Raw genomic sequence first — 86,610 nt, forward strand, 5'->3', positions numbered from 1 at the left:
CGATCATCAGCTTGACCATCTGGTCGTGATTGATGGCGCTCTTCGGCAAGGTTCCGGCGAGCATGCCGTCCCTGAGCACGACGACGCGGTCGGCGACGCGCTCGACCTCGTGCAGGCGGTGCGAGATGAAAATGACGCTGATGCCGTCTGCCTTCAGCGCCTTGATGACACCGAGCAGCTTGTCGGTTTCGGCGATCGGCAGGCTCGAGGTCGGTTCGTCGAGGATAACCAGCCTTGCCTCGATCGACAGCGCCTTGGCGATCTCGACCATTTGCTGCTGCGCCAGCGACAGCGCCGACACCGGCGTATCGGCCGAGAAATTGGCGCCCACGCGTTTGAGCAGCGGCGCCGCCTGCGCTCGCAGCCTGGCGCGGTCGACGAGCTTGAGCGGCCCGGCGCGCAGCGGTTCGCGGCCAAAGAAGATATTGGCGGCCACGTCGAGGTTTTCGAACAGGTTGAGTTCCTGGTGGACGAAAGCGATGCCCGAGCCGATGCTTGCCTCGACGGTCAGCCCGTCATGGGCGACGCCATCGACGGTGATGGTGCCGGTGTCCGGCCGGGTCACGCCGCCGAGGATCTTCATCAGCGTCGATTTGCCGGCGCCGTTTTCGCCGACCAGGCCGATGACCTCGCCGGGCCTGACCTCGATCGAGAACCCGTCCAGCGCGACAACGCCGGGATAGGTCTTGCGCACACCGTCGAGGCTCAGGAACGGAGCGTCCGTGGATGCAACGATGGATGGGTCGGAATAATTCATCACGCTGACAGCAGCCGGTGAGCCGTTTGGTCTCAGACTGACGGGCCTCGCGAAGCCCGTCAATAGAACGCCGGCGCAAGGGGACCCATGAGCCGGCGCCACCGAATTCGCTCAGTTTCCAGACATCGCCTTGAGGCTGGCGGCGTAGGCGTCGACATCGTCCTTGCCGATGATCTTGGTCGGGATGATGATCAGTCCATCGGCGGGAATGCCCGACTTGTCGCCCTCGAGATAGGCAGCCATCAGCTTCATGCCCTGATAGGCCCATTCGAAGGGTTGCTGCACGACGGTAGCGGCGACGGTGCCTTCCTTGACGCCGCCCAGCGTGATCGGATCGTCGTCGAAGCCGACGACGGTGATCTGGCCGAGCTTGCCGGCATCGCGCAGCGCTTCATAGATGCGCGGCGTGTTGTAGGAATAGAAGCCGACCATGCAGGTGACGTCGGGGCTGGCGACCAGCGCGTCCTCGACGTTCTTCTTGGCGCGAGCCTGATCGATGTCGTCGCCACGCACGTCGACCAATTCGATCTTGGTGCCCGCGAGGCCGTCCTTCATGCCCTGGATACGTTCCTTGGCATTGTCGGCGCCGAGCAGGCCGACGAAGCCGAGGCACTTGCCGCCGTCAGGCATTGCCTTCTTGGCGATCTCTGCCGCCTGCTTGCCGGCATCGACATTGGAAGAGCCGATATAGGCGACACGCTTGGTCTGCGGTGCGTCGCTGTCGGTGGTGAACAACGCCGTTTCCGAGGCGATCTTGTTCAGCCCGTCGGTCGACGTCTTGGGATCAACGGCCGAGACCATGATCGCCTTCACGCCGGCCGTCACCAGATCGTCCATCAGGCGCTGCTGGATGGCGACCGAGGACTGCTCCGGATATTTGAGCTCCAGATTGTATTTGGGCAGTTCGCCTTGAGCCTTCTTGACGCCGGCTTCGGCCGCCTTCCAGAAATCGGAAGCGCCGTTGACGACGAAGGCCAGAGTCGGCTTGTCGTCGGCCCGCGCAATTGCGCTGGCGGAAAGGCCGAGCAGCAGGGCCGCAGCGGCGACGGACGCATTTCGTATCGCAGATTTCATATTCAACCTCCCATTTGACTCAGTAATTTTCGCTGATGATGAACGTGCCGGCGCGGCTTGGACGCCCTCCTCCTCAAGGGTTTCCGGCAGCGAAGAACGACGCCATTCCAGCCGCTATCGTCGACTTTAGAGACTCATTCGCCGTTCGTAAATAGTCCGATTTGTCTGACATTTCCCGGAGCGGCAGGCAAGCTTCGACTGACGGGAACCGTCCGATACCAGGCTGACTTGCGTTCCGAACATGCGCGGTCCGACGTCGTCCGGGCATGATGGATTGACGTTATAGGGATGCCAGATATTAGTAAAGAGTATTAGTTTGGTCGGGATTCTCGCCCACAAACAAGTGAGGCCTCCCCAGTCGCAACCGTTTTGGATCGGGGATTAAATCGCCTAAGAGAGTCGATTATATCTATTAGTATCGCTTCGCCCTATAAATGCGAGATTCGCGGGACCAATGACATGAACGAACCACTGCGTGATCCCGTCCTTGAGGGTACCAGGCGGCGCAAGCTGTCCGGGAAAAACCCCAAGGGCCGCGTTACCATGACCGACATCGCAAGGGCGGCAGGCTGTTCGCAGGCGACGGTTTCGTTCGTGCTCAACAACACGCCGGGCATCAGGCTGTCGCAGCAAACCCGCGAGCGGGTGATCGAGACGGCGCGAACGCTGGGCTATTCGCCGCCCGTGTTTTCTGCCTTGCGAGCCCCGGTTGCCGCATTCGACGGGCTGGATGGCGTGATCGGCTTCGTCGTCGACCAGTTGGCGACCAGCCCGGAGGCGGTCGTCGCCATTGAAGGGGCGCGGCAAGCCTCGTGGAACGCCGGCAATGTGCTTTTGGTGGCGCAGACCATGGGCGACGAGGTGATGGAGCCCCGTGCCATCGCGGCTCTGACCAAGCGGGGCATTTCGGCGCTGATCTACATGACCATTTTCACCCGCGAGATCGTCGCGCCGGACTATCTCTACGGCCTCGACATTCCGGTCATCCTGCTCAACTGCTACACCGCCGACTATGCCTTCCCCGCCGTGGTGCCGAGCGAGATCGCCGGCGGCCAGAGCTCCACCCGCCACTTGATCGGCCATGGCCACCGGCGTATCGCCACCATTACCGGCGAGCCCTGGATGCAGGCGGCGCAGGACAGGCTGAAGGGCTACCGCCGGGCGCTGGCGACGGCCGACATTCCGTTCGACCCGGCGCTGGTCGTCGAAGGCGACTGGTCGGCGAGCGCCGGCTATGCCGCGACCGTCGAGCTCTTGGCGCTGAAGGACCGGCCGACCGCCATCTTCTGCCAGAACGACCGCACCGCGATCGGCTGCTACGAGGCGCTGAAGGAGGCCGGCCTGCACATCCCCCGGGATATTTCGGTGATCGGTTATGACGACGAGGAGATCGCGCGGCATCTGTTCCCGCCGCTGACGACGTCGATCCTGCCGCATATGGCGATGGGACAATGGGCGATCGAGCAGCTCGAAGTCCCCGCTGCTCCCGGTCGTGGCCGCTATCCCATCACCAAGCTCGAATGCCCGCTGGTGGAGCGGGAGTCGGTTGGCGCTCTGGCGGGCTGAGGCGAGAGCGCCGGCGATCGACAATGGCACAGGCTTGACATCGGGCCCGGCATATACCCGATTGATTTCATGAGATTGCAAAGCTGCTACAATTTTCAGGACTTCCGCCGGCTGGCAAAACAGCGCCTGCCAGGTCCGATCTTCAATTATATCGATGGCGGCGCGGACGACGAGACGACGCTGCGGCGCAACACGGCGGCGTTCGAGGACTGCGATCTCGTCCCCAACGTCCTTGCCGGCGTCGGACAGGTCGACATGTCGGTCACCGTCATGGGCCAGAAGCTGGCGATGCCGGTCTATTGTTCGCCGACGGCTCTCCAGCGACTGTTTCACCATAGCGGCGAGCGCGCCGTCGCCGCGGCGGCGGAGAAGTTCGGCACGATGTTCGGCGTCTCGTCGCTCGGCACGGTCAGCCTGGAGGAAGTCCGCAAGCACAGGACGCCGCAGGTCTATCAGTTCTATTTCCATAGGGATCGCGGCCTGAACCGCGCCATGATGGAGCGCGCCAAGGCGTCCGGCGTCGAGGTGATGATGCTGACGGTCGACAGCGTCACCGGCGGAAACCGCGAGCGTGACCTGCGGACCGGCTTTTCCATCCCCTTTCGGCTTACGCCCGGCGGCATGATGCAGTTCGCGATCAAGCCGAGATGGGCTATCGACTATTTGACACACGAAAAGTTCAGCCTGCCGCAGTTGGACGGCCATATCGATCTCGGTGGCGGAGCGCTTTCCATCAGCCGCTATTTCACCGAGATCCTCGATCCATCGCTGGATTGGAAGGACGTCGAAGACATGGTCCGCTTCTGGAACGGCCAGTTCTGCCTGAAGGGGATCATGAGCGTCGCCGATGCCAGAAAAGCCGTCGACATCGGCTGCACCGGTATCGTTCTGTCAAATCATGGCGGCAGGCAGCTGGACGGCTCGCGCAGCCCCTTCGACCAGCTGTCGGAGATCGTTGACGCGGTGGGCGACAAGATAGACGTCATCATCGACAGCGGCGTCCAGCGCGGCACGCATGTGCTGAAAGCCCTGTCGTTGGGCGCCAAGGCCGTCGGCGTCGGGCGCTACTATCTCTTCCCGCTGGCAGCCGCCGGACAGGCCGGCGTCGAACGGGCACTCGGCCTGATGCGAACCGAGATCGAACGCGACATGCGGCTGATGGGATGCAGGTCGGTGGCAGAGCTTTCCAGGGGGAATGTGCGGTTTAGGTGATAGAGCCGGGAAGTGGCGCACGGCATAAGCTTTTCGAAGTGCGAAACTATACCGACCTGCCGCTGCTCCTGCCGTCCGTTTCGAAGACAGCCTCGCCGGAAACAGCATCCGTATATCCGCCCTCAAGCTGCTGCAACGTATGCCGGAACCGATCAAGATTGCCCAGCATTTTGGGCCTGGCATCGACCATATGCTGAAACGTGTCCCACTCTCCAATCGAGAAGAAGGCGCCATCTCCCGATTTGATGAGAGCCATTTTTCGCAATCCCTCGAAATTGCGCGGAGCGCTGCTGAACAGTTCGACGAATTCGTCTTCACTACCCGGCTTGACCCGGAAACGGACGCTGTTGAATGCCGTCATGTACGTTCCCCCGTGAAAGAACTGAAAACCTCGAATATGCGAGGCCCTAACGCACCTCGAACCCTTCGAACAGGTGTACAGAAAAATCGGAAGGTTGGCTTCAGTCACCTCTGGCCGAAAGCTCCGTTTCTGGCGCTATTTCGCCAGGAAGAGGATGACGCTCGATCTCAATCGGTACGCCCTTCCGACCGGCAATGAAACGCACTGTTAACGCCGTTCGCGGGTGACAGGATGTTGGCCGCAGTTCGAAGATATAATTTGCGTCTCCCTGTCAGTTGCGGAGGCGAAAATGAACTTGCTTCGGATTGCGCTCTTGTGCACGGCCGTGATCGACCTTGGAATACCGGCCGTTCGCGCTGAGGATCGGCCTGTGCCGCAGAACAATAAAGCCGCAACAGCGCAGCCGCCCGTTCATTGTGAAGGCCAAAATTGTCTGCCGCCGGCGAAAGATCCGGTGCAGGAATGCACCGGCCAGGATTGCACGCCAGGCCCGCCGACTGAACCGGGCCCGGAGATTAAGCAGGCCGACTGAGTAGCATCAGCGGACCATCCGCTCTTTGCAAGGACGGCGCTCACTCAAGGCAACCTTCCGGCCAGTGGCGGCAGATTCTGTTACCTATGTCCCCGGGCCGTACATTGAGTTTAATGGCGCGCCCGAAGAGATTCGAACTCCTGACCCCCAGATTCGTAGTCTGGTGCTCTATCCAGCTGAGCTACGGGCGCGCAACAGGCCATGCTTTGCATAGCCCCGCGATCCGATCCTGGCGACCGGCCGCGATGTGACGTGTTCCCTAGCGACTGAATTTACGAAAAGCAAGCCGATCCTGGCCAAAAGTTTTGCCCGTCATGTTTTGCCGTCATGCGCCGGCCGGCGAAGGCAAGATCACTTCACGCAGCGGCCGAGCCGATATGTCGTCGTCTTGGATCGGTCATTTGCCAATCGGAACGGTCCGTAACGAAACGAGCCGTTGCACGGCGGCCGAGTCGATGGCTCGTAGTCTCGGACCAACCCTTTGTGATTGAAACGATCCGTAACGAAACGGTTCGTTACGCCGGGCGGCGCAGCCCGTTGCGGGCCTGGTCGAGCCGGACCGGCTGGTCGGGAATGGTGACCGCGAATGTGGTGCGGCCGCCGATCGATTCGACCAGCTCCACCGTGCCGCCATGGGCGCGGATCAATTCATGGGCGATCGCCAGGCCAAGGCCGGTGCCACCGCTGCGGGCCGAGCCGCGAAATGCCGCGAACAGGTTTTCGCGCGCCTTTGGCGGCAGGCCGGGGCCGGTGTCGGTGACGACGATGCGGCTGACGCTGCCGATGCGCTCGGCCGATATGGTCAGGCGGCGCACCACGGCGCTCTCGGTGTCCGCCGCCATCGCCTGCACGGCGTTGCGGCTAAGATTGGTGAGCACGCGGAACAGCTGGTCGGAATCGGCGTCGACCTCGAGCACCGGATCGACGGCGTTGACGAATTCGATGCCGCATTCGATGTCGAGCAGGCCCTGGACGTCCTCGACCAGCTGGCGCAGCCGCAGCCTGCGGCGCGACGGCGGCGGCTCCTGGGTGCGGCCATAGGCCAGCACGCCCTCCGAGTAGGACACCGCACGGTCGAGCGCGCGCAGCAGTTTTGGTGCGAAGGCCTGCACGGTCGGGTCCTTGACCTGGCGCAGGCGGTCCGACATCAGTTGCGCCGAGGCGAGGATGTTGCGCATGTCGTGGTTGATCTTCGACACGGCCAGGCCGAGATCGGCCAGGTGCTTCTGCTCGGTCAGCATCTTCTGCAGCCGCTCCTGCATCTGCGACAGCTCGCGTTCGGCGACGCCGATCTCGTCGGCCCGGGCGGCGGGGTGAATGATGCGGCCGGGATCGTCGGGCGCCTCGGAAAAGGACAGCATCGAGCGTGTCATTGTCCTGATCGGGCCGATCATGATCAGGTCTATCGCGGCGTAGACCAGCATGGCGGTGAACAGCGAGATCAGCAGCGAGACGAAGGCGACGTTGCGCGAATAGATCAGCATGGCATTGCGCAGGCGGTGGTCGGGCATGATCAGCTCGAATTCTTTGTCGCTGTCGCCGACCGGCCCGAAAACGCGCAGCATCCGCTTGCCGCCGAAAAACAGCGTGTCCAGCGCGCCGGTCATGCCCTTGATCATGCCGACATTGGCGATATCGATATGCTCGTCGACCTGCGGCGGCATTTCGGCCACGACCAGAAGCCGCGAGACGCCGCCGTCGCGCACGGCGATCGCCTTGGCGCCGATCGCCATCAGTACGTCGTTCTGGGCGGCACGCGACAGCGAGGCAGGTTCGCCCTGTACCAGGACGATCGACACCGCGGCGGCGGTGCTCAGCCTCTCCTTCAGCCAGCTCAGCCTGTAGCTGGCGATCCAGGGCACGAAGATGAGGATTTCGGCCAACAGCACGAAGACGATGGTGAGCAGCAGCAACTTGGTCGACAGGCCGCGCGCCAGCGGCACCCTGCGGGTGGCGGCCTTCGCCTGGGCGATGCTTTCGTCGGTTGCTGGGACTTCACTCATGCTCGTCGTCACGGCTGCCTGTCATCACGGCTGCTTGTCTTAGGGACTGCTCGTCTTCACGATCGCTTGATCGGGCAAGATTAGGCGATTGCGGCTTTTTTGCCAAATTCATCCTTGGTCGAAGCCGGACAAAGGGCCGCAAGGACTTCCCTGCCGGTCCGACAACGCCGGCCCGACACCCTGGATTGACTTCCAAAACCCTTCTTTCTATAAGCCCGCTCACGCTCGGGCCATTCGTCCCGGCGCGGTTTCGATCGCGCCAAAACCGGCCCGGCAAAGCTCCTGTTACAAAGTGACAGAATCAAGAAGGGCCGCACCCCGCGGTATTTAAACAAATGAAGCGTACTTACCAGCCGTCCAAACTCGTCCGCAAACGCAGGCACGGTTTCCGCGCCCGCATGGCCACCAAAGGTGGCCGCGGCGTCGTCGCAGCCCGCCGCAACCGCGGCCGCAAGCGTCTCAGCGCCTGAGCACCAAGCGAGAGACAAGATCGTTGCCCGCAACCGGCAAGCCAACGGGTGCCCATCCCAAGCGGCTTCTGAAGCGCGCGGAATTCCTGGCTGTCCGCCGCGGCGAAAAGCGCCGCGGGCGGCTTTTCCTCGTCGAGGTCCTGGGCCGCGGCGACAGCGAGGCGCCGCGTGTCGGCTACACCGTCACCAGGAAGGTCGGCAACGCCGTCGTTCGCAACCGCATCCGGCGGCGGCTCAGAGAGGCCGTGCGCACGCATGCCGCCGATGACATGGCGCCCGGCAATGATTATGTCATCGTCGGGCGCGAAGACGTGCTTACCACTCCGTTCGGCCAGTTGAAGGCCGAACTCTCCCGCAGATTGCGTGGAACACGATAGGCCAAGGGCTTCGATGGAAAACAACCGCAACTTCTTCATCACCATCGCACTGTCGGTGCTGATCCTGGCGCTTTGGCAATATTTCTATGTGATGCCGCGCAGCGAGATGCAGCGCGAAGCCGCCCGCATCGAAGAGCAGCGCGTGGCGGAGCGGAAGAAGGCCGCCCAAGGCACCAGCCCGGGCGCCAGCGAAACACCGGTGCAGCCGGGCGCCATTCCGAACGCGCCTGGCGGCGAAGCCGTCACCGCGGCCGGCCGCGACCAGGCGATTGCCTCGACCAGCCGCGTCAAGATCGACACGCCGAGCCTCGAAGGCTCGATCAACCTCATCGGTGCGCGCCTCGACGACCTCCGGCTCAAGCACTACACGGAGACGGTCGACAAGACTTCGCCCGAGATCGCGTTGCTCAACCCGGCGTCCCTGCCGAACGGCTATTTCGCCGAGATCGGCTTTTCCGGCACGCCGGATCTGGGCAGGCTGCCCGGCCCTGACACGGTCTGGCAGACCGACGGCAATGCGACTCTGACGCCAGCGACGCCGGTCACGGTGACCTTCACCAATGACAAGGGCCTGACCTTCAAGCGCACCTTCTCTGTCGACAGCCAATATATGTTCACCGTGTCCGACACGGTCCAGAATGGGGGCTCGGCACCCGCGACGTTGTCGAACTATGGCCGCGTCACCCGTTTCGACAAGCCGGCTATCGCCAGCACTTATGTGCTGCACGAAGGCCTGATCGGTGTTACCGGCAGCGAAGGCCTGCAAGAGTACAAATACTCCAAGGTCGAATCGGAGAGAGAATTCAAGCCAGGCAAATCGACCGACGGCTGGCTCGGCATCACCGATAAATACTGGGCGGTGACCCTGGTGCCGCCGAGCGGCCGCGAATTTCAGCCCAAATTCTCTTATTTCGAGTTCAAAAGCGGGCCCCATCCGCACAGCTACCAGTCCGATTTCCTGTCCGATCCGGTCACAATCGCTCCCGGGCAATCGACGACCGTGGAGTCGGAGATATTCGCCGGCGCCAAGGAAGTTTCGACGATCAACGCCTATGAAAAGGACCGTCATATCCGCCAGTTCGATCTGCTGATCGACTGGGGCTGGTTCTATTTCATCACCAAGCCGATGTTCTGGCTGATCGACACGCTTTACAAATTCTTCGGCAATTTCGGTCTGGCGATCCTCGCCACCACCGTCATCGTCAAGGCGCTGTTCTTCCCGCTCGCCAACAAGTCCTATGCGTCGATGGCGAACATGAAGAAGGTGCAGCCCAAGATGCTCGAGATCCGCGAGAAATACGCGGACGACAAGATGAAGCAGCAGCAGGCGATGATGGAGCTCTACAAGACCGAGAAGATCAATCCGCTCGCCGGCTGCTGGCCGGTGGCATTGCAGATCCCGGTGTTCTTCTCGCTCTACAAGGTGCTCTACATCACCATCGAGATGCGGCACGCGCCGTTCTTCGGCTGGATCCAGGATCTGGCGGCGCCGGACCCGACATCGATTTTCAACCTGTTCGGGCTGATCCCCGTTACCTTGCCGCACATGCTGATGATCGGCGTCTGGCCGCTGATCATGGGCGTGACGATGTTCCTGCAGATGCGCATGAACCCGACGCCGCCGGACCCGACGCAGGCGGCGATCTTCACGTGGATGCCCGTGATCTTCACCTTCATGATGGCGGGTTTTCCGGCCGGCCTCGTTATCTACTGGGCCTGGAATAACACGCTGTCGATCCTGCAGCAGGGCGTGATCATGAAGCGGCAGGGCGCCAAGATCGAATTGTGGGACAATCTGGTCGCGCTGTTCCGCAAGAAACCGTCGCCGGCGGAATAGCCGGCGCTCCGACGATGCGAGACCAAAAAGCCCTGGTTCGTCCGGGGCTTTTTGCACAGGCTGCCGGTCTGGATTAAGCGATTGGTACTGCCGGACGGATCGCGCTATTTTGACCTGCCTGGCAGTTGCTCGACGGAGCTCGATATGACCGGACCCAATCCATCGATCAAGCATCCGATCCCGTTGCACACGCGCGTCGGCTTTCTGAAGCCGCTGGTGACGGCGCCGAATATCGAGATCGGCGACTTCACCTATTATGACGACCCTGACGGACCCGACAAATTCGCCGAAAAATGCGTGCTGCATCATTATCCGTTCATCGGCGACAGGCTGATCATCGGCAAGTTCTGCGCCATTGCCGAAGGCGCGCGCTTCATCATGAACGGCGCCAATCACGCCATGTCCGGCTTTTCGACCTATCCGTTCAACATCTTTGGTCACGGCTGGGAGGAAGGTTTCGACCCGGCGACATGGTCGAAGGAGGTGCGTGGCGACACAATCGTCGGCAACGACGTCTGGATCGGCATGGAAGCGGTTATGCTGCCCGGCGTGAAGATCGGCGACGGTGCCATCGTCGCGGCAAAGTCGGTGGTGACGCACGATGTGCCGGCCTATGCGATCGTCGCCGGCAATCCGTCGAAGGTGGTGAAGATGCGCTTCGATGACAGGACCATCCGGCGGCTGCTGGCGCTGGCGTGGTGGCACTGGCCGGTAGAAAAGATCAGCCGCAATCTCAATGCCATTCGTGGCAGCAACATTTTTCTTCTGGAGGCAGCGGTTTGAACGCGTTGAACAAGACCACGATCGGCATCGAATTGTTCACGCGAGCCTGGATATTCATCCGCGGCGTGCCGGCAATGAAATTCCTGCCGCCGGAGGGTCCGCCCGAGATCGCCTTTGCGGGCCGCTCCAATGTCGGCAAATCGTCGCTGATCAACGCGCTGGTCAACCAGAAGGGGCTGGCGCGCACCTCCAACACGCCGGGCAGGACGCAAGAGCTCAACTATTTCGTGCCTGGCGGATTTTCGGGAGAAGGCGCCGATCTGCCGCCGATGGCGCTGGTCGACATGCCAGGCTATGGCTACGCCACGGCACCGAAGGAAAAGGTCGACGAGTGGACGAAGCTCGTGTTCGACTATCTGAAGGGCCGGGTGACGCTGAAGCGCGTCTACGTGCTGATCGATGCCCGCCATGGCATCAAGGCCAAGGACGACGAGGTGCTGTCGCTGCTCGACAAGGCGGCGGTGTCGTATCAGATCGTGCTGACCAAGACCGACAAGATCAAGGCGGCGGGGGTACCGCGACTGGTCGAGGAAACGCTCCAGAAGATCAAGAAACGCCCGGCGGCCTTCCCCTTCGTGCTCGCCACGTCGTCGGAAAAGAGCGAGGGCCTCGAGGAATTGCGTGCGGCGATCGTGCTCGCCGCCAATGGCGGATAGGCCACCGACCCTGGCAGCCTGTCAGGCGGGGCTGGAGGCCCGTTCCTGCTCTGCAAGCTGTTCGGTGCTGTAGGCCTTCAGGAACACATCGACGCCCGACCTGACGATGTGTTCGATCTCGGCCACACTTGGCGCCTTGGTGCGATAGGCGAAAATGCACTGGCGGAAAAGACCGGCCAGACACAGCTCGGTGAACTGATAGGCGGCAAGCTCGACGTCGTCGATCTTCAGCAGGCCGCGTTCGATAGCCATGTTGAGGAAAACGACGACCCTGTCATGGCCACGCTTCGGGCCGCGTTCGTAGAACCGGGCACCAAGCTCCGGGATGCGTTCCGACGCGCCGATCACCGTCCGCTGCGCCAGGATGACCCTCGCGGAAGTGATCTTCATGGACAGCACGATGCCGAACTTCACCAGCGTCTGGCGAAGGTCGCCGATCTGGTCGAGCACCTCATACATGTTCTTGAAAATCGTGCCGCGCTCTTCCTCGATCAGCGCTTCGAAGAGCTCTTCCTTGTTGGCGAAGTAGACATAGATGGTGCCCTTGGACACGCCGGCCTCGCGCGTAATGTCGTTCATCGACGCGGCTTCGAAGCCCTTTTCGATGAAGACACGGCGCGCACCGTCGATGATCTGGCTGCGCTTGACCGGGTCTTGACCCGCGGCCGGGCGGCCGCGCGGCAGGCTGTCCAGCAGATCGCACTGGTCCTTGCCAGCGCCGGGCAATGGGCCTGAATCAGGCAAAGGAGCGGCCTTGGGGGCTTCGGCCATAATGTCACACCTCGTAAAATAATTCGAACCATCCGGTTCGATTGCTCTTGATATGGTCCTCTTTAAGCGCTAAGTCAACGTCGAGATCGAACCGAACGGTTCAGTCTGACAAAATTCAGCGCCAGTTAATTTAGAGAGATATCATGTCCTCGAACGCGCCCACCAGTGCCGAAGTCCGCCCCTTCCCCAGTGCCAAGGTCCAGCCTGCGATCGAAGCGCCGGAAACCCCTCTCAAGCCCGCCGACGTCACCCCGCTGGCTCCCGCCAAGAAGAAGCGCTCGACGCGCTCGATGTTGTTGCCCATCATCGGCCTGGCCCTGCTGGGCGCCGGCGCCTGGTATGGCTATGATTACTGGACCGACGGGCGCTTCATGATCACGACTGACGATGCCTATGTCCAGGCCGACACCGCGTTCATCTCGCCAAAAATCTCGGGTTATGTCGATCAGGTCAAAGTGACCGAGAACCAGCAGGTGAAGGCCGGCGACCCGTTGCTGATCGTCGATGACGGTGACTACAAGATAGCCGTTGCTCAGGCCGAGGCGCAGATCGCCACGTTGAGCAAGACGCTCGACCGCATCGATGCCCAGACCGAGGCGGCGCGCGCCTCGCTCAAGCAGGCGCAGGCGCAGAAGACCGCCGACCAGGCCGCGGCCGATAATGCGAAGCGAGCTCAGGTTCGTGCCGCCCAGTTGCTCAAGACCCGCGTCGGTACCCAGGCCCAGTTGGACGATGCCCAGACGGCGGTCGAGCAAGCCAATGCCGCACTAGCCGGCGCCGACGCGCAGATCGCGGCGGCTCAGGCGAATATCGGCGTGCTCCAGGCGCAGCGGGCGGAATCGGCAAGTACGCTGGGCTCGCTGCAGCTTGCCCACGACAAGGCGGTGCGGGATCTGTCCTTCACCGTGCTGCGCGCACCCTATGACGGCGTGGTCGGCAACCGCTCGGTCGAGCAGGGCGACCTGATCAGCCCCGGACAGAAGCTCGCCGTCATCGTGCCAATGGACAAGCTCTACATCGTCGCCAACTTCAAGGAGACCCAGCTTGCCCGGCTGGTGCCTGGTGAAAAGGTCAGAGTGTCGGTCGACGCGATCGACGGTCAGGACATCGAGGGTACCGTGTCGTCGCTGGCCCCGGCTTCGGGAGCAGTGTTCTCGCTGCTGCCGCCGGAAAACGCCACAGGCAATTTCACCAAGGTGGTGCAGCGCGTTCCGGTTCGCATAGACGTGCCCGCGGATGTGCTGAAGACGGGCAAGCTGCGCGCCGGCCTGAGCGTCGTCGTCGCCGTCGACAGCCGCACCGCGCCTTCGGCATCGAAGTAAAGCGGAACCGGGAGCAAGGGTCATGGCGACCGCAACCCTAACTGCAGGATCGGCGCCGGCGCCAGCCATGCCGGTGCCGGTCGACCACATCTCGACGCGCCGCGTCATCGCCTTCCTGGCAATGGTGTTCGGCATGTTCATGGCCATCCTGGACATCCAGATCGTCTCGGCCTCGCTGGCCGAGATCCAGGCGGGCCTGAGCGCCAGTTCGGACGAGATTCCGTGGGTGCAGACGGCGTATCTGATTGCCGAGGTGGTGATGATCCCGCTGTCGGGCTTCCTCAGCCGGATGCTGTCGACGCGGGTACTGTTCACAATCTCGGCGGCAGGTTTCACCGCGGCCAGCGCGCTGGCGGCGACCGCAACCAATATCGACCAGATGATCGTCTACCGCGCCGTGCAGGGCTTCATCGGCGGCGGCATGATCCCGAGCGTCTTTGCAGCCGCCTTCACCATCTTCCCGCCGTCGCGTCGCGCCATCGTCTCGCCGATGATCGGTCTGGTGGCGACGCTGGCGCCAACCATCGGCCCGACCGTCGGCGGCTATATCAGCCATGCCATGTCCTGGCACTGGCTGTTCCTGGTCAACGTCGTGCCCGGCATTCTGGTGACGACGGCCGCCTGGTCGCTGATCGACTTCGACAAACCCAATCTCAAGCTGTTCAGCAAGTTCGACTGGTGGGGGCTTGCCGGCATGGCCGCCTTCCTGGGCTGCATGGAATATGTGCTGGAGGAAGGTCCCAACAACGACTGGCTGCAGGATCAGGCGGTGTTCATCTGCGCCGTCATCATGACTTTCGGCGCGGTGCTGTTCTTCTGGCGCGTGTTCACCGCCGAGGAGCCGATTGTCGACCTGAGGGCTTTCAGCAATATCAATTTTGCCTTCGGCTCGTTGTTCTCCTTCGTCGTCGGCATCGGCCTCTACGGTCTGACCTATCTTTATCCGGTGTTTCTGGGGCGGATCCGCGGCTACGATTCGATGATGATCGGCGAGGCGCTGTTCGTCAGCGGCCTAGCCATGTTCTTCACTGCGCCGATCTCCGGCATCCTGTCGAACAAGATGGACCCGCGCATCATGATGATGATCGGCTTCTTCGGCTTCGCCACGGGGACCTGGTGGATGACGCATCTCACCGCCGACTGGGATTTCTATGAACTGCTGATCCCGCAGATCCTGCGCGGCTGCTCGATGATGCTTTGCATGGTGCCAATCAACAACATTGCGCTCGGAACCTTGCCGCCGGAGCGGCTGAAGAATGCGTCTGGCCTGTTCAACCTGACCCGCAATCTCGGCGGCGCCGTCGGCCTGGCAGTCATCAACACCGTGCTGATCGACCGCAATGCCTTCCACTACGCCAGGCTTTCCGAGCACGTGCAATGGGGAAGTGCCGCTGCGCAGCAGAAGCTGCAGAACATGACGCTCAACTTCGAGCAGACCGCCGGGCTAGACGCCTCCAAGGCGGCCATCTCCAAACTGTCAGGCATGGTCCAGCAGCAGGCGTCGCTGCTGTCGTTCATGGACGTATTCTTCATGCTGACGGTTTTGTTCGCGACGCTTGGGCTCTTCACCCTGGTGATCCGCAAGCCAGCCGCTCAGGGCGGCGGTGGCGGGGGCCATTGAGGCGCGCTGGATCCCCCGCCTGGCGCCCTCGCGCATGACCCCGAAAAGCGATTTTCGGGGTCATGCGCAAAATCAACCATTACGAAGTCCTCTCGCGCTCCGACAAAGTCAGGGTCGCAGCCGTCCTCACCCGGTCGCCGGCTTGAAGGTCAGGGCAACGCCATTGATGCAGTGTCGCAACCCGGTCGGCGGCGGACCGTCGTCGAATACGTGGCCGAGATGGCCGCCGCAGCGGCGACAATGGACCTCCGTGCGGGTCATGCCCAAAGACCTGTCCACGGTCTTGCCGACGGAATTCGGGATTTCCTGCCAGAAGCTCGGCCAGCCTGTGCCGGAATCGAACTTGGTCTCTGACGAATAGACCGGCAGGCCGCAGCCGGCGCAAGCGAAGATGCCTTTGCGGTGCTCGTTGAGCAGCGGACTGGTGCCCGGGTATTCCGTGCCCTCCTTGCGCAGCACATTGAAGGCCGCGTCGGACAGGATGGCGCGCCACTCGGCTTCGGTCTTGGTAACCTCGAAAGTCTCAGCCGCGCGTGCATCCTGGGCTCCGCCCATGCGCAGCGCGGTGGCGCCTGCGACAACGCCAATGGCTGCCGCACCACTCAAAAGAAGCTCGCGACGGTTCATGGCCATTCCTCCTGTCATTGCTTGTGCCAAATTCGACCGCCACACGGAAATCAAAAGCCGGTGACGATCGCTGTCCTCAAAGCGGGACTCCGCGCCTATCCACATCTTGCGTGAACGGCGCGGAGCGTGCGCAGGGAGGCCCTTAGCGATATCTTCGCCGGCAGCGTGCGTTTGTTACATCTTCGGCAGGAGAACCTTGTCGACGACGTGGATGACGCCGTTGGACTGCTCGACATCGGCGATCGTCACATTGGCGACGTTGCCGTTCTCGTCGGTCACGGTGACCTTGCCGCCGTCGGCCTTGAGCGACAGTTCGCAACCACCGACCGTCTTGACCTTGTGGGTGCCGCCGTCGTTCTTGACCATCTTGGCGACGTCGGCGGCCATCGCTTTGGCGCCGATGACATGGCAAGTCAGGATCTTGACAAGCTTGTCCTTGTTTTCAGGCCTGAGCAGCGTCTCCACCGTGCCGGCTGGAAGTGCCGCAAAGGCCTCGTTGGTCGGCGCGAACACAGTGAAGGGGCCAGCGCTTTGCAGTGTATCGACCAGGCCGCCTGCCTTGACGGCAGCGACCAGCGTCGTGTGGTCCTTCGAGTTGATAGCATTTTCGACGATGTTTTTCTGGGCATACATGGCGGCGCCGCCGACCATCGGATTTTGAGCATAGGCAATGGTGGCGAGCGCGGAAATGGCGACCGTGCCGGCAAGCAAAAGGGTGGCGAATTTACGCATGATTTCAATCTCCTCGGGTTATCGTTCCCCTCATTTGGGAACGCAAGGAGATACGCGATAGAAATGCTGGAGTTTCGCCCTCTCCGCAAAAAAATATTTGTCGCTGCAATTTGCCGGGCTCGGATCGACAGCCGCCAACAAGCTTTGCAGGCGTCTACATCGCGGGAGATAGATTTCAGGTCTGCTTCCCGCGATGAGAAGCGGTCAGATGCTCTTCAGATCGCCCGCTGCGACCACCGGTCCAGTCGGCTGGCCGGTCGGTGAACCGCCGGCCGGCTCAACGCTGACCGCAAGCACGGCGCCTTGCGCCAATTTCTCCTGGACGGCGGGCGGGATGGCCAAATGCGCGGTCGCACCGGCCGGGATGACGCCCATCGACACCGGCGCCTTCTTGCCTTCGATCATCCACAGCTCGAAGTCCTTGCCGGCGGCCCGCTCGCCGGAAACGTGGGAAAGACCGACCTCGTGACGGGCGGCATCGTAGACGACGAGATATTTGACGTCGCTGCCTTCGGCCGCCAGCGAGGCGACAAGCCGCGCCTGCGGCGGCTCGGTGGACGGGCGGAAGTAAGGCACGGCGATGTAGATCGCCAGCGCCGCAATGGCGGCGGCGGCAAGACCGCGCCAGAAGCCAAGGCTCGACCACAGGCCGGCGCGCGGCTCTGCAGCGAAAAGCCGGCGGTCCAATGCTTCCTTGACCCTGATCGGAGGCTCTGTCTCCGGATAGGCGGCGGCCATCGGCGAAAGATGCGCCTCCCAGGCATCGACAAGGCGCGCGAAGGCGGCGTCCGCATCGATGCGGCGCGACGCGATCTCGCGTTCATCGGCGGCCAGAACGCCAAGAACGTATTCGGCGGCGAACAGGTCGTCGCCCCCACGTTCCGGTCCATTGTCGTCAGCCAGCGTCATCTCTCCAGGCATTCTCTCAGTTTCAACAGGCTGCGCCGCAGCCAGGTCCGCATCGTGTTCAGCGGTACGCCATAGCGCTCCGCCAGTTCGGCATAGCTTTTGCCATCCAGATAGGCGCCCCGAACGGCCGCCGCCCGGTCCTTCTCCAATTCCTCGAGACAATGGTAGATGCGTTCGGACTCACCGCCCGCCACGGCCATGGTCTCCGGCCCCGGCGCCGGATCGGCCACGTCGAGCGCGGCATCGATATAGGCGGCAGGCTCTCGCCGCGCCCTGATCCGATCGATCGCATGATTGCGCGCAATGGCCACCAGCCAGGAGATCGGGCTCAGATCCGAAACGGCGAAACGGTCCGCCTTCGTCCATATCTTGACGAAGACCTCTTGAAGCGCTTCTTCAGCATCTCCCCGATCCTTCAATACACGAAGGCAGACGCCGAAAAGTTTCGCGCTGGTCTGCCGGTAGAGCAGATCGAACGCAGCCCGGTCCTTCATCGAAGTCCGGACAATCAGGTTGCTGATGTCCTGCGGCGTCATTCGCCGCCAAATTAGGCGATTGTAATGTATTTGCAACGACTGAAATGGTCTTGCGCACCGGCAGCGCCAGCGTCGATTGCCAATGAAATCGCCGCCCGCTAGCTTGCAATGAGCGGGAGGGCGACCATGTCGATCGAGCGGGTTCTGTGGGAGCATGACGCAACCGGCCAGGCCGCACTCGTGCACAAGGGAGAGATCACACCGCAAGATCTCGTCGATGCGGCGATCGCCCGGGCCGAGGCCACCCTGCCGGAGATCAACGCCATCGCCGAACCGCTTTTTGAGGCGGCGCGGGCGCGAGCGAAAACCGTCGACCACAAGCTGCCGCTTGCCGGAGTGCCCTTTGCGCTGAAGGACCTCGGCATCGCCATGAAAGGCGTGCCGACGCATGGCGGCAGCCGCATCCCAGCTTTCACCCCCGATTTCAGTTCGGTGATGACGGAACGCTATCTGGCCGCCGGCCTGATCCCGATCGCCACCAGCACCGCACCCGAACACGGGCTGAGGCTGGTGACCGAGTCGGTGGCTTACGGCGTCACCCGCAATCCATGGAACACCGCGCATACGACCGGCGGTTCCTCGGGCGGTGCGGCTGCGCTGGTCGCGGCCGGCGTCGTGCCGGTGGCGCATGCCTCGGATGGCGGCGGCTCGATCAGGGTGCCTGCCGCTTGCACCGGGCTGGTCGGGCTGAAAACCTCGCGCGGCCGCGTACCCTTGACGCCGCTCGTCACCGAAAGCTGGTACGGCTTCGTCGTCGACCATGCGTTGGCCCGCTCCGTGCGCGATACGGCCCTGCTGCTCGACCTGACCCACGGGCCCGACCCGCTGTCGCCCTACGCGGCACCCTCGCCGAACGGCAGTTTCACTGCGGCCGCCGGGCGCGATCCGGGCAAGCTCAAGCTCGCCTTCTATCGAAAATCGCCGCTCGGCTTGCCGATATCCGAAGAGACGTTGAAAGCTCTGGATGCGGCGATTGCGCTGGCGCGCGAAGGCGGGCACGGCGTCGAGGAGATCGACCTGCCCTATATCGATCGTGATTTCATCGCCGATTTCGCCAGAACCGTCGCCGCGGCGGTGGCCGGCACGATGCGTGGCGAGGCCTTGCGCGTCGGCCGCTCCATCTCAGGCGACATCGAACGCGCCACGCGCGTGATGAGCCGGTTCGGTGAAATCCTCTCGGCCGGCGAAATCTATGCCGGCCTGCAGCGGCTGCACGCAACCTCGCGCCGGCTTATCACCGAAACCGCGCACTATGATGCAGTGCTGATGCCTGTCATCGCGCACCCGCCGCTCGCCTGCGGCACCATGGACCCGAAAGGCGCCGACGAATTCATCGAGAATGTCCTGGACAGACTGCGCCTCGCCGGCCTGCTGAAGTTCAAGCCGCTATTCGGCCAGCTGATGGACAAGAGCCTGTGGTTCACCCACTGGCCGGCGATCCAGAACGTCAGCGGGCAACCGTCGATCACGCTTCCGGTTTACGTCACCGATGCCGGCCTGCCGCTCGGCGTCCAGGCCGCCGGCCGCCCCGGCGACGAGGAAACGCTTTTGTCGTTCGCCGCGCAGATGGAAAGGATCTCGGGCTGGCTGGGCCGACGGGCGCCGCTGCAGCGGCCGGCATAGGCGGTGATTTGATCGATCGTGACAGCAAAGCCGTTTGCCCCGTCGTCTAATTCCCGCTAAGACGCCGCCGTTCATGCCAAGCTGGGATCCACGCCGATGACGGATGTCGCCGCCACCGCCGAAATGCAGGCCGCGCTGCTTTCAAGGGCGCTGCCCTACATGCAGCGCTACGAGAACAAGACGGTCGTGGTGAAATATGGCGGCCACGCGATGGGCGACATCGCGCTCGGCAAGGCTTTCGCCCGCGACATCGCACTTTTGAAACAATCCGGCGTCAACCCGATCGTCGTGCATGGCGGCGGGCCGCAGATCGGCGCCATGCTCGCCAAGATGGGCATCGAATCCAAATTCGAGGGCGGCTTGCGCGTCACCGACCAGAAAACCGTCGAGATTGTCGAGATGGTGCTGGCCGGGTCGATCAACAAGGAGATCGTCGCGCTGATCAATGCCGAGGGCGAGTGGGCGATCGGCCTGTGCGGCAAGGACGGCAACATGGTGTTTGCCGAAAAGGCACGAAAGACCATGATCGATCCGGATTCCAACATCGAACGGGTGCTCGACCTGGGCTTCGTTGGTGAGCCTGTCGAGGTCGACCGCACATTGCTCGACCTCCTGGCGCGGTCCGAAATGATCCCGGTGCTGGCGCCGGTGGCGCCCGGCCGCGACGGCCATACCTACAACATCAACGCCGACACTTTTGCCGGCGCCATCGCCGGCGCCTGCCAGGCGACGCGCCTGCTGTTCCTTACCGACGTGCCCGGCGTGCTCGACAAGGACAAGAAGCTGATCGACGAGCTGACCGTGGCCGAGGCCAAGGCCCTGATCAAGGACGGCACGGTCTCGGGCGGCATGATCCCCAAAGTCGAGACCTGCATCGAGGCAATCGAGCGCGGCGTCGCAGGCGTCGTCATCCTCAACGGCAAGACGCCGCATGCGGTGCTGCTCGAGCTGTTCACCGAACACGGCGCCGGCACGCTGATCGTGCCGTGAGGCCGGGTGTCTGAGGGGCTCATGCGTTTGGCGAAATAGCGGTCACGGACTTACGCGGCAGGCGTTCGACAACCATCGATTCCTCTTCCTCGTCTTGCGGCGCGCCCCAGAATTCGGCGAGCGTCGGGCCATTTTTGAGGCGGCGGTCGCGGACCAGAAAGCCCCAGACTTCGCGAAACCAGACGCGGCGGCCCATTCTGGTGTACCAGCGCATCGAATGCCGTTGCTCCGGATCCTTGTGGAACAGGATGCGCGCCAAGGCCTTGGGCCGCGACTGCACCGCCAGTTCGATCAGCTTGACGGCGAAGAACAGCATCCACGGCTTGAGGCGGGTCATCCGCAGGACCTGATGCTTGTAGTCCCACAGGCGGGCGTCCAGCTGGATCACCTTGCGGTCCTTGGCAATCCTGAAGAACGGCGTCCAGCGATGCGGCGTCACATAGAGCGCCTGGATCTGGTCGGGGTCATAAGCGATCAGCTGGCGGAAGCCGCGCCAGAGGTCGCGCAAACTTTCGTCCTCGAAACCGGCCACCCAGGTCGCCATCGACAAGATGCCGTTGAGGCGCAGCAGCCGTATCGCCTCGCGGTCGGACGAGGTGCTGCCGCCCTTGCGGATCAATGCAAGCGTCCGCTCGTCGGTGTTTTCCATGCCAAGCAGCCAGCGGATGACGCCGGCCCGGCGATAGAGATGCAGGCTGTCGGCGTCGCGGACGATGTCGTCGGCGCGGGTGGAGCCGACGATCAGCACCGGCACATTCTCGGCGATCATCGCATCGAGAAAGGCGCGCCAGGCTTTTTTGGACGACGTCGGGTTCTCGTCGGCAAGGTTGATCAGCTCGACGCCATGCTCGCGGTATAGCCAGGCAATCTCCCGCGCGAACTTCCCGGGGTCGCGGTGCCGCCAGCGCGTCCAGAAGCCGCGCTGGCCGCAATAGTTGCACAGATGCGGACAGCCTCGCGAGAACTGCATGACCACCGCGCGCTTGCCTCCCCAATAGCTGTAGCGACTGAGGTCGATCAGTTCCCAGCCGATGCGGTAGTCGTCCAGGTTGGCGATCGTTCTTGCCGGCTTGGTGGCAAAGGGCTGGCGCAAATCGTCAGGAAAGGCGATGCCCGCCACATCCGACAGCGGCTTGCGGTTTTCAAGCGCTTCGACCAGCGCGACGATGGTCGCCTCGCCCTCGCCACGAACGATGAAGTCGAAGACATTCGTTTCAGCCAGTATGTCGCGCCAGTGATAGGTCGGAAACACGCCGCCATAAATCAGGATTGCCGCCGGATCGATGTGCTTGACCATGCCGGCGATCAGCAGGGCTGTCGGATGCGCAGACGTCGAGCCGGAATGGCCGATCAGAATACAGTGGGGATGATCGCTCAACGCGTCCCGGACCAGCGTGGCAAGCGCCATCGGCCCGAATTCGGCGTCCACAAGCCGCACTTGATGTCCCGCGTCGATCAGCGGACCGCCCAGTGCCAGCAAACCGAGCGGCGGCAGATGGTCGTCCGGCACGCGGCTGCCGATAGCTGTATGTGGCGGATTGATCAGGACGATTTTCATGGCGGACCTTATGCAATGGCGGTCCGCATGTCGTAGTCGGCGATCTAGCTCTGGAGATTGGCTCGATTCAGCAGTTCGTGTGCAGCTTTTCCGCAGAAATGCCTATCGTCTGAGATGTGCAAGCGGGACATGGCCTGGCCCCTTGATGTTCTGCAGCACAAGCTGCGTGTGTACGTCGCGCACGCCTTCGAGCCGCATCAGCCGGTGCATGACGAAGGCATTGAGTTCGTCGACCGACGGCACCATGACATGCAGCAGGAAATCGTAGTCTCCAGTCATCGTCCAGCACGACGACACCTCGTCCATGCGCTGCACGGCGGCGATAAAGTTTTCGGGCGAGCCGTCGCTGTGGGTTACGAGGCGCACCTGGATGAACACCTCGACCATCAGCCCGACGGCGCGGCGGCTGAGCACCGCAGCGAAGCCCTTTATGATGCCCGCCTGCTGAAGGGCCTCGAAGCGCCGCGCGCAAGGTGTCGTCGACAGGCCGATCTCCTGCGCCAATTCGGAGACCGGCTTGCGCCCGTCGCGCTGCAGGATGTCGAGCATCTTGATCTCGAATTCGTCAAACTGAGGCATTTTCACTCTCCCAAAGCTCGATCGTGGAGCCTTTTACCTCCAACCCTGCGTTTGAGCCACCATCAAAGCTGATTTGCCTCGCGCCATCCGGCTAGAATTTCCGGCAATCCGCTGATCATGATTTCCAGGGAGAGCAAGCCATGACAATGAACGTTGCCGACTATGCCCGCGAATGCGCGGCGCGAGGTCTTCGCGGCGATTATTCGGTCTGCCGTGCCGATTTCACCGTGGCGCAGGGCTACAATTATAACGACGAAGAACAGGCGGTGTGGCGCACACTGTGCGACCGCCAGACGAAGCTGACCAGGAAGCTCGCCCATCATTCCTATCTCGATGGCGTTGCGGCGCTCGGCCTTCTCGACAAGATCCCGGATTTCGGTGCGGTCAGCGAGAAGCTGCGCAAGTTCACCGGCTGGGAGATCGTCGCCGTGCCGGGGCTCATCCCCGCCCAGCCGTTCTTCGACCACCTCGCCAACCGCCGCTTCCCGGTCACCAACTGGCTTCGAACCCAAAAGGAGCTCGACTACATCGTCGAGCCCGACATGTTCCACGATTTCTTCGGTCACGTGCCGATCCTGACGCAGCCGGTCTTTGCCGACTTCATGCAGATGTATGGCAAAAAGGCCGATAGCGTGATTGCGCTCGGCGGCGACGAGATGATCACCAGGCTTTACTGGTACACCGTCGAATACGGGCTGATACGCGAGCCGGGCCAGCCGCTGAAGGCTTTCGGCGCCGGGCTGATGTCATCCTTCACGGAGCTTCAGTTCGCGGTCGAAGGCGGCGAGGCGCACCATGTCCCGTTCGACCTGGAAACCGTGATGCGCACCGGCTACGAGATCGACAAGTTCCAGCGTGCCTATTTCGTGCTGCCGTCGTTCGACGCCCTGCGTGATGCTTTCGAGACCGCCGATCTTGCGGCGATCGTGGCGCGCCGCAAAGGCGAGCCAGCGCTCGACCCGGCGAGCCTATAGGCTGTCGGCTGTTTCCAAAGCCTCGGCCTTCAGCCGGGCCAGCTGGTCGCGCTGAAGGTCGAGCGACGCCGTGACGAAGCGCAGGATCGTGGCGAGTTCAGTGTCGCTGAATGTGGCGATCACCTTTTCCCCCTCCTGCGCGATCGCGCCATAATAGCGCGTCGATAGTTCTCGCGTGAGTTCCGTCGCCTCTATGACCACCTTGCGCCTGTCCTCGAGGCTGCGCGTTCGTGTCAGCAGGCCGCGTGCCTCCAGCCGGTCGATCAGCGCGGTGACCGCGGCCGGCGTCAACCCTGTTGCGGCCGCGACCTCGCCAGCCGATCGCGGGCCGCCATAGAGCAGCGCCAGGCAATGGCGTTCCGCCATACTCAGCCCAAGCTTATCGCCCACTGCCTCGTCATAAGCCTGCGTCGCGTCCTGCCAGCCCATAATGGCAAGGCTGACGGCGGTCTTCATGTCGGCCCGATTCATGTTTGACGAATTTATTTCGATCATCTAACTATCAATTTGCATAACATTACCGCCATTATAGTAATATGCTGCATCAGGCGCAAGGCAAAGGCCTGTCGCAGCCTGCAAGGAGTGAAACATGAATCAGACCCCAACGCGCGGCCCATTCACACCGGCCGAGGAGTTCAGATATGCCAAGCTGGCGATGGAGTGGTATGGCTGGGGCTCTCCCATTGGCCTTGGCATCGCTCTGGTGGCGCTGGCGGCGGCCGCCCTGCTGTTCCGCATCGCCATCGTCGGATTTTGACAGTCTGGCAGCGGCGCGGTTGAATGCAGCAGAAGGCTTAGGGCCGAGCTCAGGCGGCTTCGGAAATATCGCGGTCGATGATCGACAGATTCCGGCCGCGATGCTTGGCCTCGTAGAGCCGCTGGTCGGCGGCGCGCATTAGCTCCGACACTGCGGCGTCTCTGCCGCAGGTGATGCCGCCAATACTGACTGTCAGCGGAACCGTTCGTTCGTCGACGGGCCGGAAACGGATACGCTCGACTTCACGGCGGATGCGCTCGGCGATGCGCCTGGCCTCGTGTTCGGTGGCACCAATCAGAAGGGCGCAGAATTCCTCGCCGCCGATGCGGCCAAGCACGTCGCCGCTGCGCACGCCACGCTCTATCGCGTTTGCAATCAGGAGCAGCGCATCGTCGCCGATCAGATGGCCGTAGCTGTCGTTGATGGTCTTGAAATGGTCGGCATCGACGATCAGCAATGCCCCGCGATCGGATTTGCGCCGGGAGCCGTCGAGAGCGGCAAAGAAACTTTCGCGGTTGAGCATGCCGGTCATGTCGTCGCGGCTCGCCTTTTCCGCCAAGCGCCTGTGTGCGGCGGCGAGTTGGGCATGGGCGCGGGCGAGCTCGCGATGCGCGGTCTGCAACCTTTCGCCCTGCCAGAACGTATAGGCGCCGACGCTCCAGGCCAGCGCGAGCGGGCACACGGTGGATGTCAGCCAGATGGTGCGATTGATCGGAAACCCCATTGCCGGCACGACGATCAGCGTCAGCAAAAGCGAGACCGCGACGGAGGCGAAAGCGATGGCGGCAGACTTTAGAAATATGCGATTCATCGCTTGCTCCCACTGGTCCGTCTTGGTTCCAGCAAAGCGCTGAATGTCACCTTTCGGCGATGCTTAAGATTTTAATCATGGCGCCATTTTTACCACCCAGGGCGCGCATAGGTTGTGGATAAACCTCCTGTTAGAAAGATCGTTTCGTGCCATAAGGACGTATGACGACACTTCCCGACCCCGCCCGCTTTGCCCATGTCACCGACTGGGTGTTCGATCTCGACAACACGCTTTATCCGCATCATTCGAATCTGTTCTCGCAGATCGATGTGAAGATGACCGCCTACGTCGGAGAATTGCTGACGCTGCCGCGCGAGGAAGCACGCAAGCTGCAAAAGGAGCTCTACCGCGAATATGGCACGACGCTGAACGGATTGATGACGCGCCACGGCATCGACCCCGACGATTTTCTCGAGAAAGTGCACGATATCGATTATTCCTGGCTGGTGCCCGATCCCGTCCTCGGCACCGCCATTCGCCAGCTTCCCGGCCGTAAATTCATCTTCACCAACGGGGATCGCCGGCATGCCGAACGCACCGCGCGGCAGTTGGGCATTCTCGAGCATTTCGATGATATTTTCGATATCGTCGCAGCCGGACTGAACCCGAAGCCGGCGCGGCAATCCTATGAGAAATTTGCCGAACTCCACGCCGTTACCGGACAAAATGCGGTGATGTTCGAAGATCTTGCCCGCAACCTGTCGGTGCCGAAATCGCTGGGCATGACCACGGTGCTGGTGGTGCCGCGCAATTTCGAGCCGACCTTCTCGGAAATCTGGGAACGCGACCCGGCCAACGAGGACGATGTGGACTTCGTCACCGACGACCTCGCCAGCTTTCTCACGGCGATCGTGGAAGTCCCTGCTTGAGGCAGCCGGCGCGCTTCAAGTCCTTGCTTGCATGTCAAAGTTTATAGAAGCGGCTGACGATCCCCCAGGCCTCGTCAGCGGTGTCGACGAAATCGATGATATCCTGATCGCCGGGTGTGATCGTGCCTTGCTCGGCGAGGAAATCGAGGTCGATCGCCTTTGCCCAGAAAGCCTTGCCGAACAGAATGACCGGCACGCGTTCCATGCGGCCGGTCTGGATCAGGGTCAGCGTCTCGAAGAACTCGTCCATCGTGCCGAAGCCGCCTGGAAACACCGCAACGGCCTTGGCACGCATGACGAAATGCATCTTGCGGACCGCGAAATAGTGGAAGTTGAAGCAGAGTTCCGGCGTCACGTAGGCGTTTGGCGCCTGCTCGTGTGGCAGCACGATATTGAGACCGATCGACGGCGCGCCAACATCGTCGGCGCCACGATTGCCGGCCTCCATGACACCCGGCCCGCCGCCGGTCACCACGACGAATTCGCGATAGTACGAGGTGGCCGACTGCTGTGAGCAGAGGCGGGCGAATTTGCGCGCCTCCTCGTAATATTTGCTGTTTTGCTCGAGGTTCTTCTTCTGCGTCTCGTTCTTGGCCGCCCAGGCTTCGCCGCCGGGCTCGGGAATGCGCGCGCCGCCGAACAGGATGACGGTCGATTGGATGCCGCGCTCGGCCAGGATCATCTCCGGCTTCAGCAGTTCGAGTTGCAGCCTGACCGCGCGCAACTCGCGCCGCGTCATGAAATCGGGGTCGTTCCAGGCCAGCCGATATGTCTCCGCGCGCGTTTGCGGCGTGTCCGGCACGCTTTTCGATCGCTCCAGATCCTCGTCCGAATGCGGCAGCGGCGTCCATCCCGCCTTTTCCATGGGAGTCATATTTGCTTTACCCGTCCAATCATTCACCTGCGCCGTCCCGTGACGCTGCCGCGATTGACCCTCCCCAAGCCTTCACATAGGGTCCGCGCGACTTTCAAACAGGTTAAGGCGCCGGCCCTTAACAGCTTGGTAATGGAGCGAATTCATGTCGAAGCCCGATCTCGCGAGCCTCGAGGAGATCATCGAGAACGCCTTCGAGGAACGCGACACGATTTCGACCGCAACCCGCGGCGAGACGCGCGAGGCCATCCAATCGGCGCTCGACCTGCTCGACCGGGGCGTCGCACGCGTCGCCGAGCGGCAGGCCGACGGCAAATGGCACGTCAACCAGTGGCTGAAAAAAGCGGTGCTGCTGTCCTTCCGGCTCACCCCGATGGAGATCATAGAGGGCGGTCCCGGTCAGGCGGTATGGTGGGACAAGGTGCCCTCAAAATTCGACGGCTGGAGCGCCGTCGATTTCGAGAAGGCGGGCTTCCGCGCCGTGCCGTCGTCGATCGTGCGCCGCTCCGCCTACGTCGCGCCCGGCGCCGTGCTGATGCCGTCCTTCGTCAATGTCGGCGCCTATGTCGACAGCGGCACCATGGTCGACACCTGGGCTTCGGTCGGCTCCTGTGCCCAGATCGGCAAGAATGTGCATCTGTCGGGCGGCGTCGGCATCGGCGGTGTGCTGGAGCCGATGCAGGCCGGCCCAACCATCATCGAGGACAATTGCTTCATCGGCGCCCGTTCCGAAGTGGTCGAAGGCTGCATCGTTCGCGAAGGCTCGGTGCTCGGCATGGGCGTCTTCATCGGCCAGTCGACCAAGATCGTCGACCGTGCCACCGGCGAGATCTTCTACGGCGAGGTGCCGCCTAATTCCGTCGTCGTCGCCGGCTCGCTGCCGGGCAAGCCTTTTCCAAACAACGAGCCCGGCCCCAGCCTCTACTGCGCCGTCATCGTCAAGCGGGTCGATGCCAGAACCCGTTCCAAGACATCGATCAACGAATTGCTGCGCGATTGATCTTTCTCAACGAATACGGACGGAATTCGCTTGCCTGATAGATCAGACCTCATCTGGCTTTTCTTCAAAGCTTCGGGCCGCGTCAGCCGCGCGGCCTATTTTCTTGGAGGACTGCTGGTGGCCATCATACAGGCCTTCCCGCTCTACCGTTTCACGCTGGTGCCGGAGGGCACCACCGAGAGCAACATGTGGTCGTTCATTTTCTTCATCGCCTTCATTGCCTCGCTTTGGTCGAACGTGGTGCTGGCGGTCAAGCGGTTGCACGACCTCGACAAGCCGGGCGTTGCGGCGCTGGTGCTGTTCGTGCCGGTTGTCTCGATCATCGCTTTCCTCGTGCTTTGCCTGTTTCCAGGGCAACCCGGCCCCAACCGCTACGGCAAGCGCACCAACGCCCCGGCCGAACCCTGAGCACCGATCGGACATTTCGTCATGCGCTACCGCTCGCTTGATCCGAAACTGATCCTCGAAACCGCCGAACGGCTGGAAGGGCGCGTCGCCGAGCGCTTTCCCGATGCAGGCTTGCGCGGCGTCGCCGCCGAGCTCGTGTCGCTGTCGCGCGATCTGGCAAAGGCAGCCAAGGCGCTGGAGGCGCCGATCTGGTGGCTGCGCGGCCTCATCATCGCCGCCTTCGTCGTCGGAGCGCTGATGTTCCTGTTCGTCGGCACAATCCTGCCGCTCGGCCGCATCTCGGGAAACCACGATGCCTTCCAGTCGGTGCAAGGCATCGAAGCCTCCCTCAACATGATCATCCTCGCGGTGCTGGGCTTCCTGGCCCTGATTCGCTCCGAGGAGCGGATCAAGCGCAAGCGGGTGTTTCGCCAGCTCCACGGGCTGCGGTCGCTGATCCACGTCATCGACATGCACCAGCTGACCAAGGATCCGGCAACGCTTTCAGCCAGTTTCAAGCCGACTGCGCATTCGCCAGCCCGCATCACCAACGCCGCCGACCTTGCCCGCTATCTCGACTACTGCTCCGAAATGCTGTCGATCACCGGCAAGATCGCCGCGCTGTTCGCGCAATCGGTGAATGACGCCGTGGTCATCGACGGCGTCAATGACATCGAGAACCTGGCTTCGAACCTCTCGCGAAAGATCTGGCAGAAGATCACGCTGATCGAAACCCCTCATGGGCAGCCGGCACGTGCGGCGAAGACCGATCCCGAGCCGGGCCCGCCGCGCCGGCCTGCAGTCCGCAGACGACCGGGGCCGGCAAGCTAAAACCGGCAACCCGGCGGCAGATCCGCTAGAGCGGTTCATCGTTTCGCAGAAACGCCGAACCGCTCTATCTTTTTTGTTTTGACGCAATTCCGGACGGAAAACCGCTTCACACTTTTCCTGGAATTGCTCCAGAGCGGCGGAGCGGGGAGTTCCGAAAGCCCGGTTTTGCGCCGGATGCTCTAAGCGAATGTTAATCACCCTGGCCCAGCATGCCGGCGAAGACTGTGTCGACCGGCACGGAGCGCTCGACTGGCAAGCGACCTATCCCTGACCACCAAGGAGCCGCGCAAAACGTGGAGCGCCGCCGCTCGCCTGTTTGCCTGGTTCTCTTCGCCGATGAAATTGGAACCGGAAGCTGTCCGCGCCCGGCTTCTCGACACCACCTTCGACCGCAAATTCGCAGTCCTGTTCGGCACCATCAGCGTTCTGTTGGTTGCGGTCAGCGCCGCTCTTGCCACCGGAGATTGGTGGCCCTACGCCTGGATTGCCGCCGACCTGATGCTTTTCACCGTCCGCGTTCTGCTGATGCGGGAATGCGAGCAGGCCCGCAGGCGCGGCTCGAAAGGGCCGCTGGCGGGCCTGATGGCAGCCAGCGGCGTCTGGTCGGTCGTTTTCGGCCTCGGCTGCTATGGCTGTGTTGCCAGCGGGAATATGGCGCTTTCCGTACTTGCCGCCTTGAATGTCGCAGGCGTCGTCGGCGTGGTGTCGTCACGCAATGCGGCGACCCCGCGCTTCGCCATATTCGTCATGTTGGCCGTAAGCCTGCCTTACGTGGTCGGCGCATTGTTTTCTGCGGCGCCCGGAATGCCGATCGTCGGAATTCAAACGCCGTTCTATGTGGTCGGCGTCATCATCGTGCTGCTTCAGAACCACGCAATCAATGCCCGCATGATCCGCGCCGAACTGGACAATCGCGACCTGGCCATCAAGGACGCGCTGACCGGCCTGCCAAACCGCATCTTCCTGCAGGAGAAATTGCGCGACATGTGCCGCGACCTTGCGGCGCCGGCCGCCAATGGCGGCAAGCCGTTTGCAGTGCTCAGCATGGATCTCGACGGTTTCAAACAGGTCAACGACCGTTTTGGCCACGCCGTCGGCGACGTGCTGCTGCGCAAGGTGGCCGAACGATTGAAGCGCGGCTTCCGTCCGGGGGACGTGGTCTTCCGCATTGGCGGCGATGAATTCGTCATCCTTTTGCCCGCAACCTCGGAGATCGAGGCCACCTACCTGGCAAAGCGGGCCATCGAAAAGGTCTCGGTGCCTTTCGACCTCGGGGTCGGTTCCGCCATCCATGTCGGCTTGAGCTTCGGCAGCGCCTTCGCACCCGCCGACGGCGGCGATCCGGAAATCCTGCTCACCTGTTCCGACCATGCGCTGTACGAAGCCAAGCGCACCGGCAAGGGCCGTTACTGGGCGCCTGTGCGGGCTACGATCTGACGGTCGCGACAACGGCTTCCGGCGACAGGCAGGGCGATCCGCTTCTCTCCTGCTCGGCCGCGCGCACCAGTGCCGCCACGCGCTTCAGCAAAGGTGCCGGCGTGCCGGCCTTTTCGGCCAAACGCAGGACCGCGCCTTGCAGTTCGCCGATCTCCGTCGGCCGGCGGCGCTGAAGGTCATCCCACATCGACGAACGCGCGGCCGGATCGATGGCAAGCATCCGCCGCGCCAAGAACTTGAACAGCCAGTCGGGCAGGCGAAGCACTTTCGGCAGCAGCGCGGGACGCAGGCCGGCGATGCGAGCGGGTTCGATGCCTGTCGCCGTCATTGCCGCCAATGCTTCGTCGATCTGGCCGGCCAGGATCAGCCGCCAGCGGCGATCGGCAAGCTCTGCCACCAGCGGCAGGCCGGAAAGCGCCACCAGCGCGTTGTTGAGGTTGAGCAGCAGCTTGCCCCATAGCACCGCTTCGATGTCGCCATGCGTGGCGACGGCAAAGCCCTCGACGTCGAGCAGTTCGTCAAGGCCTGTCGCGCCCTGTTCGATCATCACCTTGCCGCCGCTGGCGCGGTGCAGGCGAAGCGGCAATTCGCCCTCCGCCGATTGGACCACGTTGAACGGCACCATGCCCGCGAGCACCCGCCGGGCGGTGAGATGGGCTCGCAATTTATCGGCATTGTCGACGCCGTTCTGCAGACTGAGTATCACCGCATCCGGTCGGGCATGGGCCGCAATAAGCCCGGCCATGTCCTGCGTCGCGCCGCTCTTGACCGTTGCCAGGATGACATCGGCACCGGGGAATGCCGCGGCCGGATCGGCGGTGACCGACAATGCCTCCGGCTTGACGGATCGGTCGCGGCCATCACGGTCGGTGATGCGCAATCCACCTTTTTGCAGCGCCTTCTCGATGCGAGGCCGCGCCAGCAGAACCACCTTTCGCCCGGCAAGTATCAGGCAGCCGCCGGCGTAGCATCCGATACTGCCGGCACCTGCGATTACGATTGTCTTGCCACGCGTGACCATGCAATGGCCCTGCCTTGGTCGAGAGGCCTTTGCCGCAATCATACGGCATGAAAACCATAATGTCGGCGGCATGGCTGGCCCTTATGTCTGGCCGTGACAGGCCTTGCGCTTTCGACTATCGCTTTTGCCCATGACGCTGCCTACCGATCCGACCAGAAATCTGGCTGCTCTCATCCGCTGCGCTTCCGTGACGCCCGCCGAAGGCGGTGCGCTGAGCGCGCTGGAAGAAATGTTGAAGCCGCTCGGCTTTGCCGTCGAGCGCCCGGTGTTTTCCGAATCCGGCACACCTGACATAGAGAACCTTTACGCGCGGCGTTCCGGCAACGGCCCGCATCTGATGTTTGCCGGTCATACCGATGTGGTGCCGGTGGGCGATGAAACAGCCTGGACGCACCCACCCTTTGGCGCCGAGATCGCCAATGGCGAGATGTTCGGCCGCGGCGCCGTCGACATGAAGGGCGGCATTGCTTGTTTCGTCGCGGCGGTAGCGCGACATATCGCGCAGAAGGGCGGCCCGAAGGGGTCGGTCTCGCTGCTGATCACCGGCGACGAGGAAGGGCCGGCGATCAACGGCACGACGAAACTGCTCGAATGGGCGGCTGCCAAGGGCGAGAAATGGCATGCTGCGATCGTCGGCGAGCCGACCAATCCCGATGCGCTCGGCGATATGATCAAGATCGGCCGGCGCGGCTCGCTCTCCGGCACGGTCGTCGTCAACGGCCGCCAGGGCCACGCCGCCTATCCGCAGCTAGCCGACAACCCGGTGCGCGGCCTTGTGACGCTGGTCGACGCCTTGCTTCACCCCGTCTTCGACAACGGAACAAGGGATTTCCAGCCGACCAATCTTGAGGTGACCTCCATCGATGTCGGCAATCCTGCCACCAACGTCATCCCGGCGAAGGCGGCGGCTACCTTTAATATTCGCTTCAACGACACATGGACCGCCGAGACGATCCAGGCCGAGATCCACAACCGCCTCGACCGGGCGGCGAAACGCAAGAAATACCGCGCCGGCAAGAAGACGCCGGTCGACTACGAGATCGTCTGGCGCGACGGACCGAGCCACGTTTTCCTGACACGCGACGACAGGTTGATCGAGACGCTTGGCGGCTCGATCAAGGCGGTGACCGGCAGGAAGCCGGCGCTCTCCACCTCCGGCGGCACCTCCGATGCCCGCTTCATCAAGGATTATTGTCCGGTGGTCGAATTCGGACTGGTCGGCAAGACCATGCACATGGTCGACGAACGCGTGGCGATTGCCGACCTCGAGACGCTGACGCAGATTTATCTGCGCTTCGTTGAAGACTGGTTTGCGCAGGACATATCCTAGTGATGCTTTCAGCGGATGAAACCTACGCTTCGCTTGCCGGTGCCTGGCGGCTGATGCTCGGCAAAGCCGATGGATTTCGCCTGCTCGACCTTTCGGCGGACGGTTTCTGGAACTCCTTTTTTGCCATTGTCGTCGCGGCGCCGGCACTGATCGTCGGCTGGGTCGGTATTGCCAACGAGATCGGCGATCCCAACGCATTCGTCGGCCGTTTCAGCATGTTGATCCGCCTGGCAACCGTCGATATCGGCGCCTGGGTGCTGCCGCTCATAGGCCTCGCCCTGGTGGCGCCGCGGGTCGGCGTCGGCGGCCGATTCGTCCATTATGTCGTGGCCAGCAATTGGGCCTCGGCGATCATCGCCTGGATGATGCTGCCATCGGCGTTGATCCGGCTCTTCCTGACGTCGGCCAACGAAGTCTCCGGACTCGTGTCGCTGCTGTTGTTCGCGCTGTCGATGGTCTTGACCTGGCGGATGACCAACGTTGCGATCGGCAGGGGTGCGGCCACCGGCAGCGCCGTTTTTGCCGGCATGTTCGTGGCGTCGCTGATCGTCCTGTTCGGCCTGCAGGCGCTGCTCGGGATCAGCGTTCCGGATCAGCCAGGCGTCGGATAATCGACGCCGACGAGAAACAGCCCGTCGGGCGGCGCCACCTGACCGCAGGCCGCACGGTCGCGCGCCTCAAGCGCCGCCTTGAGGTCGGCAACAGTCCAGCCGCCTTCGCCGACACGTTTGAGCGAGCCGACCATCGAGCGCACCTGGTTGTGCAGGAATGACCGCGCCGAAGCGCGGACCTCAATGAAATCGCCGGTGCGGCTGACATCCAGCCGGTCGAGCGTGCGGACGGGACTGGTGGCTTGGCACTGGGTCGAGCGGAAGGTGGTGAAATCATGCCGGCCAACCAGCACCTTTGCCGCCTCGTGCATGGCACCGGCATCGAGCTGCTTCGGTACCCACCAGATCTTGCCCTTGTCGAGCGCCGCCGGCGCGCGGCGATTGACGATGCGGTAGAGGTAATGGCGGCCGATCGCCGAGAAACGCGCATCGAAGCCATCCGGCACGACTGCGGCCTTCAGGATGGCGATGCGCACCTTGGCCGCTTGCAGATGCGCGTTGACTGCGTCGCGCACCTTGTCGCCGGGCCATGCCTTGATCAGATCGACATGCGCCACCTGAGCGGTCGCATGGACGCCAGCATCGGTGCGGCCGGCGGCGCGCAGCGAAACCTGCTCGCCACAGAACTTCTCGATCGCCCGCTCGATCGCCTGCTGCACCGAAGGCTGGTTGGCCTGGCGCTGCCAGCCGGCGAAGAGACTGCCGTCATATTCGATGTCGAGGCGAAAACGCGGCATTCCCGGATCGAGGCGAAATCAGGCGGCGAGGGCTGAGCCGAAGGCCGAGGCGTAGACCAGCATGCCGGTCTCCGGCGCCTCGCCCCAGGCAAGCGCCTGCAAAGCCTCGCTTTGGTACTCGCTCTCGAATTTTGCTGCACGGGCGCGGCTGTAGCCGAAACGGCCATAGTAAGCCGGATCGCCGAGCACCACGGCGAGCGTCTCGCCAGCAGCCTTCAGGCGGATATGCGCCTCGCGGACCAGCGCACCTCCGATGCCGGTGCCGTGGAACGACGGCTCGACCGCCAAAGGAGCCAAAGCCACCGCCGGGAAGCTCTTGCCGCCATTCTGCACGAAAAGCCGTGAAAACAGGATATGGCCGACCACTTGCCCGTCTTCGTCCGCCACCAGTTCGACGACGGCATCACCGCCGGTGACCAGCGCGTCGACCAGTCCGGCCTCCGTCTGCTGGCCGAATGCGTGTTCTTCGACAAGGCGGATCGCCTCGCGGTCCCGCGGCGTCGCCGCGCGTATGGACATCATGCTCATGACAATTTCATTCCTTTTTCGAGCTTGGCCCCGCGCAGAAACTCCTGCGCGGCAATGGGCCTTCCGCCCGCACGTTGAACTTCGACCGGCCTGATCGCGCCTGACCCGCAGGCGACCGTCAGCCGGTCATCGAGAATTCCTCCCGGTTCGCCGGCGCCTTGCGAGAGCGTCGAGCGAAGCAGTTTCAGCCGTTCCACGCGGCCGCCGATTTCGGCCTCGCACCATGCACCGGGAAAGGGCGACAGGCCGCGAATCTGGTTGTGCACGTCGCCGGCAGGTCGCAGCCAGTCTATGCGAGTCTCCGATTTATCGATTTTCTTGGCGTAGGTCACCCCCACCTCCGCCTGTGTGGTAAATGTCAGCGTATTCCGCTCCAGCCGTTCGAGCGCTTGCACTATCAGCGAAGCACCCAAGACCATCAGCCGATCGTGCAGATCGCCGGCCGTCATGTCGGGTCCAATGGCGCATTTTTCAACCATTGCCACCGGGCCGGTGTCGAGGCCTTCCTCCATCCGCATCACCATCATGCCCGTTTCGGTATCGCCGGCCATGATGGCGCGCTGGATAGGGGCAGCGCCGCGCCAGCGCGGCAGCAGCGATGCGTGGCCGTTGAGGCAACCGAGCCGCGGCGCCTCGAGAATGGGTTTGGGGAGGAGCAGCCCGTAGGCGACGACCACGGCGACGTCGGCACCTAAGGCGCGGAACGCCTCCTGCTCCGCCTCGCCCTTCAGCGACACCGGCGACCGCACCTCGATGCCAAGCCGCTCCGCCTCGCGCTGCACCGGCGACGGCGTCAGTTCGAGCCCGCGCCGGCCGCCGGCGCGCGGCGGCTGCGTGTAGACGGCTGCCAACTCGTGCCCGGCCCCGGCAATCGCCCGCAGCGTCGGCACGGAGAATTCGGGCGTACCCATGAAGATGACACGCAGGGGCATTCGTCGACGCCTACCCCACCATCTTGCCCGGCGCCTTGTCCCTGGCGAGCTTCTTGAATTTCTTGACCACCATGTCGCGCTTCAGCTTGGAGATGTAATCGATGAACAGCACGCCGTTGAGGTGGTCGATTTCATGCTGCAGGCAGGTCGCCATCAGCCCCTCGGCCTCGATCTCCTGCAGCTTGCCGTCGCGGTCGAGAAACTTCACCCGCACCGCCGCCGGACGCTCGACCTCGGCATAGTAATCCGGGATCGACAGGCAGCCTTCCTCGTAGACCGAACGCTGGTCGGAGCTTTCGAGGATTTCGGGATTGATGAAGACGTGCGGTGCCGGCGTCTCGTCCTCTTTGGCCAGGTCGATCACCAGCATGCGCAAGGGTTCGCCGACCTGGATCGCTGCGAGGCCGATGCCGGGCGCGTCATACATGGTGTCCAGCATGTCGCCGGCCAGTTTGCGCAAATCCCCGTCGACACGCTCGACCGGTTTTGAAACCTGACGCAGGACGGGATCGGGAAGGATGATAAGCGGCTTGATCGACATGGCGTCTCACCTAAGACCTCGCAGGAAAAGCGTCAACCGGGGCGCCTTCGGGTCGTTCACGTTTTGATCTGTGCTGGCAGACCGAATCATCTATGCTGTCGACATGAACGATCTGGCCACCATCCTGTCCGAACCTGTCGCCCGCCTAGGCGCCACCACGATCACGCTCGGCCATGCCCTGGGTTTCGGCGCAATGCTGTTCCTTGGACTGTTCGTGGCGCTCGTCGTTGCGCTCTGGCGATCGGCCAAGGCGCGTGCAGTGGCGGCCGCCGAAGCCGCCGACCACGCCCGCGACGCCGAGGTGCGGATGGCCGGCATCTTGGCAAGCCAGGCGGAAATGCAGGGCCGCATGGGCGCCATCGCCGAAGTGTTCGGGGCGCGCCAGGCGGAACTGACACAGTCGATCGGCCAGCGTCTCGATGCCATGACCGGCCGCCTGGGCCAGACCATGACCGAGCAGACGAGATCGACGCATGAGAGCCTCGCCAAGCTGCAGGAACGGCTGGCGGTCATCGATATCGCGCAAGGCAACATCCAGTCGCTGGCCGGCCAGGTCGTGCAATTGCAGGCGATCCTTTCCAACAAGCAGACGCGCGGCGCCTTCGGCCAGTCGCGTATGGAAGCCATCGTCGCCGACGGATTGCCGCACGGCGCCTATGAATTCCAGGCGACCTTGTCGAATGGCAGCCGGCCCGACTGCCTGGTGAAGATGCCGAACGGCGCACCGTCGCTTGCCATCGATGCAAAGTTTCCGCTCGAGGCCTGGAATGCCATCCGGGCCGCCGAAGGCGCCGAACTGCAGAAGACCGCCGCACAGGCTTTCCGCCGCGACATCGAGGTGCATGTCCGCGATATTTCCGAAAAATACCTGATCCAGGGCGAGACGCAGGACACCGCCTTCATGTTCGTGCCTTCGGAATCGGTGTTCGCCGAAATCCACGAGAATTTCGAGGCCGTTGTCCAGAAGGCGCATCGCTCACGGATCGTCATCGTCTCGCCATCGCTTTTGATGCTGTCGATCCAGGTCATCCAGGCGATCCTCAAGGATGCCCGCATGCGCGAGCAGGCACACCTGATCCAGGGCGAGGTTATCCGGCTGATGGAAGACGTCTCCCGGCTAGACGAGCGGGTGCGCAAATTGCAGACGCATTTTGGCCAATCGGCCAAGGATATCGACGACATTCTGGTCTCGACATCGAAGGTGACCAGGCGCGGACAAAAGATCGAGGCGCTGGAGTTTGGCGTGCAGCCGGCGGAGGACACCGCTGGTTCGAATGGCAGCGGAGCAAAAGCGGAAAGCAGCCCGCGCGTCGCCGATTCGAAAACCGGGCAGTTGAGGCTAAGGGTCGTCGAAGGCGACGATTGAGAGCTGCGCCGGAACCGGAGGCTTCGCCCCGGTCTGGCGCTACTGCTCCTCGATGATGGTTGTGCCTTCGAATTCCGGCAGCCAATGCAGCGCCGAGCGGTGCCAGATCTGCTTTCTCGGCACCAGTTGCTCGCGCTGCCGTGCCGTGCCGACCCTGATACCGTAAACCTTCGGTCCCTCGCCCGCCGACGTGGCGTAGAGATGCGAGCCGCACTCACCGCAAAATGCCTGGGCGCGCTTGGCGCCGCTCGAACCGGTCTTGATGTAGATCTTCGGCGTGCCCTTGGTGATCCTGTAATTGTCCTCGGACGCCGGCACGGTGACGCGAAAGGCCGTTCCGGTTAGCTTCTGACAATCGATGCAGTGACAAATGGTGGTCTTTTCCGGATCGACTTCGGCCTCGTAAGTGATAGCGCCACAATGACACGCGCCGTCGATTTTCATCTTCGTTCCTCCTGGAGCTTTTGCCCGCAATCATAACCGGGACTGCCCGATGGCGCAGCCATTTCCTCAGGCCGGTTCCCCTCCGGACGCCGCCAAGGCCTTGCTCCGGCGTTCCCAGGTGCCGGTGGTCTGCGGCTTGACGAACAGCCGCGTCACCTCCGGCATCTCCGCTTTCAGCCGCGTCTCGAGGCGCTCGACACAGGTCTCTATCTCCGGCGCCGACAAATGATCCTCGAACTCGATGCTCAAAGCGGCGACGATCTCCTGCGGACCCATATGCAGCGTCAGCACGCCATTTGCCCGTTGCACCGCCGGGTCCTGCTGGACGATGGCCAGCACCTCTGTTTGCACCTCGGGCGAGGCCGGCTCGCCGAGCAGCAGGCTCTTGCTTTCGCGCGCCAGGAAGATCGCGGTCCCGCCCAGGATCAGCGCGATGCCGATCGACGCGGCGCCGTCGAGCTTCGGCATGTCCAGCAGTTCCGCCGCCAATATGCCGGCGAAGGCGACAACGAGGCCGAGAAGTGCCGCGCTGTCCTCGAAGAGTACGGTGTAGACACTCGGATCCTTGCTGAGCTGCACCGCCTCGAGCCAGCCGTGGCTGCCTTTTTGGTGGCGGAATTCCTTCAGCGCCACCAGCCAAGAGGTGCCTTCGAAGAGGAAGGAAAGGCCGAGGACAGCGTAGTTCACCTTGGCGTTGGCGATCGGCTCCGGCGCCATGATGTGCATCACGCCTTCGTAGAACGATATGCCGGCGCCCAGTGCAAAGACAAGGAGCGCGACGATGAAGCTCCAGAAGTACAGCTCGCGGCCATGGCCGAGCGGATGCGTGCGGTCGGCCGGGCGCGCGGCACGGTGCATGCCGTAAAGCAGCAGGCTGCCATTGCCGGTATCGACGAGCGAGTGGACGCCTTCCGAGAGCATTGCCGAGCTGCCCGTGAACAAGGCAGCGGCGAATTTGGTCAGTGCGATCGCAAGATTTCCGGCGAGCGCCGCATAGATCACTTTTTTCGACCCGCCATGCGCCGCCATGGTGTGCTGCCCTGGTTGATGCCCCGAGATTGGCGGAGCGTCCGCCCACGCTCCACAGCTCTCACAACGCCTGAAGCGCCCAGTTGTTCACAAGGTCAGTTGTTCAAAAGGGCGGCGCGGGCTATTCGACGACCTCGTCCGTCCAGACCTTGAAGCCAGCCAGCGCGCCCGGCCCGAAAATGTGGGTCAGCGGCACATCGGCGGCATCGCGTCCGGAGGCAATCAGGATGCGGCCGATGCGCGGCGCGTTGTTGCGCGGGTCGAACGCGTGCCAGCGGCCGCCGAGATAGACTTCCATCCAGGCGGCGAAATCCATGTCCGACCACGGCTTTGGCAGGCCGATATCACTGATATAGCCGGTGCAGTAGCGGGTCGGAATGTTCAGGGCGCGGCAGAAGGCGACAGCGAGATGAGCGAAGTCGCGGCATACACCACTCTGCTCGCGATAGGCCTCGGCGGCGGTGCGCGTCGGCCGCGCATTGAAATAGTTGAAGACGATGTGGTTATGGACGAAGTCGCAGACCGCCTGGACGCGCGGAATGCCGAGCGGGGTGCTGCCGAACAGCCGCCACGCTTCATTCGACAGCACGTCGCTCTCGCAATAGCGGCTGGGCAGCAGGAACAGCAGCGTCTCCGACGGCAGATCGCGGACCTCGTGCTGCCACGCCGTCAGCTCGCGCGTCTCGAAGGAGCCGGGGTCGCGGATCACCGCGTCCGTGCCGAACGCAAAGCGCCCGGCCGGCGCAACGAAACGGTTGCACCAATTGCCGAAACTGTCGCGGTAGCTCTCGATCGGCACCGGCGGGTTCGACGTCAGGAAGTCCGGCCGCTCAAGATCGGATGCGCGCGAATAATGGACATTTAGCATCGCGATCAGCGGTGTTTCCTGCGGGAAGTCGAAGCTCATCTGGCAACCGATGTGGATCCGCATTGTCGTCCTGACCGGCCTGCCTGATCATCAGCTGGCGAAACGCGAGGGCTGATGCTGCAGTGCGAAGAAGACCATGGCACGGACCGCTGCGGTTTACGAGGGAATTAGAAACCGGTTGACAGCCCATCGGCCAGGCGACTGCACGGCAGCGGCCTCTTGCAGTCGAGCGTTTTCTCTTGTTTCACTTCGCCAGATATCAACTGGAGGAACGAATCATGGCTAAGGGTGCGATGAAGGCAGGCAAGGAGGCCCGCAAGCCGAAGAAGGACGCGAAGAAACCGGCTCCGGCGCCGGCCCTGAAGGCACCGCCAGTGAAGGCGATGAAGCTGAAGGACAAGTAGAGCCGCAGCTACCGGCTTATTTCGACCGGCCGCAAACGCGGCCGGTATGATTGTTCATTAAGCTCACGCGCATCCCCTTGGATGCGGCGAAGGCAATTTTTGCGCTTTTCAAGAAATCGGCCGAAAGCCATCGAAACGGAGCGTTCCGATGTCGTCGGTTTTCCTGTTCCTCGCCGGCCTGTTCGAGATCGGCTGGGCGATCGGCCTCAAATACACCGACGGATTCTCGAAGCCGCTGCCAACCGTCCTGACGGTTGCCTCGATGATCGTCAGCCTGACCTTGCTCAGCCTGGCGCTGAAGGCGTTGCCGGTCGGCACCGCTTACGCGGTGTGGACCGGCGTCGGCACCGTCGGCACGGCGCTGTTGGGGATATGGCAGCTCGGCGACCCAGCGACGGCGATCAGGCTGGCCTGCATCGCGCTAATCGTCTGCGGCATCATGGGACTGAAGCTCGCGGCTTAGCCGATTCTGACAGACGAACGCGTTCGGGGCCGCGGCAAGGCGGCCCCTGATTCTTGAATTCGGCTGATCAGTGCCGGAAGGCGCTATCGCGCGGAGAAGCCGGGCGGCGTCCTGCCGGTGCGCTGCTTGCGCGCGGCATAGCGCGCATCACGCTTGGCCTTGCGTTCGGCCTCGTCGGCAAGAAAACGGGCGATGCGCTCGTTCTCTTCAGCTTCCCGGATCTTCGCTTCGGCCTGTGCGGCTTCTTCCGCAGCGATGCGTGCCGCTTCGGCAGCTGCCTCGCGCTCGGCCTTTTCGACCGCTTCGCGCGCCAGCTTTTCCTGCCTCAGCCTGGCCTTTTCGGCCTCGCGTATAGCGCGGGCCTCGAGGATCGCCTTGCGCTCGGCCTGTCGTGCCAGCACCGCTGGATCATCTGCCGCCGGCTTTGCCTTGAAGCGCTCCAGAAGCGCCTTCTTTGCCTCGTTTGCGGCATTGCGCCGCTCGAAAACGTCTTTTTCCCTATAGATAGCCAAGTCCACTTCCCTGAAGTCAATTTGCGAGGCTTACATACGCGTGAAAACCGAGAGTTCAAGCGCCAAAACGGTATGCCAGCCATGAAATTCTGATCTGTTGCAGCCGGGAGACGCCATTTCGATTGAATTCGGCTGAAAGGCACCCGCACTGTTCACCATCCAGGCATCTGGCGGGGCGGCGGACTGATCGCTACGTGTAGCGCCAAGACAAAACGCTGAGATGACACACTATGGAACTCGGTCTCTACACCTTCGCCGACGTCAGCCCGGAACCAGGTCCCGGTGCGATCGGTGCGCATGAGCGGTTGCGCAACCTGATCGAGGAGATCGAGCTCGCCGACCAGGTCGGGCTGGACGTCTTTGGTCTCGGCGAGCACCACCGTCCCGACTATGCTGCCTCGGCTCCGGTGGTGGCGCTGGCGGTGGCGGCCGAACGGACCAAGCGCATAAGGCTGACCAGCGCTGTCACCGTGCTGTCGTCCGACGATCCGGTGCGCGTCTTCCAGCAGTTTGCCACCCTCGATCTTCTGTCCGGCGGCCGTGCCGAGATCATGGCCGGGCGCGGCTCGTTCATCGAGTCCTTTCCGCTGTTCGGCTACAATCTCGAAGATTATGACGAGCTCTTCGCCGAAAAGCTCGACCTGCTGCTCGCCATCCGCGATCATGTCAAGGTGACCTGGTCGGGCAGTCTGCGCGCGCCGATCAACGACCGCGGCGTCTATCCGCGGCCCTTGCAGGACAAATTGCCGATCTGGATCGCCGTCGGTGGAACACCGCAATCCGTCGCCCGCGCGGGCGTGCTCGGGTTGCCGCTGGCACTGGCGATCATCGGTGGCGAGCCGGCGCGGTTCGCACCGCTGTTCGACATCTACAGGGATGCAGCCAGGCGCGCCGGCAACGATCCGGCAAGCCTTGCCACCAGTCTCAACGTGCACGGCTTCATTGCCGACAGCACGGACCAGGCAGCCGACGATTTTTACGGGCCGCAGGCCGAGGTGATGAACCGCATCGGCCGCGAGCGCGGCTGGGGGCCGACATCGCGGGCGCATTTCGACCAATCGCGCGGCCCAAACGGCGCGCTGTTCGTCGGCAATCCAGAACAGGTGGCCGAGAAGATCGTTGCCCAGCACAGGATATTCGGCAACGACCGCTTCCTGCTGCAAATGGCGATCGGCACCATGCCGCACGCCAAGGTGATGAAGGCCATCGAACTCTACGGCACCAAAGTGGCGCCGATCGTGCGCCGGGAAACTGCGAAGGCCGTTCCCGCCGTGGCGGCGCCGGTTGCCTGATTCCCAGTCACCTGATTCATTGGCAAGGCCGCGAGGCGGCCTTGCCGGTGACGCCGGCTAACGGAACCTTGAAGCGACAGAGGCGTTTTCGCCAACGGTCTGCACCAATCGCGGTGTGCCGCCGAGGGTCAGAATGAAAGCCGAACCCGACGCTTCGGGCGCAAGCGCTGCCGAAAGCCCGGATCCGCGCGTCGAGGCGCGGGCGGATGCGCATCTGATGCGTTCGCTGCTCGTCGGCATCTTCATCCTCATGGCGATCTACGCGCTTTACTTCGCCCGCGCCTTCTTCATGCCGGTCATTCTGGCTTTCCTGCTGGCGCTGACGCTGACGCCGATCGTTCGCCTCCTGCGCAAGCATGGCATGCCCGATGTCATTTCAGCGACACTGCTGGTGCTGCTTTCGTTCTGCCTCGTCGCCGTCGCGGGATATCTGCTCAGCGGCCCGGTCATCGATCTCATCAACAACACCTCGACGATCGGCCAGCAGCTTACCGAACGTCTGGCACAACTGCGCCGTCCGTTCGAAAGGATCGTGGAGGTTTCGCGTCAGATAGAGGGACTGACGCAGACATCCCAGGAGCCGGGCGTTCAGAGGGTGGCGATGGCGCCATCCGGTATTCTCTCGCAGGCCGCCGGCAATGTACTGTCGGCCGGCACCAGCGTCACCATCGTCTTCGTCCTGTCGCTGTTCCTGCTCGCCTCCGGCACGATGTTCTATGAAAAGATCGTCCAATCCTTCCCCAGTCTCAGCGAAAAGAAGCGGGCACTGCGTGTCGTCTACGACGTCGAACGTGAAATCTCGCACTATCTGCTTACCGTCACGATCATCAATACATGTCTCGGCGTGGTCATCGGGCTCGGCCTGTGGGCACTCGGCGTGCCAAACGCGCAGGTCTGGGGCGCGGCAGCGGCTCTGCTCAATTTCCTGCCCTATATCGGAGCGTTAATCACCATCACGCTGGTCACGATCATTGCGCTGATAAGCTTCGACACGATTTCCTACGCGCTGCTGGCGCCGGCCTTCGTCGTTCTATGCTACATCGTCGAAGGCCAGTTCGTGACGCCGACGGTGGTCGGCCGCCGTCTCGAAATCAACGCAGTGGCGATCCTCATCGCCATCGCCTTCTGGTCGTGGCTATGGGGTTTTGTCGGCGCGCTGCTGGCGGTGCCGCTGCTGGTCGTCATCAAGGTGTTCTGCGATCATTTCGACGGTCTCAGCCATGTCGGCAATTTCCTGGCGGCGCAACACACGGCAGCGATCGAGGACGAAGAGATTTCCGAGGTGAACAAGTAGCGGCTTAAAGGGTCAAAAGCGTCCCCCCGATGGTGCAGATCACGACCTTGCATCGGTCGCACGTCCGTTGTGCCCTCAGCGCTCCATCAACATTTTGAATTTGCCGCCTCGGCAACGGCTTCCTACATCCCTTCGGCCACAGGAAACCCGCGCCGATGACCGTTCTTTCCGTTCTCGACCTGTCGCCGATCGTCGAAGGCAGCAACGCTTCACAGTCACTCGCCAATTCGCTCGATCTCGCCCGTCATGCCGAGCGGCTGGGTTACCGGCGCTATTGGCTGGCAGAGCACCACAATATGCCGGGCATCGCCAGCGCTGCCACCTCGGTGGTCATTGCCCATGTGGCCGGCGGCACCGATACGATACGCGTCGGCGCCGGCGGCGTCATGCTGCCCAATCATTCCCCGCTGGTCATCGCCGAGCAGTTCGGTACGCTCAACGCTCTGCATCCTGGCCGCATCGATCTCGGCCTCGGCCGGGCGCCCGGCACCGACATGGCCACGGCACGGGCGCTGCGCCGTAACCTCGACGCTGGCGCCGACAATTTCCCGCAGGACGTCGTCGAGCTGATGGGTTACTTGCAGCCGGCCGAAGACGGCCAACGCATCCGCGCGGTGCCCGGCGAAGGCGAAAAGGTGCCGATCTGGATTCTCGGTTCCAGCCTCTACGGCGCGCAGCTTGCCGCCATGCTCGGCCTGCCCTACGCTTTCGCTTCGCATTTTGCGCCGGCCGAGCTCGACCATGCTCTGGAGATCTACCGCTCGCGTTTCCAGCCTTCGGAGCAGCTCGACAAGCCTTATGTGATGCTCGGCCTCAACGTCTTCGCCGCTCCTTCCGATGCCGAGGCGCGGCTGCTGTTCACCTCGCTGCAGCAGGCCTTCGTCAATCTGCGCACCGGCCGGCCCGGCCGATTGCCGCCGCCGGTCGAAGGATATGAGCGCGACCTCGATCCAATGGCCAAGACCATGCTCGGCCAAGCGCTTTCCTGCGCCGTCGTCGGCTCTCCCGAAACAGTCAGGCAAGGCATCGAGGCGTTTGTGCGCCGGACAGGCGCCGACGAGTTGATGGTCACAGCGCAGATTTTCGACCATGCGGCGCGGGTGCGCTCGTTCGAGATCCTGGCCGACGCCCACAAATCGCTGTCGGAAGCTGCCTGAGAGTTGGTTCGCCACTTGCCACTGTTGCGGGCAAGGCCGGCCTTAGGCAGGGAACATCGCGAACAGGTGTGCGAAAACATAGCGAACATTTCGCGCGTTTTGCGCGGAGGTTTTCGATCCGTCATGCTCGTCCGTTAGCGGGAAACGCGGCGTCCACTAAATAACGATCACCTTGGTGCCGATTGTGGCGCGGTCATAGAGATCGATGATGTCCTGGTTCATGAGGCGAATGCAGCCCGCCGACACAGCTTTGCCGATGGACCACCATTCAGGGCTACCGTGCAGGCGATATCCAGTGTCACCTTTCTCGTTAAAAAGATAGAGCGCCCGCGCCCCGAGCGGGTTCATGAGTCCGCCCTCCATATGGGCCGGTATGATGCGGCCTCGCTTCTGCTCGCGCACGATCATCGCAGACGGCGCGCTCCAATCCGGCCATTCGCGCTTCCTCGCAACGTGAGCAGTGCCATGCCACTCGAAGCCCGCCTTGCCGACGCCGATTCCGTAGCGCAGCGCCTGACCGTCTCCCAACACGTAGTAGAGGAACTTCGCTCCTGTATCGACAATGATGGTGCCCGGCGCCTCTTCAGTCGCATAAGGCACTGTCTGCCGATGGAACTTTTGGTCAACCTTGTAGATCGGAACCGGCGGAACGCGAAAACCGGCGTCGGTGAGGCCGCCATAGGCCTGGGGAAAGGTCTGTAACGCTCCGCCGGTGGTGCAGCCGGAGAATGCGGCCATCCCAGCAAGTACCAGCCCGATTAGGATCGATTTCACGCGCATGACTCAAGCCGGCGCCCGTGTGAACGATCTGTCGCATCTCGTCATATTCCTAATCCGACATGCTTCGATTGCCAAGATTTTCCTGACTGTCGGCTGGCTAATTGTTGGCCACTTGGCCCGATCGGCGCCGCGTCCTTCAATTGCTCGGTTTTTGAACGACGAACCCCCGTAGTGGCTGCGCAGACCTGGGGTCGGCAGGACAGAGGGAGCGCTGTCCGTCCGGCATTGCAAAGTTTCTGAACAGAGCCCACGCGCTACGCGCTGACGCTCTGCGCAGTCGCACCTAGCGGACGGCATGAATTGCGGATCATCAAGCGTCCCTTGAGCGTCAGCTTGCGCGGCGGCGCATCCCTGTTTCCGGCGAGCCGGTCGAGCAGCAGATTGGCCGCCTGTTCGCCGATCGCCTGCACGGGCTGTGCGACCGTGGTCAATTGCGGCCGGAACACATCCGACCACGGAAAATCGTCGAAGCAAGCGACGGAAATATCCTCCGGACAGGACAGGCCGATATCGCGAATGGCCTTCATGGTGCCGATCACCATCGGGTTGTTGGCCGAAAAGATGGCGCTCGGCCGGTCGTGCAGCGAAAGCAGCTGCATGGTGGCGTTGTAGCCATCGACTTCGTGGAAGTTGCCGAAGCGGACGAGCTCGGGTTCGGCCGGCAGGCCGGCGGCCTGGAGGGCCTCGCGGTATCCCGCCATGCGGTCATGCATCGGCGAGATATCGAACGAGCCGGAGATGTAGCCGATGCGCCGATGGCCGAGATCGATCAGATAAGTGATGGCGTCGAACACCGCGCGCTGATTGTCGAGAACGACGGCATCGGTGTCGACACCCTGGCAAACACGGTCGAGCAGCACGACCGGCACATTGGCGTCGTCGACAATCCGTTTGAGGATCGCGCCGTCACCGACACGCGCGACGATCAGTCCGTCGACCATGCGGTCGAGCAGCAGCCTGATCTGGTCGTCCTGCGTGTTCAGGTGCTCGTCGGTGCAGCACAGCATGACGGCGTAGCCGGCCCTGTCGAAAGCCTGCTGGATGACCGAAACCACGTCGGTAAAGAACGGATTGGTGATGTGTGGGACGGTGAGCCCGATGGTGCGTGTGGTGCCCATCTTGAGGCTGCGGGCGATAGCGTTGCGCTTATAACCGATGTCGCGGATCGCCTGTTCGATCCGCTGGCTGAGCTCGGGGCTGACGGTCGCGGTGCCATTGATCAGCGCCGATACGGTGGCCACGGAAACACGCGCGGCCTCGGCCACATGAAGCATAGTCGGGGCAGTGAATTTGCGCTGCTTTTTTCGTCCTGACGCTGTCATTTTCGAAACGTTTCACCACTCCACGGTAGCAATACGTACGGAATCTTATGATTTTGCGCAAGAATTGAAATGGAACAATCTCAGGCTCCAGATATTACCTTGACATGATCGAAACGTTTAGATTAGCGTTTGAGGTGTTCGGTGACGACGGAGGGAGGCCGTCCTTATCATGCAGCACGGCAATTCCATCCCTGCGCAAGGCGTTGTGGCGGACGGCTCGGCGATCGTGCTGAGCGCCGAGCACATCTCCAAGTCCTTCGGCGGTATCGCCGCGCTTGTCGATGTCGGCTTCGAACTGCGGCGCGGCGAGGTCCATGCGCTGATGGGCGAGAACGGCGCCGGCAAGTCGACGCTGATGAAGATCCTGTCCGGCGTCTATACGGACTATAACGGAACGGTCAGTATCGATGGCCATCCGGTGCGCTTTGCCGGCGTCCGCGAAGCCGAGCGCGCCGGCATCGCCATCATCCACCAGGAGCTGAACCTCGTTCCCGAACTTAGCGTCGCCGACAATATCTTTCTCGGCCGCGAGAAGCTGATCGCCGGGCTGATCGTCGACCGCAAGGCGAGCAGCCGCGCTGCCGGCGCGCTCTTGCAAAGGCTCGGCATCGAGCTCGACCCGGATGCGCGCGTCGGTGCCTTGCGCGTCGGCGAACAGCAGCTGGTCGAGATCGCCAAGGCGCTGTCGATGTCGGCGCGCATTCTGATCATGGACGAGCCGACCTCGGCGCTTTCGCCGGCCGAATGCCAGCGGCTGTTCCGCATCATCCGCCAGCTCGCCGACAGCGGCGTGGCGATCGTCTACATTTCGCACCGCATCGACGAGGTCATGCATCTGGCCAGCCGCGTCACCGTGTTTCGCGATGGACGCCACGTCCTGACGCGGGTGATGGACAAGCTCGACGAAGACGCCATAATTTCGGCGATGGTCGGGCGAAACCTGCTTGCTTCCTCCCAGGAGCACCGCATCCCCGGTGGCAACACGGTCCTGTCCGTAAGCGAGCTGTCGTTGTCGAAGCCCAATCGCCATGGTTGGCGCACCGTGCTCGACGGCGTCAGCTTCGATCTTGCCGCAGGAGAAATCCTCGGTATCGGCGGGCTGCTGGGCTCGGGCCGTACCGAAATCCTGGAAACCATCTTCGGGTCCAGCGGCGGACGTGCCGGCGGTGAGATCAGGCTCGATGGCGAGGCAGTAGAAATCCGTTCGCCGCGCGATGCGCGCCGGCTCGGCATCGCCCTGGTCACGGAAGACCGCAAGACGCAAGGCCTGCATCTCGAGGCCTCGATCACCGACAATGTCGCGCTGCCGCTGGTCGGCGCGCTGGCGCGGTTCGGCGTGCGCTCGCTGGCCGGTGAGCAAGGGCTGGCACGGGACGCCGTCAAGGCGCTCGGCATTCGCTGCGAGACCGTCGAGCAGCCGGCCGGCACGCTGTCCGGCGGCAACCAGCAGAAGGTCGTCATCGGCAAATGGCTAGCGACGAGGCCGCGGGTGCTGCTGCTCGACGAGCCGACACGCGGCATCGATGTCGGTGCCAAGCGGGAAATCTACGATCTCATCTTCAAGCTGGCGCGAGACGGGCTGGCGATCGCCGTCATCAGCTCGGAATTGCCGGAACTGCTGCATCTTTCCGACCGTATCTTGGTCATGGCCGACGGCCGCCAGACGGGAATCCTGCCCCGCGCGCAAGCCAGCGAGGAGGCCATCATGCGGCTTGCGGCGCCGCGACGGACGATGACGAGGCCTGCCGCATGAGCATTTTGCATATCCTGTCCCGGACGAAGCTCTATTGGGGCCTGATCGCCATCTTCCTGATCGGCGTGCTCGGCTCGCCGATCAGCTCCAAGGGCAACAACATCTTCCTGTCCTACGGCAACCTGCTCGACGTGCTGCGCCAGGTGTCGACCACCGGGCTGATTGCCACCGGCATGACTGCGGTGATCATCACCGGCGGTATCGACCTTTCCGTCGGCTCGCTGATGGCTATCTGCACGGTCGTCTGTGCCATGCTGCTGACGGTCCCCGGCGTGACGCCGGCGGTGGTGCTGGGGGTGCCGACAGTTGCCCTGGCAGCCCTTTGCCTCGGCATTCTCGTCACTCGTTTCATCCTGCTGAACATCGAAAAATCCCGCGCCGGCGCGCAGGCCACGCACGACATCAGGTTGGACAGCGTTCGCGGGCTGGTGACACCCGGCATTGTCGGGGTGATCCTGTGCAGTCTGGTGCTGTGGTTCCTGCTGCCGCAGGTGGGCTCAAAATTCGGCGTGCTCGGCGTGCTGCTGGTGGCGCCTTGCGTCGGCCTGCTGTTCGGCGCGCTCAACGGCTTCATCATCGTCGCCGGGCGGCTGCAGCCCTTCATCGTGACGCTGGCGATGATGGTCACTGCGCTCGGCATCGCCCGGCTGACAGCCGGCCAGAACAATGCGGTGCTGCCGGTCTACACCGGCTCGAATGCCACCGCCGATTTCGAAATGCTGCGCTCGCTGGTATTCGGCGTGATCCCGATGCCGGGCCTGTTCTTCCTCGGCGCCATCCTGACCTACGGCGCCGTGCTGCGGTTCACGCCGTTTGGCCGCTATGTCTATGCGATCGGCGGCAATGAGGAGGCGGCGCGACTGTCGGGCATCGCCGCCGGCCGCGTCAAGATTGCCACCTATGCCGTGTCAGGGCTGCTGGCCGGCATCGCGGCGGTGCTCTATGTCGCGCAATACCGGCAAGGCAAGCCTGATGCCGGCGCCGGGCTGGAGCTCGACGCGATCGCCGCCGTGGTCATCGGCGGCACCAGCCTGATGGGCGGACGCGGCAGCCTCACCGGGACGTTCTGCGGCGTGCTGATCTTCGGGCTGCTCTCCAACATCCTGCAGCTGCACAACATCAATTCGAACCTTCAGCTGGTGCTGAAGGGGATGATCATCATCGGTACCGTGCTCGTACAGGAGCGCAATGCCGGTGATCTTCTCTTCTATCTGCGACTGCCCGGCGGGCAAGCGCACAAGGAAACGGCCGCGGCAAAGCGGCCGTCGCAAGAGACCGCGTCTCTGAATATTGGAGGAAACAAGAAATGAAACGACGTGAATTGTTGAAGCTCGCCGGGCTGACAGCGGCACTCCTGACCACGACCGCCATGCTTGCCGGCGGCGCCCATGCGCAGGACAAGAAGTGGAAGATCGGCTTCTCGCAGGTGACGACCATCGAACCCTGGCGCGCCCAGTTCAACAAGGACATCCTGGCCGAAGCGGCCAAGCATCCGGAAGTCGAGCTGATCATCACCGACGGCGAGGACAAGACCGAGAAGCAGGTCGCCGATGTCGAAAACCTTATCCGTCAGGAGGTCGATGCGCTCTTGGTATCACCGAAAGAATCCGCCGGCCTGACCGGTGTCGTGCAGCAGGCGATCGATGCCAAGATCCCGGTCTTCGTGCTCGACCGCAACGTCGAAACCAACGACTACACGCAGTTCGTCGGCGGCGACAACAAGCTGATCGGCCGGGCTGCCGGTGAATATGCCGTCGAGCTGCTTGGCGGCAAGGGCAAGGCCGCCGGCAACGTTGTCGAGATCTGGGGCGGCATGGGCACCCAGCCGGCACACGACCGCCATGACGGTTTCCATGAATTCACCGACAAGGAGCCGGGCATAAAATACCTGCTCGACCAGCAGTCGGGCGACTGGAAGCAGGACCAGGCCTACAACATCATGGCGACGGCGTTGCGCAACAACGAGAAAATCGATCTTGTCTACGGCCACAATGATCCGATGGCCTATGGCGCCTATCTTGCCGCCAAGGACGTCGGACGTGAGAAGGACATCAAGTTCATCGGCATCGACGGCCTGCCCAATGAAGGCGTGCAGCTGGTCGCCAATGGCGAGCTGACGGCGACGTTCACTTATGTGACGCCGGGCGCCGAAGGGCTGCGGCAGGCGATCAAGTTCCTGAACGGGGAGAAAGTGGAAAAGACCATCACCCTGCCGACGGAGAAGATCACCAAGGAGAATGCCGCCCAGATCCTGAAGGACAACGGCCTCTGAGACGAGGCTTTCCTGCCGGGCGTTCAGCGCCCGGCAGGAACAACAACCAAGCGCCGGCAGGCAGCAGATTAAGCCAGCTTGGCCAGCAGCTTCATGAAAATGGCCGCTTCCTTGGCAGAAAGCGGCGCCAGCGTTTCCTGCGTAATCTCACGGGCAAGCGGGATCAGCCGCTCGATCGCGTCGCGCCCCTCAGCGGTCAGATTGACCAGCAGGCGCCGTTTGTCGACTTCGTGTTTGCTAAGTTCGACAAAGCCACGCGCTCTCAGCCGGTCGATGACGCCCTTCACGGTCGCCGCATCCATGGCGATCAGGCTGCCAAGCTGGTTCTGCGAGGTCTCGCCGACGTCGCGCAATTTGGCCAAAGCGGCAAATTGCGGCGGCGTCAGATCGGCGATGTGTGCGGCGAAGATCGAGACATGGCGCTGATGCGCCTTGCGCAGGATGAAGCCGACCTGCTCCTGCAAGCGATAGTCGTTTTCGTCAGGCTCCTCGGCCTCGACCAGCTTGAGCCGATTGTCCTCGGCGCTCACCGCAGCCCATCCCATGCCTTAATTTCCTTGGCCGCCAGCCCACCCATGCGGTCGTGCACGCGCGGGCCGCAGGTCATGGCGAGGCAAAACAGGATCTCGTCGGGACGGGGGCCATCGCTGATGCCGATTTCCATGGCATCGAAATGGCTGCGCACATAGGCGGCGTTGATGTGGCCGAGCGGCACATCGAGCCGCGCGCCGAAGCCGCCGACCTTCTTTGCCGAGGGCACGATCGCCTTGGCGTCGCCGAGCCGTTCGCGCATGGCATAGCCGCCCGGCACATGCCACAGCGCGCCATGCTCCAGCTCGCCCGCCATGCCGACGATGGCGCCCTTGCCGTAACCGTCGATCTGTTTGACGTCGCCGCCCAATGCGGCAACAAGCCTGTCGGAGAGCAGCAGCCCGAGCGGCTTCAAATCCTCCATGGCGCTCTGCAGTTCCTCGACGTAATGGCCGGCGAACGGGTTCTTGACCACAGCCATGGCCGCCGCGCGGCGCCGCGGCACCTTCGCCACCGGCCCGCCTTCGTGAAAAATCTCTTCGGTCAGCACGGCGATCTTGCGGATCGGAAACTCAGGCATGAGCAATTTCCCTCTCTAAAACTTTATTGGCGAGCGCCATCGGACCTGCGATGCGCGCCTGACCGCCGAGGAAAAGTGCCGCGGCGGCAATCAGGCCGCGCCGCCGAAACTCCTCGGCAACGGCAAATCCGCCTTCCAGCGCGATAGCGATTTCAGCGGCGGAAAGCAGCCCCACGCCCTGCGTCACCAAACGGTCGCCGAGGTCGCTGTCAGGTGCGAGATCGCGCGCCCGTACGCGCCTAACGGCCGGATGACCGGGCAGGTCGACGGCGTTGGCGATCAAGGTCGCGGCGGCATCGGCTTCAGCACCCGTTCGCGCCAGCACCGTGACCGCGTCGGCGATGCCCAGCGAAAAGGAGCGGCCGCGCCAGCCGCTTGTCGCGACACCGCGGATCCCGTCTTCGGGGCGGATCGTGAGACGATCTGCCAACCCATGACCTGTCCCGGCAATGGCAAGCATCATCGACTGCCCGTGGCCGAGATAGATCGCGCTGTCGCCGCCATTATTGACATAGGCGCGCTCGAGCCGGCGGCCGGCAAGCAGCGCGCCAAGCACTTCGTCGGCTACCGAGCCGGCGACGGCCGCCATCGGCGTGATGAATTGTTTCGCTAGCGGAACGACCGCCACTTCCATGCGGCGCGCCGTCGGGCCAACGAAAGCACGTGGCCGCGAGGCGGCCGGGCGCCGCAGTTCGGGCAACTCTTCGACCAGTTCAACCAGGATTGTCTGGAAGCGCGCCACTGCCTGGCGATATGCGGCGCTGCATTCACTCGCCTCGCCGAATGCCTCGACGATCAGATCGATCGGCCCATGATTGAGGTGAAGCCTCCGGCCGTCCTCGAGCCAATGCGCCTGCGGGCCGTTCATCGCCCGGCCCCGTTTGCGGTCGCGCGACGCAACTGCGCCAGCGGCGGCCAGGGATTGTCACGGGGTGCGGCCGTGCCGCGGCGCGGATTGAGATATTCGCCGCCCTTGGCCAGGATATCGTCGACGCTGCGGATTTCGCCTTCGTAGCCGCCAAGCCTGACATAATCGTCGCGGCGCATGGTGAACTCGATCGGCGCCACCAGCGCCGGCGTCGGCACATAGCCGAAGGCGCCTTCCGGGACGCGGGTGACGTCGACCATCAGCGTGATGCCGCCGCCCGGCCAGACATAGACCGGCGCGCCGCCGACCGTCACGTAGGTCGTCAAGCCCTGCACCGAGCGGGTCAGATTGACCGGGTTCTCGGTGACGCCGGCGCGCAGCGAGCCGCCGGCGCCGCCGACGAAAAGCACGGTGCAGAGCGCCGGCTCGCAATTGTCCTCGATCAGTTCGACCGACTTCCGCAGCCGCTCCGGGAACGGTTTCTGGACCGGCTTCAATTCGTCGTCGAGCTCGTAATAGGCGAATTGCTCACCAGTGGTCGAGACCATCAGCAGCGACATGCCGGGGCGCGCACCCTTTTTGGCGTTCCATTCACCAAGGATCGACAGCGGGTCGGAAATGCTGGTGCCGCCCCAGCCGAGGCCGGGCTCCGACACCTTGAAATAACGGCCCGGCGTCGAACGGCGGCCGATGATCTTGATGCCGGTATCCTGCCAGCCAAGCACCTTGCCGGCCTGATGCTCGGAGACGACGCCGGTGATGTGGTCATCGACCACCACCACCTCGTCGACAAGGCCGCGCCATTGGGTCGCGAACATGCCTATGGTAGCCGAACCGCAGCCGACGCGCATGCGCTGCTCGAGCTTGCCGTCGATGACCGGCGGCTTGCCGGCTTCGACGATGACGGTGGCGCCGCCGTCGATGACGAGTTCAACCGGTTTGCGGTTGCACAGGGCGAGCATGGCGTCGCAGGTGGCGCGCCCTTCAGCCTTCGAGCCGCCGGTCAGATGATGTACGCCGCCCAGCGACAGCATCTGCGAGCCGTATTCGCCGGTCGTGACATGGCCGATCGCCTCGCCTTGGGCACGGACCGTAGCCGTTTCGGGGCCGATATGACGGTCGGTGTCGATCTTCACCTTGACGCCGCAATACGAGAAGATGCCCTCGGTGACGACGGTGACCAGATCGACGCCCTCGACCTCCTGGCTGACGATGAAGGGCGCCGGCTTGTAATCGGGATAGGTGGTGCCGGCGCCGATGGCGGTGACGAAGCGGCGGCCGGTGTTGACCAGTTCGCCGTCCCATGCCTCGCCTTCTTCGGCAAAGGGTACGATTGCGGCGCCGGTCTCGGCCGCGTGGTCGAGGATGGTCAGTGGATCCATCCGCACGATCCTGCCGCCAACATTGCCGTAGCGGTCGCAGGCGCCGGTGCGGCCATCGGCGATGTAGCACATGACTGGACAGGCATCGCAGCGGATCTTCTCGGCCACCAGCTTCTCGCCGGGATCGTGGGTCTCGAAGCGTTCGGCAAGCTCGCTCATCGGCGCGCCTCCTTGTCGAGGATGGCGGCGCGGATGCGGGTCGGCGTCGCCGGAATTTTGGTGACCAGCACACCGGTGGCGTGGCGGATGGCGTTGAGGATCGCCGGCGCCGTCGGGATCAGCACATGCTCGCCCAAACCCTTGGCGCCGAAGGGTCCTTCCGGATCCGGAACTTCTATCAGGATGGTCTCGATCGGTGGCACGTCGCCGATCGTCGGGATCAGATAGTCGTGCAGGTTTTCGGTGCGCCCGGGGATGAATTCCTCCATCAGCGCCATGCCGATGCCCTGGGCGATGCCACCCTCGATCTGGCCCTCTGCCAGTAAAGGGTTGATGGCCTTGCCGACATCGTGAGCGGCGGTGATTTTTATAAGCTTCACGGTGCCGAGCCTGAGGTCGACCTCCAGTTCGGCGATCTGCGCGCCATAGCCATAGACGGCATAAGGCTTGCCCTGGCCCTTGGCATCGAGCGGCAGCGTCGGCGGGTCGTAGCTTTCCTCGGCGCGAAAGACAAAGCCTTCGGGGTCTGCCTTCAGCGAGGAAAGATCGACGCGGCGGGTCGCTTCGCCTTCCCTGATGCTCAGGCTTGTGCCGTCCAGCGCAATCGCCGCCTTTTCCGAGACATTGGCGAAACGCAAGATCTCCTCGCGCAAGGCGCGGCCGGCCTTTTCGGCGGCCTTGCCGGTGACGAAGGTCTGGCGCGAGGCCGAGGTCTTGCCGGCGTCGGGGGTGATCGCCGTGTCGGCGCCTTTCAGCAGGAATTTTTCGAGCGGAAGACCCAACGCATCGGCGCAGATCTGCGCGATGACAGTGTTCGAGCCTTGCCCGATATCGACCGCACCCTGATGCAGGACGACTGCGCCCGATGCCGAGATGCCGACCTTGATGGTCGACGGATTGGGCAGCGAGGTGTTGCCGCAGCCGTACCAGCAAGAAGCGATGCCGACGCCGCGTTTTTTGATGCTGCTACCGGCATTGAACGCTTCGGCATCGCGAACGGCACGCTGCCAATGTGAACGGAGGGCCTCGAGGCAGTCGGCGATGCCGACGCCCGACTCGAGCCGCTGGCCGGTGACTGTTTCGGATCCGTTCCGAAGGCAGTTCTTCAGGCGAAAGGCGAGCCGATCCATGCCGAGCTTGTCGGCTAGGTCGTCATAGAGGGTCTCCTGCATGATCGTCGCCTGCGGCACGCCGAAACCGCGAAAGGCGCCGGCAATCGGGCCGTTGGTGTGGATGGCGCGGCCTTCGGCGCGATAGTTCGGCGTCGCATAGGGGCCGGAGGCGTGCACCGGCACGCGGTTGGCGACCGTCGGCCCCCAGCTGGCATAGGCGCCGGTGTTGAAATCGCCGGCGAAGACCATGCCGGTGACACGGCCGTCGGCATGGGCGCCGATGCTCGCTCTCATCAGAGCCGGATGGCGCTTGGTGGTCGAGATCATCGATTCGGTGCGGCTGTAGGCGAGCGCCGCCGGCCGGCCGGTTTTCATGGCGACGAGGCCGATGAGCGGTTGCAGCGAGACGTCGAGCTTGGAGCCGAAGCCGCCGCCGGTGGCGGTCGGCACGATGCGCACCTGTTCCGGGGCAAGGCCGAGCACTTTTGCCGTGTCGTCGCGGTCCATATAGGGCGCCTGCGTGCAGGCGACGACGACCAGCGTGTCGCCGTCCATGAAGGCATAGCCGGCTTCCGGTTCAATATAGGCGTGCTCGACATAGGAAGTGTCGATGGCGCCGGAAACGACGAAAGCCGCACCGGCGAGCGCGGCTTCGGGGTCGCCACGCTCGACGAAGCCGGAGGTGAGCAGGTTCGAGGGCCGGTTTTCATGGACCAGTTGCGCGCCGCCGGCCTGCGCTTCGCCAGTTTCCAGAAAATGCGGCAACTCGGTCCAACTGACAGGCAAATCGGCAAGGTCGAGATCGAGGATAGCCTCGCGTTCGCCGGCAACCAGGGCCACCGCCTCACCGCGAAAGCGCGAAACCCCTTCGGCCAGCGCCGGCTGGTCGGCGAAGGGCGCGATGACGCCGAAACAATTCTTTCCCGGAATGTCAGCGGCGGTGAAGACGCCGGCAATGCCGGGACGGGATTTCACCCAACTGCCGAGGTCGCCAAAAGTGAAAGCGGCATGATAATGCGGCGAGCGGACCACCAGCACCGACAATGCGTCGGCCGGGAAAGAATCACCGCCGAATTTTTCGTCGCCGGTGACTTTCGGCAGGCCATCGAGGCGGATCGGGGAGGAGCCGACGGCATGGCCAGAGGATGGCATGTGCTGATCGAGGCCGTCGGCGTGGCGCCAAGCATCCATCACCGCGGCGACGATCTTGCGGTAGCCGGTACAGCGGCAGAGCACGCCGCCCAGCGCATCATGCGTTTCGGCCTCGCTCGGGCAAGGCGTCCTGTCCAGGAGTGCCGTTGCGGCGACCAGCAGGCCGGGCGTGCAGGCGCCGCATTGCGCTGCGCCATGGCTGAGAAACGAGGCCTGCAGCCCCGACAGCCGGCCATTGGCGAGGCCTTCGACGGTCGTCACCACGGTGCCGGAGGCGGAAGCCGCGGGAATCAGGCAGGCGCAGACCGGCTCGCCGTCGACCAGCACCGTGCAGGCGCCGCAGTCGCCGGCATCACAGCCGATCTTGGTGCCAGTCAGCCGCAACTCGTCGCGCAGCACCGCGGACAGCCGCCGCACCGGCGGCACACAAACGCTGACGGCGGCGCCGTTGACTTCGAAGGCGATGTCGGCGCGCTCCATGCCCATCAGGCCGCCGCCCTTTCGCCGGGAACAGCGCCCATCGCACCAAGCACGGCGCGGGCGACGATCTCGCGCGCAGCGTCCAGCCGATATTCGGCGCTGCCGCGCACGTCGCCGATCGGCAACAGCTCGTCCATCGGTGCGGATTGGATCGCAGTGGCCAGCGCTGGGCCGACGGGCCGGCCGCGTAGCGCCGCCTCGACACCCGCCAGGCGCCTGGCGACAACCGAGCAGGAACCGACGGCGACGGCCGCGTTCCTGACCATTCCATCTTCGACGGCCAGGCGTGCGGCGGCCATGGCGATGGAGATGACGAGATACCGCCGCGCGCCGAGTTTCACGAAGGCGGAGCTGCCGGCGGTCGCGGGTTTGGGAATGCGGATTGCCGTGACCATTTCGCCGGGCTGCAGTGCGGTGCGACGGTTGCCGAGGATGAACTCTGCAAGGGGCAGATGCCGGGTCGCCACAGCGGAACGCAGTTCGACTTCGGCATCGAGCACCAGCAGCGCCGGCACGCCATCGGCGGCCGGCGAGGCGTTGCAGAGATTGCCGGCAATCGAGGCAACGTTCTGGATCTGCACCGAGCCGACTTCCCGCGCCGCCTGCTTCAGCGCGTCGAAAGCCGCCGGCAGAGGATGGCGGACGAGATCGGTCCAGGTGGTGCGCGCGCCGACGAGCCAATGGTTTTCGGCTTCGGCAATGCCGCGCAATGCCACCAGCCCATTGATATCGAGGACATTGTCGCGGAAAGGCTTGCTGCCCTGTGCCGGATAGAAGTCGGTGCCGCCGGCGAGGATGCGCCATTGCCCTTCGCCCAGCAAAGCGAGGGCGTCGTCGACCGTGGTGGGTTTTGCGTAACGGATCACGCTTTGCCTTCCCAGAATGGGCTTCCCGAGAGGGGATCCTGCCGAAAGATTTTCCCGAGCATTCAAGGCAGGAAATTCATTCGTGTGCAAATGATATCAAGCCGGCAGGAATTGTCAAAGCCAGAGTTTGCACGACTGTTGGCACCGGTGCATCCGGAATGCATTTGTTATGCCATGAGAGGTTGACGCAGCCGGCCATCTGGTCAAGTTTCTGCGTCCGGTCGCGTTTTTATTGGAGCCTAAGCTCAAGACCAAGAAAATAAGGAGGCTCCATGGCCGACGAAGCGCTTGTCGTTATCGACCTGCAGAACGATTTCTGCCCGGGTGGCGCCCTTGAAGTGGCCGGTGGCGACGAAATCGTGCCGTTGGTCAATGACCTAATCCGGCGGACCGAGCACGTCCTGCTGACGCAGGACTGGCACCCTGCCGGCCATTCGAGCTTTGCCTCCAGCCACCCCGGCAAGCACCCGTTCGAAACGATCGACGTGCCTTATGGCCACCAGACGCTGTGGCCGGATCACTGCATCCAGGGCAGCCTGGGATCGGATTTCCATTCGGGCCTCGCCTGGAGCAAGGCCGAGCTGGTGATCCGCAAGGGGTTCCGTCCTGCGATCGACAGCTATTCCGCATTCTTCGAGAACGACCGGACGACGCCGACCGGCCTTGCCGGCTATCTCCGGGATCGGAACATCGAGACGCTGACCCTGGTCGGCCTGGCGACGGATTTCTGCGTCGCCTTTTCGGCGCTCGACGCGGTCAAGCTCGGTTTTGAGACGTCCGTGCGGCTCGACGCCTGCCGCGGCATCGATCTCAACGGCTCCGTGGAGAGGATGCTGGGCCGGATGCGCGATGCCGGCGTGACACTGATTTGAACGTCATCCAGCCGAACCTGACAGACTTTTGAGGGGCTTCATGCGGTTTGCGGCGTTGACGGCAAGTGCTGCACTTATTGCAGCAATCTTTTCTCCGAGAGCGGTTCTCGCGGCCGAAGCGCACGAATTGCCGGGCGCCGCCATGTCGCTTTGGTGGGTGCTGCCGTTTGCCGGGCTATTGCTTTGCATCGCGACCGGCCCGCTGCTGTTCCATCATGCTTGGGAGCACCATTACGGCAAGATCGCTGCCTTCTGGGCAGCGTTGGTGATCGGGCCGCTGGCCATCGCCTTCGGCATCCCGTCCGCCACGCAGGCGGTGCTGCATGCGCTGCTCACGGAATACATGTCGTTCATCATCCTGCTGTTTGCGCTGTTCACCATTTCGGGCGGTATCTTCGTTGCCGGCAACATACACGGCACGCCGCTGGTCAATGCCGGGTTGTTGCTGGGAGGGGCGCTGCTTGCCTCGATCATTGGCACAACCGGCGCCTCGATGATCCTGATCCGGCCGCTCATCCGCGCCAACGACAACCGGCGCTTCAACGCCCATGTCGTCATCTTTTTCATCTTCCTGGTGTCCAACATCGGCGGGTCGCTAACGCCGCTGGGCGATCCGCCGCTGTTCGTCGGCTTTCTGCGCGGCGTCGATTTCTTCTGGACGACAGTTCACCTGCTGCCCGAGATGCTGTTCGTCGCCGGCGTGGTGCTGGCTGTTTTCCTGGCGATCGACATCATCATGCATCGCCGGGAGGAAGGCGCGCCGAAGATCAAGGATCCGACGCCCGACAGCAAGGTGCGCATTCGCGGCCTGGCCAACATTCCGCTGCTGGCCGGCGTAATCGCCGCGATCCTGATTTCCGCTGCCTGGAAGCCGGGAGTGAGTTTCTCTTTTCAGGGCGTCAGCCTCGAGCTGCAGAATCTGGTGCGCGACGCCGCCATCCTGATACTGGCCTTCACTTCGCTTGTCGTCTCGCCGAAGGAGTTTCGCGGCGCAAACGCCTTCAACTGGGGGCCGATTGCCGAGGTGGCGAAGCTGTTCGCCAGCATCTTCATCTGCATCGTGCCGGTCGTCGCCATCTTGCGGGCCGGGCTCGATGGCGCGCTGGCGCCGTTGGTGCTGCTGGTCAGTTCGCCGACCGGCGCGCCGGACAACCTTGCCTATTTCTGGCTGACCGGAGCGCTGTCGTCCTTCCTCGACAATGCGCCGACCTATCTGGTGTTCTTCGAGCTGGCTGGCGGCGATGCGCAGCATCTGATGACCGAGCTCGCCTCGACGCTGGCGGCGATCTCGGCAGGCGCGGTGTTCATGGGCGCCAACACCTATGTCGGCAATGCGCCGAATTTCATGGTCTATGCCATTGCCAGGCATCGCGGCATCAAGATGCCGAGCTTCTTTGGCTATATGGCATGGTCGGGCGCGGTGCTGATCCCGACATTCCTGCTTGCCGGCTTGCTGTTCTTTGCCTGATCAGCCGACGCCGACATAGCGACGGACCGCGGAGGGATCGGAACGCAGTTCCTCGACATCGACCGTCTCGCGGTTGCGGCCGTTTTCGATGAAACAAACGCGGTCTGCGACCGACAGCACGGCATCGACGCGCTGCTCGACAAGAATTGTCGACACGCCAAGCGCACGCAGCTTCGACACGGTTTCGCGGATCTTGGCGATCATCGACGGCATCAGCCCTTCGGTCGGTTCGTCGAGCAGGAGCACCTGCGGTTCCAGACACAGGGCGCGGGCCATGGCCAGCATCTGCTGCTCGCCGCCGGACAGCGTGCCCGAACGCTGCCTGAGGCGCTGGCGCAACAGCGGGAAGAGATCGAGCACGTTCTCGCGCGTCGCCTTGCCCTTGTTGCGGGCCATCAGGCCGATCTCGATGTTTTCCGCCACCGTCATCTCGGCGAACAGCCGCCGGCCCTGCGGCACGTAGGCGACGCCGGCCTTGGGCACCTCGTGCGCCGGCAAGCCGCTCAATTCCCGCCCTTCGAGCCGAATCGAGCCGGAGCTTACCGGCACCAGGCCCATGATTGCCTTCAGCGTCGTCGTCTTGCCGGCGCCGTTGCGGCCGAACAGGCAGAGCACTTCGCCCTCGTTCAACACAAGATCGAGGCCATAGAGCACCTGGACCTCGCCATAGAAGCAGTCGACCCCGGAGATCGTCAGTGCCTTGGACTGGGCCTCAGCCATGGGTCGTCCCCAGATAGGCGTCCTGCACCGCGGCATTGGCGCGGATCTGCTCGGGCGTGCCTTCAGCCAAGATCCTGCCGGCGTTGAAGACGGTGATGCGGTCGGCGAGCCGCATGACCACCGGCATGTTGTGCTCGATCAAAAGCACGGTGGCGCTATCGGCGATCTCGCGCACCAGCTCGATGAAATTGTCGATCTCGCTGTCGGCAAGCCCTTGCGTCGGTTCGTCGAGGATCAGCAGCCGCGGCTTCAGTGCCAGTCCCATTGCCACTTCCAGCAACCGCTGGTGACCGTAGGACAATTGCCCGGCAGGCATTTGCGCCCGGTCGGCAAGGCCGGTGCGCTCGAGAGCCGCCATGACGCCGGTGTGAACCGCGCCCTTCGAGCGGCCGTCGGTCAGCGTGCGCTGCACCGGCAGGGCAACATTGTCGTAGGCGCTGAGATTGGCAAAGACGCTGGTGATCTGGAACGTATAGGCGATGCCGAGGCGAACCCGGGCGTAGGCAGGCAGGCTGGTGATGTCGGCGCCGTCGAAGACGATCATGCCCGACGAGGGCTGGATGCGGCCGCTGACCAGGCTGACGAAGGTGGTCTTGCCGGCACCGTTGGGGCCGATAATGGCGCGAATCTCGCCCGGTATCAGCGCGAAGTCGACGCCGTCGACGGCACGCAAGCCGCCGAAACTGCGCGACAGGCCTTTGGTGGTGAGCAGCGGCATCATGGCAACCACCCGAGCCAGCGCTGGCGGATGCTGCCGAGAATGCCTCTCGGGAAGAACAGCACCAGCAGGATGAGCGCTATGCCGACGACCAGCAGATAGGCCGAGGTGTAGCCGCTGGCGACGTCGATGACATAATACATGAACAGCGTGCCGATCAGCGGACCGAGCGTGGTGGCGGCACCGCCCAGCAGCACCCAGAGCAGCGGCAGGATGGAGTATTGCACCGAGGCGAAGCTCGAGCCGACATAGCCGAACAGCAGCGCATAGGCCGCGCCGGAAGCCGCGCAGATGCTGCCGGAGATGACGACGGCGGCGAGCTTGCTGGAGAACGTGTCGTAGCCAAGCATCTTGGTCCGCTCCTCGTTCTCGCGGATGGCGACCAGCACGCGACCGTAGCCGGAGCGGACTATCGCCAGGCTTATGAGCAGCACGATCGAGAACAGTGCCAGCGCGCTCATATAGCGCACGGTCGGGTTGGTGAGGTCGAGTGACGTGCTGCCCAGGACAAGGACACGCATCGGCTGCGGCACGACCATGCCCTGGTCGCCACCGGTCCAGGCAGCGAAATAAAGAATGACGAGATAAAATACCTGAGCGAACATCATGGTGACGATCATGAAGGCGACGCCGGAGGTGCGCAGCGCCAGCAGCCCGATCACCAGCGCGAGAAGCGCGCCGTAGGCAAGCCCGGCTGCGAAGGCGGCCGGTACGCTCCAGCCGAGATGGATGACGGCAAGGCCGGCGCCATAGAGCCCGGCTGAAAAGAACATGGCATGGCCGAGGCTGAGCAGCCCGACATAGCCGAACAGCAGATTGTAGCCCATGGCGAAGACCGCCAGCACCATGATGCGGGCGAGCAGGCCGTGATGGTATTCCGGCAGGACGAAGCTAAGCCCGAAAAGCAGGGCGATGACGCCGAGGTGCAGCGCATATGGCTTTGCCGGCGAAGCATCCTTCATCGCGATGTCGTCCCGAATAGGCCCTGCGGCCGGAACACCAGCACCATGGCGACGAGCAAGGTGGCGATGATCTTGGCCAGCGTCGGTGAGAAGAACACCGAGATGATGCCGTCGGAAAGGCCGATCAGCACCGCGGCGACGACCGTGCCGCGCAGCGAGCCGAGGCCGCCGATGATGACGACGATGAACGACAGCAACAGCGGGTCCTGTCCCATCAGATAGTGGGCCTGGCTGATCGGCACGATCAGCACCGCGGCGACAGCAGCCAGCATGGCGCCGAGCGCGAAAACACCGGCATAGACTCTGGTCACCGGGATGCCGAAGGCCTGCGCCGTCTCGCTGTCATATTGCGTGGCGCGCATGACGAGGCCGATTTTCGTGCGCGTCAGCACCAGCCAGGTCGCGACCAGCAGCAGCGCCGACGCGGCGATGATCGACAGCTTGTAGCCGGAATAGCCGAACCACGGCAGGAGGATGCGGTAGCTGAACGGCGGCTCCACCGGCCGCGCCTCCGGGCCGTAGAAGGTCAGCGCCAGTTGCTGGATGATGTAGAGCATGCCGATGGTGGCGACGATGGTGGCTTCCGGATTGTAGTTGAGCCGGCGCAGCACCAGCCGTTCGGCGAGCAGCGCGATCAGGCCGACGATCAGCGGCGCCAGCACCAGGGCGGCCAGGAAGCCGAGCGCCGGATGGCCGGATATCGCCGTTGAGATCGCCCAGGCAAGCACCGCGCCCAGCATGAAGAACTCGCCATGCGCGACATTGACGACGCGCATGACGCCGAACACCAGCGACAGCCCAAGCGCCGTCAGCGCCAGCACGGCGGAGGTGACGAGGCCTTCGAGGGCGGCGAGGAGCAGGTGAGGTCCGAAGTGCATCGCCTAAGCACCGGCGGATGCGCGAAGCACCCCCCTCTGGCCAGAGGGGGGTATCTTGGCGCTCACGCTTGCTGCAGCAGCCAAGCTCACAGCGTCTGCGTCGTGTAATCCCCCTCAGGCTCGTAGAGGCCGTCCTCGATCTTGGTCTTGTGGACGACATTCAGCCGGCCGCCTTCAACCTTGGAGATGTTCTGGATGCCAAAGCACTGGTGGATCTTGCCGTTGAAGGTTTTCGGCCCTTGCGGGTGCTCCGGCCCCTCGGCGAACTCGGTCAACGCCTCGGTCGCCTCGACCAGCTTGGCGCGGTCTTCCGGGCCCTTGTAGCCGGCATCCTCCATCGCCTTCTTGACGACGTAGAGCGTTTCCCAGCAGCCGAACATGTGCGCGGCGGTGGAGACGTCCTTGGGGTCGCCGACGGCGGCACCATTGTCGTCGATGCCGACGGCGGCGCGGTAGGCTTTCTGCGCAGGGGAGTCATCGGGCTGCGCATAACGCGGCGAGCCTTCCCAGAAATGGCTGCCGTCGAGGAATTCGAGGCCGGGGCTGTTGATGTCGGTGGCTTCGAGCGAATCGATGAAGCCGAACAATTGCGGCCGATTGGAGCCGTAGAACTCGCCGAGCTCCTTGACGAAGGTGAGCACCGCCGGGCCGACCATGACGTGGTAGATCACCTCGGTCTCTGCGGGGATCTGCGGGAAATATTTGGTGAAGGAGGATTCCGTCGGCGGAATCGCGATCTGCGCAATGACCTCGGCGCCTTGCGCCTTCAGGGCCGGCGGCAGGTAGTCGCGATGGTCGTAGCCGAAAGCGAAATCGGGGAAGATCTGCGTCACCTTCTTGCCGGCATTGGCGGCAATCCACGGCGCCATCGACTGGATCTGGCTCTTCACATCGGTGATGCCGGGCTGGAACACGTAGCGGTTCAACTTGGTCGAGGCGACGTGGTGGCCTTCGCTGACAACGAAATAGGGCATCTTGGCCTCGCCGGCGGCCGGCGCCGAGCCGATGACGACATGCGAAAACAGCGTGCCGTAGACGATATCGGTCTTGTGCTGAGAGGCGAACTTGCCGACGACTTCGGCTCCCCGGCCGGGATCGGTGCCGTCATCCTCAATGATCACCTCGACGGGTCGGCCGTTGATGCCGCCGGCATCGTTGATCGCCTTGACGGCAGCCGCTGTGGTCTTCTCGTACCAGCGGCCATAGGCGGCGCCGATGCCGGTGCGGTGCGACTGGAAGCCGATCTTGATCGGCGCCGAGTTCTGCGCCTGGCTGTAACGCACGAAACCCGGCGCGACGGCAAGACCGGCGCCGGCGGCAAGGCCCTTCAGCGCCGTGCGGCGGGTGAGAGCGGATCTGGAGAGATCGAAAAACCCATTCTTGTCAGTCACGGCAGTTCCCCTTGTTTTTGAGCTTTGACCAATGGCTGTAGCAGGCAGGCCACTCTTGTTAAGAGGGGCGAAAATTGCATGTGTACAAACTAAATCACCAAAGCTCTGACGTGGCAAGCGAGCTTTCCCCAAGGTTCGATTGACTGCCATCGCACACCTCGTTCATCCGGCGCTCGGCGTCGCAAGCAGCCATAGGCCGAGGACGGTGTAGGCGATCATCAGCACGGTGAGCGGGAACTGGCTGAGCGCGGCGCGAGCCGGAATGGCGTGCAGCCGCCAGGCCAAGCCATGGGCGACAAGCACAACAAGCATGTGGCCGCCAATGATGACGCCGGCCTGGAGGTTCCACAGCCACCACGCCGAGCCGGCGCCGGCGACAACGCCGGCTTCAATTGACATGTCTGCGGTACCGAACAGGTTCCAGCCAAACGCAAACGGGTCGGAGAGAGCGGCAATTGCATATTGGCCGTCGACCAGCAGCGCCGTCAGATAATGCGCGAAGTGGTAGGCGAGCGCGATCGGTACGATCGACCAGGCCAAAAGCCCGGCGGCGTGACCGAGCGAATGGTTGCTGCCGGCAAGGTGCTGGCCAAGAAAGACGGCTAGCGCGAACACGGCCGCAAGCACGGCAAAGCTCAGCACAAGACCGAAACTGCCGATGCCGATCAAAGCGGTGCGTCCAGGAAACTCCAGCGGATTGATGCCGAACCAGCCTAGCCAGAAGAAGGTTTTCGACAGGCCGTCGAAGGACACAGACGACAGCGCAAGCAGCAGGAAAGCGACGCCGCTGAGCGGTAGCGGCGCGCCACCGAGCAGCTTGGCACCCGGCCAGCAGAGTTTGAGCCGGCCGTCTTCGTTGCGCTCGATGATGGCGAAGTGCGCTACCATGGAAAAGAACACCGTCAGGAACTCACCGCGCAGGCTCCAGTCGCGGTATCCGACGACCTGCATAGCGGCAAAGGTCAGCAGCCAATAGGCGCCGGCGGCCCAGGCCAGCCGCGCCGGATCGTCTGGCGCAGGGTCGATCAGCTCGAACCAGGCGAAGGCGAAGAACAGCAGGAAAGCCGGCCAATAGCCGAGCCGTTGGGGGAGCAGATTCGGCTGCGTTCTGCCGGACAGGCGCGAGGCGACGCGGCATGGCCCGTACCAGGGGTTGAGCCACGACCAGAGATCGCCGGCGAGCCCCTGCAACAGAGCCAGGCCAACCCAGAGCAGCGTCCACACGGTCAGCGGCAGCGGATTGGAAAGCGGATCGCGGCTGCCGAACAGGCCGGCGGCAATCAGAATTGCAAAGCCGACAAAGGATACCAGGCTGACGGCAGTCCGCGCGCCGTCGCCGAAGGTAAAAAGCGGCAGGCGTTTGCGCCAGAAGCGGTCGAGGGAGTCCGGCGGCAGTAGAGCCAGGACAAGGAAGCTGGCGGCAACCGCGAGCGCGCCACCGACGACGTAGTAGCCGGTGGGAAGCAGCAGGACATGGCCGCGGTCGGAGGCGTGGGCGAAGGCGGGCGTGGATGGGAATTCCAAGGAAGCGACGAGGCCGGGAAAGGGCCTGATTGCCGAAATGCAGCGCTCTACAGCGCCCCCCTCTGTCCTGCCGGACATCTCAAGCGGGGAGATCGGCGGTTCCGCCGTCGGCTCTCCTTCTGCAACTTCAGCAATTGGCGAAAGCAGCAATGAGGGCGCAATCTCCCCCCTCGCGGGGAAGATGTCCGGCAGGACAGAGGGGGGCGCGAAGGAACTCATACTACGCAAGAGTTCCCCTACTTCACACCTTCACCAACTGCTCCACGCGGTCCTTCTGGCCGAAGATGCGCAAATAGCGCTCGATCTCTTTCTCGTCGCCAGTCGACTTGGCCGGATTGTCGGAAAGCTTGACCGCCGGCCTGCCGTTGGCTTCGGTGACCTTGCAGACCAGCGAGATGGCGTCTAGCCGGTTGGTCTCGGTCGGCGCGCAGCCCTCGAAATCGTTGGTCAGGTTGGTGCCCCAGCCGAAGGACATGCGCACCTTGCCGCGGAAATGGCGATAGGTTTCCTCGATGGTCTCGACCTCCAGCCCATCCGAGAAGATGAGCAGCTTCTGCTTGGGGTCCTTGCCCTTTTCGCGCCACCAGGAAATGATTTTCTCGCCGCCTTCGATCGGCGGCGCGCTGTCGGGGCGGAAGCCGGTCCAGTCGGCGACCCAGTCCGGTGCATCGCGCAGGAACGCCGCGGTGCCGAAGGTGTCCGGCAGTACGATCAGCAGGTTGCCGCCGTAGTAGCGCTGCCAGTCCTGCAGCACGTTGTAGGGCGACCGTTTCAATTCCTTTTCCGAATTGGTGAGCGCGGCGAACACCATCGGCAGCTCATGCGCGTTGGTGCCGAGCGCCTCGAGATCGTTGTCCATGGCGAGCAGCACGTTGGAGGTGCCAGTGAAGGCCTCGCCGATGCCCTCCTTCAACGCTTCGACGCACCAGCGCTGCCACAGGAAGGAATGACGGCGGCGGGTGCCGAAATCCGAGATGCGGATGCCGGGCAGCGCCTTCAGCCGCTCGGTCTTGGCCCACATCTTGGCCTTGGCGCGGGCATAGAGCACGTCGAGCGCGAACGGCCCGAACGCCCGCATGGCCGCGCGAGATCGAAGTTCATTGATAATTGCCAGCGCCGGGATCTCCCACAGCGTCGTGTACATCCACGGACCGCTGAAGGCGAGTTCGTATTGGCCGTCGCGCTTGGAAAGCTCGTATTCGGGCAGCCGGAAATTTTCCAGCCAGGCGAGGAATTCCGGTTCGAATATCTGCTTGCGGCCATAGAAGGTGTTGCCGCCGAGCCAGATCATCTCTTTCTTAGAGAAGCGCAAGGTGCGGGCATGGTCGAGCTGCTCGCGCAGCTCCGTCTCATCGATCTCCTCGGCAAGGCGGACCGAGGTGGTGCGGTTGATCAGCGAGAAGGTGGCGTCGACCTTGGGATACATGCCCCAGATCATCTGCAGCATCAGAAGCTTGTAGAAATCGGTGTCGAGCAAGCTGCGGACGATCGGGTCGAGCTTCCAGGTGTGATTGTAGACGCGCCGCGCTATATCGGTCTTTGCCATCGCTTAATGCGCCTTCGTTGCTCGCTCTAGCTTTTGTCTAGCGCAATTCCGGACGGAAAACCGCTGCGCACTTTTCCTGGAATTGCTCCAAATGCCTCTTAGCATCGAATTTTTGAACGCGCCTCCCGCTTTGCGGGCTGGCCCGACAAAAAGAAGCCCCTGCTGCAAGCGGCGCCTACGGCAGTTTCCGCCTCAGGATGCGGTCTTGGCGCCGACCACCTTGAGCGCCGGACGCTTGCGGCGAATGCCGATGCGGCCTGCCACCGGTGCGTCAGCGCGGCGGTCGGCCTGTTCTTTCTCGGCAAACAGCCAGTCGATGAACAATTGCACGATCGGCGCCGACCGCATCTCGTTGCGGCAGACGACGTAGAAATCGTCGACGGCCGGCACGGAAAGACTGAACGGGGCGACAAGCAGTCCCCTGGCGAGCAGTCCGCTTGCCGTCACCGTATCGCCGAGCGCCACGCCATGGCCGTGAACCGCGGCCTCGGTCGCCATCCGCGCATCGCCGAGATGATGGCGACGGCCGCGCTCGAGGTCCAGTGCGTCGGCGGCGGCCAGCCAGGTATGCCATTCGCGGCCGTCGTCGCCATGCAGGAAGACGTGATCGGCGAGGTCGCGGACGGTGCGGATCGGGCGGTTGTTGATCAGCGTCGGGCTGACCACCGGGAACAGTTCGAGGCCCGACCATTTGCGCATCCAGCAGTCGGTCCAGCTGCCGTCACCATAGTGCACGCAGACATCGATGTGCGGTGCGCGGACGTCCTTGGCATCATTGGATGGGATCAGCGTCAGCCTGATATCCGGATATTGCGAGGTGAAGCTGCCCAGCCGCGGGATCATCCACAGCAACAGTAGCGCCGGCACGCAGGATACAGAGAGAACGCCGGTGCTGGCCGGTCTCGTCATGCGCTGCGTGGCGGCGGCAATGCCGTCGAAGGCGGTCGACACCGCCGGCAGCAACTCGGCGCCGTGCGGCGTCAGCTTCACCCGCTGACCGGCACGCTCGAACAGCTTGACACCCAACGATTGCTCGAGCGCCTTGATCTGATGGCTGATGGCGCCGTGGGTGACGTTGAGCTCAGCCGCCGCCTTGCTCAGCGAGGCGTGGCGCGCCGTCGCCTCGAAGGCGCGCAGCGGGTTGAGCGGTGGCAAACGCTTGGCCATTTGGACCCTGGGCTCTGTGAGATTTTCTCACAGATAACACACTAACAATATCAATTGATTTTTCAATGCAGCTACGGGACACTTTGCCCAGGCATTGCATCAAGACGTGAAATCTGCAGGCAGCCGGCGGCTGCGGCTATCGAGGCCGCCGCCCGCGCGCCGCACCAGCCATGGAGGACCGACATGGGTTACGACCGCGGCAAGCTCGAAGCATTGCGCCGCAAATACGGCGAGAGCCATGGCGGCGAAATGTTCGACCCGAAATTCCAGCGTGTCGCCGACAAGATCTTCTCCAAGACCGGCACGCGACTGGCGCCCTATTCCGGCATCCCGACCTTCCTCGCGGCGCCCTATCGTGAAATCGCCGCCGACAATCCGGATTTCGGCGATCTGCAGGTGGCGATGATCGGTGTGCCGATGGATCTGGGCGTCACCAACCGGCCGGGCGCCCGTTTCGGGCCAAGGGCGTTGCGCGCCATCGAGCGCATCGGCCCCTACAATCATGTGCTGGAATGCGCACCGACGCATGAGCTGAAGGTCGCCGACATCGGCGACGTGCCGTTCCAGAGCCGTTACCGGCTGGAGACCAGCCATGACGACATCGAACGCCGCACCAACCAGATCGTCGACGCCGGCGTCCTACCCTTGTCTGTCGGCGGCGACCATTCGATCAGCCACCCGATCCTGAAGGCGGTCGGCAAGAAGGCGCCGGTGGGCATGATCCATATCGACGCTCATTGCGATACCAGCGGCCTGTTCGACATGACCAAGTTCCACCATGGCGGGCCGTTCCGCAACGCGGTACTGGACGGCGTGCTCGACCCGAGCCGCACCATCCAGATCGGCATTCGCGGCTCGGCCGAATATCTGTGGGAGTTCACCTATGAGTCCGGCATGACCGTCGTGCATGCCGAAGAGGTGACCGGCCTCGGCATTCCCGCCATTATCGAGAAGGCGCGCAGGATAGTCGGCGACGGCCCGACCTATGTCTCCTTCGACATTGACAGCATCGATCCGGCCTTCGCGCCGGGCACCGGCACACCGGAAGTCGGCGGGCTGACGACGCGCGAAGTGCTCGAGCTGCTGCGCGGCCTGAAGGGACTCAACATCGTCGGCGGCGACGTGGTCGAGGTGGCACCGCAGTACGACGCGACCACCAACACGGCGCACGCCGGCGCGCAGGTGCTGTTCGAGATCCTCAGCCTGATGGTCTTCAGCCCGGCAATCACCGGCAAGGCGGGCTGACACGCTCGACCATGATCCCGAAAGTGGGAACCGGTTTTCGGAGAAGATCATGGTCCACCAGAGAATCCAAAGGCGACCGCCGCGCTGGAGCCGGCGGTTGCACTCAAACAAACAAGCTTCCAGCAGGGGAATGACAATGACACTTCACATGAAACTCAAATCGTCCATCGCCGCCGTGCTGGTGCTCGGCGCGACCGGTTTTGCTTTCACCACGCAGGCCGTCAATGCCGACGCGATCGACGACATCGCCAAGGCCGGCGCCATCAATGTCGGCATCTTTTCCGACTTCCCGCCCTTCTCCTCGGCCAGCGCCGACATGAGCATCAAGGGCTACGACATCGACGTGGCGCAATCCATCGCCGACCAGCTCAAGGTCAAGCTCAATCTGGTCAGCGTGACCGGCCAGAACCGCATTCCGTACCTGACCGACAAGCGCGTCGACCTGCTGATGAGCGTCGGCTACTCCAAGGAGCGAGAGCAGGTAATCGATTTCGCCGCCGCCTACGCACCCTACTACATCGCCGTCATCGGCCCGGCAGCACTCTCGGTCAAAGGCAAGGAAGACCTTGCCGACAAGTCGATCGCCGTCAATCGCGGCACGCTGGAGGACACCTCGCTGACCGAGGCGGCACCCGCCTCGGCCGACATCCGCCGTTTCGACAACTATAATTCCGTCATCCAGGCGTTCATCTCGGGCCAGACCCAACTGATGGTGGTCGGCAACGATGTCGGCGCCCAGGTGCTCGCCCGGCAGGAGGAACTGAAGCCGGAGCAGAAATTCCAGCTTCTCACCTCGCCCTCGCATATCGGCCTCAACAAGAAGGAAGACCGCCTCAAGCAAGCGGTCAACGATGCGGTCGCCAAGATGCTGGCCGACGGCAAACTGGACGAAAGCTCGAAGGCCTGGCTGAAGACACCGCTCGATCCCGCCAATCTCAAGGATTGACGGCCAGTGACCTATAGCCTCGACTTCGGCTGGCTTGCCGGGGCAACAGGGGCGATCGCGCGCGGCGCGGCCACGACGATCCTGCTGATCACTGTCACCACGCTGGCGGGAACGTTGCTCAGCATCCTCGGCGCGGCAGGGCGGCGGAACGGTCCGCTGCTGCTCAAGCGGGCGATCGGCGTCTATGTCGAGATGATCCGCAACACGCCGTTCCTGGTGCAGCTGTTCTTCATCTTCTTCGGGCTGCCCAGCATCGGCGTCAGGCTCGATCCGGTGCTGGCAGCCATGTTGGCGATGACGCTCAACATGGCCGCCTACACGATCGAGATCGTTGGCGCCGGGCTCGACGCGGTGCCGCCCGGGCAGACGGAAGCGGCACTGGCGCTTGGGCTCAGGCCGCGCCAGGTCTTCATCAAGATCGTGCTGCCGCAGGCGCTCAAGGTGATCTATCCGGCGCTGACCAGCCAGATCGTCATCATGATGCTGGAATCCGCCGTGGTATCGCAGATCGCCGTTCGCGAGCTGACCTATGAAGCCGACATGCTGCAGGCGCGCACGTTCCGGGCTTTCGAGACCTATTTCGTGGTGACGATGGTCTACCTCGCCCTGTCGATTGGGCTGCGCCGGCTGCTGGTCGGCGGCGGCCGCCGGCTTCTCGGAGCCGGCGTTTCATGATCGAATTCACCTTCTGGGACATTCTGCGCAACCTGCTGCTGGCGGCGCGCTGGACGGTGCTCTTGTCGCTGGCCGCGTTTGTCGGCGGGGCCGTGGTCGGCATGATCGTGCTGTTCTTCCGGATCGCCAAGAATAAATGGGCGCGCCGGTTTGCCTCCGGCTACATCGCGCTTTTCCAGGGCACGCCGCTGCTGATGCAGCTCTTCCTGATGTTCTTCGGCTTGCCGATGCTGGGCCTGCGCATCGAGCCGTGGACCGCGGCGGTGCTTGGCCTGACCTTCTTCGCCAGCGCCTATCTCGCCGAGATCTGGCGCGGCGGCGTCGATGCGCTGCCGCGCGGCCAGTGGGACGCCGGCGCCAGCCTCGGCCTGCACTATCTGCATGAACTCCGGCTGATCATCCTGCCGCAGGCGTTTTCGATCACCCGCGCACCGACCGTCGGCTTCCTGGTGCAGCTGATCAAGTCGACCGCGCTGACCTCGATCATCGGTTTCGAGGAGCTGGTGAGGACATCCAACGCGATCAACAATGCGACCTTCGAACCGTTCAAAGTCTATGGGCTGGTAGCGCTGATCTTCTTCGTCATGTGCTTTCCGCTGACGCAATACGCACGTTCGCTCGAGCAACGGGCGGCGGCCCGCTGAGCGGGCGACCAGCAATTCAACGCCCGAATACCAGCGGCGGCGCGATCCTGTCACGCCGCAGCCAGCGCACCAGCAGGAGTGCCGCAACCACCGCCAGTCCCGACGACAGGCCGATCCAGATGCCGACGCCGTTGAAGCCGAAACGAAAGGCCAGCAGCACGCCGAGCGGCAGCCCGATGCCCCAATAGCCGATCGCGGCATAGATCATCGGCACCTTGGTGTCGTGCAGGCCGCGCAGCATGCCGCTGGCGACCGCCTGCGCACCGTCAAAAACCTGGAACAGCGCAGCAAAGGCGAGGAACGAGACGGCAAGCGCCACCACCTCGGCATTAGCCGGATTGCCCAGATCGATGAAGGCGCCGATCAAGAGATGCGGCCACAGGATCATCACCAGCCCCATCAGCGCCATGAAGGAGACACCGACGACATAGGCGGTCCAGCCAGCCCGGCTGACACCTTCCGGATTGCCGGCGCCGTGGGCAAGTCCGACGCGCACCGTCACCGCCTGGTTGAGGCCGAGCGGCACCATAAAGGTGACCGAGGCGATCTGGATGGCGATCGCATGGGCGGCAAGCGAAGCCGCATCGATCAGGCCCATGAGAAAGGCGGCCGCGTTGAAGATCGTCACCTCGAACGCCAGCAGGCCGGCGATCGGCAGGCCGAGCCGCAGCAGGCCCTTGAAGCGCGGCCAGTCGGCGCGCCAGAAGCGTCCGAACAGACGATAGCGCCGGAACTTCTTCTCAAGCATCACCACCATCGCCATGCCGGCGAACATCAGCGTGCTGGACAGAGTGGTGGCAAGGCCGGAGCCGGCGATGCCCATCGAAGGGATGCCGAGATTGCCGAACATGAACAGCCAGTTGAAGAAGGCATTGCAGGCGACGGCAACGAAAACGATGATCAGTGCCCAGCCCGGCCGCTCCAGCGCCGAAATGAACGAGCGCAGGACGATGTAGCCGAAAAAGGGCAGCACCGCCCATTCGAGCCAGCGCAGATAGATGCCGGCCTGGTGCGCCAACGCCGGTTCCTGACCCATGGCCAGCAACACGCTCTCGCCGTGCCAGAGAAGGGCCCATATCGGAATGCAAATGAGGATCGCCAGCCACAGACCCTGGCGCACGGTGCGGCGCAGGTCGCGCACCGAGTGCCGACGGCGGCCGAGCTCCGTCGCCATCATCGGCGAGGTCGCCAGCATCAGGCCGAGCCCGAAGATGAGCGGCATGAAGTAGAGGTTGGCACCAAGCGCACCACTGGCCAGCGTGTCCGGCCCCAGCCGTCCCATCATCATGACGTCGGTAGCGGTCATCGCGGTCTGGCCGAGATTGGTCAGCACCATCGGCCAGGCGAGCGCCAGCATCGCCCTGATTTCCCGACGCCAAAGGTTTTCCGGCGCGCGAGCGTCGGCTTCGATCGCAGACATTCTAGTTTTCCGCCTATCCGATTGCGGCACGTCGGCAAGAGCCGGAAGCCGCGTCTCAGCGCGGAAACGGCCATGATCGGCCGGATTCCGCATTACGGCGAGTTTGTCTATGAAATAGGCACCGGTGGCAAGAGGCTGACTTGCGGAAGGGTTAAGCCAGTCAGCTCCATGCAGGCTGTTGGAGAGGCTATGGAAGCCGCTATGGTCGCGGCAGATCCATTTGAAAGGCAGCCTGATGAGCACGTTTCCCGAAATCTATCTGGTTCGGCATGGCGAGACGGAATGGAGTGCGTCCGGAAAACATACCGGCCGAACCGACATACCGCTGACGCCGGCCGGCGAGGAAGCGGCAAGGCGGATCGCTGAGCGGCTCAAGGGCCTGTCCTTCTCGGCGGTGTGGTCGAGCCCGTCGCAGCGCGCCTTCAACACCTGTGCCCTGGCCGGCTTCGGCTCGTCAGGCGTGAAGAAGGACGATCTGGCGGAGTGGGATTATGGCGCCTATGAGGGATTGATCACCAAACAAATTGTCGCCGAGCGCCCCGGCTGGCGTCTTTTTCGCGACGGCTGCCCGAGCGGCGAGTCCGCCACGGATGTCGGCTCGAGGGCGGACCGGATCGTCAGCCGGTTGCGCGAGGTCGGCAGCAATGTCCTGGTCTTCTCAAGCTCGCATTTCCTTAGAGTGCTGGCCGCACGCTGGCTCGGCCTGCCGCCGCAAGCCGGCGCGTTTTTCGTGCTGGATACCGCCAGCATAAGCGTGCTCGGTTATGAGCACGACCTTGACGAGCCGGTCATCCGGCGCTGGAACCAGAGATAGCAACCGATCCGATTTATCGGATCGCGTCCAGCGCCTGCCTTTGCCTGTGCATTTCGAGAAACACGCGGTAGTCGCGATCGAACCGGCCGGCGGCAGCCGGATTGGGCTCTCGCGTCCTGCCGCCCTGTTGCATGGCGACGCAGGCAGCGTTCAAATCGGGAAAAAGCCTAGCCGCGGTGGCGGCAATCATGCCGGTGCCGAGCAGCACCGCCTCGTCCGCCAGCGGCTCGACCACCGTGCAGCCGGTGGCATCGGCATAGAGCTCCATCAACAGCGGGTTCTTGGTGTGGCCGCCGGTGACGTGCAGCGTGTCGATCAGATAGCCGTTCTCGTTCAGCGCTTCCAGCACATGACGGACGCCAAGCGCGACGCTGACGGCGGTGCGCCAGTAGAGCTTGCACAGACTGTCGAAGGAGGCATCCAGCGTCAGCCCGCTGATGACGCCGACGGCATGCGGGTCGGCGAGCGGGGAGCGGTTGCCGTGAAAATCGGGCAGCACGTGCAGCCTTGCGGCGAGGTTGTCGCCCTCGGCGGCGCGCAGCTCGGCGACGCGGCGGGCAATTCTGGCATGCATGGCGGCATCCGGCTCGCCGCCAGCGCCATGCCAGCGGATGATGTGGTCGAGCAGCGCGCCGGTGGCCGACTGGCCACCTTCCGACAGCCACAGGCCGGGAAGGGCTGCGCCATAATATGGGCCCCAGACACCGGCGAAAGGCTGCGGATCGGGCGACATCGCCATGACGCAACTCGACGTACCTGCAATCAGGGCCAGATGGCGGCCGATGTTCGTCGCGTCACCGGCGAAACCGCCGAGCACGCCAAGCGCGCCGGCATAGGCATCGATGACGCCGGCGCCGACCCGGCATTTTTCGGTGAGGCCAAGCTCCGTCGCGGCTTGCGCGCCGAGCGGGCCGATATCGGCACCGACCGGGCTTGCCTTTTCCGGCAGGTTGCCGTGCTCAAAGACATCGCCGAGCCCGACGGCTTCGAAGAAGTCGCGCCGCCAGCCGGTCGCTTCATGGGCTAGATAGGTCCATTTGGCGGTCAGCGTGCATTGTGAACGGGAGAGCGAGCCGCTCGCCTTCCAGGTGAGGAAGTCGGTGAGGTCGAATAGATAGCCGGCTTCGTTCCATGTTCCGGGCAGGTTGCGCTTCAGCCACATCAGCTTCGGCGTCTCCATTTCCGGCGACATGACGCCGCCGATATAGTCGAGCACAGCGTGGCCGCTTTCAGTGCATTCGTCGGCCTCGGCAATTGCGCGATGGTCGAGCCAGACAATGGTGTCCCAGCGCCTTTCACCAGTGACGGACACGCTGAGCTGGCCGCCTTGCCGGTCTCGCACCACCAGCGAGCAGGTGGCATCAAAGGAGATGCCGACGATATCCTCGGCCCGCACGCCCGCCTTTTCGCGGGCAGCGCGGACGGCCATGCACACCGCCGACCATATATCCTGCGAATCGTGCTCGGCATGGTCGGCCTTTGGCTGTTGCATGGCGATCGGGTGCTCGGCGCGGCCGAGCAAGGCGCCACCGGTGTCGAGAATGCCGGCACGAGCGCTTCCGGTGCCGACATCGACCGCGCAAACGAAACTGTTGGTCAAGGTGTTCTTGCTCTCGCTCCCAGGCCTGCAATCAGATCGGGCAATTGCAGCATGTCAGCGAATATAAAGTCCGGCTCACTCGACGCAAGCCGCGCTTTCAATGCCGGGTTGCCGGTGTGCGAGCCGCCGGTGAAGGCAAGGACGCGCATGCCGGCCGCCCGCGCCGCTTCGATGCCGGCCGGGCTGTCCTCGACGACGAGGCAGTTTCGCGGGGCCGCTCTCATTTTATCTGCTGCATGGAGAAAGAGATCGGGCGCCGGTTTGCCCCGCGCCACCATGGCGGCGCTGAACAAATGCGGCTCCAGCAGCCCAAGCAACCCGGTGACGTCGAGCGCATAGCGGATGCGTTCCAGGGTGCCGGAGGAGGCGACGCAGCACGGTACGCCGAGCCTCGGCAGGACCTGTGCGATACCTGGCATCGGTTTCAGCTCCTCGCGGAATCTGCGCATCAGTTCGGAGCGCATCTCGGTCAGATGCTGCTCGGTGAGATCGAGCCCGAAGTCGCTTGCGAGGATTTCGCGGACGCTCTTCATGCTCTTGCCGAGGAAGTGCTCGTAGGCAATGTCCTCGCTGACGTTGCCACCGGCAAGCGCGATCATCTCCAGCAATGCCGAGACGGACAGCATCTCACTGTCCACCAGCACGCCGTCACAGTCGAAAATGACCAGTTCAGGCGTCATCGCGCTGGATCGGCTTCAGAGGTCGCCGGCGAGATAGCGCGTCAGTGTCGCGCGCGCGCCGTCCGCCCACAGCAGTCTCAGCGCTTGGCCGAAGGCTTCAGCGAACGGCGGCGAGCGGCCGACATCGCCATAGATGTCCTCCATGGCAAGCCAGGCGGCAGGCATGTCCCTCGCCGCCTTGGCCGTCGCCTGCAACCGGCCCCAGTTCGGGTCGTTGGGCTCGGTGACGGCACCGGAATCCGTCGTGCCGAAGCAGTAGCGACACCAGAGCGCCGATTCCAGCGCAAGGCCGGTGACACTTTTGCCAGTCTTCAGCCGGTCGGTGATGGTCGGGATGATGAATTTCGGCTGGCGGTTGGAGCCGTCGAGGCAAAGCCGGCGTATGGTGTCGCCGATCTTCGGATTGGAGAAGCGGTGCTCGATGAGCTGGTAGTAATCTTCGAGATCGGTGTCCGGAACCGGCGGCACGGTCGGGATGATTTCGTCATGCTCGAGCTTGTCGAGGAAGCCGCGTACCAGCGGCTCCTGCATCGCCTCATGGACGAAATGGATGTCCATCAGCCCGGCCGGATAGGCGATGGTCGCATGACCGCCATTGAGGATGCGGATCTTCATCAGCTCATAGGGCGCGACGTCGCTGACGAACTGCACGCCGACCTTTTCCAGCGGCGGGCGGCCGTCGGTGAAACGGTCCTCCAGCACCCATTGCTTGAACGGTTCGCAAAACACCGGCCAATTGTCGTCGAGGCCGAACTCGCTGGAGAGAATGCCGCGCTCGCGGTCGGTGGTGGCCGGCGTGATGCGGTCGACCATGCCATTGGGAAACGCAACGTTCTCGCTCACCCAGTTTGCCAAACCTTCGTCGATTAGCCGCGCAAGGCCGATGACGCCATCTGAGGTGACGTGGCCGTTATGGGGAATGTTGTCGCAGGACATGATTGTGAAGGGCACGATACCGTCGGCGCGGCGGCGCAGCAGCCCGGCGAGAACGAGGCCGAAGACGGTCTTCGGCGTCGCCCCCGGCTCAGCGTCGGCAACGATGTCGGGATGTGTCGGATTGAAGACGCCGGATGCCGGATCGATGAAATAGCCGCCCTCGGTAATGGTCAGGGAGACGATCTTGATCGCCGGATCGGCAAGCCGCTCGACGATTGCGGCCGCATCGCCCGGCACCAGGAAGTCGATCATGACGCCGGTGACGCGCGCGCTCATATGGCCGCTGTCCTGCTCGACCACGGTGGTCAGCCAGTCCTGCTCCTGCAGCTTGCCGCGGCCGACCTTCTCGCCTTCGAAGACGCCGGCGCCGACAATGGCCCAGTCGTGGCCGACACCCGAATTGAACAGGTCGTCGAGATAGACGGCCTGGTGCGAGCGATGGAAATTGCCGACGCCGAAATGCACGAAGCCGGCCTTGAGCGCGGCGCGATCGTATTTCGGGCCGGCGACCTTGGGCGGCAGCTTGGCGAGGATGGAAGAAGAGAGTTTCACGGTCATCTGCTTTACCCTTTAGCGGGACGGCTCTTCCCCCCGTGGAGGAGACGGGGGGAAGAGCGCCTTCGCCCCCTCAACTCATCCACTGGCCGCCATCGACATTATAGGTCTGCGCGACAATGTACTCGGCCTCATCGCTGGCCAGGAACACCGCCATGCCGGTGAGGTCTTGCGCCGCGCCCATGCGGCCATAAGGCACGGCTTCGCCGACCAGCCTCTTCTTCTCGCCTCTCGGCCGGTTCTCGAACTTGGCGAACAAGGCATCGACATGGTCCCAATGCTCGCCGTCGACGACGCCCGGTGCTATCGCGTTGACATTGATGCGGTGTTTGATCAGGTCGAGCCCTGCCGACTGGGTGAGCGAGATGACCGCGGCCTTGGTGGCGCAGTAGACGGCAACCACCGCCTCGCCGCGGCGCCCGGCCTGGCTTGCCATATTGATGATCTTGCCGCCCTTGCCGCGGGCAATCATCGAACGGGCGGCGGCCTGCAACGTAAACAGCGTGCCGGCGACGTTGACCGAAAACAATTTGTCGTAGCTTGTCTTGGTGATCTCGACGATCGGCGCCAAGTCGAACAAAGCAGCGTTGTTGATCAAGATATCGAGGCCGCCGGCCCTGGCTTCGACCGCCTTGACGGCCTCATCGATAGACGCGAGATCGGTGACGTCGAGCTTTACCGCGTAGGCATTGCGGCCGATTTCCGAAGCCGTCTTCTCGGCGGCTTCGAGATTGATGTCGCCAATCGCGACCGTCGCCCCTTCGCGCATGTAGGCTTCGGCAAACGCCCTGCCGATGCCACGCGCCGATCCGGTAATCAGCGCCGATTTACCCCGGAGCCTCATTGCAGCATCGCCTTCCCGTCGGCGCCGAAACGATGCAGCTTGGCCTTTTCCGGCGTCAGGTAGATTGTGTCGCCGTGATGGGCGGCCAACTCGCCGTCGGCACGCACCGTCAGCTGCCCGACACCATCCGCCTGGACGTGCAAAAACGTGTCGGAGCCGAGATGCTCGGCAACCCCGACCGTCGCCTTCCAGTCGCCTGACGTCTTCGAAATGTTCATATGCTCCGGGCGGATGCCGACTGTCTTGGCGCCATATTTGGCGGCCGGCGCGCCTTCGATCAGGTTCATCTTCGGCGAACCTATGAACCCGGCGACGAACAGGTTCTTCGGCGTCTTATAGAGCTCCATCGGCGAGCCGACCTGCTCGATATTGCCGGCATTGAGCACGACGATCTTGTCGGCCATGGTCATCGCCTCGATCTGGTCGTGGGTGACGTAGACCATGGTTGTCTTGAGCTGGTGATGCAGCTCGCTGATCTCCAGCCGCATGGTGCCGCGCAGCGCCGCGTCGAGATTGGACAAAGGCTCGTCGAACAGGAAGGCCGACGGCTGGCGCACGATGGCGCGGCCGATGGCGACGCGCTGCCGCTGGCCGCCGGAGAGCTGGCCGGGGCGGCGGTCGAGGTAGTTGGTGAGGTTCAGGATCCGCGCGGCGTCCTTCACCTTCTTGTCGATGGTCGCCTGGTCCTCGCCCGCCATCTTCAGCGGGAAGGCGATGTTCTTGGCCACCGTCATGTGCGGGTAGAGCGCATAGGACTGGAACACCATAGCCAGCTTGCGCTTGGCCGGCGCCTCGCCGGTGACGTCGCGACCATCGATGATGATGGTGCCGCCGCTGGTATCCTCGAGACCGGCGATCAGACGCAACAGGGTGGATTTGCCGCAGCCCGACGGGCCGACGAAGACGACGAACTCTCCGTCCTCGATGACCAGATCGAGGCCGAGGATGATGGACGTCGCCCCGAAGGATTTGGAGACGTTCTTGAGCGTGATGTTTCCCATGGTTTCCTCCCCCGAAGGGCTATCTTTTCGTTTTGCGTCAGGCGATGCCCGCTACTTTACCGCACCGAATGTCAGGCCTCGGACCAGCTGCTTCTGGCTGAACCAGCCCATGATCAGGATCGGCGCGATCGCCAGCGTCGAGGCGGCCGAAAGCTTGGCCCAGAACAGCCCCTGCGGGCTGGAGAAGGAGCTGATGAAAGCGGTGAGCGGCGCGGCCTCGGTGGTGGTCAGCCGGATCGTCCAGAACGCCTCGTTCCAGGCGAGAATGATGTTGAGCAGCATGGTCGAGGCGATGCCGGGGACCGCCATCGGCGTCAGCACGTAGATGATCTCGTTCCAGAGCGATGCGCCGTCCATGCGCGCCGCTTCCAGGATCTCCCCCGGGATCTCGCGAAAATAGGTGTAAAGCATCCAGACCACGATCGGCAGGTTGATCAGCATCAGCATGACCATCAGGCCGATGCGGCTGTCGAGCAGACCGGTATCGCGGAAGATCAGATAGATCGGAAACAGCACGGCGACGGCCGGCATCATCTTGGTGGAAAGCATCCACATCAGGATGTCCTTGGTGCGTTTGCCCGGCGAAAACGCCATCGACCATGCCGCCGGTATGGCGACGAGCAGAGCCAGGATGGTCGAGCCGACCGACAGGAACACCGAGTTCAGGAAGAATTTGAAATAGCCGTTCTGCGCCTGGACCTCGGAATAGCTCTCCGTGGTTCCCGACGGGAACAGGTTGAAGCCCTGGATAGCCTCCTGCTCCGACTTGAACGAGGTGATGATCGTATAGAGGATCGGGAAGAAGATCAGCAGCGCGACGATCCAGGCGGCCGCGGTAGCAATCGTCTTGTGCTGGGTGGTGACTGCACGTGCCATCTTATCCTCCCTTATTTATCCAGGTTCTTGCCGACAGCGCGCATGGCGAAGAAGGCAACGATGTTGGCGAGAATGACGGCAATGATACCGCCGGCGGACGCCTGGCCGATTTTGAACTCCAGCAATGCCTTCTGATAGACGAGGAAGGGCAGGTTGGTGGAGGCGTAACCCGGGCCGCCGTTGGTGGTGACGAGGATCTCGGCATAGACCGACAGCAGGAAGATCGTCTGGATCAGGATGACGACGGTTATGGCGCGCGACATGTGAGGCAGCGTCAAATAGATGAAGCGGCTGATGAAGCCGGCGCCGTCCATTTCGGCGGCTTCCTTCTGCTCGACGTCGAGCGACTGAAGCGCGGTCAACAGGATCAGCGTAGCAAACGGCAGCCATTGCCAGGCAACGATGATGATGATCGCCAGGAGCGGGTGCTGCCCGAACCAATCGATCGGCTGCCCGCCGAAGAAGCGCGCAATATCGGCGAAAACCCCGTACTGCGGATGCATGATCATGTTCTTCCAGACCAGTGCTGCCACCGGTGGCATGACGAAGAACGGCGAGATGACAAGGATGCGGACGATGCCCTGTCCCCACATCGGCTGATCGAGCAGAAGGGCGAGCAGAATACCGCCAATCACCGTGATCAAAAGCACGCTGACGACGATGGTGAGCGTGTTGAGGATCGACTGCAGGAATGCCGGGTTGGAATAGAACAGCGCGTAGTTCGAAAACCCGACGAAGCCGTCGCGCATCGGATTGAGCGGGTTGTATTGCTGGAAGGAAAACCACAGCGTGAATGCCAGCGGCACAATCATCCAGACCAGCAGCAGCACCACGGATGGCGCCATCATGAAACGGGCAAGCGAACGGGTCTGCTGAGTAGCCATGACGGTCACCCTTCGAGGTCGGCCAAGTTTTTCAGCGGTGTGAAAGCTGGCCGCCCGAACTGGGATTCGGGCGGCCGTTGCCGGTCGCCATTGGCAACCGGCACCGGGAGGAGCTTACTTGATGTAACCGCCTTCGGTCATCGTCGCGGTGGCGGCGTCCTGCGCCTGCTTCAAGGCATCGTCGACGCTCGACTGGCCGGCAAGTGCCGCCGAGAAGAGCTGGCCGACGGTGGTGCCGAGACCCTGGAACTCAGGAATGGCGACGAACTGGACGCCGACATAAGGCACCGGCTTGACGGTCGGGTGCGTCGGATCGGCGGAGTTGATCGAGTCCAGCGTCATCTTGGCGAAAGGTGCTGCCTTCTGGTATTCGGGATTGGCATAGAGCGACGAGCGCGTTCCCGGCGGAACGTTGGCCCAGCCTTCCTTCGAGGCGACGAGCTCGGCATAGTGCTTGCTGGTTGCCCAGGATACGAACTTTTGAGCGGCGTCGGCCTTCTGCGTGCCGGCGGGGATGGCTAGCGACCATGCCCACAGCCAATTGCCGCGCTTGCCGAGGCCATTGTCCGGCGCCAGCGCATAGCCGACCTTGTCGGCGACGGTGGAGTTCTTCGGGTCGGAAACGAAGGAGGCAGCGACGGTAGCATCGATCCACATGCCGCATTTGCCCTGCTGGAACAGCGCCAGGTTTTCGTTGAAACCGTTGGACGACGCGCCCTCGGGGCCGTCGGCCTTCATCAGGTCGACATAGAACTGCAGCGTGTTCTTCCATTCGGGCTGGTCGAATTGCGGCTTCCAGTTCTCGTCGAACCAGCGCGCGCCGAACGAGTTCGACATGGCGGTCAGGAAGGCCATGTTCTCGCCCCAGCCGGCCTTGCCGCGCAGGCAGACGCCGTTCACGCCGTTGGCGCGGTCGGTCATCTTGTCGGCGGCCTGCTTGATGAAGTCCCAGGTCGGTGCATCGGGCATCTTGAGCCCGGCCTTTTCCATCAGGTCCTTGCGGTACATGACGAAGGAGCTTTCGCCGTAGAACGGGGCTGCGTAGAGCTTGCCGTCGACCGACAGGCCGCCGGCTATGGCCGGGATGATGTCCTTGACGTCGTAATCGTCGCCGAGCTTGTCGAGCGGCAAAAGCCAGTTCTGCTTGGCCCAGATCGGCACTTCATAGGTGCCGATGGTCATCACGTCGTACTGGCCACCCTTGGTGGCGATGTCGGTGGTGACGCGCTCGCGCAGGACGTTTTCCTCGAGCGTGACCCACTGCAGCTGGACGTCGGGATTCTTGGCGGTGAAGTCGTCGGTCAGCTTCTGCATGCGGACCATGTCGCCATTGTTGACCGTGGCGATGGTGATGGATTCGGCATGCGCGGCGAAAGCGAGGGCGCTGGCCGAGAACAGGCCTAGGGTGAACGTGCGAAGTTTCATCAAAATTCCTCCCATAAACCAAGATGAGCATTTGCCTTGGCTGTGAGCAATTACTCACTTGCGATGAATTATGTCAAGACGGATTCGTTGCTGCAGCGCAGCACGCCGGGTCTTGTGCAGCGGCAAGCCTGGGACGTTTGCGGCATGTCTGACGAAGGATTCGGCCGGGCTGATTGGGCCCGGCGCTTTGCTCGGGCTTGCTGGGATTCAGCCTACTGGCAAGCGATCTCGCTCAGGATCCAATCGCGGAAGGCGCGGATCTTCGGCACGTTGCGTCGTGCCGTCGGATAGACCAGCCAATAGGCGTGGCCGTCGTCACCGACCAGATCAAAGGGCTGGATCAGGCGGCCGTCGGCAAGTTCGGTCTTGAACAGCGCCTTGGTAACGATCGCCACGCCGTGGCCGGCAATCGCGGCATTGGCCTCGTAGGCCTGCGCGCCCATGCTGGTGCCGGGACGCTTGGCCAGCTCCTCGACCGGCAGGCCGGCGGCGGCAAACCAGTCCCGCCACCAGATGTCACCCGGGTCGAGGATCGGCAGCCGCAGCAGGTCGGCCGGCTCCTTGACGCCGCCGATGCTTGCCGCGAGCTTTGGACTAAGGACCGGCGTGAAATCGGCCCTGAAAAGCATATGGGTCTCGACGCCCGGCCAGTTGCCGCCGCCGGAGCGGATGGCGATGTCGATATCCTCTCTGGCAAAGTCGACAACCCTGTTCGAAGTATCGACGCGCACCGCCAGCGACGGATGCGCGACCTGGAACGAACCGAGATGCTGCGCCAGCCAATTGGAGGCAAATGTCAGCAGCGTCGAAACGCAAAGCACGCGGTCGGCGCCGGTGCGCGCGGCGGCATAGGCGCCGCTCAACAGCGCGAACGCCTCGCTGACCGCGGGCGCCAGGCGCTGGCCGGGTTCGGTCAGCACGATCTGTTTTGGCTGGCGCAAGAATAGGGGCGCGCCGATGCGCTCCTCCAGAAGCTTGATCTGATAGCTTGCCGCCGCCTGCGTCATGCCAAGCTCCTGGGCGGCCTTGGTGAACGAGAGATGCCGCGCCACCGCCTCGAACACCCGGATCGCCTGAAGCGGAGGAAGCTGCGAAACCAGCTGTCGTGAATTGAGCTCCGGCATAAGCCCTCCTTATGGGCAGTGATCGACGTTTGATTGGCGGCACCGGCCGGTCCTACCGATATTCCGTATTGAAGATCAATTACGCCTAGAGATAGCGAAGGCTGACGATCATGACCACAATACAGGAAAAGCTGCTTCTTGCTCCAGCCCATGGCTGGTTTTCACAGTTGGCGCGGGGATTGGCAAGGCACGCGGCGCGGAAACGGGCCTATCTCGACGTCCGGGAGCTGCCGCCGCATCTGCAGCGCGACATGGGCTTTCTCGACGGCAACGATCCTTGCGGCCGGCACCAGTAGTGACGCTCGTTTTATCGGGATTCAGATGCGTTTCGATTTCACATGATCGTTTCCGACCGCCAGCGGCTCGGAGATCATGCGCCCGCCAGCAAGGCGGCGGCGGTCCGCTCATCGGTGATGAGGCCGTTGACCAGCCGCCGGTTGACGGCAGCGAAGATGCCCGGCAGCTTGCGGTCGCCCATGGCAAGCGCGATCACCAGCGACTTTTCGCGCGACGGCAGCGGTGCCGACGACACCCGATCATTGGTGATGCCCTCGATCATGCGGCCGTCACGATCGAATACCCAGCCGACGATCTCGGCGACGCCGCCGGCCTTCTGCAGCGCCTTTAATTCACCCTCCGAAATGAAGCCGTCCTCGTAAAGCGGCGCCTTCGGGCCGAGATCGCCGATGCCGACAAAGGTGACGTCGGCCTCGGCCGCAAGCGCCAGCGTCGGCTGGATCATCGGCTGGCTGAGCAGCATCTCGCGCTCCTCGGGCGAGGAAGCGATGACCGGCAAAGGCATCGGAAACGAACGCGCCTTGACCCTGTCGGCCATGGTGAAGATGACGTTGTAGAAGGCCGCCGAGCCGTCCGGCGAGATGTTGCCGGTCAGCGATACCACCTTGTGCTGCGGGCATTCCATCGGCGGCAGTTGCTCGATCGCGGCCTTCAGTGTGCGGCCCGGGGCCGGGGCGCCGGACCTAGGCCCCCGGGGGCCCCGCCCCCGGGGGATGTTCGGCCGCGCCCCCGCCGCGGCCGGCGGGGAGGGGGGGGGCGCATCAGGGGGGGCCGCC

87 protein-coding genes and 1 tRNA gene (1 of these 88 cut by a window edge) are annotated in these 86,610 nt (G+C 63.3%); 37 read left to right on the top strand and 51 right to left on the bottom strand.

From position 1 onward, the window contains the following. Together NKI72_RS07765 and NKI72_RS07770 are read right to left on the bottom strand one after the other, a co-directional pair. Positions 1 to 757: the 5' end (the start) of a sugar ABC transporter ATP-binding protein gene (locus NKI72_RS07765; protein WP_352832673.1), read on the bottom strand. 788 nt of this gene lie to the left of the window's left edge; 757 of the gene's 1,545 nt are visible here — the first part of the coding sequence; the start codon lies at positions 755 to 757; the stop codon falls past the left edge of the window. Between the two features lie 111 nt (positions 758 to 868). Next, positions 869 to 1,831 carry a sugar-binding protein gene (locus NKI72_RS07770; RefSeq protein WP_352453003.1) on the bottom strand — a complete coding sequence of 321 codons (963 nt, stop codon included), beginning with the start codon at positions 1,829 to 1,831 and terminating at the stop codon, positions 869 to 871. Positions 1,832 to 2,374: 543 nt separating this feature from the next. Here NKI72_RS07770 and NKI72_RS07775 point away from each other — a divergent pair. Both NKI72_RS07775 and NKI72_RS07780 read left to right on the top strand, forming a co-directional pair. Next, complete coding sequence (locus tag NKI72_RS07775) at positions 2,375 to 3,397, top strand: LacI family DNA-binding transcriptional regulator (protein WP_502898572.1); 1,023 nt, start codon at positions 2,375 to 2,377, stop codon at positions 3,395 to 3,397. A 69-nt stretch (positions 3,398 to 3,466) separates the two neighbouring features. After that, positions 3,467 to 4,609 (top strand): alpha-hydroxy acid oxidase, encoded by a 1,143-nt coding sequence (locus NKI72_RS07780; protein WP_352832644.1) that lies wholly within the window; start codon positions 3,467 to 3,469, stop codon positions 4,607 to 4,609. A 46-nt stretch (positions 4,610 to 4,655) separates the two neighbouring features. On the opposite strand, the gene NKI72_RS07785 is transcribed toward NKI72_RS07780, so the two are convergent. The 3 genes from NKI72_RS07785 to NKI72_RS07795 all read right to left on the bottom strand — a co-directional run bounded on the left by NKI72_RS07785 (position 4,656) and on the right by NKI72_RS07795 (position 7,505). Then, the gene (locus tag NKI72_RS07785; RefSeq protein ID WP_352619465.1) at positions 4,656 to 4,970 is read right to left on the bottom strand and encodes an antibiotic biosynthesis monooxygenase family protein; all 315 of its coding nucleotides are present in this window, start codon (positions 4,968 to 4,970) and stop codon (positions 4,656 to 4,658) included. A gap of 646 nt (positions 4,971 to 5,616) precedes the next feature. Then, positions 5,617 to 5,693 (bottom strand) — tRNA-Arg (locus NKI72_RS07790). Between the two features lie 324 nt (positions 5,694 to 6,017). Then, a complete protein-coding gene (locus NKI72_RS07795) occupies positions 6,018 to 7,505 on the bottom strand; it encodes an ATP-binding protein (RefSeq protein ID WP_023677495.1) in 1,488 nt (495 codons plus the stop codon). A 335-nt stretch (positions 7,506 to 7,840) separates the two neighbouring features. Here NKI72_RS07795 and rpmH point away from each other — a divergent pair, with 335 nt between their 5' ends. The 5 genes from rpmH (at position 7,841) to yihA (ending at position 11,628) form a co-directional block, all read left to right on the top strand. Continuing rightward, positions 7,841 to 7,975: a 50S ribosomal protein L34 gene (gene rpmH, locus NKI72_RS07800; protein ID WP_008833937.1), complete on the top strand. Its 135-nt coding sequence runs from the start codon at positions 7,841 to 7,843 to the stop codon at positions 7,973 to 7,975. 23 nt (positions 7,976 to 7,998) lie between these two features. Beyond that, positions 7,999 to 8,352 (top strand): ribonuclease P protein component, encoded by a 354-nt coding sequence (gene rnpA / locus NKI72_RS07805; RefSeq protein WP_352539960.1) that lies wholly within the window; start codon positions 7,999 to 8,001, stop codon positions 8,350 to 8,352. 13 nt (positions 8,353 to 8,365) lie between these two features. Continuing rightward, positions 8,366 to 10,189 (top strand): membrane protein insertase YidC, encoded by a 1,824-nt coding sequence (yidC, locus tag NKI72_RS07810; RefSeq protein ID WP_352832647.1) that lies wholly within the window; start codon positions 8,366 to 8,368, stop codon positions 10,187 to 10,189. Between the two features lie 144 nt (positions 10,190 to 10,333). Further along, complete coding sequence (locus NKI72_RS07815; protein WP_352682273.1) at positions 10,334 to 10,972, top strand: CatB-related O-acetyltransferase; 639 nt, start codon at positions 10,334 to 10,336, stop codon at positions 10,970 to 10,972. After that, positions 10,969 to 11,628, top strand: a complete 660-nt coding sequence (yihA, locus tag NKI72_RS07820) for a ribosome biogenesis GTP-binding protein YihA/YsxC (RefSeq protein ID WP_352472343.1) — start codon at positions 10,969 to 10,971, stop codon at positions 11,626 to 11,628. Before NKI72_RS07815 ends, yihA begins: the two co-directional genes overlap by 4 nt. 21 nt (positions 11,629 to 11,649) lie before the next feature. Here yihA and NKI72_RS07825 read toward each other — a convergent pair whose 3' ends face one another. Continuing rightward, the gene (locus NKI72_RS07825; RefSeq protein ID WP_352832650.1) at positions 11,650 to 12,399 is read right to left on the bottom strand and encodes a TetR/AcrR family transcriptional regulator; all 750 of its coding nucleotides are present in this window, start codon (positions 12,397 to 12,399) and stop codon (positions 11,650 to 11,652) included. A 143-nt stretch (positions 12,400 to 12,542) separates the two neighbouring features. Here NKI72_RS07825 and NKI72_RS07830 point away from each other — a divergent pair, with 143 nt between their 5' ends. Together NKI72_RS07830 and NKI72_RS07835 are read left to right on the top strand one after the other, a co-directional pair. Next, complete coding sequence (locus NKI72_RS07830; RefSeq protein ID WP_352819580.1) at positions 12,543 to 13,721, top strand: HlyD family secretion protein; 1,179 nt, start codon at positions 12,543 to 12,545, stop codon at positions 13,719 to 13,721. Positions 13,722 to 13,788: 67 nt separating this feature from the next. Further along, a complete protein-coding gene (locus tag NKI72_RS07835; protein WP_245274730.1) occupies positions 13,789 to 15,342 on the top strand; it encodes a DHA2 family efflux MFS transporter permease subunit in 1,554 nt (517 codons plus the stop codon). A 126-nt stretch (positions 15,343 to 15,468) separates the two neighbouring features. Here the strand turns inward: NKI72_RS07835 and msrB are convergent, their stop codons facing one another. The 4 genes from msrB to NKI72_RS07855 form a co-directional block, all read right to left on the bottom strand. Next, the gene (gene msrB, locus NKI72_RS07840) at positions 15,469 to 15,969 is read right to left on the bottom strand and encodes a peptide-methionine (R)-S-oxide reductase MsrB (RefSeq protein ID WP_352615007.1); all 501 of its coding nucleotides are present in this window, start codon (positions 15,967 to 15,969) and stop codon (positions 15,469 to 15,471) included. Positions 15,970 to 16,143: 174 nt separating this feature from the next. After that, on the bottom strand, positions 16,144 to 16,701 hold the full coding sequence (locus tag NKI72_RS07845; RefSeq protein ID WP_352539955.1) for a fasciclin domain-containing protein: 558 nt from the start codon (positions 16,699 to 16,701) through the stop codon (positions 16,144 to 16,146). A 204-nt stretch (positions 16,702 to 16,905) separates the two neighbouring features. Next, positions 16,906 to 17,610, bottom strand: coding sequence for an anti-sigma factor (locus NKI72_RS07850; protein ID WP_352472348.1), 705 nt, complete (start codon positions 17,608 to 17,610; stop codon positions 16,906 to 16,908). Then, positions 17,607 to 18,146, bottom strand: a complete 540-nt coding sequence (locus NKI72_RS07855; protein ID WP_352540035.1) for a sigma-70 family RNA polymerase sigma factor — start codon at positions 18,144 to 18,146, stop codon at positions 17,607 to 17,609. The genes NKI72_RS07850 and NKI72_RS07855 overlap by 4 nt, the downstream gene beginning before the upstream one ends. A gap of 126 nt (positions 18,147 to 18,272) precedes the next feature. Between NKI72_RS07855 and NKI72_RS07860 the strand changes: the two genes are divergently transcribed. Next, a complete protein-coding gene (locus NKI72_RS07860) occupies positions 18,273 to 19,769 on the top strand; it encodes an amidase (protein WP_352472349.1) in 1,497 nt (498 codons plus the stop codon). Positions 19,770 to 19,865: 96 nt separating this feature from the next. Beyond that, positions 19,866 to 20,759 (top strand): acetylglutamate kinase, encoded by an 894-nt coding sequence (gene argB / locus NKI72_RS07865; protein ID WP_352472350.1) that lies wholly within the window; start codon positions 19,866 to 19,868, stop codon positions 20,757 to 20,759. A 19-nt stretch (positions 20,760 to 20,778) separates the two neighbouring features. On the opposite strand, the gene bchE is transcribed toward argB, so the two are convergent. Continuing rightward, positions 20,779 to 22,317, bottom strand: a complete 1,539-nt coding sequence (gene bchE / locus NKI72_RS07870) for a magnesium-protoporphyrin IX monomethyl ester anaerobic oxidative cyclase (protein ID WP_352832655.1) — start codon at positions 22,315 to 22,317, stop codon at positions 20,779 to 20,781. 102 nt (positions 22,318 to 22,419) lie between these two features. Beyond that, positions 22,420 to 22,896, bottom strand: a complete 477-nt coding sequence (locus tag NKI72_RS07875; protein ID WP_352455982.1) for an Lrp/AsnC family transcriptional regulator — start codon at positions 22,894 to 22,896, stop codon at positions 22,420 to 22,422. Positions 22,897 to 23,036: 140 nt separating this feature from the next. On the opposite strand from NKI72_RS07875, the gene phhA reads away from it, so the two are divergent. Further along, the gene (gene phhA / locus NKI72_RS07880) at positions 23,037 to 23,870 is read left to right on the top strand and encodes a phenylalanine 4-monooxygenase (RefSeq protein WP_352615014.1); all 834 of its coding nucleotides are present in this window, start codon (positions 23,037 to 23,039) and stop codon (positions 23,868 to 23,870) included. Here phhA and NKI72_RS07885 read toward each other — a convergent pair. Further along, entirely contained in the window at positions 23,865 to 24,365 is a 501-nt protein-coding gene (locus NKI72_RS07885; protein WP_352850026.1) for a MarR family winged helix-turn-helix transcriptional regulator, read from the bottom strand. The two genes, phhA and NKI72_RS07885, sit on opposite strands and share 6 nt — an antisense overlap. Before the next feature lie 94 nt (positions 24,366 to 24,459). Between NKI72_RS07885 and NKI72_RS07890 the strand changes: the two genes are divergently transcribed. Then, positions 24,460 to 24,627, top strand: a complete 168-nt coding sequence (locus NKI72_RS07890; RefSeq protein ID WP_352472352.1) for a hypothetical protein — start codon at positions 24,460 to 24,462, stop codon at positions 24,625 to 24,627. Between the two features lie 49 nt (positions 24,628 to 24,676). On the opposite strand, the gene NKI72_RS07895 is transcribed toward NKI72_RS07890, so the two are convergent. Beyond that, positions 24,677 to 25,438 (bottom strand): GGDEF domain-containing protein, encoded by a 762-nt coding sequence (locus tag NKI72_RS07895; RefSeq protein WP_023677477.1) that lies wholly within the window; start codon positions 25,436 to 25,438, stop codon positions 24,677 to 24,679. A 161-nt stretch (positions 25,439 to 25,599) separates the two neighbouring features. On the opposite strand from NKI72_RS07895, the gene NKI72_RS07900 reads away from it, so the two are divergent. Beyond that, the gene (locus NKI72_RS07900) at positions 25,600 to 26,307 is read left to right on the top strand and encodes a pyrimidine 5'-nucleotidase (RefSeq protein ID WP_352455977.1); all 708 of its coding nucleotides are present in this window, start codon (positions 25,600 to 25,602) and stop codon (positions 26,305 to 26,307) included. A 34-nt stretch (positions 26,308 to 26,341) separates the two neighbouring features. Here the strand turns inward: NKI72_RS07900 and NKI72_RS07905 are convergent, their stop codons facing one another. After that, the gene (locus NKI72_RS07905) at positions 26,342 to 27,181 is read right to left on the bottom strand and encodes an LOG family protein (RefSeq protein ID WP_352832661.1); all 840 of its coding nucleotides are present in this window, start codon (positions 27,179 to 27,181) and stop codon (positions 26,342 to 26,344) included. 145 nt (positions 27,182 to 27,326) lie between these two features. Here NKI72_RS07905 and dapD point away from each other — a divergent pair, with 145 nt between their 5' ends. The 4 genes from dapD (at position 27,327) to NKI72_RS07925 (ending at position 30,836) form a co-directional block, all read left to right on the top strand. Next, positions 27,327 to 28,181: a 2,3,4,5-tetrahydropyridine-2,6-dicarboxylate N-succinyltransferase gene (gene dapD / locus NKI72_RS07910; RefSeq protein WP_352455975.1), complete on the top strand. Its 855-nt coding sequence runs from the start codon at positions 27,327 to 27,329 to the stop codon at positions 28,179 to 28,181. A 30-nt stretch (positions 28,182 to 28,211) separates the two neighbouring features. Then, positions 28,212 to 28,589: a DUF805 domain-containing protein gene (locus tag NKI72_RS07915; RefSeq protein WP_352455974.1), complete on the top strand. Its 378-nt coding sequence runs from the start codon at positions 28,212 to 28,214 to the stop codon at positions 28,587 to 28,589. A gap of 21 nt (positions 28,590 to 28,610) precedes the next feature. Then, entirely contained in the window at positions 28,611 to 29,399 is a 789-nt protein-coding gene (locus tag NKI72_RS07920; protein WP_352455973.1) for a hypothetical protein, read from the top strand. A 336-nt stretch (positions 29,400 to 29,735) separates the two neighbouring features. Next, positions 29,736 to 30,836, top strand: a complete 1,101-nt coding sequence (locus tag NKI72_RS07925; RefSeq protein ID WP_352850028.1) for a GGDEF domain-containing protein — start codon at positions 29,736 to 29,738, stop codon at positions 30,834 to 30,836. Here NKI72_RS07925 and NKI72_RS07930 read toward each other — a convergent pair. Next, entirely contained in the window at positions 30,826 to 31,857 is a 1,032-nt protein-coding gene (locus tag NKI72_RS07930) for a 2-dehydropantoate 2-reductase (RefSeq protein ID WP_352835748.1), read from the bottom strand. The two genes, NKI72_RS07925 and NKI72_RS07930, sit on opposite strands and share 11 nt — an antisense overlap. Before the next feature lie 130 nt (positions 31,858 to 31,987). Between NKI72_RS07930 and dapE the strand changes: the two genes are divergently transcribed. After that, positions 31,988 to 33,187, top strand: coding sequence for a succinyl-diaminopimelate desuccinylase (gene dapE / locus NKI72_RS07935; RefSeq protein WP_352472355.1), 1,200 nt, complete (start codon positions 31,988 to 31,990; stop codon positions 33,185 to 33,187). Between the two features lie 2 nt (positions 33,188 to 33,189). Beyond that, positions 33,190 to 33,798, top strand: coding sequence for a transporter (locus tag NKI72_RS07940; RefSeq protein ID WP_352455970.1), 609 nt, complete (start codon positions 33,190 to 33,192; stop codon positions 33,796 to 33,798). Here NKI72_RS07940 and truA read toward each other — a convergent pair. Genes truA through def form a run of 4 tightly spaced genes read right to left on the bottom strand, consistent with a single transcriptional unit; the run spans position 33,780 to position 36,536 of the window. After that, on the bottom strand, positions 33,780 to 34,535 hold the full coding sequence (gene truA / locus NKI72_RS07945; RefSeq protein ID WP_352835749.1) for a tRNA pseudouridine(38-40) synthase TruA: 756 nt from the start codon (positions 34,533 to 34,535) through the stop codon (positions 33,780 to 33,782). The two genes, NKI72_RS07940 and truA, sit on opposite strands and share 19 nt — an antisense overlap. 18 nt (positions 34,536 to 34,553) lie before the next feature. Next, on the bottom strand, positions 34,554 to 35,063 hold the full coding sequence (locus NKI72_RS07950; RefSeq protein WP_352835752.1) for a GNAT family N-acetyltransferase: 510 nt from the start codon (positions 35,061 to 35,063) through the stop codon (positions 34,554 to 34,556). Continuing rightward, the gene (fmt, locus tag NKI72_RS07955) at positions 35,060 to 35,989 is read right to left on the bottom strand and encodes a methionyl-tRNA formyltransferase (RefSeq protein WP_352835804.1); all 930 of its coding nucleotides are present in this window, start codon (positions 35,987 to 35,989) and stop codon (positions 35,060 to 35,062) included. Before fmt ends, NKI72_RS07950 begins: the two co-directional genes overlap by 4 nt. A 16-nt stretch (positions 35,990 to 36,005) precedes the next feature. After that, positions 36,006 to 36,536: a peptide deformylase gene (gene def / locus NKI72_RS07960; RefSeq protein ID WP_352539945.1), complete on the bottom strand. Its 531-nt coding sequence runs from the start codon at positions 36,534 to 36,536 to the stop codon at positions 36,006 to 36,008. Positions 36,537 to 36,639: 103 nt separating this feature from the next. On the opposite strand from def, the gene NKI72_RS07965 reads away from it, so the two are divergent. After that, positions 36,640 to 37,902, top strand: a complete 1,263-nt coding sequence (locus NKI72_RS07965) for a DNA recombination protein RmuC (protein WP_352835755.1) — start codon at positions 36,640 to 36,642, stop codon at positions 37,900 to 37,902. A gap of 39 nt (positions 37,903 to 37,941) precedes the next feature. Here the strand turns inward: NKI72_RS07965 and NKI72_RS07970 are convergent, their stop codons facing one another. The 3 genes from NKI72_RS07970 to NKI72_RS07980 all read right to left on the bottom strand — a co-directional run bounded on the left by NKI72_RS07970 (position 37,942) and on the right by NKI72_RS07980 (position 40,306). Beyond that, positions 37,942 to 38,346 carry a GFA family protein gene (locus NKI72_RS07970; RefSeq protein ID WP_023676952.1) on the bottom strand — a complete coding sequence of 135 codons (405 nt, stop codon included), beginning with the start codon at positions 38,344 to 38,346 and terminating at the stop codon, positions 37,942 to 37,944. A gap of 66 nt (positions 38,347 to 38,412) precedes the next feature. Beyond that, positions 38,413 to 39,375 (bottom strand): cation diffusion facilitator family transporter, encoded by a 963-nt coding sequence (locus NKI72_RS07975; protein WP_352835758.1) that lies wholly within the window; start codon positions 39,373 to 39,375, stop codon positions 38,413 to 38,415. A 121-nt stretch (positions 39,376 to 39,496) separates the two neighbouring features. Then, the gene (locus tag NKI72_RS07980; protein WP_352501143.1) at positions 39,497 to 40,306 is read right to left on the bottom strand and encodes a transglutaminase-like domain-containing protein; all 810 of its coding nucleotides are present in this window, start codon (positions 40,304 to 40,306) and stop codon (positions 39,497 to 39,499) included. A gap of 215 nt (positions 40,307 to 40,521) precedes the next feature. On the opposite strand from NKI72_RS07980, the gene NKI72_RS07985 reads away from it, so the two are divergent. After that, on the top strand, positions 40,522 to 40,647 hold the full coding sequence (locus NKI72_RS07985; protein ID WP_013528464.1) for a hypothetical protein: 126 nt from the start codon (positions 40,522 to 40,524) through the stop codon (positions 40,645 to 40,647). 148 nt (positions 40,648 to 40,795) lie between these two features. Then, complete coding sequence (gene sugE, locus NKI72_RS07990; protein ID WP_352472361.1) at positions 40,796 to 41,110, top strand: quaternary ammonium compound efflux SMR transporter SugE; 315 nt, start codon at positions 40,796 to 40,798, stop codon at positions 41,108 to 41,110. A gap of 83 nt (positions 41,111 to 41,193) precedes the next feature. Here sugE and NKI72_RS07995 read toward each other — a convergent pair whose 3' ends face one another. Further along, the gene (locus NKI72_RS07995) at positions 41,194 to 41,622 is read right to left on the bottom strand and encodes a DUF6481 family protein (RefSeq protein ID WP_352835761.1); all 429 of its coding nucleotides are present in this window, start codon (positions 41,620 to 41,622) and stop codon (positions 41,194 to 41,196) included. Positions 41,623 to 41,852: 230 nt separating this feature from the next. Here NKI72_RS07995 and NKI72_RS08000 point away from each other — a divergent pair, with 230 nt between their 5' ends. The 3 genes from NKI72_RS08000 to NKI72_RS08010 all read left to right on the top strand — a co-directional run bounded on the left by NKI72_RS08000 (position 41,853) and on the right by NKI72_RS08010 (position 45,365). Then, positions 41,853 to 42,914 carry an LLM class flavin-dependent oxidoreductase gene (locus tag NKI72_RS08000; RefSeq protein WP_352835764.1) on the top strand — a complete coding sequence of 354 codons (1,062 nt, stop codon included), beginning with the start codon at positions 41,853 to 41,855 and terminating at the stop codon, positions 42,912 to 42,914. A 133-nt stretch (positions 42,915 to 43,047) separates the two neighbouring features. Further along, positions 43,048 to 44,208 carry an AI-2E family transporter gene (locus NKI72_RS08005; protein WP_352835767.1) on the top strand — a complete coding sequence of 387 codons (1,161 nt, stop codon included), beginning with the start codon at positions 43,048 to 43,050 and terminating at the stop codon, positions 44,206 to 44,208. 155 nt (positions 44,209 to 44,363) lie between these two features. Further along, positions 44,364 to 45,365, top strand: coding sequence for an LLM class flavin-dependent oxidoreductase (locus tag NKI72_RS08010; protein WP_352814003.1), 1,002 nt, complete (start codon positions 44,364 to 44,366; stop codon positions 45,363 to 45,365). A 156-nt stretch (positions 45,366 to 45,521) separates the two neighbouring features. Here the strand turns inward: NKI72_RS08010 and NKI72_RS08015 are convergent, their stop codons facing one another. Further along, positions 45,522 to 46,145: a L,D-transpeptidase gene (locus NKI72_RS08015; RefSeq protein ID WP_352539938.1), complete on the bottom strand. Its 624-nt coding sequence runs from the start codon at positions 46,143 to 46,145 to the stop codon at positions 45,522 to 45,524. Between the two features lie 254 nt (positions 46,146 to 46,399). Beyond that, complete coding sequence (locus NKI72_RS08020) at positions 46,400 to 47,419, bottom strand: LacI family DNA-binding transcriptional regulator (RefSeq protein WP_254815864.1); 1,020 nt, start codon at positions 47,417 to 47,419, stop codon at positions 46,400 to 46,402. A gap of 217 nt (positions 47,420 to 47,636) precedes the next feature. Here NKI72_RS08020 and NKI72_RS08025 point away from each other — a divergent pair, with 217 nt between their 5' ends. The 3 genes from NKI72_RS08025 to NKI72_RS08035 are packed head-to-tail and all read left to right on the top strand — an operon-like array spanning position 47,637 to position 51,492. Continuing rightward, the gene (locus tag NKI72_RS08025; RefSeq protein WP_352835770.1) at positions 47,637 to 49,220 is read left to right on the top strand and encodes a sugar ABC transporter ATP-binding protein; all 1,584 of its coding nucleotides are present in this window, start codon (positions 47,637 to 47,639) and stop codon (positions 49,218 to 49,220) included. After that, positions 49,217 to 50,530: an ABC transporter permease gene (locus NKI72_RS08030; protein ID WP_352835773.1), complete on the top strand. Its 1,314-nt coding sequence runs from the start codon at positions 49,217 to 49,219 to the stop codon at positions 50,528 to 50,530. Before NKI72_RS08025 ends, NKI72_RS08030 begins: the two co-directional genes overlap by 4 nt. Beyond that, entirely contained in the window at positions 50,527 to 51,492 is a 966-nt protein-coding gene (locus tag NKI72_RS08035) for a substrate-binding domain-containing protein (protein WP_352835774.1), read from the top strand. The genes NKI72_RS08030 and NKI72_RS08035 overlap by 4 nt, the downstream gene beginning before the upstream one ends. Positions 51,493 to 51,560: 68 nt before the next feature. On the opposite strand, the gene NKI72_RS08040 is transcribed toward NKI72_RS08035, so the two are convergent. Genes NKI72_RS08040 through NKI72_RS08065 form a run of 6 tightly spaced genes read right to left on the bottom strand, consistent with a single transcriptional unit; the run spans position 51,561 to position 58,622 of the window. Then, positions 51,561 to 52,022, bottom strand: coding sequence for a MarR family winged helix-turn-helix transcriptional regulator (locus NKI72_RS08040; RefSeq protein WP_352506064.1), 462 nt, complete (start codon positions 52,020 to 52,022; stop codon positions 51,561 to 51,563). Continuing rightward, positions 52,019 to 52,603 carry an amino acid synthesis family protein gene (locus tag NKI72_RS08045; RefSeq protein WP_352506039.1) on the bottom strand — a complete coding sequence of 195 codons (585 nt, stop codon included), beginning with the start codon at positions 52,601 to 52,603 and terminating at the stop codon, positions 52,019 to 52,021. The genes NKI72_RS08040 and NKI72_RS08045 overlap by 4 nt, the downstream gene beginning before the upstream one ends. Continuing rightward, positions 52,596 to 53,471 carry a UPF0280 family protein gene (locus NKI72_RS08050; protein ID WP_352835777.1) on the bottom strand — a complete coding sequence of 292 codons (876 nt, stop codon included), beginning with the start codon at positions 53,469 to 53,471 and terminating at the stop codon, positions 52,596 to 52,598. The genes NKI72_RS08045 and NKI72_RS08050 overlap by 8 nt, the downstream gene beginning before the upstream one ends. Further along, positions 53,468 to 55,012, bottom strand: coding sequence for a 6-hydroxynicotinate reductase (locus tag NKI72_RS08055; protein ID WP_352769453.1), 1,545 nt, complete (start codon positions 55,010 to 55,012; stop codon positions 53,468 to 53,470). The genes NKI72_RS08050 and NKI72_RS08055 overlap by 4 nt, the downstream gene beginning before the upstream one ends. Beyond that, positions 55,009 to 57,762, bottom strand: coding sequence for a molybdopterin-dependent oxidoreductase (locus NKI72_RS08060; protein WP_352850030.1), 2,754 nt, complete (start codon positions 57,760 to 57,762; stop codon positions 55,009 to 55,011). Before NKI72_RS08060 ends, NKI72_RS08055 begins: the two co-directional genes overlap by 4 nt. Then, positions 57,762 to 58,622, bottom strand: coding sequence for an FAD binding domain-containing protein (locus tag NKI72_RS08065; protein ID WP_352850031.1), 861 nt, complete (start codon positions 58,620 to 58,622; stop codon positions 57,762 to 57,764). The genes NKI72_RS08060 and NKI72_RS08065 overlap by 1 nt, the downstream gene beginning before the upstream one ends. Before the next feature lie 272 nt (positions 58,623 to 58,894). On the opposite strand from NKI72_RS08065, the gene pncA reads away from it, so the two are divergent. Beyond that, positions 58,895 to 59,494 (top strand): bifunctional nicotinamidase/pyrazinamidase, encoded by a 600-nt coding sequence (gene pncA, locus NKI72_RS08070; RefSeq protein WP_023676971.1) that lies wholly within the window; start codon positions 58,895 to 58,897, stop codon positions 59,492 to 59,494. 40 nt (positions 59,495 to 59,534) lie between these two features. Further along, positions 59,535 to 60,962, top strand: a complete 1,428-nt coding sequence (locus NKI72_RS08075) for a sodium:proton antiporter (protein WP_352835785.1) — start codon at positions 59,535 to 59,537, stop codon at positions 60,960 to 60,962. On the opposite strand, the gene NKI72_RS08080 is transcribed toward NKI72_RS08075, so the two are convergent. The 8 genes from NKI72_RS08080 to gcvA (NKI72_RS08115) all read right to left on the bottom strand — a co-directional run bounded on the left by NKI72_RS08080 (position 60,963) and on the right by gcvA (NKI72_RS08115) (position 69,868). Further along, positions 60,963 to 61,682, bottom strand: coding sequence for an ABC transporter ATP-binding protein (locus tag NKI72_RS08080; protein ID WP_352472376.1), 720 nt, complete (start codon positions 61,680 to 61,682; stop codon positions 60,963 to 60,965). Continuing rightward, a complete protein-coding gene (locus NKI72_RS08085) occupies positions 61,675 to 62,403 on the bottom strand; it encodes an ABC transporter ATP-binding protein (RefSeq protein WP_352736693.1) in 729 nt (242 codons plus the stop codon). Before NKI72_RS08085 ends, NKI72_RS08080 begins: the two co-directional genes overlap by 8 nt. Continuing rightward, positions 62,400 to 63,362, bottom strand: a complete 963-nt coding sequence (locus NKI72_RS08090) for a branched-chain amino acid ABC transporter permease (RefSeq protein ID WP_352819612.1) — start codon at positions 63,360 to 63,362, stop codon at positions 62,400 to 62,402. Before NKI72_RS08090 ends, NKI72_RS08085 begins: the two co-directional genes overlap by 4 nt. Continuing rightward, complete coding sequence (locus NKI72_RS08095) at positions 63,359 to 64,240, bottom strand: branched-chain amino acid ABC transporter permease (RefSeq protein WP_352455934.1); 882 nt, start codon at positions 64,238 to 64,240, stop codon at positions 63,359 to 63,361. Before NKI72_RS08095 ends, NKI72_RS08090 begins: the two co-directional genes overlap by 4 nt. An 86-nt stretch (positions 64,241 to 64,326) precedes the next feature. Continuing rightward, positions 64,327 to 65,631, bottom strand: a complete 1,305-nt coding sequence (locus NKI72_RS08100; RefSeq protein WP_352472378.1) for an ABC transporter substrate-binding protein — start codon at positions 65,629 to 65,631, stop codon at positions 64,327 to 64,329. Between the two features lie 162 nt (positions 65,632 to 65,793). Next, a complete protein-coding gene (locus tag NKI72_RS08105) occupies positions 65,794 to 67,233 on the bottom strand; it encodes a hypothetical protein (RefSeq protein ID WP_352835789.1) in 1,440 nt (479 codons plus the stop codon). Between the two features lie 163 nt (positions 67,234 to 67,396). Next, the gene (gene pncB, locus NKI72_RS08110) at positions 67,397 to 68,701 is read right to left on the bottom strand and encodes a nicotinate phosphoribosyltransferase (protein ID WP_352472380.1); all 1,305 of its coding nucleotides are present in this window, start codon (positions 68,699 to 68,701) and stop codon (positions 67,397 to 67,399) included. A 192-nt stretch (positions 68,702 to 68,893) separates the two neighbouring features. Beyond that, positions 68,894 to 69,868, bottom strand: a complete 975-nt coding sequence (gcvA, locus tag NKI72_RS08115) for a transcriptional regulator GcvA (RefSeq protein ID WP_023676980.1) — start codon at positions 69,866 to 69,868, stop codon at positions 68,894 to 68,896. 183 nt (positions 69,869 to 70,051) lie between these two features. On the opposite strand from gcvA (NKI72_RS08115), the gene speB reads away from it, so the two are divergent. From speB to NKI72_RS08135, 4 genes are all read left to right on the top strand, one after another. Next, the gene (gene speB / locus NKI72_RS08120) at positions 70,052 to 71,113 is read left to right on the top strand and encodes an agmatinase (RefSeq protein ID WP_352449470.1); all 1,062 of its coding nucleotides are present in this window, start codon (positions 70,052 to 70,054) and stop codon (positions 71,111 to 71,113) included. Between the two features lie 136 nt (positions 71,114 to 71,249). After that, positions 71,250 to 72,059, top strand: coding sequence for a transporter substrate-binding domain-containing protein (locus tag NKI72_RS08125; protein WP_352835791.1), 810 nt, complete (start codon positions 71,250 to 71,252; stop codon positions 72,057 to 72,059). A 6-nt stretch (positions 72,060 to 72,065) separates the two neighbouring features. After that, positions 72,066 to 72,734: an amino acid ABC transporter permease gene (locus NKI72_RS08130; protein ID WP_352819616.1), complete on the top strand. Its 669-nt coding sequence runs from the start codon at positions 72,066 to 72,068 to the stop codon at positions 72,732 to 72,734. Beyond that, entirely contained in the window at positions 72,731 to 73,378 is a 648-nt protein-coding gene (locus tag NKI72_RS08135; protein ID WP_352539924.1) for an amino acid ABC transporter permease, read from the top strand. The genes NKI72_RS08130 and NKI72_RS08135 overlap by 4 nt, the downstream gene beginning before the upstream one ends. Before the next feature lie 16 nt (positions 73,379 to 73,394). Here NKI72_RS08135 and NKI72_RS08140 read toward each other — a convergent pair whose 3' ends face one another. Next, positions 73,395 to 74,798, bottom strand: a complete 1,404-nt coding sequence (locus NKI72_RS08140) for an MATE family efflux transporter (RefSeq protein ID WP_352615069.1) — start codon at positions 74,796 to 74,798, stop codon at positions 73,395 to 73,397. 232 nt (positions 74,799 to 75,030) lie between these two features. Here NKI72_RS08140 and NKI72_RS08145 point away from each other — a divergent pair, with 232 nt between their 5' ends. Further along, on the top strand, positions 75,031 to 75,612 hold the full coding sequence (locus tag NKI72_RS08145; protein WP_352835806.1) for a histidine phosphatase family protein: 582 nt from the start codon (positions 75,031 to 75,033) through the stop codon (positions 75,610 to 75,612). Between the two features lie 13 nt (positions 75,613 to 75,625). On the opposite strand, the gene NKI72_RS08150 is transcribed toward NKI72_RS08145, so the two are convergent. The 9 genes from NKI72_RS08150 to gcvA (NKI72_RS08190) form a co-directional block, all read right to left on the bottom strand. Further along, entirely contained in the window at positions 75,626 to 77,212 is a 1,587-nt protein-coding gene (locus NKI72_RS08150; protein ID WP_352835793.1) for an FGGY-family carbohydrate kinase, read from the bottom strand. Further along, positions 77,209 to 77,892 carry an HAD family hydrolase gene (locus tag NKI72_RS08155; RefSeq protein WP_352449475.1) on the bottom strand — a complete coding sequence of 228 codons (684 nt, stop codon included), beginning with the start codon at positions 77,890 to 77,892 and terminating at the stop codon, positions 77,209 to 77,211. Before NKI72_RS08155 ends, NKI72_RS08150 begins: the two co-directional genes overlap by 4 nt. Before the next feature lie 15 nt (positions 77,893 to 77,907). Further along, positions 77,908 to 79,386, bottom strand: coding sequence for a mannitol dehydrogenase family protein (locus tag NKI72_RS08160; RefSeq protein ID WP_352835795.1), 1,479 nt, complete (start codon positions 79,384 to 79,386; stop codon positions 77,908 to 77,910). Between the two features lie 70 nt (positions 79,387 to 79,456). Beyond that, positions 79,457 to 80,227 carry an L-iditol 2-dehydrogenase gene (locus NKI72_RS08165; RefSeq protein ID WP_352835798.1) on the bottom strand — a complete coding sequence of 257 codons (771 nt, stop codon included), beginning with the start codon at positions 80,225 to 80,227 and terminating at the stop codon, positions 79,457 to 79,459. Beyond that, positions 80,224 to 81,228, bottom strand: a complete 1,005-nt coding sequence (locus NKI72_RS08170; protein WP_352835801.1) for an ABC transporter ATP-binding protein — start codon at positions 81,226 to 81,228, stop codon at positions 80,224 to 80,226. Before NKI72_RS08170 ends, NKI72_RS08165 begins: the two co-directional genes overlap by 4 nt. A gap of 51 nt (positions 81,229 to 81,279) precedes the next feature. After that, the gene (locus tag NKI72_RS08175) at positions 81,280 to 82,104 is read right to left on the bottom strand and encodes a carbohydrate ABC transporter permease (RefSeq protein ID WP_023676992.1); all 825 of its coding nucleotides are present in this window, start codon (positions 82,102 to 82,104) and stop codon (positions 81,280 to 81,282) included. Positions 82,105 to 82,115: 11 nt separating this feature from the next. Continuing rightward, positions 82,116 to 82,988 carry a carbohydrate ABC transporter permease gene (locus NKI72_RS08180; protein WP_023676993.1) on the bottom strand — a complete coding sequence of 291 codons (873 nt, stop codon included), beginning with the start codon at positions 82,986 to 82,988 and terminating at the stop codon, positions 82,116 to 82,118. 114 nt (positions 82,989 to 83,102) lie between these two features. Further along, on the bottom strand, positions 83,103 to 84,413 hold the full coding sequence (locus NKI72_RS08185) for an ABC transporter substrate-binding protein (protein ID WP_352814026.1): 1,311 nt from the start codon (positions 84,411 to 84,413) through the stop codon (positions 83,103 to 83,105). A 212-nt stretch (positions 84,414 to 84,625) separates the two neighbouring features. After that, complete coding sequence (gene gcvA, locus NKI72_RS08190) at positions 84,626 to 85,537, bottom strand: transcriptional regulator GcvA (RefSeq protein WP_352835803.1); 912 nt, start codon at positions 85,535 to 85,537, stop codon at positions 84,626 to 84,628. Positions 85,538 to 85,647: 110 nt separating this feature from the next. Between gcvA (NKI72_RS08190) and NKI72_RS08195 the strand changes: the two genes are divergently transcribed. Further along, the gene (locus NKI72_RS08195) at positions 85,648 to 85,833 is read left to right on the top strand and encodes a hypothetical protein (protein ID WP_023676996.1); all 186 of its coding nucleotides are present in this window, start codon (positions 85,648 to 85,650) and stop codon (positions 85,831 to 85,833) included. 74 nt (positions 85,834 to 85,907) lie between these two features. Here NKI72_RS08195 and NKI72_RS08200 read toward each other — a convergent pair. Further along, a partial coding sequence (locus NKI72_RS08200) for a sugar-binding transcriptional regulator (protein ID WP_352850032.1) occupies positions 85,908 to 86,610 on the bottom strand: 703 nt, incomplete at its 5' end.

Source organism: Mesorhizobium sp. M0437 (assembly GCF_040321335.1).
Lineage (GTDB): Bacteria > Pseudomonadota > Alphaproteobacteria > Rhizobiales > Rhizobiaceae > Mesorhizobium.

Bases quoted from the DNA above. Each gene is read 5' to 3' on its own strand.
- NKI72_RS08185 (WP_352814026.1), bottom strand. From the start codon at position 84,413: ATGAAACTTCGCACGTTCACCCTAGGCCTGTTCTCGGCCAGCGCCCTC.
- dapE (WP_352472355.1), top strand. From the start codon at position 31,988: ATGACGCTGCCTACCGATCCGACCAGAAATCTGGCTGCTCTCATCCGC.
- dapD (WP_352455975.1), top strand. From the start codon at position 27,327: ATGTCGAAGCCCGATCTCGCGAGCCTCGAGGAGATCATCGAGAACGCC.
- NKI72_RS07975 (WP_352835758.1), bottom strand. From the start codon at position 39,375: ATGGCGGCGCATGGCGGGTCGAAAAAAGTGATCTATGCGGCGCTCGCC.
- NKI72_RS08055 (WP_352769453.1), bottom strand. From the start codon at position 55,012: ATGAGCGAGCTTGCCGAACGCTTCGAGACCCACGATCCCGGCGAGAAG.
- NKI72_RS07860 (WP_352472349.1), top strand. From the start codon at position 18,273: ATGTCGATCGAGCGGGTTCTGTGGGAGCATGACGCAACCGGCCAGGCC.
- NKI72_RS07940 (WP_352455970.1), top strand. From the start codon at position 33,190: ATGCTTTCAGCGGATGAAACCTACGCTTCGCTTGCCGGTGCCTGGCGG.
- argB (WP_352472350.1), top strand. From the start codon at position 19,866: ATGACGGATGTCGCCGCCACCGCCGAAATGCAGGCCGCGCTGCTTTCA.
- NKI72_RS07855 (WP_352540035.1), bottom strand. From the start codon at position 18,146: ATGACGCCGCAGGACATCAGCAACCTGATTGTCCGGACTTCGATGAAG.
- gcvA (WP_352835803.1), bottom strand. From the start codon at position 85,537: ATGCCGGAGCTCAATTCACGACAGCTGGTTTCGCAGCTTCCTCCGCTT.
- NKI72_RS07985 (WP_013528464.1), top strand. From the start codon at position 40,522: ATGGCTAAGGGTGCGATGAAGGCAGGCAAGGAGGCCCGCAAGCCGAAG.
- NKI72_RS08060 (WP_352850030.1), bottom strand. From the start codon at position 57,762: ATGGGCATGGAGCGCGCCGACATCGCCTTCGAAGTCAACGGCGCCGCC.
- NKI72_RS07895 (WP_023677477.1), bottom strand. From the start codon at position 25,438: ATGAATCGCATATTTCTAAAGTCTGCCGCCATCGCTTTCGCCTCCGTC.
- NKI72_RS08005 (WP_352835767.1), top strand. From the start codon at position 43,048: ATGAAAGCCGAACCCGACGCTTCGGGCGCAAGCGCTGCCGAAAGCCCG.
- NKI72_RS08180 (WP_023676993.1), bottom strand. From the start codon at position 82,988: ATGGCTACTCAGCAGACCCGTTCGCTTGCCCGTTTCATGATGGCGCCA.
- NKI72_RS07900 (WP_352455977.1), top strand. From the start codon at position 25,600: ATGACGACACTTCCCGACCCCGCCCGCTTTGCCCATGTCACCGACTGG.
- NKI72_RS07930 (WP_352835748.1), bottom strand. From the start codon at position 31,857: ATGGTCACGCGTGGCAAGACAATCGTAATCGCAGGTGCCGGCAGTATC.
- NKI72_RS07885 (WP_352850026.1), bottom strand. From the start codon at position 24,365: ATGATCGAAATAAATTCGTCAAACATGAATCGGGCCGACATGAAGACC.
- NKI72_RS07835 (WP_245274730.1), top strand. From the start codon at position 13,789: ATGCCGGTGCCGGTCGACCACATCTCGACGCGCCGCGTCATCGCCTTC.
- msrB (WP_352615007.1), bottom strand. From the start codon at position 15,969: ATGAACCGTCGCGAGCTTCTTTTGAGTGGTGCGGCAGCCATTGGCGTT.
- NKI72_RS07830 (WP_352819580.1), top strand. From the start codon at position 12,543: ATGTCCTCGAACGCGCCCACCAGTGCCGAAGTCCGCCCCTTCCCCAGT.
- NKI72_RS07780 (WP_352832644.1), top strand. From the start codon at position 3,467: ATGAGATTGCAAAGCTGCTACAATTTTCAGGACTTCCGCCGGCTGGCA.
- NKI72_RS08015 (WP_352539938.1), bottom strand. From the start codon at position 46,145: ATGCGCGTGAAATCGATCCTAATCGGGCTGGTACTTGCTGGGATGGCC.
- NKI72_RS08075 (WP_352835785.1), top strand. From the start codon at position 59,535: ATGCGGTTTGCGGCGTTGACGGCAAGTGCTGCACTTATTGCAGCAATC.
- NKI72_RS07775 (WP_502898572.1), top strand. From the start codon at position 2,375: ATGACCGACATCGCAAGGGCGGCAGGCTGTTCGCAGGCGACGGTTTCG.
- rpmH (WP_008833937.1), top strand. From the start codon at position 7,841: ATGAAGCGTACTTACCAGCCGTCCAAACTCGTCCGCAAACGCAGGCAC.
- NKI72_RS08165 (WP_352835798.1), bottom strand. From the start codon at position 80,227: ATGAGGCTCCGGGGTAAATCGGCGCTGATTACCGGATCGGCGCGTGGC.
- phhA (WP_352615014.1), top strand. From the start codon at position 23,037: ATGACAATGAACGTTGCCGACTATGCCCGCGAATGCGCGGCGCGAGGT.
- NKI72_RS07920 (WP_352455973.1), top strand. From the start codon at position 28,611: ATGCGCTACCGCTCGCTTGATCCGAAACTGATCCTCGAAACCGCCGAA.
- NKI72_RS07890 (WP_352472352.1), top strand. From the start codon at position 24,460: ATGAATCAGACCCCAACGCGCGGCCCATTCACACCGGCCGAGGAGTTC.
- def (WP_352539945.1), bottom strand. From the start codon at position 36,536: ATGTCGATCAAGCCGCTTATCATCCTTCCCGATCCCGTCCTGCGTCAG.
- NKI72_RS07850 (WP_352472348.1), bottom strand. From the start codon at position 17,610: ATGACGCTGGCTGACGACAATGGACCGGAACGTGGGGGCGACGACCTG.
- NKI72_RS08045 (WP_352506039.1), bottom strand. From the start codon at position 52,603: ATGCCTGAGTTTCCGATCCGCAAGATCGCCGTGCTGACCGAAGAGATT.
- NKI72_RS07785 (WP_352619465.1), bottom strand. From the start codon at position 4,970: ATGACGGCATTCAACAGCGTCCGTTTCCGGGTCAAGCCGGGTAGTGAA.
- yidC (WP_352832647.1), top strand. From the start codon at position 8,366: ATGGAAAACAACCGCAACTTCTTCATCACCATCGCACTGTCGGTGCTG.
- pncB (WP_352472380.1), bottom strand. From the start codon at position 68,701: ATGGCAAAGACCGATATAGCGCGGCGCGTCTACAATCACACCTGGAAG.
- NKI72_RS08195 (WP_023676996.1), top strand. From the start codon at position 85,648: ATGACCACAATACAGGAAAAGCTGCTTCTTGCTCCAGCCCATGGCTGG.
- NKI72_RS07770 (WP_352453003.1), bottom strand. From the start codon at position 1,831: ATGAAATCTGCGATACGAAATGCGTCCGTCGCCGCTGCGGCCCTGCTG.
- NKI72_RS08020 (WP_254815864.1), bottom strand. From the start codon at position 47,419: ATGCTTCATGTGGCCGAGGCCGCGCGTGTTTCCGTGGCCACCGTATCG.
- NKI72_RS08030 (WP_352835773.1), top strand. From the start codon at position 49,217: ATGAGCATTTTGCATATCCTGTCCCGGACGAAGCTCTATTGGGGCCTG.
- NKI72_RS08000 (WP_352835764.1), top strand. From the start codon at position 41,853: ATGGAACTCGGTCTCTACACCTTCGCCGACGTCAGCCCGGAACCAGGT.
- NKI72_RS08170 (WP_352835801.1), bottom strand. From the start codon at position 81,228: ATGGGAAACATCACGCTCAAGAACGTCTCCAAATCCTTCGGGGCGACG.
- NKI72_RS08050 (WP_352835777.1), bottom strand. From the start codon at position 53,471: ATGAACGGCCCGCAGGCGCATTGGCTCGAGGACGGCCGGAGGCTTCAC.
- NKI72_RS08160 (WP_352835795.1), bottom strand. From the start codon at position 79,386: ATGACCGTGAAACTCTCTTCTTCCATCCTCGCCAAGCTGCCGCCCAAG.
- NKI72_RS08140 (WP_352615069.1), bottom strand. From the start codon at position 74,798: ATGTCTGCGATCGAAGCCGACGCTCGCGCGCCGGAAAACCTTTGGCGT.
- NKI72_RS08010 (WP_352814003.1), top strand. From the start codon at position 44,364: ATGACCGTTCTTTCCGTTCTCGACCTGTCGCCGATCGTCGAAGGCAGC.
- bchE (WP_352832655.1), bottom strand. From the start codon at position 22,317: ATGAAAATCGTCCTGATCAATCCGCCACATACAGCTATCGGCAGCCGC.
- truA (WP_352835749.1), bottom strand. From the start codon at position 34,535: ATGCCGCGTTTTCGCCTCGACATCGAATATGACGGCAGTCTCTTCGCC.
- NKI72_RS07825 (WP_352832650.1), bottom strand. From the start codon at position 12,399: ATGGCCGAAGCCCCCAAGGCCGCTCCTTTGCCTGATTCAGGCCCATTG.
- NKI72_RS07875 (WP_352455982.1), bottom strand. From the start codon at position 22,896: ATGCCTCAGTTTGACGAATTCGAGATCAAGATGCTCGACATCCTGCAG.
- sugE (WP_352472361.1), top strand. From the start codon at position 40,796: ATGTCGTCGGTTTTCCTGTTCCTCGCCGGCCTGTTCGAGATCGGCTGG.
- speB (WP_352449470.1), top strand. From the start codon at position 70,052: ATGGGTTACGACCGCGGCAAGCTCGAAGCATTGCGCCGCAAATACGGC.
- NKI72_RS08025 (WP_352835770.1), top strand. From the start codon at position 47,637: ATGCAGCACGGCAATTCCATCCCTGCGCAAGGCGTTGTGGCGGACGGC.
- NKI72_RS07965 (WP_352835755.1), top strand. From the start codon at position 36,640: ATGAACGATCTGGCCACCATCCTGTCCGAACCTGTCGCCCGCCTAGGC.
- NKI72_RS08175 (WP_023676992.1), bottom strand. From the start codon at position 82,104: ATGGCACGTGCAGTCACCACCCAGCACAAGACGATTGCTACCGCGGCC.
- gcvA (WP_023676980.1), bottom strand. From the start codon at position 69,868: ATGGCCAAGCGTTTGCCACCGCTCAACCCGCTGCGCGCCTTCGAGGCG.
- NKI72_RS08155 (WP_352449475.1), bottom strand. From the start codon at position 77,892: ATGACGCCTGAACTGGTCATTTTCGACTGTGACGGCGTGCTGGTGGAC.
- NKI72_RS08135 (WP_352539924.1), top strand. From the start codon at position 72,731: ATGATCGAATTCACCTTCTGGGACATTCTGCGCAACCTGCTGCTGGCG.
- NKI72_RS08105 (WP_352835789.1), bottom strand. From the start codon at position 67,233: ATGTCCGGCAGGACAGAGGGGGGCGCTGTAGAGCGCTGCATTTCGGCA.
- pncA (WP_023676971.1), top strand. From the start codon at position 58,895: ATGGCCGACGAAGCGCTTGTCGTTATCGACCTGCAGAACGATTTCTGC.
- NKI72_RS07950 (WP_352835752.1), bottom strand. From the start codon at position 35,063: ATGAGCATGATGTCCATACGCGCGGCGACGCCGCGGGACCGCGAGGCG.
- NKI72_RS08125 (WP_352835791.1), top strand. From the start codon at position 71,250: ATGACACTTCACATGAAACTCAAATCGTCCATCGCCGCCGTGCTGGTG.
- NKI72_RS08080 (WP_352472376.1), bottom strand. From the start codon at position 61,682: ATGGCTGAGGCCCAGTCCAAGGCACTGACGATCTCCGGGGTCGACTGC.
- NKI72_RS08095 (WP_352455934.1), bottom strand. From the start codon at position 64,240: ATGCACTTCGGACCTCACCTGCTCCTCGCCGCCCTCGAAGGCCTCGTC.
- NKI72_RS07815 (WP_352682273.1), top strand. From the start codon at position 10,334: ATGACCGGACCCAATCCATCGATCAAGCATCCGATCCCGTTGCACACG.
- NKI72_RS08090 (WP_352819612.1), bottom strand. From the start codon at position 63,362: ATGAAGGATGCTTCGCCGGCAAAGCCATATGCGCTGCACCTCGGCGTC.
- NKI72_RS07980 (WP_352501143.1), bottom strand. From the start codon at position 40,306: ATGCGGATCCACATCGGTTGCCAGATGAGCTTCGACTTCCCGCAGGAA.
- NKI72_RS07795 (WP_023677495.1), bottom strand. From the start codon at position 7,505: ATGAGTGAAGTCCCAGCAACCGACGAAAGCATCGCCCAGGCGAAGGCC.
- NKI72_RS07970 (WP_023676952.1), bottom strand. From the start codon at position 38,346: ATGAAAATCGACGGCGCGTGTCATTGTGGCGCTATCACTTACGAGGCC.
- NKI72_RS08035 (WP_352835774.1), top strand. From the start codon at position 50,527: ATGAAACGACGTGAATTGTTGAAGCTCGCCGGGCTGACAGCGGCACTC.
- NKI72_RS08085 (WP_352736693.1), bottom strand. From the start codon at position 62,403: ATGATGCCGCTGCTCACCACCAAAGGCCTGTCGCGCAGTTTCGGCGGC.
- NKI72_RS07905 (WP_352832661.1), bottom strand. From the start codon at position 27,181: ATGACTCCCATGGAAAAGGCGGGATGGACGCCGCTGCCGCATTCGGAC.
- NKI72_RS07845 (WP_352539955.1), bottom strand. From the start codon at position 16,701: ATGCGTAAATTCGCCACCCTTTTGCTTGCCGGCACGGTCGCCATTTCC.
- NKI72_RS07925 (WP_352850028.1), top strand. From the start codon at position 29,736: ATGAAATTGGAACCGGAAGCTGTCCGCGCCCGGCTTCTCGACACCACC.